At 60.6% G+C, this 115,343-nt stretch carries 99 protein-coding genes, 4 pseudogenes and 1 riboswitch (2 of these 104 running past the window's edge); of the genes and pseudogenes, 58 read left to right on the forward strand and 45 right to left on the reverse strand.

The features are described from left to right. The 3 genes and pseudogenes from QQ992_RS28105 to QQ992_RS12810 form a co-directional block, all read left to right on the forward strand. Window positions 1-398 (forward strand): annotated as a pseudogene (locus QQ992_RS28105) (HAMP domain-containing protein); its annotated part reaches 574 nt to the left of the window's first position; the annotation flags it as partial. Between the two features lie 141 nt (window positions 399-539). Beyond that, complete coding sequence (locus QQ992_RS28110) at window positions 540-1,304, forward strand: methyl-accepting chemotaxis protein (RefSeq protein WP_433963118.1); 765 nt, start codon at window positions 540-542, stop codon at window positions 1,302-1,304. A gap of 437 nt (window positions 1,305-1,741) precedes the next feature. Beyond that, window positions 1,742-1,942 (forward strand): GIY-YIG nuclease family protein, encoded by a 201-nt coding sequence (locus QQ992_RS12810; RefSeq protein ID WP_286113702.1) that lies wholly within the window; start codon window positions 1,742-1,744, stop codon window positions 1,940-1,942. On the opposite strand, the gene QQ992_RS12815 is transcribed toward QQ992_RS12810, so the two are convergent. Next, window positions 1,911-2,786, reverse strand: a complete 876-nt coding sequence (locus QQ992_RS12815) for a LysR family transcriptional regulator (protein ID WP_286113703.1) — start codon at window positions 2,784-2,786, stop codon at window positions 1,911-1,913. The genes QQ992_RS12810 and QQ992_RS12815 overlap by 32 nt on opposite strands. Before the next feature lie 171 nt (window positions 2,787-2,957). Between QQ992_RS12815 and QQ992_RS12820 the strand changes: the two genes are divergently transcribed. From QQ992_RS12820 to QQ992_RS12870, 11 genes are all read left to right on the forward strand, one after another. Further along, window positions 2,958-5,387 (forward strand): GcvT family protein, encoded by a 2,430-nt coding sequence (locus tag QQ992_RS12820; RefSeq protein WP_286113705.1) that lies wholly within the window; start codon window positions 2,958-2,960, stop codon window positions 5,385-5,387. Window positions 5,388-5,419: 32 nt separating this feature from the next. Further along, the gene (gene folD, locus QQ992_RS12825; protein WP_286113706.1) at window positions 5,420-6,334 is read left to right on the forward strand and encodes a bifunctional methylenetetrahydrofolate dehydrogenase/methenyltetrahydrofolate cyclohydrolase FolD; all 915 of its coding nucleotides are present in this window, start codon (window positions 5,420-5,422) and stop codon (window positions 6,332-6,334) included. A 587-nt stretch (window positions 6,335-6,921) separates the two neighbouring features. Next, on the forward strand, window positions 6,922-7,671 hold the full coding sequence (locus QQ992_RS12830; RefSeq protein ID WP_286113707.1) for an electron transfer flavoprotein subunit beta/FixA family protein: 750 nt from the start codon (window positions 6,922-6,924) through the stop codon (window positions 7,669-7,671). After that, complete coding sequence (locus QQ992_RS12835) at window positions 7,671-8,609, forward strand: electron transfer flavoprotein subunit alpha/FixB family protein (protein WP_286113708.1); 939 nt, start codon at window positions 7,671-7,673, stop codon at window positions 8,607-8,609. The genes QQ992_RS12830 and QQ992_RS12835 overlap by 1 nt, the downstream gene beginning before the upstream one ends. 17 nt (window positions 8,610-8,626) lie before the next feature. After that, a complete protein-coding gene (gene purU / locus QQ992_RS12840; RefSeq protein ID WP_286113709.1) occupies window positions 8,627-9,478 on the forward strand; it encodes a formyltetrahydrofolate deformylase in 852 nt (283 codons plus the stop codon). Between the two features lie 47 nt (window positions 9,479-9,525). Further along, on the forward strand, window positions 9,526-11,973 hold the full coding sequence (locus tag QQ992_RS12845; RefSeq protein ID WP_286113710.1) for a GcvT family protein: 2,448 nt from the start codon (window positions 9,526-9,528) through the stop codon (window positions 11,971-11,973). 117 nt (window positions 11,974-12,090) lie between these two features. After that, entirely contained in the window at window positions 12,091-13,092 is a 1,002-nt protein-coding gene (locus QQ992_RS12850) for an ABC transporter substrate-binding protein (RefSeq protein WP_286113711.1), read from the forward strand. A gap of 156 nt (window positions 13,093-13,248) precedes the next feature. After that, the gene (locus QQ992_RS12855) at window positions 13,249-14,331 is read left to right on the forward strand and encodes an ABC transporter ATP-binding protein (RefSeq protein ID WP_286113712.1); all 1,083 of its coding nucleotides are present in this window, start codon (window positions 13,249-13,251) and stop codon (window positions 14,329-14,331) included. A 30-nt stretch (window positions 14,332-14,361) separates the two neighbouring features. After that, window positions 14,362-15,636, forward strand: coding sequence for an ABC transporter permease (locus QQ992_RS12860; protein WP_286113714.1), 1,275 nt, complete (start codon window positions 14,362-14,364; stop codon window positions 15,634-15,636). Between the two features lie 6 nt (window positions 15,637-15,642). Continuing rightward, window positions 15,643-16,491 carry an ABC transporter permease gene (locus QQ992_RS12865; RefSeq protein ID WP_286113715.1) on the forward strand — a complete coding sequence of 283 codons (849 nt, stop codon included), beginning with the start codon at window positions 15,643-15,645 and terminating at the stop codon, window positions 16,489-16,491. Window positions 16,492-16,536: 45 nt separating this feature from the next. Continuing rightward, on the forward strand, window positions 16,537-17,592 hold the full coding sequence (locus QQ992_RS12870; RefSeq protein ID WP_286113716.1) for an ABC transporter substrate-binding protein: 1,056 nt from the start codon (window positions 16,537-16,539) through the stop codon (window positions 17,590-17,592). 139 nt (window positions 17,593-17,731) lie between these two features. Here QQ992_RS12870 and QQ992_RS12875 read toward each other — a convergent pair whose 3' ends face one another. Beyond that, entirely contained in the window at window positions 17,732-18,481 is a 750-nt protein-coding gene (locus tag QQ992_RS12875; RefSeq protein ID WP_286113717.1) for a FadR/GntR family transcriptional regulator, read from the reverse strand. A 301-nt stretch (window positions 18,482-18,782) separates the two neighbouring features. Between QQ992_RS12875 and QQ992_RS12880 the strand changes: the two genes are divergently transcribed. From QQ992_RS12880 to QQ992_RS12895, 4 genes are all read left to right on the forward strand, one after another. Further along, window positions 18,783-20,870, forward strand: a complete 2,088-nt coding sequence (locus tag QQ992_RS12880) for a hydantoinase/oxoprolinase family protein (protein WP_286113718.1) — start codon at window positions 18,783-18,785, stop codon at window positions 20,868-20,870. Window positions 20,871-20,882: 12 nt separating this feature from the next. Continuing rightward, window positions 20,883-22,520, forward strand: a complete 1,638-nt coding sequence (locus tag QQ992_RS12885; RefSeq protein ID WP_286113719.1) for a hydantoinase B/oxoprolinase family protein — start codon at window positions 20,883-20,885, stop codon at window positions 22,518-22,520. 53 nt (window positions 22,521-22,573) lie between these two features. Further along, the gene (locus tag QQ992_RS12890; protein ID WP_286113720.1) at window positions 22,574-23,776 is read left to right on the forward strand and encodes a pyridoxal phosphate-dependent aminotransferase; all 1,203 of its coding nucleotides are present in this window, start codon (window positions 22,574-22,576) and stop codon (window positions 23,774-23,776) included. Window positions 23,777-23,932: 156 nt separating this feature from the next. Further along, on the forward strand, window positions 23,933-24,742 hold the full coding sequence (locus tag QQ992_RS12895; protein WP_286113722.1) for an NAD-dependent epimerase/dehydratase family protein: 810 nt from the start codon (window positions 23,933-23,935) through the stop codon (window positions 24,740-24,742). Window positions 24,743-24,936: 194 nt separating this feature from the next. On the opposite strand, the gene QQ992_RS12900 is transcribed toward QQ992_RS12895, so the two are convergent. After that, the gene (locus tag QQ992_RS12900) at window positions 24,937-25,287 is read right to left on the reverse strand and encodes a RidA family protein (RefSeq protein ID WP_286113724.1); all 351 of its coding nucleotides are present in this window, start codon (window positions 25,285-25,287) and stop codon (window positions 24,937-24,939) included. A gap of 432 nt (window positions 25,288-25,719) precedes the next feature. On the opposite strand from QQ992_RS12900, the gene QQ992_RS12905 reads away from it, so the two are divergent. From QQ992_RS12905 to QQ992_RS12930, 6 genes are all read left to right on the forward strand, one after another. After that, window positions 25,720-27,123: an MFS transporter gene (locus QQ992_RS12905; protein ID WP_286113725.1), complete on the forward strand. Its 1,404-nt coding sequence runs from the start codon at window positions 25,720-25,722 to the stop codon at window positions 27,121-27,123. Between the two features lie 779 nt (window positions 27,124-27,902). After that, window positions 27,903-29,963 carry a TonB-dependent receptor gene (locus QQ992_RS12910; RefSeq protein ID WP_286113726.1) on the forward strand — a complete coding sequence of 687 codons (2,061 nt, stop codon included), beginning with the start codon at window positions 27,903-27,905 and terminating at the stop codon, window positions 29,961-29,963. 255 nt (window positions 29,964-30,218) lie between these two features. Next, window positions 30,219-31,613, forward strand: coding sequence for an amino acid permease (locus QQ992_RS12915; RefSeq protein WP_286113728.1), 1,395 nt, complete (start codon window positions 30,219-30,221; stop codon window positions 31,611-31,613). A gap of 76 nt (window positions 31,614-31,689) precedes the next feature. Beyond that, complete coding sequence (locus tag QQ992_RS12920; protein WP_286113730.1) at window positions 31,690-33,054, forward strand: NAD(P)/FAD-dependent oxidoreductase; 1,365 nt, start codon at window positions 31,690-31,692, stop codon at window positions 33,052-33,054. A gap of 15 nt (window positions 33,055-33,069) precedes the next feature. Continuing rightward, the gene (locus QQ992_RS12925) at window positions 33,070-33,420 is read left to right on the forward strand and encodes a cupin domain-containing protein (protein WP_286113732.1); all 351 of its coding nucleotides are present in this window, start codon (window positions 33,070-33,072) and stop codon (window positions 33,418-33,420) included. Between the two features lie 63 nt (window positions 33,421-33,483). Further along, entirely contained in the window at window positions 33,484-34,995 is a 1,512-nt protein-coding gene (locus tag QQ992_RS12930) for a CoA-acylating methylmalonate-semialdehyde dehydrogenase (protein WP_286113734.1), read from the forward strand. Window positions 34,996-35,058: 63 nt separating this feature from the next. Here the strand turns inward: QQ992_RS12930 and QQ992_RS12935 are convergent, their stop codons facing one another. Beyond that, window positions 35,059-36,498, reverse strand: coding sequence for a PucR family transcriptional regulator (locus QQ992_RS12935; protein WP_286113735.1), 1,440 nt, complete (start codon window positions 36,496-36,498; stop codon window positions 35,059-35,061). Window positions 36,499-36,847: 349 nt separating this feature from the next. Here QQ992_RS12935 and rfaD point away from each other — a divergent pair, with 349 nt between their 5' ends. Further along, window positions 36,848-37,879 carry an ADP-glyceromanno-heptose 6-epimerase gene (gene rfaD, locus QQ992_RS12940; protein WP_286113737.1) on the forward strand — a complete coding sequence of 344 codons (1,032 nt, stop codon included), beginning with the start codon at window positions 36,848-36,850 and terminating at the stop codon, window positions 37,877-37,879. 136 nt (window positions 37,880-38,015) lie between these two features. Here rfaD and paaX read toward each other — a convergent pair whose 3' ends face one another. Then, a complete protein-coding gene (paaX, locus tag QQ992_RS12945; RefSeq protein ID WP_286113738.1) occupies window positions 38,016-38,939 on the reverse strand; it encodes a phenylacetic acid degradation operon negative regulatory protein PaaX in 924 nt (307 codons plus the stop codon). A 77-nt stretch (window positions 38,940-39,016) separates the two neighbouring features. Continuing rightward, on the reverse strand, window positions 39,017-39,616 hold the full coding sequence (gene paaY, locus QQ992_RS12950) for a phenylacetic acid degradation protein PaaY (protein ID WP_286113740.1): 600 nt from the start codon (window positions 39,614-39,616) through the stop codon (window positions 39,017-39,019). A gap of 349 nt (window positions 39,617-39,965) precedes the next feature. On the opposite strand from paaY, the gene paaF reads away from it, so the two are divergent. The 15 genes and pseudogenes from paaF (at window position 39,966) to paaZ (ending at window position 55,401) form a co-directional block, all read left to right on the forward strand. After that, window positions 39,966-40,739 (forward strand): 2,3-dehydroadipyl-CoA hydratase PaaF, encoded by a 774-nt coding sequence (gene paaF, locus QQ992_RS12955; RefSeq protein ID WP_286113742.1) that lies wholly within the window; start codon window positions 39,966-39,968, stop codon window positions 40,737-40,739. 34 nt (window positions 40,740-40,773) lie between these two features. After that, entirely contained in the window at window positions 40,774-41,565 is a 792-nt protein-coding gene (paaG, locus tag QQ992_RS12960; protein WP_286113744.1) for a 2-(1,2-epoxy-1,2-dihydrophenyl)acetyl-CoA isomerase PaaG, read from the forward strand. Between the two features lie 2 nt (window positions 41,566-41,567). Next, window positions 41,568-43,085 carry a 3-hydroxyacyl-CoA dehydrogenase PaaH gene (paaH, locus tag QQ992_RS12965; RefSeq protein ID WP_286113745.1) on the forward strand — a complete coding sequence of 506 codons (1,518 nt, stop codon included), beginning with the start codon at window positions 41,568-41,570 and terminating at the stop codon, window positions 43,083-43,085. After that, entirely contained in the window at window positions 43,078-43,518 is a 441-nt protein-coding gene (gene paaI, locus QQ992_RS12970; protein ID WP_286113746.1) for a hydroxyphenylacetyl-CoA thioesterase PaaI, read from the forward strand. Before paaH ends, paaI begins: the two co-directional genes overlap by 8 nt. After that, a complete protein-coding gene (pcaF, locus tag QQ992_RS12975; protein ID WP_286113747.1) occupies window positions 43,511-44,731 on the forward strand; it encodes a 3-oxoadipyl-CoA thiolase in 1,221 nt (406 codons plus the stop codon). Before paaI ends, pcaF begins: the two co-directional genes overlap by 8 nt. Window positions 44,732-44,852: 121 nt before the next feature. Next, window positions 44,853-46,172, forward strand: coding sequence for a phenylacetate--CoA ligase PaaK (gene paaK / locus QQ992_RS12980; protein WP_119369986.1), 1,320 nt, complete (start codon window positions 44,853-44,855; stop codon window positions 46,170-46,172). A 214-nt stretch (window positions 46,173-46,386) separates the two neighbouring features. Then, window positions 46,387-47,376, forward strand: a complete 990-nt coding sequence (gene paaA / locus QQ992_RS12985; protein ID WP_025754119.1) for a 1,2-phenylacetyl-CoA epoxidase subunit PaaA — start codon at window positions 46,387-46,389, stop codon at window positions 47,374-47,376. Between the two features lie 25 nt (window positions 47,377-47,401). Then, the gene (gene paaB, locus QQ992_RS12990; RefSeq protein ID WP_004374528.1) at window positions 47,402-47,683 is read left to right on the forward strand and encodes a 1,2-phenylacetyl-CoA epoxidase subunit PaaB; all 282 of its coding nucleotides are present in this window, start codon (window positions 47,402-47,404) and stop codon (window positions 47,681-47,683) included. 8 nt (window positions 47,684-47,691) lie between these two features. Next, a complete protein-coding gene (gene paaC / locus QQ992_RS12995) occupies window positions 47,692-48,450 on the forward strand; it encodes a 1,2-phenylacetyl-CoA epoxidase subunit PaaC (protein WP_286113749.1) in 759 nt (252 codons plus the stop codon). Continuing rightward, window positions 48,437-48,970 (forward strand): 1,2-phenylacetyl-CoA epoxidase subunit PaaD, encoded by a 534-nt coding sequence (gene paaD / locus QQ992_RS13000; protein WP_016715219.1) that lies wholly within the window; start codon window positions 48,437-48,439, stop codon window positions 48,968-48,970. The genes paaC and paaD overlap by 14 nt, the downstream gene beginning before the upstream one ends. A 15-nt stretch (window positions 48,971-48,985) precedes the next feature. Beyond that, window positions 48,986-50,062 carry a 1,2-phenylacetyl-CoA epoxidase subunit PaaE gene (gene paaE, locus QQ992_RS13005; RefSeq protein ID WP_286113750.1) on the forward strand — a complete coding sequence of 359 codons (1,077 nt, stop codon included), beginning with the start codon at window positions 48,986-48,988 and terminating at the stop codon, window positions 50,060-50,062. A 107-nt stretch (window positions 50,063-50,169) separates the two neighbouring features. Next, window positions 50,170-50,478, forward strand: a complete 309-nt coding sequence (locus tag QQ992_RS13010) for a DUF485 domain-containing protein (protein ID WP_119369989.1) — start codon at window positions 50,170-50,172, stop codon at window positions 50,476-50,478. Beyond that, window positions 50,469-52,037: pseudogene (locus tag QQ992_RS13015) on the forward strand (cation acetate symporter); the annotation flags it as partial. The gene QQ992_RS13010 and the pseudogene QQ992_RS13015, both read left to right, overlap by 10 nt. Window positions 52,038-52,076: 39 nt before the next feature. Then, window positions 52,077-53,309, forward strand: coding sequence for an OprD family porin (locus QQ992_RS13020; RefSeq protein ID WP_110741038.1), 1,233 nt, complete (start codon window positions 52,077-52,079; stop codon window positions 53,307-53,309). A 37-nt stretch (window positions 53,310-53,346) separates the two neighbouring features. Next, window positions 53,347-55,401 carry a phenylacetic acid degradation bifunctional protein PaaZ gene (paaZ, locus tag QQ992_RS13025; RefSeq protein WP_286113753.1) on the forward strand — a complete coding sequence of 685 codons (2,055 nt, stop codon included), beginning with the start codon at window positions 53,347-53,349 and terminating at the stop codon, window positions 55,399-55,401. Between the two features lie 66 nt (window positions 55,402-55,467). Here paaZ and QQ992_RS13030 read toward each other — a convergent pair whose 3' ends face one another. From QQ992_RS13030 to QQ992_RS13040, 3 genes are all read right to left on the reverse strand, one after another. Further along, entirely contained in the window at window positions 55,468-55,737 is a 270-nt protein-coding gene (locus QQ992_RS13030; protein ID WP_105948210.1) for a DUF6555 family protein, read from the reverse strand. 114 nt (window positions 55,738-55,851) lie between these two features. After that, window positions 55,852-56,061: a con-10 family general stress protein gene (locus QQ992_RS13035; RefSeq protein WP_105948167.1), complete on the reverse strand. Its 210-nt coding sequence runs from the start codon at window positions 56,059-56,061 to the stop codon at window positions 55,852-55,854. 171 nt (window positions 56,062-56,232) lie between these two features. Beyond that, on the reverse strand, window positions 56,233-56,784 hold the full coding sequence (locus QQ992_RS13040; protein ID WP_286113756.1) for an ATP-dependent Clp protease proteolytic subunit: 552 nt from the start codon (window positions 56,782-56,784) through the stop codon (window positions 56,233-56,235). A 169-nt stretch (window positions 56,785-56,953) separates the two neighbouring features. Between QQ992_RS13040 and QQ992_RS13045 the strand changes: the two genes are divergently transcribed. From QQ992_RS13045 to QQ992_RS13055, 3 genes are read left to right on the forward strand one after another with little or no spacing between them, the layout of a single operon-like run. Continuing rightward, on the forward strand, window positions 56,954-57,739 hold the full coding sequence (locus QQ992_RS13045) for an endonuclease/exonuclease/phosphatase family protein (protein WP_286113757.1): 786 nt from the start codon (window positions 56,954-56,956) through the stop codon (window positions 57,737-57,739). Further along, window positions 57,736-58,938, forward strand: coding sequence for a cardiolipin synthase ClsB (gene clsB / locus QQ992_RS13050; protein ID WP_286113759.1), 1,203 nt, complete (start codon window positions 57,736-57,738; stop codon window positions 58,936-58,938). The genes QQ992_RS13045 and clsB overlap by 4 nt, the downstream gene beginning before the upstream one ends. After that, window positions 58,938-59,891: a lysylphosphatidylglycerol synthase domain-containing protein gene (locus QQ992_RS13055; RefSeq protein ID WP_286113761.1), complete on the forward strand. Its 954-nt coding sequence runs from the start codon at window positions 58,938-58,940 to the stop codon at window positions 59,889-59,891. Before clsB ends, QQ992_RS13055 begins: the two co-directional genes overlap by 1 nt. Window positions 59,892-59,909: 18 nt before the next feature. On the opposite strand, the gene QQ992_RS13060 is transcribed toward QQ992_RS13055, so the two are convergent. The 5 genes and pseudogenes from QQ992_RS13060 to QQ992_RS13080 form a co-directional block, all read right to left on the reverse strand. Continuing rightward, window positions 59,910-60,497 (reverse strand): 5'-methylthioadenosine/S-adenosylhomocysteine nucleosidase family protein, encoded by a 588-nt coding sequence (locus QQ992_RS13060; RefSeq protein ID WP_286113762.1) that lies wholly within the window; start codon window positions 60,495-60,497, stop codon window positions 59,910-59,912. A 117-nt stretch (window positions 60,498-60,614) separates the two neighbouring features. Beyond that, window positions 60,615-60,740 (reverse strand): annotated as a pseudogene (locus QQ992_RS13065) (con-10 family general stress protein); the annotation flags it as partial. A 204-nt stretch (window positions 60,741-60,944) separates the two neighbouring features. Then, window positions 60,945-62,228: an NTP/NDP exchange transporter gene (locus QQ992_RS13070; protein WP_286113934.1), complete on the reverse strand. Its 1,284-nt coding sequence runs from the start codon at window positions 62,226-62,228 to the stop codon at window positions 60,945-60,947. Window positions 62,229-62,232: 4 nt separating this feature from the next. After that, window positions 62,233-63,141 (reverse strand): aldo/keto reductase, encoded by a 909-nt coding sequence (locus tag QQ992_RS13075; protein WP_286113764.1) that lies wholly within the window; start codon window positions 63,139-63,141, stop codon window positions 62,233-62,235. 88 nt (window positions 63,142-63,229) lie between these two features. After that, window positions 63,230-64,093 carry a Dyp-type peroxidase gene (locus tag QQ992_RS13080; protein WP_119369999.1) on the reverse strand — a complete coding sequence of 288 codons (864 nt, stop codon included), beginning with the start codon at window positions 64,091-64,093 and terminating at the stop codon, window positions 63,230-63,232. Window positions 64,094-64,277: 184 nt separating this feature from the next. Between QQ992_RS13080 and QQ992_RS13085 the strand changes: the two genes are divergently transcribed. After that, a complete protein-coding gene (locus QQ992_RS13085; protein ID WP_286113765.1) occupies window positions 64,278-65,171 on the forward strand; it encodes a bile acid:sodium symporter family protein in 894 nt (297 codons plus the stop codon). A gap of 15 nt (window positions 65,172-65,186) precedes the next feature. Here QQ992_RS13085 and QQ992_RS13090 read toward each other — a convergent pair whose 3' ends face one another. After that, window positions 65,187-65,654, reverse strand: coding sequence for a sterol desaturase family protein (locus QQ992_RS13090; RefSeq protein ID WP_119370000.1), 468 nt, complete (start codon window positions 65,652-65,654; stop codon window positions 65,187-65,189). Window positions 65,655-66,051: 397 nt separating this feature from the next. On the opposite strand from QQ992_RS13090, the gene QQ992_RS13095 reads away from it, so the two are divergent. Both QQ992_RS13095 and QQ992_RS13100 read left to right on the forward strand, forming a co-directional pair. Further along, window positions 66,052-66,768, forward strand: a complete 717-nt coding sequence (locus QQ992_RS13095; RefSeq protein ID WP_286113766.1) for an MgtC/SapB family protein — start codon at window positions 66,052-66,054, stop codon at window positions 66,766-66,768. 14 nt (window positions 66,769-66,782) lie between these two features. Further along, complete coding sequence (locus QQ992_RS13100; RefSeq protein ID WP_286113767.1) at window positions 66,783-67,292, forward strand: GNAT family N-acetyltransferase; 510 nt, start codon at window positions 66,783-66,785, stop codon at window positions 67,290-67,292. Between the two features lie 7 nt (window positions 67,293-67,299). On the opposite strand, the gene QQ992_RS13105 is transcribed toward QQ992_RS13100, so the two are convergent. The 4 genes from QQ992_RS13105 to QQ992_RS13120 form a co-directional block, all read right to left on the reverse strand. Beyond that, window positions 67,300-68,286, reverse strand: coding sequence for a DNA-binding protein (locus QQ992_RS13105; protein ID WP_286113768.1), 987 nt, complete (start codon window positions 68,284-68,286; stop codon window positions 67,300-67,302). A gap of 242 nt (window positions 68,287-68,528) precedes the next feature. After that, on the reverse strand, window positions 68,529-69,770 hold the full coding sequence (gene codA / locus QQ992_RS13110) for a cytosine deaminase (protein ID WP_286113769.1): 1,242 nt from the start codon (window positions 69,768-69,770) through the stop codon (window positions 68,529-68,531). Window positions 69,771-69,858: 88 nt separating this feature from the next. Beyond that, window positions 69,859-70,521: a thiaminase II gene (tenA, locus tag QQ992_RS13115; RefSeq protein ID WP_286113770.1), complete on the reverse strand. Its 663-nt coding sequence runs from the start codon at window positions 70,519-70,521 to the stop codon at window positions 69,859-69,861. Next, window positions 70,518-71,165 carry a TenA family protein gene (locus QQ992_RS13120; protein ID WP_110741025.1) on the reverse strand — a complete coding sequence of 216 codons (648 nt, stop codon included), beginning with the start codon at window positions 71,163-71,165 and terminating at the stop codon, window positions 70,518-70,520. The genes tenA and QQ992_RS13120 overlap by 4 nt, the downstream gene beginning before the upstream one ends. Before the next feature lie 78 nt (window positions 71,166-71,243). Beyond that, a riboswitch (TPP riboswitch) is annotated at window positions 71,244-71,358 on the reverse strand. A gap of 250 nt (window positions 71,359-71,608) precedes the next feature. Between QQ992_RS13120 and QQ992_RS13125 the strand changes: the two genes are divergently transcribed. The 4 genes and pseudogenes from QQ992_RS13125 to QQ992_RS13140 all read left to right on the forward strand — a co-directional run bounded on the left by QQ992_RS13125 (window position 71,609) and on the right by QQ992_RS13140 (window position 78,820). After that, the gene (locus QQ992_RS13125; RefSeq protein ID WP_286113772.1) at window positions 71,609-75,004 is read left to right on the forward strand and encodes an Ig-like domain-containing protein; all 3,396 of its coding nucleotides are present in this window, start codon (window positions 71,609-71,611) and stop codon (window positions 75,002-75,004) included. Window positions 75,005-75,058: 54 nt separating this feature from the next. Further along, complete coding sequence (locus QQ992_RS13130; protein WP_286113773.1) at window positions 75,059-76,042, forward strand: SCO family protein; 984 nt, start codon at window positions 75,059-75,061, stop codon at window positions 76,040-76,042. A 222-nt stretch (window positions 76,043-76,264) separates the two neighbouring features. After that, window positions 76,265-77,812 (forward strand): annotated as a pseudogene (locus QQ992_RS13135) (putative bifunctional diguanylate cyclase/phosphodiesterase); the annotation flags it as partial. A gap of 9 nt (window positions 77,813-77,821) precedes the next feature. After that, window positions 77,822-78,820 (forward strand): site-specific integrase, encoded by a 999-nt coding sequence (locus tag QQ992_RS13140; protein WP_105948147.1) that lies wholly within the window; start codon window positions 77,822-77,824, stop codon window positions 78,818-78,820. Here the strand turns inward: QQ992_RS13140 and QQ992_RS13145 are convergent. Further along, complete coding sequence (locus QQ992_RS13145; RefSeq protein WP_286113774.1) at window positions 78,810-79,796, reverse strand: SMP-30/gluconolactonase/LRE family protein; 987 nt, start codon at window positions 79,794-79,796, stop codon at window positions 78,810-78,812. The two genes, QQ992_RS13140 and QQ992_RS13145, sit on opposite strands and share 11 nt — an antisense overlap. Before the next feature lie 127 nt (window positions 79,797-79,923). On the opposite strand from QQ992_RS13145, the gene QQ992_RS13150 reads away from it, so the two are divergent. Continuing rightward, window positions 79,924-80,829: a LysR substrate-binding domain-containing protein gene (locus QQ992_RS13150; protein WP_119370011.1), complete on the forward strand. Its 906-nt coding sequence runs from the start codon at window positions 79,924-79,926 to the stop codon at window positions 80,827-80,829. Here QQ992_RS13150 and QQ992_RS13155 read toward each other — a convergent pair whose 3' ends face one another. Next, window positions 80,830-81,969 (reverse strand): glycerate kinase, encoded by a 1,140-nt coding sequence (locus QQ992_RS13155; protein WP_286113776.1) that lies wholly within the window; start codon window positions 81,967-81,969, stop codon window positions 80,830-80,832. It abuts the gene before it with no gap. Between the two features lie 128 nt (window positions 81,970-82,097). After that, window positions 82,098-83,195 carry a sugar diacid recognition domain-containing protein gene (locus QQ992_RS13160; RefSeq protein WP_105948144.1) on the reverse strand — a complete coding sequence of 366 codons (1,098 nt, stop codon included), beginning with the start codon at window positions 83,193-83,195 and terminating at the stop codon, window positions 82,098-82,100. 163 nt (window positions 83,196-83,358) lie between these two features. Here QQ992_RS13160 and QQ992_RS13165 point away from each other — a divergent pair, with 163 nt between their 5' ends. After that, a complete protein-coding gene (locus tag QQ992_RS13165) occupies window positions 83,359-84,687 on the forward strand; it encodes an MFS transporter (protein WP_286113777.1) in 1,329 nt (442 codons plus the stop codon). Between the two features lie 82 nt (window positions 84,688-84,769). Here the strand turns inward: QQ992_RS13165 and QQ992_RS13170 are convergent, their stop codons facing one another. Beyond that, window positions 84,770-85,723, reverse strand: a complete 954-nt coding sequence (locus tag QQ992_RS13170) for an IS110 family RNA-guided transposase (protein ID WP_119372048.1) — start codon at window positions 85,721-85,723, stop codon at window positions 84,770-84,772. A gap of 334 nt (window positions 85,724-86,057) precedes the next feature. Here QQ992_RS13170 and QQ992_RS13175 point away from each other — a divergent pair, with 334 nt between their 5' ends. The 3 genes from QQ992_RS13175 to QQ992_RS13185 all read left to right on the forward strand — a co-directional run bounded on the left by QQ992_RS13175 (window position 86,058) and on the right by QQ992_RS13185 (window position 89,853). Continuing rightward, window positions 86,058-87,578, forward strand: a complete 1,521-nt coding sequence (locus QQ992_RS13175; protein WP_286113779.1) for an FAD-dependent oxidoreductase — start codon at window positions 86,058-86,060, stop codon at window positions 87,576-87,578. A gap of 71 nt (window positions 87,579-87,649) precedes the next feature. After that, on the forward strand, window positions 87,650-88,660 hold the full coding sequence (locus tag QQ992_RS13180; RefSeq protein ID WP_286113781.1) for an aldo/keto reductase: 1,011 nt from the start codon (window positions 87,650-87,652) through the stop codon (window positions 88,658-88,660). A gap of 95 nt (window positions 88,661-88,755) precedes the next feature. Next, window positions 88,756-89,853 carry an alkene reductase gene (locus QQ992_RS13185; RefSeq protein ID WP_286113783.1) on the forward strand — a complete coding sequence of 366 codons (1,098 nt, stop codon included), beginning with the start codon at window positions 88,756-88,758 and terminating at the stop codon, window positions 89,851-89,853. Window positions 89,854-89,940: 87 nt separating this feature from the next. Here QQ992_RS13185 and QQ992_RS13190 read toward each other — a convergent pair whose 3' ends face one another. The 16 genes from QQ992_RS13190 to QQ992_RS13265 form a co-directional block, all read right to left on the reverse strand. Further along, complete coding sequence (locus tag QQ992_RS13190) at window positions 89,941-90,921, reverse strand: LLM class flavin-dependent oxidoreductase (protein WP_286113785.1); 981 nt, start codon at window positions 90,919-90,921, stop codon at window positions 89,941-89,943. A gap of 100 nt (window positions 90,922-91,021) precedes the next feature. Continuing rightward, complete coding sequence (locus QQ992_RS13195; protein WP_286113786.1) at window positions 91,022-91,933, reverse strand: LysR family transcriptional regulator; 912 nt, start codon at window positions 91,931-91,933, stop codon at window positions 91,022-91,024. A gap of 71 nt (window positions 91,934-92,004) precedes the next feature. Beyond that, window positions 92,005-93,075, reverse strand: coding sequence for a metal-dependent hydrolase (locus QQ992_RS13200; protein WP_286113788.1), 1,071 nt, complete (start codon window positions 93,073-93,075; stop codon window positions 92,005-92,007). A 74-nt stretch (window positions 93,076-93,149) separates the two neighbouring features. Continuing rightward, window positions 93,150-94,400 (reverse strand): OprD family porin, encoded by a 1,251-nt coding sequence (locus QQ992_RS13205; protein WP_119370020.1) that lies wholly within the window; start codon window positions 94,398-94,400, stop codon window positions 93,150-93,152. A 54-nt stretch (window positions 94,401-94,454) separates the two neighbouring features. Continuing rightward, window positions 94,455-95,654 carry a benzoate/H(+) symporter BenE family transporter gene (locus QQ992_RS13210; RefSeq protein WP_286113789.1) on the reverse strand — a complete coding sequence of 400 codons (1,200 nt, stop codon included), beginning with the start codon at window positions 95,652-95,654 and terminating at the stop codon, window positions 94,455-94,457. Between the two features lie 54 nt (window positions 95,655-95,708). Next, complete coding sequence (locus tag QQ992_RS13215; protein ID WP_019096255.1) at window positions 95,709-97,037, reverse strand: MFS transporter; 1,329 nt, start codon at window positions 97,035-97,037, stop codon at window positions 95,709-95,711. A 57-nt stretch (window positions 97,038-97,094) separates the two neighbouring features. Continuing rightward, window positions 97,095-97,856 carry a 1,6-dihydroxycyclohexa-2,4-diene-1-carboxylate dehydrogenase gene (locus QQ992_RS13220; protein ID WP_019096256.1) on the reverse strand — a complete coding sequence of 254 codons (762 nt, stop codon included), beginning with the start codon at window positions 97,854-97,856 and terminating at the stop codon, window positions 97,095-97,097. Window positions 97,857-98,001: 145 nt separating this feature from the next. Next, window positions 98,002-99,012: a benzoate 1,2-dioxygenase electron transfer component BenC gene (gene benC, locus QQ992_RS13225; protein WP_286113793.1), complete on the reverse strand. Its 1,011-nt coding sequence runs from the start codon at window positions 99,010-99,012 to the stop codon at window positions 98,002-98,004. Between the two features lie 72 nt (window positions 99,013-99,084). Further along, window positions 99,085-99,570, reverse strand: a complete 486-nt coding sequence (gene benB, locus QQ992_RS13230; protein ID WP_004374327.1) for a benzoate 1,2-dioxygenase small subunit — start codon at window positions 99,568-99,570, stop codon at window positions 99,085-99,087. Next, window positions 99,567-100,925 carry a benzoate 1,2-dioxygenase large subunit gene (gene benA, locus QQ992_RS13235; RefSeq protein ID WP_016715262.1) on the reverse strand — a complete coding sequence of 453 codons (1,359 nt, stop codon included), beginning with the start codon at window positions 100,923-100,925 and terminating at the stop codon, window positions 99,567-99,569. Before benA ends, benB begins: the two co-directional genes overlap by 4 nt. A gap of 83 nt (window positions 100,926-101,008) precedes the next feature. Next, window positions 101,009-101,737 (reverse strand): RHS repeat-associated core domain-containing protein, encoded by a 729-nt coding sequence (locus tag QQ992_RS28115; RefSeq protein WP_433963111.1) that lies wholly within the window; start codon window positions 101,735-101,737, stop codon window positions 101,009-101,011. A 94-nt stretch (window positions 101,738-101,831) separates the two neighbouring features. Next, window positions 101,832-102,788 carry a benABC operon transcriptional activator BenR gene (benR, locus tag QQ992_RS13245; protein ID WP_119370027.1) on the reverse strand — a complete coding sequence of 319 codons (957 nt, stop codon included), beginning with the start codon at window positions 102,786-102,788 and terminating at the stop codon, window positions 101,832-101,834. 224 nt (window positions 102,789-103,012) lie between these two features. Beyond that, the gene (locus QQ992_RS13250) at window positions 103,013-104,068 is read right to left on the reverse strand and encodes a GlxA family transcriptional regulator (RefSeq protein ID WP_286113795.1); all 1,056 of its coding nucleotides are present in this window, start codon (window positions 104,066-104,068) and stop codon (window positions 103,013-103,015) included. 115 nt (window positions 104,069-104,183) lie between these two features. Then, entirely contained in the window at window positions 104,184-105,212 is a 1,029-nt protein-coding gene (gene proX, locus QQ992_RS13255; protein WP_286113796.1) for a glycine betaine/L-proline ABC transporter substrate-binding protein ProX, read from the reverse strand. A 70-nt stretch (window positions 105,213-105,282) separates the two neighbouring features. Beyond that, window positions 105,283-106,236, reverse strand: coding sequence for a glycine betaine/L-proline ABC transporter permease ProW (gene proW / locus QQ992_RS13260; RefSeq protein ID WP_105948126.1), 954 nt, complete (start codon window positions 106,234-106,236; stop codon window positions 105,283-105,285). A 43-nt stretch (window positions 106,237-106,279) separates the two neighbouring features. Further along, the gene (locus tag QQ992_RS13265) at window positions 106,280-107,440 is read right to left on the reverse strand and encodes a quaternary amine ABC transporter ATP-binding protein (protein WP_286113797.1); all 1,161 of its coding nucleotides are present in this window, start codon (window positions 107,438-107,440) and stop codon (window positions 106,280-106,282) included. 361 nt (window positions 107,441-107,801) lie between these two features. On the opposite strand from QQ992_RS13265, the gene QQ992_RS13270 reads away from it, so the two are divergent. Next, window positions 107,802-108,782, forward strand: a complete 981-nt coding sequence (locus tag QQ992_RS13270; RefSeq protein ID WP_198752227.1) for a LysR family transcriptional regulator — start codon at window positions 107,802-107,804, stop codon at window positions 108,780-108,782. Window positions 108,783-108,805: 23 nt separating this feature from the next. Here the strand turns inward: QQ992_RS13270 and QQ992_RS13275 are convergent, their stop codons facing one another. Beyond that, window positions 108,806-109,537: a hypothetical protein gene (locus tag QQ992_RS13275; protein ID WP_286113799.1), complete on the reverse strand. Its 732-nt coding sequence runs from the start codon at window positions 109,535-109,537 to the stop codon at window positions 108,806-108,808. A gap of 102 nt (window positions 109,538-109,639) precedes the next feature. Then, on the reverse strand, window positions 109,640-110,431 hold the full coding sequence (gene hisN / locus QQ992_RS13280; protein ID WP_286113800.1) for a histidinol-phosphatase: 792 nt from the start codon (window positions 110,429-110,431) through the stop codon (window positions 109,640-109,642). Between the two features lie 141 nt (window positions 110,432-110,572). Between hisN and QQ992_RS13285 the strand changes: the two genes are divergently transcribed. Then, window positions 110,573-111,463, forward strand: a complete 891-nt coding sequence (locus tag QQ992_RS13285) for a universal stress protein (RefSeq protein WP_286113801.1) — start codon at window positions 110,573-110,575, stop codon at window positions 111,461-111,463. Between the two features lie 185 nt (window positions 111,464-111,648). Here the strand turns inward: QQ992_RS13285 and QQ992_RS13290 are convergent, their stop codons facing one another. The 4 genes from QQ992_RS13290 to ptrR all read right to left on the reverse strand — a co-directional run bounded on the left by QQ992_RS13290 (window position 111,649) and on the right by ptrR (window position 114,612). After that, window positions 111,649-112,170 (reverse strand): acyloxyacyl hydrolase, encoded by a 522-nt coding sequence (locus QQ992_RS13290; protein WP_286113803.1) that lies wholly within the window; start codon window positions 112,168-112,170, stop codon window positions 111,649-111,651. Between the two features lie 195 nt (window positions 112,171-112,365). Beyond that, window positions 112,366-113,112, reverse strand: a complete 747-nt coding sequence (locus QQ992_RS13295) for a phytanoyl-CoA dioxygenase family protein (protein WP_286113805.1) — start codon at window positions 113,110-113,112, stop codon at window positions 112,366-112,368. Between the two features lie 53 nt (window positions 113,113-113,165). Beyond that, window positions 113,166-113,609: a hypothetical protein gene (locus QQ992_RS13300; RefSeq protein ID WP_105948120.1), complete on the reverse strand. Its 444-nt coding sequence runs from the start codon at window positions 113,607-113,609 to the stop codon at window positions 113,166-113,168. Between the two features lie 133 nt (window positions 113,610-113,742). Continuing rightward, window positions 113,743-114,612 carry a putrescine utilization regulator PtrR gene (ptrR, locus tag QQ992_RS13305; protein ID WP_060499365.1) on the reverse strand — a complete coding sequence of 290 codons (870 nt, stop codon included), beginning with the start codon at window positions 114,610-114,612 and terminating at the stop codon, window positions 113,743-113,745. Window positions 114,613-114,718: 106 nt separating this feature from the next. On the opposite strand from ptrR, the gene QQ992_RS13310 reads away from it, so the two are divergent. Continuing rightward, a protein-coding gene (locus tag QQ992_RS13310; protein WP_286113808.1) for an aldehyde dehydrogenase family protein crosses the window boundary here: on the forward strand, window positions 114,719-115,343 show its start. It continues 761 nt past the right edge of the window; only the first 625 of its 1,386 coding nucleotides appear in the window; it begins with the start codon at window positions 114,719-114,721; the stop codon falls past the right edge of the window.

A 115,343-nucleotide genomic window follows, 5' to 3' on the forward strand; every position in this document is an offset into this window, starting at 1 on the left:
TGGTTAATGATCAAGGCAAGATCCTGGTGCACCCAGACAACACCCTGGTGATGAAATCGCTATCAGACCTGTTTCCACTAAACACTCCGCGTCTAAGTAAAGACTTGAGTGAAGTGCAGCTCAATGGTCAGACTCGACTGATGAACTTCACTCCAGTTAAAGGCCTGCCTTCAGCAAACTGGTATATCGCTCTCTCTGTCGACAAGGGAAAAGCCTATTCGATGCTAAGCAAATTCCGAACTTCAGCGGTGATTGCGGCGGTGATTGCCGTGGTGATCATCATCGCCTTGCTTGGCCTGCTGATCCGTACTCTGCTACAACCGCTGCGTGCGATGACTCGCGCCATGGAGGACATCGCCGAAGGTGAAGGTGACCTGACAAAACGCCTGACTATTCACAGTCAGGACGAGTTCGGCATACTAGGTAGTGCCTTCAACCGTTTTGTTGAGCGTATCCACACCTCGATCGGCGAGGTTTCGTCGGCCACCGAGCAGGTAACTGAAGTTGCTCAGCGGGTATTGAGCGCTTCGAATTCCTCTATGGCCAACTCCGATGAGCAGTCTAATCGTACCAATAGCGTCGCTGCGGCGATCAATCAGCTTGGCGCCGCGGCTCAAGAGATCGCGCACAACGCTGCTCAGGCTTCTCAGCAAGCAAGTACCGCACGACACTTGGCGGAAGATGGGCAGCAAGTAGTAGGCCGTTGCATTGCCGCTATGAACCGCTTGTCGAACTTAATTTGCTCCTCCAGCCTGCATATCGAAACACTCAATAGCAAGACGGTAAATATTGGTCAGATCCTTGAAGTGATCACCAGTATCTCACAGCAGACTAATTTGCTCGCACTCAACGCAGCAATCGAAGCAGCGCGTGCCGGTGAAGCCGGTCGTGGATTCGCTGTGGTTGCCGATGAAGTGCGCAACCTCGCACACCGCACTCAAGCGTCTGCCCAACAGGTGCAGAATATGATTGAGGAGTTGCAAGTCGGTGCCCGCGAGTCGGTCGATACCATGGGGCAGAGCCAACGTCACAGCCAGGAAAGCGTTCAAATTGCTAATCATGCGGGCGAACGCCTGGGTAGCGTGACCCTCCGAATCAGTGAGATCGATGGCATGAACCAATCGGTTGCAACTGCCACTGAGGAGCAGACCGCTGTGGTCGAATCGATCAACATGGATATCAATGAGATTAATATGCTCAACCGTGAAGGGGGCGAAAACCTGCAAGCGACGCTGCGCGCTTGCTCTGAGCTTGAGCAGCAGGCCAGTCGTTTGAAGCGTCTGGTTGATAGCTTTCGTATTTGATCTCACTCGGGCGGTTGCTCCCGAAGCTGTTCGCATATATGTGATAAGGAAACAAGCCAACTTCTAGTCGCGCAGATGCTTGTCGGGCCTAAGGCACCCGAGTAGTCCACCGCTATGAGAGCTCCTGCTTGGCCAGCCGGACGCTCTCAAAGGCAAAAGAAAGCAGCAGAAGCTCGAGCAGGAAATTCGCGCGGCCCGGGAGAAGATCGTCAAGGAACGAAGCACTTCGCCACCGCAATGCGTGACCTTCAGGCTCGACTTGAGAGCGCGCAGTCTGAAGAGGAGCGTTCAGCGCTGACGGAGAAGTTGGCTGAGGTTGAGGCAGGTCGTGCTTAGCTGGAGGACGAAGAAAAGCTCATTGATTACCGTGAGCCGAATGTATAGCCGGGTACGTGTATGTCATCTCTAACCTGGGGGTATTCGGGGAAGGGATTTACATGATAGGCAGGACTCGCCGCCTTGAGCCTATGGATCGTGTAGATGAGCTTGGCGACGAGTCGGTACCGTTCTGGCTCGATGTGCATGCGATGGTTTTCTCGTTCAACGCTCCTGCATTGGAAGCGAAGCTCCACGAGCATTTCACAGTTGGACGGATCAACAAGGGCATCACCGGAGTTCACTGGATAGCCAGTCGGTAAAAGCTCGGGCTGCGCTTGAAAGCGGTCGATCTTGGTGCTTTATCAAGTAAAAGGTTGCCTGGGAGGGGATCGTCTGCTCTAAGGGGCACAACAAAAACTCTCTTAAGCGTGATCCTTGAAGCAACTCCTCGTTCAGCAAGCAAATGCCAGCGTTCTCAACCGCCATACTTGCAGCAATGGCGTAGCTATCGACACTGAATCGCTGCAAATGCTCTGGCTCGCCTTGGGGATAGCGATCGAGCCAATCGTTCCAGCCATTGGGCGTCCCCAGGACATCAATCAATGGGAGGCTTAGCACGCCACCCGCATCACGCAAACGATTTGACATGGATGAGGAACAATAGGGGCGTAACTCTTGAGAAATGAGTTGGGTCGACTCCATCCCGGCCCAATTGCCTGCGCCGTAGCGGATTTCAATTTCGCCACCGCCTGGCGGTGCATCAGCCTCCCAGTTCACCCCATACATGCGGATAGAGACTTGTGGGTAAAGGGATGCAAATCGCTCCATGCGAGGTGCCAGCCATAACTGTGCGAAGGAGTTGTTTACGCTGAGCTCAAGCACCCCTTGGGCAACTGAGCTGAAAATGCTGCTCATGCCTTGCTCCATGTGCTTCAGGCCTTCCTGCACCACACCGAGGTACGCACGCCCCGCGACTGTCAACTGAATCGACCGCGTCTGCCTCTGGAACAGAGTCTTACCAAGTTTGTGTTCCAGCAATTTGATCTGCTGGCTCACCGCCGATTGGCTCATGTTCAGCTCGATCGCAGCCTGAGAGAAGCTCAGGTGCCTGCCGACGACTTCGAAGGTGCGCAACCAATTGAGTTGCAGATTCGCAAAGGCCATGGATCACGCATAAGTTGTTCTTATTGAATTGCCGCTTTTACATCGTTTGTGCGCGGTATTCAAGCTTATTAGCATTCATCTCCAGCAGCCAGCAGGAAGGGGCCAAGCCTGGAGAAATTGCAGCTGCCGTGAGTCTTTTGGGCAGGATTAGCTCAGCACAGGGGATAGACCATGAAGTCGGAAACCAAAGTACTCGTCATCGGTGGTGGGATCACGGGGGTCAGCACGCTGTATCACCTGGCCAAGGCTGGCTGGACAGACGTGATGCTGGTCGAGAAGCTGGAGCTCACCTCGGGTTCGACTTGGCATGCGGCAGGTAATCTGCCTTCGTTCAGCACCAGCCTGAACATCATGAAGCTTCAAAAGCACAGTATTGAACTCTATCAGCAGTTGGCGGAGCAAACCGGTGAGTCCGTGGGGCACCATCAGACGGGCTCGGTTCGTCTGGCGCACACCCAGGAACGCCTGGATGAGTTCAAGCGTGTCGCTGGCCTGGCGAAAATCGCCGGTATGGTGGGTGTTGAAGTCGTAGATAACGCCAGGCTGCGTGAACTTCATCCCTATCTGGATACCTCTGGCCTGTTGGGCGGCTTGTGGGACCCTTATGACGGGCACATCGACCCCACCAGCGTCACCAATGCCATGGCGAAGCTGGCGCGGGGATACGGGGCCACTATCGTTCGCTACAACCCGGTCACCGCCATCCAACAGTTGCCTGATGCCCGCTGGCAAGTCACCACAGAGCAAGGTGTGATCACCGCCGACATCATCGTCAACGCAGCGGGCTTCCGAGCCAACGAAGTGGCGGCGATGATCGGCCACCAGTTCCCGATGTGCTCCCTGGAGCACCAATATCTGGTGACTGATGCCATACCTGAACTGGAAAAGCGCCCAGGCCTGCTACCGCTGCTTCGGGATCCGGATATCTCCTACTACCTGCGTCAGGAAGGCAAAGGGCTGATCCTCGGGCCCTACGAGCGAAGTCCGGTTGCCTGGGCGGTCGATGGCGTGCCGGCACAGTTCGGCCAGGAGCTGTTGCAACCGGAGCTTGGCCGGTTGGAGGACATCATTGGTGAGGCCATCGAACAGATAGGGCTGATCGGGCAGGGCGGTATCAAGACAGTCGTGAATGGGCCGATTGTCTATACCCCGGATGGCTTGCCGCTCTTGGGACCGGTACACGGCTATGACAACTACTTTGCCTGTGCAGGCTTCAGCTTTGGCATCACCCAGGGCGGAGGGGCGGGTCGCTACCTTGCCCAATGGATCATGCACGGGCATCCCGAAGTCGACCTATGGGAGTTGGACTCCAGGCGTTTCGGTAGCTACGCCAATCTCTCGTACACCGTGAGCAAAGCGCTTGAGGTGTATGCCAATGAGTACCAGCTGGGCCAGCCGAACGAATATGCGATGCGCCCGGCGTGCCGGGAGCAGAAAACCAGTCCGGTATACGCGTTGCTCAAAGTGAAGGGGGCTGTTCATGGCGCCTTTTACGGTTGGGAGCGACCCAGTTGGTTTGCCTTGGATGGAAAGCCTACTCAGGAAACACATAGCTTCAGCCGAGGTAATTGGGATGCCGCGGTGCGTGCCGAATGTGAGGCAGTCGCGCAGCGCGCCGGTGTGCTGGATCTGACACCGTTCACCAAATTCGAAATCTCAGGTGAAGGTGCCAGGGCATATCTTGACCGCATCAGCCCGAATCGACTCCCGGCCAAGCCAGGCGATGTCGCGCTTGCGCATGTGTTGACCGACGAGGGCAGTGTTGCTTGGGAGTTCTCGGTCACGCTGCTGCAAGACGGCCGCTTCTACCTGATGTGCCCAGCCGCAGCGGAACTACTGATTGATGACTGGCTGCGCGTCCGCGCTAAAGGGCGTAAAGATGTCCAACTTCGTAATGTCACCCGCGAGATGGGCGCGTTGATCCTGGCCGGACCACGATCTCGTGAGGTCCTTGCGCAACTGACAGATACCGATCTGAGCAACGAAGCGTTTCCGTGGTTTACCGGACAGGAAATCGAGGTCAGCGGTGTGCCGGTGCGCGCGTTACGCATGAACTTTGTCGGCGAATTGGGCTGGGAACTGCATCACCCGATAGATCGGCAGATCGAGCTGTACCTGGCACTGATGGAGGCTGGCAAGTCAGTGGGTATAGCTGACTTCGGCATGCGCGCGATGGACTCGATGCGGCTGGAAAAGGGCTACCAGATCTGGGGCCGGGAGTTGACCACTGAATACAGCGCGCTGGCTTCGGGGATGGCGTATTTCATCAAGACCGAAAAAGGCGACTTCGAGGGGCACGCCGCGGTACTTGCTGAGAAGGGCGCTCCGAGCAGCCATCGACTGGTGCTCATGGAAGTTGAGGCGGGGCGTGCAGATGCATTGGGCAGTGAACCGATTTTCCAAGGCGACGAAATGGTGGGGCTGACTACGTCGGGTGCCTACGGCTACCGCGTGGAAAAAAGCCTGGCGCTTGGCTTTATCAGGCGTGACCTGGCTGGCCCAGGAACACAGCTCAGCATCGAAATACTCGGTGAACGTTGCCCGGCTACTGTAACCCGCAGCTGTGTCTATGACTCCACGGGTGCTCGCTTGAAGCACTGATTCAACCCTATACATGAGGAGGAAACTGGACGATGACCGCAATTGAGGACGCCGTGCCGTCGGCCGCTACCGGTGCAGCGCTGATTGATGGCAAAGCCTTCGCCGAGGCACTACGTGGGCAAGTGGCTCAGGGCGCTGAGCAATTCGCCCGGTCGACCGGGCAGCCGCCCGGCCTGGCAGTAGTGCTGGTAGGTGATGATCCTGCCAGCCAAGTGTATGTGCGCACCAAGATGAAGACGGCGGCAGATACCGGCATTCGTTCGTTCCCACACCTCTGGCCGGGTTCGACGAGCCAGTCGGCTTTGCTCGAGCTGATTCGCCAGCTTAATGAAGATCCACAGGTGCACGGCATCTTGGTTCAATTGCCATTGCCTGCGCATTTGGACGAAGCGCAGGTCATAGCCGCGATCAGTCCCGCCAAGGATGTAGATGGCTTTCACCCGATCAATGTCGGACGTTTGAGCCAGGGTACCGCCACACTCATACCTTGTACGCCTCTGGGTTGTTTGTTGTTACTCAAAGATCGCTTAGGCGATCTGAGTGGTCTGAAAGCAGTGGTCGTCGGACGCTCGAACATTGTCGGCAAACCGATGGCCAACCTGCTGCTCCAGGCCAACTGTACGGTGACCATCCTGCATTCACGCTCCCGCAACCTGGAAGACGAGTGTCGACAAGCTGACATTCTGGTCCTGGCAGTCGGTGCTCCGCGCAAATTCGGCGCGGGTTATATCAAGCCGGGAGCCACTGTGATCGACGTCGGGATCAACCGGATAGTCAGTGAGGATGGCAAATCCCGGTTGGTGGGGGACGCTGATACGGACGCAGTAAGTGCGATCGCCGGTGCCGTCACGCCTGTCCCAGGAGGTGTTGGACCAATGACAGTGGCTTGCCTGCTGAAGAATACCCTCACTGCTGCGTCTGCTGCTGAAGGTCTTGCCTTCGACTAAGACCCACAGCTCTGCGTTTTTTCCTTAACAGCCGTTGCGCCTGTGTCGCACCGGCTGTCTTTTTGAGGAGCGGAGGGAACGCTATAGCCAACGTATTAGTAGGGCTTATTAATGATCGTGTTTTTCATCATTTGTCAGGTGTAAGCAAAGTTCCTACGATCAAGCCATCAACTGAGCGCAACAACAAAAACAAGCTCTCGGAGGTCGCTCGTGGCATCTACTTTGTTGGCCCCACGTGTAATACACGTTGATCGGAATGGCGCTCTTCAAGCGTCGTCTGGTAGCGCGACTCCAACCCAGCTCTTTCAACTGCTTCGTCTTCGCGAGATGTGTTCGCGGAACACGCTTAGCGGTCATTCCTCTGCCCAAGGGCTCTCAAAGGCCCGCAATCAAGACATGTTTTTGGTCGCGCTTCGACGCCTGTTCGGCCGTTACCGAATCAGCACGCGTTCGTGGCATCGCCGAAAGTGTGTGTTGCGCGGGCTCTAGCGATCACCCCGAAAGATCCAAAGGGTCACCAGTAACTACAGCGTTTAAATCCTGGCTGTTACAAGGCAGCCGTCCCGTTTGCATGCGTGGAGGTGGAGATGAAGGTTTTAGTGGCGGTCAAGCGAGTGGTCGATGCCAACGTCAAGGTGCGCGTCAAAACCGATGGTTCTGGCGTGGAATTGAGCAATCTGAAAATGGCGATCAACCCGTTCTGCGAGATCGCAGTGGAAGCTGCTGTACAGACGAAAGAAGCTGGCCACGCCAGCGAAGTAGTAGCCGTATCCGTAGGTAGTGATGCCTGCCAGGAACAGCTGAGAACGGCGCTGGCCATGGGGGCCGATCGGGCAGTCCTGGTTCAGGCACCGGATGGTCTGGAGCCGCTGGCCGTTGCCAAGGCCTTGAAGGCCATTGCGCGCCAAGAAGGCGCAGACCTGGTGGTGCTCGGCAAACAGTCCATCGATGGCGACAACAACCAGACTGGCCAAATGCTCGCGGCCCTGCTGGGGAGTGCCCAAGGTACCTTCGCGTCGAAGCTGGAGTTTGCCGGGGAGGGTGTGAAGGTCACTCGTGAAGTGGATGGTGGCCTGGAAACCTTGCACCTCACACTGCCCGCAGTCATCACCGCCGACCTGCGCCTCAACGAGCCCAGGTATGCCTCGCTGCCAAACATCATGAAAGCCAAGAAAAAACCTCTCGACCTGGTGGCCATCGACACGCTGGGCGTGGATGTATCGCCGCGTCTGAAGGTATTGAAGGTCACCGCCCCGGCAGAGCGCGATGCAGGTAAGCGCGTCGGGTCTGTGAGTGAACTGGTGCAGATGCTTAAAACCGAAGCGGGGGTGATCTGATGGCCGTATTGATTGTTGCCGAACATGACAACGCCAGCCTGAAGCCGGCAACACTTTCTACCCTGAATGCTGCGTTGCAGCTTGGCCTGCCGATCGAGGTGCTGGTTGCCGGTCACGCTTGTGGCGCGGTCGCTGAGCAAGCGAAACAATTGGATGGCGTCACGAAAGTACTGAATGCCGATACTCCGGCTTATGCGGCGCAACTGGTGGAAAACGTTGCTGCGCTGGTAGTTGACCTGGTGCAGGCGAAGCAGTACAGCCATGTACTGGCATCGGCCAGCGCGGCGGGGAAGAACCTCTTGCCCCGAGTTGCCGCCTTGCTGGACGTTGCGCAGATCTCCGACGTGGTGGAGGTGGTTTCGCCCGACACATTCGTTCGACCCATCTATGCCGGCAATGCTTTGGTGACCGTGCAAAGCCAGGACTCGGTGAAGGTGGTAAGCGTGCGCAGCAGCGCCTTCGCAATTGCAACTGCAAACGGAGGCAGCGCAACCTTGGAATCGATCAGCAATGCGACTGATCTAGGTCTGTCGCGCTTCGTCAACGCCGAGCTGCGTAGTACTGAAGGCGTCGATCTCAGCACTGCCAAAATCGTCATTTCTGGCGGTCGTGGCATGGGCAATGGTGCGAACTTCCAACTACTCGACAAGGTGGCCGACAAGCTCGGTGCTGCTGTCGGCGCCTCAAGGGCGGCGGTGGATGCCGGCTTCGTCTCGAACGATATGCAGGTGGGGCAGACCGGCAAGATCGTCGCGCCAGAACTGTACATCGCAGTCGGCATCTCCGGTGCCATTCAGCACCTGGCCGGCATGAAAGACTCGAAGATCATCGTCGCCATCAACCAGGACGAAGAAGCCCCGATTTTCCGTGTGGCCGACTATGGCCTCGTTGCCGACCTGTTCGAAGCGATGCCGGCGCTTGAAGCCGAGCTGTCCTGATTGCCGGAGCACTTATCTTGAAACGTACTTTTTGCCTCGCTTTCGATTGCCCGGACAAAGTCGGGATTGTCACCCGGGTTTCCGGAGCCTTTAGTACCCACGGCGGCTGGATCGAGGAGGCCTCCCATCATTCGGACGAAGAAAGCCAGCGCTTCTTCAGCCGCATTGTAGTGCGCGCCGACTCGCTGCCGTTCGACTATGACGTACTGCAACGCAAGCTAACGCCTTTGGCCGAAGAGCTGCAAATGAACTGGCGGCTGGTAGATAGCCAGCATAAAAAGCGCGTCGTACTCATGTGCAGCAAGGGCTCGCACTGCATGACCGACCTGCTGGACCGCTGGAAGAGCGGTGACATCAGCTGTGACATCGCCTGCGTAATCTCCAATCATGAAGACCTGCGCGGACTGGTGGAGTGGTATGGCATACCTTTCCATGTGGTGCACATCGACAAGGACGACAAAGCCAAAGGCTTCGCCCAGACCGAAGCGTTGATCGATGAGTACCGCGCCGATTGCATCGTGCTTGCCCGCTACATGCAGATCCTGCCGCAAAACCTGTGCGAGAAGTACCGGCACAAGGTGATCAACATCCATCACAGTTTCCTGCCGTCGTTCATTGGCGCCAAACCTTATCACCAGGCCTCGCGCCGTGGCGTGAAGCTGATCGGCGCCACTTGCCACTACGTCACTGAAGACCTCGACGAAGGCCCGATCATCGACCAGGACGTGGTGCGCGTCAGCCACCAACAGAACGTCGATGACCTGGTACGCCTGGGCAAGGACGTGGAGAAGACCGTGCTTGCCCGCGGCCTGCGCAATCACCTGGAAGACCGTGTGCTGGTCTACGGCAACAAGACTGTCGTCTTTTAAACCCGCGAGTCACGGCGGGCGTGCCCGCCGCATTTTGGAGCTGGATCATGAGCAATTCCGTACCGGGCTCAGCCCGTGTAGTGATCGTGGGCGGTGGCGTCATCGGCTGCAGCGTCGCCTATCACCTGACCAAGCTGGGCATCAAGGATGTCGTCCTGCTGGAGCGCAAGACGCTGACCTGTGGCACCACCTGGCACGCGGCAGGCCTGGTGCCGACGCTGCGCGCCACCTACAACATGAGCATGCTGGCCAAGTACAGCGCCGGCCTGTACGAATCGCTGGAAGCCGAAACGGGGCAGGCGACGGGCTTCTTGCGTAACGGCTCGCTGAGCATTGCGACCCATGCCGAGCGCTTCACCGAACTCAAGCGCGGCGCTTCGATGGCGAAGCTCTGCGGTTTCCCCTGCGAAGTGGTCAACCCCGAGCAAGCACTGGAGCTGTGGCCGCTACTGAACATCGACGATGTGGTCGGTGGTGTGTACTTGCCGCTGGACGGCATCGTCAATCCGGTGGATGTCACCCAGGCATTGGCCAAGGGCGCACGCATGGGCGGCGCGAAGATCATCGAAAACACTCGCGTGCTGGACATCAAGATCAAGGATGGCAAGGCCGCTGGGGTGGTCACCGAGTCCGGCGACATCGATGCCGAGTTCGTCGTCAACTGCGCGGGCATGTGGGCGCGTAACTTCGGCAAGAAGGCTGGCGTAAACGTACCGCTGCATGCCGCCGAGCACTATTACGTGGTGACCGAGCCCATGCCCGAGCTCACCCGCGTGCTGCCTACGCTGCGCGATCTCGATCACTGCAACTACTTCAAGACCGACGCCGGTAAGCTGCTGATCGGCACCTTTGAGCCGAATGCCAAGCCCTGGGGCCACGAAGGGATTCCAGACAGTTTCAGCTTCGATGAACTGCCGCCGGACATGGAGCACCTGGAGCCCTACCTCGAGCACGCCATTCGCCGGGTGCCGGCCCTGGAGCGCACCGGGTTGCAGGTATTCTTCAATGGCCCCGAGAGCTTCACCCCGGATGACCGCTACCACCTGGGCGAAGCCCCGGAGCTGCGTAACTATTTTGTCGCTGCCGGGTTCAACTCGGTGGGTATTCAATCGGCGGGGGGCGCCGGCAAGGTACTGGCCGAGTGGATCGTCAAAGGCCATGCGCCGATGGACCTGTGGGACGTGGATATCCGTCGCAACATGCCATTCCAGGGTAACTCCAAGTACCTGTACGACCGCACTACAGAAGGCCTTGGTCTGCTCTATGCAATGCACTGGCCGTTCCGCCAGTTCGAGACCGCGCGCAATGTGCGCAAGAGCATCCTGCATGATCGCCTGGTGAAGGCCAACGCCTGCTATGGCGAGGTGTCTGGCTGGGAACGCGCCAACTTCTTCGCTCCGCAAGGGCAGAAGCCCGAGTACCAATACAGCTGGGGTAAACAGAACTGGTTCGCCTGGTCAGCAGCCGAACACAAGGCGGTACGTGAAAACGTAGGGCTGTTCGATCAAAGCTCGTTCGCCAAGATCATGGTGCAGGGCCGCGATGCCATGGCGGTGCTGAACCGTATCTGTAGCAACAACATCGACGTCGCACCTGGCCGTATTGTCTATACCCAATGGCTGAACGAGCGTGGCGGCATCGAAGCAGATCTCACCGTGACGCGGCTGGCTGACGATGCGTTCCTGGTAGTCACCGGCCCGACCACGCAGACCCGCGACCTGAACTGGCTGCGCCGTAACACCCCTACGGATGCTGCGGTGGTGATTACCGACGTGACCTCGTCCATGGCCGTGATCAGCGTCATGGGACCGCGGTCGCGGGAGCTGTTGCAGACGCTCACTGCAGACGACCTGTCCAACGAGGCTTTCCCGTTCGCGACCTCACGTGAGATCGAACTTGGTTACGCCATGGTTCGCGCTTCTCGGATTACTTATGTGGGAGAACTGGGCTGGGAGTTGTACATCCCGACCGAGTTCGCCCCCGATGTATTCGACCGCATCGTCGAGGCCGGCAAGCCTTTCGATCTCAAGCTTTGCGGCTACCACGCGCTGAACTCGCTGCGTATCGAGAAGGGCTACCGCCACTTCGGCCACGACGTGATGGAAGAGGACACGCCCCTGGAAGCCGGTCTGGCGTTCGCCTCGGACTTCAACAAATCCGGCGGCTTCATCGGTAAAGAAGCGTTGCAGGAGCAGAAGAGCAGGGGTGTGACCCGGCGCATGGTGCTGTTCCGTTTCCTCGACCCCGAGGGCACCAGCTACCACGAGGAGCCGATCTACCGAAATGGCCAGATCGTCGGGCGCACCACCTCAGGCATGTATGGTCACCACATCGGCGGCAACGTGGCGATGGGGTATGTGCGCAACGACGCCGGCATCTCGCCGGAGTGGATCAAGGAAGGTGAGTACGAGATCGAAGTCGCCTGCAAGCGCTACAAGGTCGAGGCAAGCCTGCGTGCGTTCTACGACCCGGATATGCAACGCATCAAGTGCTGAAGCGCCATCCGCTGGTTCCATCACAGGTACTGGCGGGTTTCTCAGTCGCGGTAGAGAGGGTCGAACATGAACAACGCTGTTTTGCCACTCGTAATTGCTCTGTTTTCGACACCGGTCATGGCCAACAGTCTGACCGTGGTTTCTTATGGTGGGAGTCTGGCGGCTGCGCAAATCGAGGCTGCTCATAAGCCCTATAGCCAGGCTACTGGTACTCGCATCATTTCAGAGGACTATTCTGGCGGGATCGCCCAGATCAAGACTCAGGTCGATAGCCAGAAGGTCACCTGGGATGTGGTCGATGCAGAACTGCCCAATGTCCAGCGGGCTTGCAATGCCGGTTTGTTGGAACGCCTGAACCCTGCCGACCTGGCACCCGCTCCAGATGGCACCCCGGCGGCTAAGGACTTCATCCCCGGTGCACTCAGTGAATGCGGGGTGGCCAACTACGTCTGGTCCACGGTAGTGGCCTTCAACAGCAAAGCCTATTCAGGCGAGCAGCCACAGACATTGAACGATCTCTTCGACGTGCAACGCTTTCCCGGCAAGCGTGCCCTGCGCAAGGCCCCTCAGGTCAACCTCGAGTGGGCATTGATGGCGGATGGTGTACCACGTGACCAGGTGTATTCGGTGTTGGAAACCGAGGAAGGGGTAGAGCGGGCATTTGCCAAGCTCGACGCCATCAAGAAAGACATCGTCTGGTGGGAGGCCGGGGCCCAGCCGCCGCAGTTGCTGGCCGACGGCCAGGTGACCATGGCCTCAGCCTACAACGGCCGCATTGCCGTTGCACAACAGAAGGAAAAACAACCGTTCAAGATCATCTGGGATGGCCAGGTATACGACATGGATGCCTGGGTTCTGCCCAAAGGCAATCCGCGTAAAGAACAGGCCATGGCGTTTCTCAAGTTCGCTACGCAAAGCGCCGTGCTGGCCGACCAGAGTAACTACATCGCCTATGGACCGACTCGGCTTTCCGCGCAGGCGCTGGTCGACCCAAGGGTTAAAGCTGACCTGCCCACCAGCCCGGAAAACTTCGCGACAGCACTGCAACTGGATTCGGCTTGGTGGAGCGATCACGCCGATGACCTGAACGAGCGATTCAACGCGTGGCTAGCCCGCTAGCGGGCAGTGGCGAGCGCCGGAGGCGTAGTTGGCGACCTCGACGTGAATGGGGCATGGAGCCGACCAGAACAATAAAAACCAGCGGTGCCAGCCAGCAGCTGGCCAACCGATCTTCTTTGCCTGCACCCACTCAACCCGAACAAGAAAGGGGTAACCATGCAAACAGAAGCGTTTGTCAGTTTTCGCAATGTCCAAAAGAGCTACGACGGCGAGCACCTCGTAGTAAAGAACTTCAACCTGGAAATTCAGCACGGCGAATTCGTCACGATGCTCGGCCCGTCCGGCTCAGGCAAGACCACCTGCCTGATGATGCTGGCGGGTTTCGAGACCGTGACCCACGGTGAAATCTGCATCGACCGCAAGCCGGTCAATGACATCGCGCCGCAGAAGCGCGGCATCGGTATGGTGTTTCAGAACTATGCCTTGTTCCCGCACATGACCATCGAGGAAAACCTCGCGTTTCCGCTCAAGGTGCGCAATCTCTCGCGTACGGAAATCCAGGAACGGGTCCGCAAGGCCTTGGACATGGTTGCACTGGGTAAGCTCGGCAGCCGCATGCCGGCGCAGCTATCGGGTGGCCAGAAACAACGCGTCGCCCTGGCGCGGGCTCTGATCTTTGAGCCGCGCCTGGTGTTGATGGACGAGCCGCTCGGTGCCTTGGATAAGCAACTGCGCGAACAGATGCAGTACGAGATCAAGCGGCTCTCCAAGCAACTGGGCATCACGGTGGTCTACGTCACGCATGATCAGAGCGAGGCGCTGACCATGTCCGACCGCATTGCGGTGTTCAACGATGGGGTCGTGCAGCAGCTAGCCAACCCGGCTGATCTCTACGAAAAACCAGAAACCGCCTTTGTCGCGAGCTTCATCGGGGAGAACAACCGCTTGCGTGGGGAGGTGGTTGAGCGCGACGGCCGCTTCTGCCGGGTTCGGGTCGGCGAACACACCCTGAAAGCGCTCTCGGTCAATGTGCCGGCCAGCGGCGAGAAGACCACGCTCTCGATTCGGCCTGAGCGCGTGGCTATAGACCCCGCACCAGGCCTGTACGAGAACCGGTTGCCGGCCTGTATTCAGGAAATCATCTACCACGGTGATCACCTGCGTGCTCGGTTGCGCCTGGCCGGGCATGACGAATTCATCGTCAAGCTCGCCAATGCTGCCGGTCACGTACGCCCACAACCGGGTACCTGCATTGATGTTGGCTGGTCGGCCGAAGATTGCCGGGCGCTTGACGCCTGACGTCGTCCTACCAGAGATCCGGAGCTTGTCATGAATGTCCTACCTTCTGTGAACACGCCGTACGAAAGTGCAGGGGACGCCGCACAAGCGGGCAGCCTCAAGGCGCGCCTGGCCCGCGCGGAACGCATCAACAAAACGCGCTCGCTGCTGCTGGTGCTGCCGCTGCTGGCATTTATCGCTGTGTTTTTCCTGCTGCCGATCGGCGACATGCTTGTACGAAGCGTGCAAAACGCCACGCTTTCGCAGTCAATGCCGGAAACGTCGCGCGCCCTGTCTGCGTGGAACGGCGACGCTTTACCGGATGAGCAGGCCTACACCGCTCTCGGATCGGAGCTGTTGGCACTGCAACAGTCCCGTGAGTTGGAGCGGGCTTCTTCGGACCTGAACCGGGTCAAGAGTGGCATGAAGAGCCTGTTGGCGCGGACCGCACGGGAACTGGCCAAGGCACCTCAGCCCGTTACTGGCTATCGCGACCTGATGATCAAGGCGGACAAACGCTGGGCTGAGTCAGGAACCTGGAACCAGCTCAAGGTATTGGCACCGGCCTATTCGGGGGTGCACTACATGGCGGCCCTCGATTTGCAATACGACGACCAGGGTAACGTGGCCCGCCAACCCGAGAGCCGGCGCATCTACGTGGATGTGTTGCTCAAAACCTTGGGCGTAGCCTTGGGTATCACACTGGCGTGCATCGTACTGGGCTACCCGTTGGCCTACATGCTGGCTACCTTGCCGCCAAAACTTAGCAACGTGCTGATGATTCTGGTGCTGCTGCCGTTCTGGACTTCATTGCTGGTTCGCACCAGCGCCTGGATAGTGATCCTGCAATCCAATGGTGTGCTCAACAGTGCTTTGTTGAACCTTGGCGTCATCTCGCAGCCCCTGGACCTGATCTACAACATGTTCGGCACGGTCACGGCAATGACCCACATCTTGCTGCCGTTCATGGTGCTGCCGATGTACAGCGTGATGCGCAGTATCGACAACACCTACATTCGCGCCGCGCACTCCATGGGCGCAAGTTCGCTGCGAACCTTCCTGCAAGTGTATTTTCCACTTTCGCTTCCCGGGCTAAGCGCTGGCGGCATCCTGGTGTTCATCCTGGCCATTGGCTACTACATCACGCCTGCGCTGGTGGGCGGCCGTACCGGCCAGATGATCAGCAACTTCATCGCCTACCACATGCAGTCCTCTCTCAATTGGGGACTTGCGGCCGCCATCGGCAGCATCCTGCTGCTGATCGTCCTGTTCCTCTACTGGCTGTACGACCGCATCGTCGGCATCAGCAACATGAAACTGGGGTGATCGATCATGAGCCTTCCAAGCTATACCGGCCCGGTCGGGCGCGTGTGGTTCTACAGCGTCCGCGGTTTTGCCCTGTTGGTGCTGCTGTTTCTGGTACTGCCGATCATCGTGATCACGCCGCTGTCGTTCAACGTGGAACCGTACTTCAGCTTCACCAGCGGCATGCTGCATCTGGACCCTGAGGCTTTCTCGCTGCGCTGGTACCGTGAGTTGTTGGAGGATCCTTTGTGGATCCTGTCGTTCAAGAACAGCTTGCTGATCGCCACATGCGCGACGGTTATCGCCACGGCGCTGGGGACGGTCGCGGCACTTGGGCTCAGTCGCTCGAACCTGCCGTTCAAACGGCTGCTGATGGGAACATTGATCTCGCCGATGATCGTGCCGGTGATCATCTCGTCGGCGGGCATGTACTTCTTCTACAGCACGCTCGGCATCGCTCAGAGTCACCTCGGCATCATCCTGGCCCATGCGGTATTGGGCACGCCGTTTGTGATCATCACCGTCACGGCCACGCTGGTGGGCTACGACCACTCGCTGACCCGGGCAGCGGCCAGCCTGGGCGCATCGTCGACCTACACCTTCTTTCGGGTGACGTTTCCGATCATTCGTCCGGGCATCATCTCTGGCGCGTTGTTCGCGCTGGTGACGTCGTTCGACGAAGCAGTGGTCGTGCTGTTCCTGGGAGGTGTGGAGCAGCGCACGATCCCACGCCAGATGTGGTCGGGCATGCGTGAGCAGATCAGTCCGACCATTCTCGCTGCTGCCACCTTGTTGATCCTGGGCTCTGTCTTGTTGCTCGTCGCCATCGAATTCCTGCGCAGGCGGTCACTGCGCATGCGCGGGATTCGTGAGTAACCGGTTTTTCTGCCAATAACCTTCAACACAAAAAGGTAAGACCGTATGAAAAGCATTCTCTTCGTAGTTTCGGCGCTGGCGTCCTGCATCGCGATGGCTAATGACAGCCTCACGGTGGTGTCCTATGGCGGCAGCTTGGCCACGGCGCAGATCGAGGCTGTACACAAGCCCTTCGCCAAAGAGTCGGGGATCAAGGTGATCTCGGAGGACTACTCCGGTGGCATTGCACAGGTGAAAGCCCAAGTGGACACCAACAAAATTACCTGGGATGTGGTCGACATGGAGTTGCCCAATGCCGTGAGGGCGTGCAATGCAGGGCTGCTTGAGCGTATAGACCCCGACAAGGACCTGGCGCCAGGTTCCAATGGCAAACCCGCCAGCCAGGATTTTCTGCCCGGCGCGCTTTCTGACTGCGCTGTAGCCAGCATCGTCTGGACCACAGCCGTCGCCTTCAATACTCAGGCATTCAAGGGCGAACAGCCGGCTACCCTGAAGGACTTCTTCGACACCAAGACGTTCCCGGGTAAGCGCTCGCTGCGCAAGGCGCCCCAAGTCAACCTGGAATGGGCTTTGCTGGCAGACGGAGTGCCGCGCGATGAAGTTTATGCAACTCTGGAAACCGAAGAAGGGCTGGAGCGAGCCTTTGCCAAGCTAGACACCATCAAGAGCCAGGTTATCTGGTGGGAGGCGGGCGCACAGCCGCCCCAATTGCTTGCAGACGGGCAGGTGGTCATGGCCTCAGCCTACAACGGCCGAATCTACGATGCGCAGGTGAAAGAGAAGCAGCCGTTCAAGATCATTTGGGATGGCCAGATGTACGACATGGATGTGTGGACGATTCCGAAAGGTTCTCCGAAGAAGCAGGAAGCCCTCAAGTACCTTCGCTTCGCGACCCAGAGCTCGGTCCTTGCTGACCAGAGCAAGTACATTGCCTATGGCCCGACCCGAGAGTCTTCCCAGCCGTTGGTTGCTGCAGATGTGAAACCGCATTTGCCTACGACGCCGGAGAACTTCGCCACGGCACTGCAAGTGGACTCCACCTGGTGGGCCGATCATGCGGATGAGTTGAACGAGCGTTTCAATGCATGGCTTGCGAAGTAACGTGATAAGGCGCTCTGCTTATCTTTAGCTGAAGTGTGAACATAGCGCCGAGGGCGGCTTGGCGAGGGTTTCCCTCGCCATTTTTACGAAAGGGTACGCCGCCTTTCGCGCCGTCAAAACACGCCTAATCTTCTGACAGTCAGGTATGACGGTTTTCTGTTTCCTGCGTCTGCGTTGCTTGTGAAATGTCAGCAAGATTACGGTAGCGGCTATGACCGCGCTGTAAATGTGCACGCATGGCGTCCTGAGCCCTCACAGGGTCTTGTGCGCTAATAGCCTCGCACACCGCGCGATGCTCGCGGACAGTTTGCTGAAGGTAATCCGGTGTAACAAGGACGGGATCAGAGGCCTTGGTGAAAGCGGGGCGAGGTGTGACGCGGGCAGCCACGAGGTCGAAAAATTCCACAAACGCAGCGTTGTTGGTGGCTTCTGCAATGGCACGGTGAAACTTTGCATCGCACTCGTCGAGTGCATCCTCGTTACTGATAGCTGCCTCCAGTTGATTGGCAGCGTCCCAAATAAGCGATTCCTGAGCCCATGAGCGCCTGCTGGCTGCCAGGCCTGCTGCGTGCACTTCGAAAGCCATTCGCAGCTCCAGCAGATCCATGAAAGAAGCCTTGATCATGGAAATCGGGCTAAGTACAGCGTCGGTCAGGCTAGTGGGGGGAGGTGTTTGTTCCTGTTTTCGGATAAACACCCCAACGCCATGGCGAGACTCGAGCACGCCGTCAGAACTCAACGAAATCACAGCCTCACGAATGACCGTCCGGCTGACGCCCAAATCAGCCGCCAGCTGGTTCAGTGTCGGGAGTTTGTCGCCGGGCTGAAGGCTATCCTGATCGATTTTGCTCTTGATGTGCTCAATCGTCCGCCCCACTAAAGTATTCAATTCACACCTAATTCGTTGGTTCTCGATGACAGCAAGGGATTGTAGTGTCCTTACCTACCTTCCTTCAAGGTAACACCACACCTGTGCTGGTGCTACGACCTCCGACCTATCCCCGATCACCCTCATTCCTGCACATGAGTGCGAGACCTGCAAGGCTGAACGCAAGGGTGCGAGATATGATCACGTCACCGAGTGTTGACTTGAGATAATATTTCTGGGATAACACTTCCCAAGCGATTAATCCAAGAAATCCCGGCCTTTGGGTTCAGGGTGTAAAAAAGACGGTCGTTGGGAGCATGTGATGACTAAAGATGGCAAACCTGTCAGGGTTGGTGTGGACATTGGTGGTACGTTCACCGATGTGGCGATGGAAGTGGGCGAGATCCTGCATTCCACCAAGGTGCTTACGGATTACGCGTTCCCAGAGGCGGCGATCGTCAAGGGGATTCGAGAGGTGACGGCTAGCGCCGGTATCTCGTTGGGTGACATCGATACGGTCATCCATGGCACTACTTTGGCGACCAACGCATTGATTGAGCGCCGTGGAGCGCGTACAGCGCTGATCACCACCCAGGGTTTTCGTGACGTCATCGAGATGCGCACCGAGAGCCGCTTCGAGCAGTACGACCTCAATATCACGCTGCCTGCCCCGTTAGTGGCACGTAATGAGCGTTTCGTGGTTAACGAGCGTATCGCTGCAGATGGCAGTGTGCTGCAGCCGCTGGACATGAAAGAGGTCGACCAGCTGTGTGATCGCATCATCAGTGCAGGCTATGAAAGCGTCGCGATCGGTTTCATCCATTCCTATGTAAACGCAACCCATGAGCGCCAGGTGCGGGACCGCCTGTTGGCCAAGAAGCCGGAATTGAGTGTGTCGATCTCGGCTGAAGTGTCTCCTCAGATGCGCGAATTCCAACGTTTCAACACTGTGTGCGCTAACGCCTTCGTCAAGCCGCTGATTGCGTCGTATCTCAATCGACTGATCGGTCGCCTTGAAGTTGAAGGGCTGCGTTGCCCCGTATTCATGATTCACTCTGGGGGCGGGATCATCAGTGTAGATACCGCGATTCAGTTCCCGGTGCGGTTGCTTGAGTCTGGCCCGGCTGGCGGGGCAATCTTCGCTGCCCACGTGGCGACGCGCTACGGCATTGACCAAGTATTGTCTTATGACATGGGCGGTACCACTGCCAAGATTTGCCTGATCGAAGGTCAAGTACCGAAAACCTCGAAATCCTTCGAAGTGGCGCGTACCTATCGCTTCAAAAAAGGCAGCGGTATGCCAATTTCGATTCCTGTGATCGAAATGGTTGAGATCGGCGCCGGTGGCGGATCAATTGCCAGTGTAGATGCTATGCGTCAGATCCGGGTGGGCCCGCACAGTGCAGGTTCCGAGCCTGGCCCTGCTTGCTATGGGCGCGGTGGCGCCAACCCGACCGTGACGGACGCTGACTTGCTGCTGGGGCGTCTGGACCCTGATGAGTTCGCCGGTGGTTCCATCAAGTTGTCTACTGATGCCTCGGATAGCGCGATGACGATCGACGTGGCTCGGCCCCTGGGGATCGACAGCAGCACGGCGGCCTTTGGCATCAGCGAAATGGTTGATGAGAACATGAGCAACGCCGCTCGAATGCATGCCGTGGAAAACGGCAAGGAGCTGGGCGAGTTCACTATGATCGCTTTCGGTGGTGCAGCGCCGCTACACGCGGCCCGACTGTGCGAGAAATTAAGCATTGATGAGCTGATCATCCCTCCGGGGGCGGGGGTCGGGTCTGCGATCGGTTTCCTCCGTGCTCCGTTCGGCTTTGAAAGCATTCGTAGTGGTAACACGCGTTTCAGTAGCTTCGATTCCAAAGCATTGAATGCAACGATTGACGAGTTGGTCAGCGAAGCGACTTCCTTCGTTTATTCGGGTGCGCCTGATGCCCAGCCTGATCTGGAGTGTACCGCTTTCATGCGTTACGTCGGCCAGGGCTGGGAAGTACCTGTGACCGTTGCTGTGCGCCAGTACGACGACGCGGACGGTGCGCTGCTCAAGAGTGCTTTTGACGAGGCTTACGAGCGTTTCTTTGGTCGTGTAATTGACGGCCTGGATGTTGAAATTGTCAGTTGGTCGTTGCGCGCATCTTCGCGTGTGGCCCCGCCGACTGCCGTTGCTGTAACTGGCAAGGCGCGTGCTGCCAAGGTGAGTGGCGAGCGGCGAATGTTCGACTCGCAGCAGGGGCTGTTCCAGCAAGCGGCCATTGTTGCGCGTCAGGACATGCAGCCGGGTGATTGGGTAGCCGGCCCGGCTGTAATTACCGAACGTGAAACCTCGACCATTATCACTGCAAGCCGTGAAGTCATCATGCAGGCCGATGGCTGCCTGCTGCTTCGCGTCAAGCAAGCGTGACGGAGTACTGACATGAGCAGCCTCAAACTTTCCGATGTGCACCTGCAAATCATGTGGAACCGCTTGATTTCGGTCGTTGAAGAACAGGCGTTGACCCTGATTCGGACCGCTTTCAGTACCAGTGTTCGTGAGTCGGGTGATCTGTCTGCCGGCGTTTTCAACCGTGCAGGTGAAATGATCGCCCAGGCAGTTACTGGCACGCCAGGCCATGTAAACGCCATGGCGGAAGCAGTTGGTCACTTCATTCGTGATATTGGCGTCGAGCAGATCTATGAAGGTGATGTCTACATTACCAACGACCCGTGGAAAGGCACGGGGCACTTGCATGATTTTACGGTGGTATCGCCAAGCTTCCGTAGCGGCGAACTCATTGGCTACTTGGCCTGCACTGCCCACGTGGTCGATGTGGGGGGGCGTGGCTTTGGTCCCGATGCCAACGAGCTGTACGAAGAGGGTATCTTCATTCCCATCATGAAGTTTGCCGAACGCGGCAAGGTCAACCGCGACTTGATCAATATCGTCCGCAACAACGTGCGTGAAAACGATCAGGTAGTGGGCGATCTTTATTCGCTTGCAGCCTGTAACGAGATCGGCCATCGACGCCTGATGGAGATGATGGATGAGTTCCAGCTCATGGATCTTGAGGGGTTGGCCGAGTTCATCTTCACGCGTAGCTACGATGCTACCATCGAGTGCCTCAAGCAGCTTCCACAGGGTAAGTTCGACAACCTGATGCGGGTGGATGGTTACGACTCGCCCATCGATATCGCGGTCAGCCTTGAGACTCGCGGTGATCACATCATCGCTGACTTTACCGGCACCTCCGGGCCTAGCCCAAAAGGCATCAACTGTCCTTTGATTTATTCGGCGGCCTACGCGTGCTACGCAATCAAGTGTGCGATTGCGCCGGAGATTCCTAACAACTTCGCGTCGCTCAAACCGTTCAAAATCGTTGCACCAACCGACTGCATTCTCAACGCTCAGCGCCCGGCGCCGGTGTCGGTGCGGCACGTGCTGGGTCACCTGGTCCCCGATGCTGTGCTGGGGGCCATTCATAAAATGCTGCCAGGGGTGGTGCCGGCTGAAGGCGCTGGTGCCCTGTGGAACTTGCACATTAGTGCACGCCCGCTGCAAGGCAGGGCTGCGCCGGCCGACGGTGGTCAACGTGCCGAGGTGCTGCTGTTCAACAGCGGCGGCATGGGGGCTCGCCCGCAATTGGATGGGCCGAGTGCCACGGCGTTCCCAAGTGGTGTGCAGTCCATGTCGATCGAAGCAACCGAGCATGTCGGGCCGGTGATTTTCTGGCGTAAAGAGCTGCGCAACGGGTCTGGTGGGGCTGGGCAGTATCGAGGCGGTTTGGGCCAGGTCGTGGAGATTTCACCCAAAGCAGGCCACGAGCTTTATTTCAACGCCATGTTCGATCGTGTGAAGAATGCGCCGCGGGGGCGTGAAGGCGGAGAAGACGGTGCGCCAGGCAAAGTTCACCTTGATGACGGCACGTTGCTGGCCGCCAAAGGTCGTCAGCATGTACCGGCGGGGCGCCGGCTTATCCTCGAGTTGCCTGGCGGCGGCGGTTATGGCCCAGCCTCTGCACGAGACCCCGAACTGGCCAAAATGGACCTTGAGTACGACTACCTGACCCCTAACTGATTGGCATATGCGGCCCCCGGTGTTGATGGGGGCTGTACAAGGGAGTTTGTGCAATGAAGTTTGAGAATCGTCGCTCTGCCGGTATCAAGGCTTCACCGAGCATGGCTATTGCAATGGCTGCAAAAGCGCTCCGTGCGCAAGGCCGTGACATCATTGATTTATCGTTGGGGGAGCCGGACTTCGAGCCGCCCGCCAACGTTAGTGAAGCGGCCAGCTCTGCCGTTCGATCGGGTTGCATCCGTTATGGTTTAGCCGCTGGGTCCGAATCCTTGCGCCGAGCGATCGCCGCCAAATTCAGGCGTGACAATGGCTTGGAATATGGGTTGGACGAAATAACCGTCGCCAACGGTGCCAAGCAGATCTTGTTCGATGTGTTCATGGCAACCTTGGAGCCGGGGGATGAAGTGATCATTCCTACGCCTTGCTGGGTCTCGTATGGAGATATCGTCACGCTGCATGGCGGGGTGCCGGTATATGTTCCTTGCGCTCAAGAGGATGGCTTCAAGCTCTCAGATGAGGCCTTGCGGGCCGCGATGACGCCGCGTACTCGTTGGCTGATGCTGAATTCGCCGTCCAATCCGACGGGTGCAATCCATTCGCGTCAGGACTATCAGGCGTTAGAGCAGGTGCTCCTTGAGTACCCAGAGGTTCTGGTACTGTCGGATGAAATCTACGAGCACATTCTGCTAGGTAATGAGCGTTTCATTTCGTTCGCGTCCGCATGCCCTGCATTGCGTGAGCGGACGTTATTGGTCAATGGTGTGTCCAAGGCCTACGCCATGACCGGTTGGCGAGTTGGATACGCAGCTGGTCCCAAAGCGCTGATCGCTGCAATCAACAAAATGCAGTCACAAAGCGTGACGTCAGTGTGTGGAGTAGCTCAAGCCGCTGCGGTGGCTGCACTGGAGGGCGATCAAGAGTTTGTCACCAGCAGTGCGGCTACCTTCGCTCGCAGGGCGAAGATCATCAGCGATGGACTCGCGGGCATCGAAGAATTGAGTTACGTGCCGCCGGCCGGCGCATTTTACGCCTTCATCGGTGTCGAGCGGTTGCTAGGGCGCGCCGCGCCTGGCGGTGCGGTTCTTAATTCCGACAGCGACCTGGCTAACTACTTGCTTGAAGCGTTCGGCTTGTCCAGCGTTCCAGGCCAGGCATTCAATGCTCCGGGTTTCATTCGGCTTTCCATTGCGGCTTCAGATGCGGATTTGGCTCAGGCCTGCGTGCGCTTGATCAAGATGGTGAAGTCGCTCTCTTGAGCTACTAGGTATAGCGCGGTTGTTTCCTGCGAAGGCACAACAATGCGGATGGCGCGCACAGGCAGGTGCGTGACCCTTTGCAGCGTTCTATCTAGTGCACTTGGCAGCTCCCTGTGAGCTGCCTTTTTTTAGTGTCAGAACTACATGGAGCAGCGTATGACGATTCACTTCAATCGAATTTTGCTGACGGGCGCGGCGGGCGGGCTCGGGACGCAGCTCAGGCCGTTCTTGCGCGAACGGTGTAATGCATTGCGCATCACTGATCGAGAGCCGATCATGGATCCTGTTGGCAATGAAGAGTCGGTCACGCTCGACCTGGCCGACTTCGAGAGTGTGTTGCAGGCAGTGGAGAATGTGGATGCAATCGTGCACTTGGGCGGGGTGTCACGTGAGTCCACGTTCGAAAACATCATGAGCGCCAACATCCAAGGTATGTACAACGTTTACGAGGCCGCTCGGCGTCTCAAGGTCAAGCGAATAATCTGGGGCAGCTCTGTGCATGCTGTGGGTTACCACAAGCGAACAGATGTTCTGCAAACAGATTGTGTGGTACGCCCGGACAGTCTATACGGCGTTTCCAAAGTTTTTGGCGAGGGTTTAGCTCAGTACTACTTCGACAAATTCGGCCTTGAGAGTGTGTCCATTCGCATTGGTTCCAGTTTCCCCAAGCCAGTCGACTGGCGAATGCTCTCTACATGGCTCAGCTATGCCGACCTTAAGCATTTGATCGAGCGCTGTTTGCTGGTTCCGAAAGTCGACCACACCATTATCTTTGGTTGCTCCAGGAATGATCAGAGTTTCTGGGACAATGGCAAAGCAGCTTATCTTGGTTATCGACCGCAAGATAATGCAGAGTCGTTCAGGCCAACGTTGGAAGTTACTGTACCGAAGCCGGCACACGACGATACAGCGATTTCGTATCAGGGAGGCAGTTTTGTCGTTGCAGGTCACTTCGAGGATAAGTGAGGGGCGCCGTGAGCGTTTTGGCTCTTGGGTTGATGGCTTGCTGTGTGCGGGTACCTGATTCTGGAAATGATCTTGCGCTGAAGCCTGTTAGAGCCTCGTTGATGCTTAGTGATACTATCACTGGGTGGATTCTGCTGCGGTCTGCGCACTTAAAAGCAGAAAGGCACCGCATTGTACCTTTCTGCTGCAACAGATCAGTCCGTGGCTGCCGTTATGATGATCTCTACCAGCATGCCCGGTTGCGTCATTCGTGCTTGCCCGGTTGAACGAGCAGGTGCGTGTGCTTTCGATAGCCAGCTATCCCATACCTCGTTTACCTCGTCGAAATGGCGTAAGTCGTCCAGCCACAGGATAGCGCTGAGAATCTTGGTTTTATCACTGCCTACCTGCGCCAAAAGTTTTTCAATTTTATCAATGATTTCAATAGTTTGAGTCTTCGCTGAACCACCTGGAGTACCGACTTGGCCGGTGAGGTAGGCCACACCGTTGTGCTTTACGGCGTGATGGATGCGGGTGTCGAATTCTATACGCTCAATCTTGCTCATGTGATCGTTCCTGGCGTGAATTTTGCCTTGAGGTGTGATGTCAATTTCCTTGCCTCCATTGAGAGCATATCAATTCGGATAGAGGTTTGTAACTGATATTACCACCGTATTGACATCCCCCTGACATACACGTCTACTAGCAGTGCGACCTGAAGAAAATCAGCCCACCACTACCCACGCCAAGATGGGAGGCACGCAATGAGTAAGCCGGCGCATTTACCTTTCGCAAGTCATCGTGTGTCACCGTGGTGTGGGCGTCACTCCTCACGGTTTGATCATTGGCAGTGAGCGCTTGGCTCGAAGTGAGTCGGTGTTTCGGATTGTCGGTAATGCACTATTTTGGAGCATCTTTGCGACGGAATGTTTTGTAACCAAACGGATCTCGCTTGAAGTCGAGAGATCATCAGCATAATTCAATAATAAAGTGATGCTATGAATCTAAATGAACCCATTAGTACCTCGCGTGTGGGGCAAGCGGTAGGCAATTATCGCTGGACCATTTGCGCAATGCTGTTCTTCGCGACCACAGTGAACTACCTGGATCGACAGGTGCTTAGCTTGTTGGCACCAGAGCTTTCAACCGAGTTTGGGTGGAGCAATAGCGACTATGCTAATATTGCATCCGTTTTCCAATTTGTTTACGCAATATCCATGCTGTTTGCAGGGCGCTTCGTAGACCGAATTGGTACTAAAAAAGCTTACTTGATTGCGATCGCTGTATGGTCTATAGGTGCAGTCATGCATGCATTTGCAGTGCCTCTGGGGACTGGAGTTGCAGCGATATCCGCCGCGCTTGGCCTGGCAGTCATTCCCGTCTCGATCGCTGGCTTCATGCTGTCGCGTGCTGTATTGGCTGTCGGTGAGGCGGGAAACTACCCGGCAGCTATCAAGGCAACCGCTGAGTACTTCCCCAAGAAAGAGCGTTCCTTAGCTACGGGTATTTTCAACTCTGGCGCGAATGTGGGGGCAATTCTGGCGCCTATCAGCGTGCCAATCATTGCTGCGATTTGGGGCTGGGAGTGGGCATTCATACTGATCGGCTTGCTGGGCTTCGTCTGGATGGGGTTCTGGGTAGTGCTGTACAAGAAGCCCGATGAGCAGGAACGGCTTTCGGCATCAGAATTGGCCTACATTCGAGCGGATGACAAGATTGTGAGTGGCGCAGAGCTCAGTCAAAGTCAAACCGTCAGCAAGGTGTCGTGGTCCAGGCTGCTCACTTATCGCCAAACCTGGGCATTTGCGTTTGGGAAGTTCATGACCGACGGCGTGTGGTGGTTCTTTCTATTTTGGCTGCCCACTTATTTGGCTGCGCAATATGGTATGCGGGGGCAAGACATCGTACTGCCGTTGGCCGTGCTGTATAGCTTGACCATGATTGGCAGTATCGGTGGTGGTTGGTTCCCCAGCTATTTCATGGCCCGTGGAGATGCTCCATACGACGGTCGTATGAAAGCGATGCTCATAATTTCCTTCATTCCGCTGGTCGTCTTACTGGCACAGCCGTTCGGGTACTTGAGTTTCTGGGTGCCGGTATTGCTTATAGGCATCGGTGCTTCTGCTCACCAAGCATGGTCATGCAATATTTTTACGACGGTGTCCGACATGTTTCCGCAAAAGGCGGTGGCATCGGTAGTAGGCATTGGTGGTCTTGCGGGTGGTCTCGGTGGTGTCGTCATGACCAAGGCTGGGGGATGGGTGTTTGACTTCTACAAAAGCGTTGGCGATATCCATACGGGTTACATGATAATGTTCGCAATTTGTGCGTCGGCTTATCTAGTTGCTTGGGCTGTCATGAAGGCTCTCGTGCCCAAGCATGAAGACATTAAAGATATTTAAGTCTTAACGATTTCGAGTTTTAAGACAGGGTGCGTGATGCGTTGGTGCCCAAGGCTATCATTTTGAGCTGCCAGGTAAACTTATCAAGCAAGAGCTGTCTCCACACTCATTGTTGATGTGAGAGGTGTGACGACTTGTCGTGCGCGTAAACGACAGCGCTTCACGTTTGATCACGCCTTTGACGTGAGGGTGAGGCGAGTCTGCATTGTGTGTTCTTCCTTGCCAATCGCACGGCTAATCGGATGACGGTGTTCATACGCGATGGTGTGGACCTGGTTTTCCGCACGGCGGCTGAATCATGGAGAGTTCCACTGGTTCAGCCGCCATAGCTGCGAGCTTGAACTCGGCAGCGAGCAACGCCAGGTGTTATCGCTGGGCCTGCGGTCGCAGCGAGTCGGCGAAGGCGACCATCAATATGTTGTAAAGGTTGGCCACTTTACCGGCCTTCTTCTCGTCCCGTTTCTACTAAGCACGCACTGCCTCCGCCGCCGCGCTATTGGCCATACCGTATCGGTAGCGTTCAGCTCTGGTACTAGCCGCACACTGCAGTTCTGCATGAGAGTGAGAGGGTTGGAAGCCTCCAGCGGGCGACACTGTTTTTCGATATTGTTATGGTATAACATTGTTTTTGGGCGTACTCATCTGACTGTTCACTTGCCAACGGGCAGTGGCATCGACATAAAACAGCTATCCCCCCCCTCCAGAAGGCCCACGCAGGTATGCGATTACTCTCGACCTGGTATTTCGTCTAGAGAGGGGCCGCGATCATAAGGAAAATCATGAAAAACGAACTGGCTCCGCTTGCCTTGTTGGCAGCACTTGGCACAGGGGAAGCCTTGGCGGCGACTCCAGGAGAATCGGCCATCACTATTGGCGAGATTCATGTCGATGGTGGTTCAGGCTCTAGCCAGTCTTTCCAGGCAGGAAGCAGTGTCCTTTCCTCGGTGGATATTCTCGGTGCCGATAAGATTGAAGACAAAGCCGTCATGAACAGTTGGGAGCTCCTGGGTCAGATGCCGGGGATCCAAATGACAGAAACGCGGATGGGGGGGGAGTCTGGGAAGGTAAGCTTTCGGGCTTTCAACGGAGAGGGGTACATCAACGGTATCAAGACATTGATCGACGGGGTGCCCAGCAACGTCAACAGTGGTAATCAACGTTTCATTGATATGGTCTTTCCACTCGATATCGACTACATCGAGGTGGTTAGGGGGACTAACGACCCTAGATATGGCCTTCATAATATTGCGGGAAATATCAACATGGTTACCCGACAGGGGGGAAACTACGTCGATAGTCGCCTGACCTACGGAAGCTTCAACACGCGCGAGCTCCAGTTGGCGGTGGGGCGTGAGTCAGGCAATTTTGCGCAGAACTACTTCCTGGCGAAACAGACCTCCGATGGCTATCGAGACCATGACTCGTCCGACAAGTACTCCCTGAGCGGTAAGTGGTTTTTCACAGACGATGAAGCACTGGTGAAATTGGGCCTAGTGGCTCGTCTTTACCATCATGAGGCTGACGAGGCTGGCTTCATGACTCAGGCGGAGCTAGATGCTGGCCGTAGAGACTCTGACCCGCGCAACGCCAATGACGGTGATGATCGCGACATGAAGCAGTTGGCTATACATTTCGATTGGAAAATGCGGGAAGATCTGAGTCTCAGTAACAAGCTTTACTACAACAGCTACGTGGATGACAGAAAGGTGACGTTCAGCAGCAACCCTCTGGGCGACGCACCACGTCAGCGTCGGCAGTGGGATGAACAGCAGACCGGGGTGCTCAGCAATCTCACCTGGAACGTATTTGATGGGCTGACACTGGACGGAGGCGTCAACTTCGAACACCAGGATAACGAGTACCGTCGCTATCGCTTCAACTACAGTGTTCCCACCGATTTCGGCGTTCCTGCTGCCCGGGTACAGAATGATGATTCTTACACCTTGGACAACCTGGGAGCGTACGTGCAAGCGGTGATCGAACCGACAGACTCCTTGAAGATCATACCGGCTATGCGGGTCGATCGGTTCTACGGCGAGACCCACATGCTGGGGGGGGTAGATGCGGATCTACAGGATTATGGCTGGATTCAGCAGCCCAAACTGAGTGTGATTTATAGTCTGACATCTGAGCTGAGTATTTATGCGAACTGGGGCCGCACCTTCCAGATCTTGACCGGCTCGACGGCTCCTGCTTACGTGACAGCAGGACAAAAAAGCTTTGATCCGTCGATCAACACGGGAAAGGAGGTCGGGATCAAGTTTAGTCCGATGATGGGCACAGATGCGCGCATCGCCGTGTGGCAACAGGATGCAACGGACGAGGTTGCCAATATGCCGAGCACGGGCACTACGGTAGGTTTGGGCGAGACTCGTCGACGAGGTATCGACCTGCAGTTCAACTCGAGCATTACTGAAAAGTTGAATGTCTGGGGATCCCATTCCATCCAGGAAGCGAAGGTGGTGAGTGCATATACCGCTGGTGGCCAGTCTCTGGCTGGAAAGGAAGTCTTTTCGACACCGCGTTACATGACCAATCTTGGGGCAGACTATCAGCTGAACTACCACTGGCGGTTTGGCCTGCAAGCCAGAGCCCAAGGGGATTACTATATCGACTCGCTGAATGAGCAGGGGAAGTACGGAGGGTATGCGGTGGTTGACGCAAGTGTACGCTATACCCACTCCGAGACGGCGAGCATCGACCTCCAGGTCAAGAATCTGACTGATCGGGAGTACGAGTACGTGTGGTTCGACAATTTCTTCTGGAATGGGGACGATCAACCCATGTTCTCTCCTGCGCCTGGTCGTACCGCATTCGTTTCTTTGAATCTGAAAATGTAATCCTTTTGAAAGGGCTAAACTGACGCGCTGATTCAACGCTAGCAGCCGGGCCAAGTCTCGGCTGACTACTCGAACAGCGATTCAACAATGCCTCTAGTTCATAGCAGCACTGAGGTCCCTCTAAATCGGTTAATTTTTAATCATACATTTGTACAATCGAGGGTGGGTCAGCCTGAAAATTTAACAATTTCCAGTGCCGCAAAGGCGCTTTAGTCTCCTGTTCAAGCGTTGAAAAATAATAACAGGAGACACCCAATGCCCATTCAGTCAGAGCATGATCCGCGCCTTAAGCGATCATTGAAAACCCGACACATCAGCATGCTTGCCCTGGGCGGGGTAATCGGTGCCGGCCTGTTCGTGGGCTCCAGTGCCGTCATCGCCTCAACCGGTCCGGGTGCGTTCCTCACCTATGCTATCACCGGCATCATCGTCGCCCTGGTGATGCGTATGCTCGGGGAGATGGCAGCAGCACATCCCACGAAAGGTTCTTTTGTTGATTACGCCCGAATGGCGTTTGGCCGGCCGGCGGGGTACATGACCGGTTGGCTGTACTGGTATTTCTGGGTCATTGTCGTCGGCTTTGAAGCCGTGGTTGGCGGCCAGATCATTAATGGCTGGTTCCCGGATATTCCGGTCTGGGTCATTGCGCTGGGGCTCATGATCAGCATGACCCTGCTGAACATGATGTCGGTGCACTCCTTTGGCGAGGCCGAATACTGGTTCGCCGGGGTTAAAGTGGCCGCTATTGTCGTATTCCTGCTCGTGGCGGGCGCATATGTGTTCCATCTGTGGCCGAATTCGACTGCCACGTTTGACAACCTGACACAGCACGGCGGCTTCTTGCCCCACGGCGTTGGTGCACTGTTCACGGGCGTCGTCGTGGTGATCTTCTCGATGACAGGTGTCGAGGTCGCGACACTCGCCGCGGCAGAATCGGAAGACCCTACTCGCAACATCCGCAAAGCAGTGAACACCGTCATGTTGCGCATCCTGGTGTTCTTTGTACTGGCCACTTTCTTCATCGTTGTCGCTCAACCATGGACCAGCCTGACCCCAGGCAAATCGCCGTTCGTGACCACACTGGAGCACATTGGCATTCCCGGCGCTGGCGAGCTGCTCACTGCGGTAATTCTGGTTGCTGTGCTGTCGGTGCTCAACGCCGGCCTTTATACCTCTTCGCGCTTGCTGTTCGTCCTGGCCTCCAATGACGAGGCACCTCGCTGGATTGCTGGCGTGAGCAAAAAAGGTGTGCCGGTTCGTGGCGTGCTTGCCTCCACCTTGGTGGGCTACGGCTGCGTGGTCATTGCCGCGCTATGGCCGGATACGGTGTTCCAGTTCTTGATCAATTCCTCGGGCACGGTGTTCTTGTTTGTCTACCTGATGATCTGCCTGTCGCAGCTCAAGCTGCGCCGCAAATGGGTAGAAGAGGGCAGCCTGAAGTTCGCTATGTGGGCTCACCCATGGCTGCCGCTGCTGGTCACCGCCTCGATCATCGCCGTTCTGGTCAGCATGGCATTCGACCCCTCCATGCAAATAAGCCTCTTGCAGTGCGTGATAGCCATTATCGCCATTGCGGCTTCGTACCTGGCACTGAGCCTCTCTCGTAAGCGTCAACGAGCCGCCAAAGGCCAGCCTGTCACCGCTGCTTAGTCAACAACGCCGTATCAGTACAACCCGAACCCCGGGCCCTCAATGGGAAGCCAACAGCATGTCAGCGAAATACGAATTGTCCCAGTTGCCCAACAAACCGCTGTGGTTCGCGCCAAGCCCGCTGCGTGAGCGGCTGGATGGCGCGGTCCAAGCCGATGTCGTCATCGTCGGAGCCGGTTACACAGGGCTGTGGACGGCCTACTACCTGCTCAAGAGTGATCCTTCTCTGCGCGTCGTTCTGCTGGAGAAAAACGAAGTCGGTTTTGGTGCCTCCGGGCGCAATGGTGGTTGGGCATCGGCGATTTTCCCGATCTCGTTGCACCGCGTAGAGCAGCTGTATTCGCACAATGCGGCTCTGCATCTGCAGGCTGCAATGAACGAAACAGTCGATGAGATTGGCCGAGTACTGGCTCTGGAAGGCGTAGACGCTGACTATGCCAAGCAAGGGTTCTTGTCGCTGGCGCGCAGCAAACCACAGATGGAGCGGGCGAGGGCAGCGGTGGAGTCTTCGGCACGCTTTGGTCTCCCCGATCAGTGGCGCGTGCTTGAGGCTGCTGAAGCCCAATCGCGCATGGGTGCTCAGGGAACGTTGGGTGGTCTATATACCGAGCACTGCGCGCTGATCCACCCTGGCAAGCTGGTCCGTGGTTTGGCGAAGCTGGTAGAAGGCCTGGGTGCAAAAATTTATGAGCAGTCGGCAGTCACTCAGATGGCGCCGGGGGTGGTGCACACCGATCATGGATCGGTGCGTGCCGAAATGACTGTGCGCGCCACCGAGGCATTCACTTCCCAACAGCCCGGTCACTCGCGATTTGTCATTCCGTTGTACTCATTGGTCCTGGCGACCGAGCCACTGCCAAGTGATTTGCTGGCCAAGCTCAAACTCGATCATCGCATGGCCTTCAACGACATGCGGCACCTGCGCGTTTACGGTCAGGTGACGGCGGAAGGTCGGTTGGTTTTTGGTGGTCGTGGGGCACCCTATAACTGGGGCTCGCGCATGTCTGCCGAGGACGATTTGGTGGACAACATTCACGGCAAGATCTACGACACCCTGCTCGAGTTCTTCCCGGCGCTGCGAGATGCGCGCATCACTCACCGTTGGGGTGGCGCGCTAGGCGTCTCGCGCGACTGGTGCCCGACTGTGAGCATCGATCGGAACAAACGCATGGCCTGGGCGGGTAACTATGTCGGTGACGGCGTAGCCACCAGCAACCTGGCCGGGCGTCTGCTGCGCAACTTTATTTTGGCGCGCGACGAGGACATCAACACGTTGCCTCTGGTCAATCACCGCTCGCCATCCTGGGAGCGCGAACCCTTGCGTTGGTTCGGTATCAACAGCGGCCTCGCAGCGGCCTCGCTGAGCGACATCGAAGAACGCATCACCCACAAACCTTCGCGCACCGCGATGCTGCTGGAAAAGCTCACCGGCGCCCATTGATAAGGAGAAAACACTATGCCTTCGTTCACCATCATCAAGCACGCCGACATCAAGGCCTTGCCACTCAACCCGGCCGGCCAGCGTGCAGGGGCTGACAAGGGCGATCCACAGATCGCCATCCAGACGCTTGCTCCGGAAGCAGTCGGAAATCTCGGTGTGTGGGAGTGCCAGCCCGGTGGCTGGCCAGTAATCGAGCGTCCTGACACCGAGTTCACCTACATCATTTCCGGCAAAGCCCTGCTCACCGACAGCAGCACTGACGAAGTCGTAGAAGTGAACGGCGGCGACCTGATCATCCTGCCGCCAGGGTGGACCGGCCGCTGGGATGTGCTCGAGACCGTACGCAAGGTCTACGCCATTTACTGAAACTTGAGTACGGCGAGCAAAAAATGCACGCCACCGTAGTTACCCTTTGATGTGAGAAAGACAATGACCCAAACCATCATGAACTGGATCTGCGGCGCTCAAGCCGAGGCCACCAGCGGCCAGCAACTGCCGGTCTACAACCCGGCCACCGGCGTGGTCACAGGTCACGTGCAACTGTCGGCGCAGAAAGACGTGGATGCTGCCGTGGCATCGGCCAAGGCTGCCTTCCCGGCCTGGAGCAATCTGTCGCCGCTGCGCCGCTCGCGGGTACTGAACAAGTTCCTGGCGCTGCTGAATGAGCACAAAGACGACCTGGCGCGCATGATCACCGCTGAACACGGCAAGGTCTTCACCGACGCCCAGGGCGAAGTGATGCGTGGCATCGAGATCGTCGAATTCGCCTGCGGCGCACCGCAGTTGCTGAAAACCGATTTCACCGATCAAGTCAGCACCAACATCGACAACTGGACCCTGCGCCAGCCGCTGGGCGTGGTCACTGGTATCACCCCGTTCAACTTCCCGGTGATGGTGCCGATGTGGATGTTCCCGGTCGCCCTGGCCACCGGCAATACCTTCGTGCTCAAACCAAGCCCGCTGGACCCGAGCCCGAGCCTGTTCATCGCCGAGCTGCTCAAGCAAGCCGGCCTGCCTGATGGCGTGTTCAATGTGGTGCAGGGCGACAAGGACGCAGTCAACGCCTTGATCGAGCACCCGGATGTACAGGCTGTTTCGTTCGTGGGCTCGACCCCGATCGCCAACCACATCTATGAAACCGGCGCCCGCCATGGCAAGCGCGTCCAGGCACTGGGCGGCGCGAAAAACCATCTGGTAGTGATGCCCGATGCCGATATCGACCAGGTGGTCGATGCCTTGATCGGTGCAGCGTACGGTTCGGCCGGTGAGCGTTGTATGGCCATCAGCGTGGCGGTGTTTGTCGGTGACGATACCGCTGAAAAAGTCATGCCCAAGCTGATCGAGCGCACCCGCGAGCTCAAAGTGCTCAACGGTACCAACCTCGAAGCCGAAATGGGCCCGATCGTTACCCGTGCTGCGCTGGACCGCATCACCGGTTACATCGAGCAAGGTGTAAAAGAGGGCGCGACCATGCTGGTCGATGGTCGTGGCTTCAATGGTCAGACCGCAGGCGAAGGCTGTGGCGATGGTTTCTGGCTGGGCGGCACGCTGTTCGACAACGTCACTCCAGACATGCGCATCTACAAGGAAGAGATTTTCGGCCCGGTGCTGGCGTGCATGCGCGTGAAAGACTTCGCCGAAGCGGTCGACCTGATCAACGCCCACGAGTTCGGCAACGGCGTGAGCTTGTATACCCGCGACGGCCACATCGCCCGCGAGTTCGGCCGCCGTATTCAGGTGGGCATGGTCGGTATCAACGTACCGATTCCGGTGCCGATGGCCTGGCATGGCTTTGGCGGCTGGAAGAAGAGCCTGTTCGGCGACATGCATGCTTATGGCGAGGAGGGGGTGCGCTTCTACACCAAGCAGAAGAGCATCATGCAGCGCTGGCCGCAAGCCATCGCCAAAGGCGCAGAGTTCGCGATGCCGACCAGCCATTAAGGCTATCGGTTAGCTGACGGAAGACCCCGCCCACGCAGCGGGGTCTTTTACATTGCGCCGATTTTAATCGATCAGCTTTGTGTTCTTGCCCGCCTGAATGGCAATCCAGAAACGTGCGATACCACTGGTAGTGGTTGGCTTCAGCCCTGTGAGTTGTTCAACCAGCTTCAAACGATAGACAAGCGTTTGGCGGTGAATATCAAGGTCGAAGGCGGTTGCTTTCCAATTACCGTCGTTCTGCAGGAAGGTGATCAGAGTGGTCAATAGCGCTGCACCTTGAGTACGATCGTGTTCAATCAACGGTCCCAGATAGCGGCCTACCAGCGCCCGTGCTTCAGGCATCGACTTGGGAGCCATGATCAACCCGGTTTCTGCCTCGCCATAGGCCAGGATTTCTTTGTCTATTTCCTGGGCTTGGGTAAGGGCGAGCCGGGATTGCCGGAAACTTTCCTTAAGGCCCGTTGCTGCTGAGATTGGCCCGCTAACGCCGATCACAGTGCCGGCACCAAGGTTGGTGCGCAATGCCTCAAATATTGATGGCTGATTGCGACTTAGCGCCATCAACAGTCCGCTTTCGACAAACAGCAACGGCGTTAGCGCGTGCAGGGAAGGGCAGTGATGAATATCTTCGATTGACCATGGGCCGGCTGGCCCTGGCAGTACCGCCAGACTTACCAGTGTGCCTGTGAGCCCATGACGCTCCAGCGTTGGCAACGCTAAAGTAAACTCGGTTGTACTGTCGAGCAGGCTGCGGAGCAGCGATGCACCTTCTTCACGTTGTAGGTCGCGCTGGATCATCAGTCGCTCCAGTTCGACACCCAGCAAACCGGCCAATGACCTGACCAGAATGGAGTCATCGGGCGAACGCCTGGCGCTGCTCGAGATAATGAGATTGGCGCGGGCTCGACCGCCGATCGGTATGCGTTCGATGTGATCGACATCTTCTGGGGATATGGCTTGGGCTTCGACAATCTTCAGCCCACTGACGGCGTCTTCGATTGTCAGGCTCATACCCAAAGCATTGGCGAGAATCGATAGCCTGCCAGCCATTTCTGGCTGCTTGCGCAGTGCTTCTGCGTAAGTCTGAAACAGCCGTTCGCTGGCGTTAAACCGCTCCCTCTGTGCCTGCAGCACGCTTTCAATAACCTGGTGCGAAAGCTTGACGAACTCCAGTTGGAAGCTCGCGCGCAGCACCGGAAAATGCAGCCTGTCGGCAGCGTCTAGCAGTGCTTGTGTCAAGTCTGGGGCATCTTGCCTGGGCGCGATAACCAATGCGCCAGGGTTGCTTTGTACCAGTTGCTCCAGCCATTCGACCTGCGCCTGCGAAGTCTGGGGCAGGCCCACGCCGGTAGTCATCACCAGGTCACCCGGTGACACCCAGCGCCAAGGGTCGGGTAGGTCAACCGTATGCGCCCAAGTGATGGTCCGCCCAATGCCTGCCATGCCAGCGGCAACCTGCAGTTTCAGTGGATCAATAGCAATTAGATTTTGCACCGTCAGCATAGAAGCTCTCGTGTCACGAGGATAGAACAACGCAATCTGCACAGACAGGTGAGCGTTTACCGCAGTGTGCGATAGGGAGGCGGGAGAGTAAATCCAATAGTCAATGCCTTTATTAGGTGGCGGTCACAATGAGAACATCACACAGGCGGAGACGACGAGCTATATATAATTTAACATAATATGCATTATGGGGTAACTGAATATTTCACGCGGCACCGTGGATTGCCAGATGTTAAGCCAGCGCAAGCATCGGGTTTATCCCTGCCGGTAAATTCGTTGACCCAGATTAAGGTTGGGTACCGTTGCCTTGATTAAAATCCGGACTACGCACCCTTACGGGGAATCTGGCATGACGATCATCGTAACCGGCGCTGCTGGCTTCATCGGCAGCAACCTCGTTCAGGCACTTAACCGACGTAACGAAACGGAGATTATCGCCGTCGACGACCTGACCGATGGCGACAAATTCCGCAACCTGGCCGACAGTGAAATCGCTGATTACCTGGACAAGGACGATTTTCTCGATCGTTTTGCTCGGGGCCAGTTTGGTAAGGTTCGCGCCGTGCTGCACCAAGGCGCGTGTTCAAGCACAGTCGAAGCCGATGGTCGTTTCATGATGGACAACAACTACCGGTACAGCCACGAATTGCTTGTATCTGCGCAGCGCCAGCAAACGCCGTTCTTGTATGCGTCATCGGCAGCTGTGTACGGTGCAGGACGAGATTTTCGCGAACAGCGCGAATGCGAGCGACCGCTGAACGTTTATGGCTATTCCAAATTCCTGTTCGATCAACAGGTGCGCCGACAGTTGACTGCAGCACGCAGCCAGATCGTTGGTTTGCGTTATTTCAACGTGTACGGCCCCCAAGAACAGCATAAAGGCGCCATGGCGTCAGTGGCCCTGCACTGCTTCAACCAGTACCAGGCCCTAGGAAAAGTGACGCTGTTTGGCCGTTATGGTGATTATCCCAGCGGTGGTCACCTGCGTGATTTCGTCTCTGTAGATGATGTGGTCAAGGTCAACATGTTCTTCCTTGATCACCCGCAATCAAGCGGCATTTTCAATGTAGGCAGCGGTCGCGCCCAGCCTTTCAATGACGTTGCGTTGGCTGTAATCAATCGGCTACGTGAGCAACAAGACCAACCCCCGTTGTCACTTGAGACGGCCTTGCTCGAAGGTGTACTGGAGTACTGCGAGTTTCCGGATCATTTGCGTGGCAAATACCAGTGTTTTACCTGTGCCGACCTCGAGCGCTTACGCGCTGCCGGGTACAAGGCACAAACGTTGACAGTCCAGCAAGGCGTGGCCCGCTACTGCGACTGGTTGTTGGGTGTCCAGAGCCCGCCGCCTGCTCCATTCAAGCAAGCGGCGGAAGCTTAGTATTGCTAGATAGTTAGAATGATTGGCTATTTCTTCTAACATATAGGTGGGAATTAGCAGGTACTGACCGTTAACTACACTAAATAGTCATTTAGCGTAGTTATATAAAAGGGCAGATAAATCCCACTCTTTGCCCTTACGCCAATCCACCAAAACGCTTGTAAAAGCTTTCGTTAACATCCGGCAATGGACCGTCTGCCGTCTCCAGTGCTGCATTCAGCCATTCCTCCGCCTTGGCAAACACCAACCGATAGAGGTTACGGCACAGCTGTCGTGCGGCCCTTCCCTCCCAGTCCCCTGGCAGTAACTCCTCTGGCAGTTGCGGGTCGCGCAACAGCAAGCGGCGGTACTCGTGAATCAGCAGCGTGCGTGCCAGAAAGCAATCTTGCGCATCGAGCACCGCCTGCTCTTTCAACCCCTGCCACAGCGGCCTGAACAGCTGGATGAATTCGCTGTACTGCTGCCCCAGCTCGTCGATGCGCCAGCTCTCCCGCACCTGGGCGCGCATGGCTTTTGACGCGAGTACTTCCTGTGTATGGGTTTCAAAGACGATGCTGTCGTCGCTGGCCTCAAGTTCACGCAACGTGGCAGCCAGGTCGGCACGGTCTGCCCGTGGGCAACCCAACAGGTTCGGCGCCATTACGCCAAACCCCTGCCACTCCAGTTCTTCACGCAAGGCCTTGCGTTTGCCTGCCTCCACTTGCGACAGCAGCACCAGTGTCCACGCCCCGTCCCAAGCGGGTTGGCTTGGGCTGTAGACGCGTTTGAAGGCTTTCTCGAAGCGCCTGCGCCCCGTGCCCGTCAGGCTGTAGTAACTGCGCCGGCCAACCTTTTCAGCCGTGAGCCAGCCTTCTTTGGTCAGGCGAAAGATCGATGTGCGAATCAGCCGTTCATTGATGCCAATTGGCTCCAGCAGGTTGATCAGGCTACCTAGCCAAACGGTACCGCCGTGGGGCTCGATGGCATCGCCGTACAAGGTGATGATCAGGGAGCTGGCGCGGATCGGCGTCTGCTCCTGGAAGCGAGTGATCAAGGTGTTCAGTGGGGCAAGATTGCTCATGGGCGAACTGTGCGCGGATAAAGCACCGACTATACCTGTGCGGCGGGCCGCCTGGCCATTGCGTGACGCAACCAGGCTCATGCCGTCGCCTGGCCTTTGGGCCTGATACCTGTGTCTTCCATACGCAGCCGCCCTGCTTCAACCTCGGCCAGTGGCGGGCATTCGACCATGGTGTTCATGCAGCGCTGCGCCAGTTGCTGGTATTGCGCAGTGCCGCGCTGCTTCCAGGCCAGCTCCTGCTCGCTCAGGCGCCGTTTCATCTGGGCTGGCGAGCCCATTACAAGGCTTTGAGCTTCGCACTCGAAGCCGGCTTTGACGAAGCTGGTAGCCGCTACGATGCAGCGTGGTGCGATATGTGCACCATCCATCACCACCGCATTCATCCCGATCAAGGCGTCCTCGCCCACTCGGCACCCGTGCAACACGGCGCCATGTCCGATATGCCCGTTGCGTTCTACCACGGTATCGCCGCCCGGAAAGCCATGCATTACGCAGGTGTCCTGCAGGTTGGCACCCTCCTCCAGCACGATACGGCCGAAATCACCCCGTAGCGATGCCAATGGGCCTATGTAGCAACCAGGACCGACGATGACATCGCCGATCAGCACTGCACTGGGGTGTACGTAGGCTGATGGATGCACCACGGGCGTCAGGCCGTCCAGTCGATAGCAAGGCATGGCAAAATTCCTGAAATGATTTGAAATTCTGTTAGAGCTTGTATCACAAGCAGCTTGGTCGTCAATCGTGTATCGCTTCTCTGATGGGTGGCAAATCGGGAAAACCCTGGGGGATAACGATGAATAATAGCTAGATGAAACGTTTTACCGGAAGGTTATCGATGCCCGTTTTTGAGCTTTAGAAACGAATAAAGAGATACATAAAAGTATTTTTATCGTTGCATATCGGTATCGCATAATGCATATACTGGCTGCACCTGGTCGTGATCCAGCATCACGCCTTGCAAAAAACAATTCCAAGAAATGCCGGCGCCACGATGTGCCGTGCGTGTAGCCAGAGGAACCCGACATGCCGCGATATCTCGATGTGCAGGCGCCCGAACTTGGCGTTCAGCTCATCACCTTGCAACGGCCTGAGGCCCTGAATGCCTTGTGCACCGAGCTACTGGCAGAGCTGGCTGAGGCCTTGCAGCTTGCCGAGGGCGACGAGCAGATACGCGCTGTAGTGATTACCGGCAGCCCCAAGGCATTTGCCGCAGGTGCCGACATCCGTGAGATGGCCGAGCGCGACCTGGTCGGCATTCTCAACGACCCTCGTGTGGCCCATTGGCAAACGATCGCTGCATTCGCCAAGCCGCTGATTGCCGCCGTGAACGGCTACGCACTGGGTGGCGGTTGCGAGCTGGTGATGTGTGCCGACATCGTCATTGCCGGTACCGACGCCCGTTTCGGTCAGCCGGAAATCAACCTCGGCATCATCCCCGGCGCCGGTGGCACCCAGCGCCTGTTGCGCGCTGTCGGCAAACCGTTGGCCATGCAGATGGTGTTGACAGGTGAAGCGATCACCGCCCGCCACGCCCTGCAGGCCGGCCTGGTCAGCGAAACCACTCAACCCGAACTCACCGTGGAACGCGCCCTGCAGGTTGCCCGCAGCATTGCCGCCAAGGCGCCCCTGGCTGTGCGCCTGGGCAAGGAGGCGTTACTGAAAGCCGGCGACACCGACCTGGCCAGCGGCCTGCGTTTCGAACGGCATGCCTTCACCCTGCTTGCCGGTACCGCCGACCGCGATGAAGGCATCCGGGCATTCCAGGAAAAGCGCCAGGCCCGCTTCCAGGGCCGCTGACCATTTTTCCCTCGACTGACGGAGCGAGTCTGTCATGACTTTCCAGCACATCCTGTTTTCCATCGAGGACGGCGTCGCCCTCCTCTCGCTTAACCGCCCCGAACAACTGAACAGCTTCAACACCGCCATGCACCTGGAAGTGCGCGAGGCACTCAAGCAAGTACGCCAGAGCAGTGATGCGCGAGTACTGCTGCTGACAGGTGAAGGCCGTGGCTTCTGCGCCGGCCAGGACCTGTCCGACCGCAACGTTGCCCCAGGTGCCGAAATGCCAGACCTGGGTCAATCCATCGACAAGTTTTACAACCCGCTGGTGCGCACATTGCGCGACCTGCCGCTGCCGGTGATCTGTGCGGTCAACGGCGTGGCCGCTGGCGCCGGTGCCAACATACCGCTGGCCTGCGACCTGGTACTGGCTGCCCGCTCTGCAAGCTTCATTCAGGCGTTCTGCAAGATCGGCCTGGTGCCAGACTCTGGTGGTACCTGGCTGCTGCCACGCCTGGTCGGCATGGCACGGGCCAAGGCCCTGGCCATGCTGGGCGAGCGCCTTGGCGCCGAGCAGGCCCAGCAGTGGGGGCTGATCCATCGTGTAGTGGACGATGCCGCATTGCGTGACGAGGCCCTCACCCTCGCCCGCCAGCTTGCCACCCAGCCCACTTACGGTCTGGCCCTGATCAAGCGCGGCCTCAATGCCAGCTTCGACAATGGCTTCGATGAGCAGCTGGAGCTGGAGCGTGATCTGCAGCGCCTGGCCGGGCGCAGCGAAGACTACCGCGAAGGTGTAAGCGCCTTCATGAACAAGCGCACGCCAGATTTCAAGGGGTGCTGAACATGAGCGCACTCGCAAGCGATGTGCTGGTGGCGGTGATCGGTGCGGGTGCCATGGGGGCCGGCATCGCCCAGGTCGCGGCCCAGGCCGGTCACCCGGTGAAACTGTACGACAACCGCCCAGGGGCTGCTGCCCAGGCTGTGGCCGGTATTGATCGGCAGCTCACCCGGCTGGTGGAAAAAGGCAAGTTGCAGGCAGCCGAACACGAAATGATCCGCCTGCGGCTATGCCCGGTCGACACCCTTGAAGCATTGGTTGATGCCGGCTTGGTGATCGAAGCCATCGTCGAGAACCTGCAGGTCAAGCAGACGCTATTGCGTCAGCTCGAAGCCCTGTGCGCCGAGGATTGCATACTCGCCAGCAACACCTCGTCGTTGTCCATCACCAGCCTGGCCGCCGGCCTTGCACGCCCGCAACAGGTAGTTGGCATGCACTTCTTCAACCCGGCGCCGCTGATGGCGTTAGTCGAAGTGGTGTCGGGCCTGGCAACCGAACCGGCAGTGGCCTCTTGCATCTACGATACCGCCCAAGCCTGGGGTAAACAGCCAGTGCACACGCGTTCGACGCCGGGCTTTATCGTCAACCGTGTGGCGCGGCCTTTCTATGCCGAAAGCCTGCGCCTGTTGCAGGAAGGTGCAGCTGACTGCGCCAGCCTCGATGCACTGTTACGCGATGCGGGTGGTTTCCGCATGGGGGCGTTCGAACTCACCGACCTGATCGGGCACGACGTCAACTACGCCGTCACCTGCTCGGTGTTCGAAGCGTTCTATGGAGATTTCCGCTTCCAGCCTTCGCTGGTGCAAAAAGAGCTGGTGGATGCCGGACGCCTTGGTCGCAAGACTGGCCAAGGCTTTTATAGCTATGCCGAAGGCGCCGAACGGCCAGCACCTGCTGAACTGTGCAGCCTCACCAGCGCCGAAGCCTGCGTCATCGAGGGGCACTTGGGTGTCATGCAGCCACTGGTAGAGCGCCTGAGCCTCAACGGCGTTGCCGTCACCCGGCGTGCAGGTAGCGGTGTGATCCTGGTCGGCGATGCCACCCTGGCACTGTCCGATGGCCGCCTCGCCAGCCAGCGCGCCCGTGAAGATGGCCTGCGCAACCTGGTACTGCTCGACCTCGCACTGGACTACAGCACTGCCACGCGAATAGCCATCAGCTGGTCGGCGGACATCACCGAAAGCGCACGCGACCAAGCCGTGGCCCTGCTGCAGCGCGCCGGGCTCAAGGTCACGGCGGTCGCCGACCTGCCTGGCCTGGTGGTGCTGCGCACCGTGGCAATGCTTGCAAACGAAGCCGCCGATGCCGTGCTGCAAGGTGTCGGCAGCGCCGCCGACATCGACCTGGCCATGCGCGCCGGCGTCAATTACCCCTGCGGTCCGCTGGCTTGGGCCGGAAATATAGGTATTGCCCACACCCTGCGCGTGCTCGACAACCTGCAGCGCAGCTACGGCGAGAGCCGTTACCGCCCTTCCCTGTTGTTACGCCGCTGCGAAGCCAAAGGAGGCACCCTGCATGACTGAAGTGGAACTGGCACACGCCTGTGCCGACGCCATGTACGCCCGCGACCAAGCCACCCAGAGCCTGGGCATCACCCTGCTGGATGCCGGCCCAGGCCGCGCCAGCCTGCGCATGCCGGTACGTGCCGACATGATCCAGGGCCATGGCACCTGCCATGGCGGCTTCCTCTTCGCGCTGGCCGACTCGGCATTTGCCTTCGCCTGTAACAGCTACGATGAGGCCACCGTGGCGCTGGGCTGCAGCATCGACTACCTGGCCCCGGCGTTGCGCGACGACGTGCTCACCGCCCACGCCAGCGAGGTCAGCCGCAAGGGCCGCACCGGCCTGTACGACGTGCGCATCGATAACCAGCGCGGTGAGCTGGTGGCGATGTTCCATGGCAAATCCTACAAAGTGCGCGGCACCGTGCTGGCGCAGGAGACGCAAGATGAATGAACACACTCTGCCCGATGCCTTGATCATCGATGCCGTGCGCACCCCTATTGGCCGCTACGCCGGCGCCTTGAGCGGCGTGCGGGCCGATGACCTCGCCGCAATCCCGCTAAAGGCTTTGATTCAGCGCCACCCCGAACTGGACTGGAAAGCGGTCGACGACGTTATCCTCGGCTGTGCCAACCAGGCCGGTGAGGACAATCGCAATGTGGCGCATATGGCCAGCCTGCTGGCCGGGCTGCCGATCGAGGTGCCGGGCACTACCATCAATCGCCTCTGCGGTTCTGGCCTGGATGCCATCGGCAACGCTGCCCGCGCCCTGCGTTGCGGTGAAGCCGGGCTGATGCTTGCCGGGGGTGTGGAGTCGATGTCGCGTGCGCCGTTCGTGATGGGCAAATCGGAGCAGGCGTTTGGCCGCGCGGCGGAGCTGTACGACACCACCATCGGCTGGCGTTTCGTTAACCCGCTGATGAAGGCCAGCTACGGCACCGACTCGATGCCGGAAACCGCCGAAAATGTCGCCGAGCAGTTTGGCATTTCCCGTACCGATCAAGACGCTTTCGCCCTGCGCAGCCAGCACAAGGCCGCTGCAGCCCAGGCTCGTGGCCGTCTGGCGCAGGAAATCGTGCCGGTCGAAATCCCGCAGCGCAAAGGCCCGCCCAAAGTGATCGAGCACGACGAGCACCCTCGTGGCGATACCACGCTCGAGCAACTGGCCCGGCTCGGGACGCCTTTCCGTGAAGGTGGCAGCGTAACCGCGGGCAACGCCTCCGGGGTCAATGACGGCGCCTGCGCCCTGCTGCTGGCCAGTAGCGCGGCTGCCCGCCAACACGGCCTCAAGGCGCGCGGCCGTATCGTCGGCATGGCCGTGGCCGGGGTCGAGCCCCGGCTGATGGGCATCGGCCCGGTACCGGCAACCCGCAAGGTGCTGGAATTGACGGGGTTGTCGCTGGCCGACCTCGACGTCATCGAGCTAAACGAGGCCTTTGCGGCCCAAGGCCTGGCGGTGTTGCGCGAACTGGGCCTGGCCGATGACGACCCGAGGGTAAACCGCAACGGCGGTGCCATTGCCCTGGGTCACCCACTGGGCATGAGCGGTGCACGCCTGGTAACCACTGCCTTGCATGAGCTGGAAGAAACCGCCGGCCGCTACGCCCTGTGCACCATGTGCATCGGCGTTGGCCAGGGCATTGCGATGGTCATCGAGCGCCTCTGAGCGGATCAGACCATCTGCCTGTTACCCAACCGAACGCAGCCGTATATGCTGCGCTCATGACACTCACCGCGCGGCCTGCAACCGGTGCCGCGCGGCGTACAAGAACAATTCGAGTGAAGCCATGAACATGTACCATGATGCCGATCGTGCCCTGCTGGACCCGATGGAAACCGCCAGTGTCGACGCCCTGCGCCAGCACCAGCTGGAGCGGCTGCGCTGGAGCCTGAAGCACGCCTACGACAATGTGCCGCTGTACCGCAAGCGCTTTGCCGAGTGCGGCGCCCACCCCGACGACCTCAAAAGCCTTGAAGACCTGGCGAAGTTCCCCTTCACCGGCAAGAACGACCTGCGTGACAACTACCCCTACGGGATGTTCGCCGTGCCTCAGGAAGAGGTGGTGCGCCTGCACGCCTCAAGCGGCACTACAGGCAAGCCGACGGTGGTTGGCTATACGCAGAATGACATCGACACCTGGGCCAATGTCGTCGCCCGCTCGATCCGCGCGGCCGGAGGGCGTAAAGGTGACAAGGTGCACGTTTCCTACGGCTATGGGCTTTTCACGGGCGGCCTTGGCGCGCATTACGGCGCCGAGCGACTCGGCTGCACGGTAATCCCGATGTCTGGCGGCCAGACCGAGAAGCAGGTGCAGCTGATTCGCGACTTCCAGCCTGACATCATCATGGTCACCCCGTCCTACATGCTCAACCTGGCTGACGAGATCGAGCGCCAGGGCATCGACCCGCACGACCTCAAGCTGCGGCTGGGCATTTTCGGCGCTGAACCCTGGACCGACGAGCTGCGCCGCTCGATCGAAGGGCGACTGGGCATCAATGCCCTCGACATCTATGGCCTGTCGGAAATCATGGGCCCTGGGGTCGCAATGGAGTGCATCGAAACCAAGGACGGCCCGACCATCTGGGAGGACCACTTCTACCCCGAGATCATCGACCCGGTCACCGGCGCAGTGCTGCCAGACGGCCAGCTCGGCGAGCTGGTGTTCACCTCGCTGAGCAAAGAGGCGTTGCCGATGGTGCGCTACCGCACCCGCGACCTCACCCGCCTGCTGCCAGGCACCGCTCGCCCTATGCGACGGATCGGCAAGATTACCGGTCGCAGCGACGACATGCTGATCATTCGCGGGGTCAACGTGTTCCCGACCCAAATCGAGGAGCAGGTACTTAAAATAAAACAACTCTCAGAGCTTTATGAGATTCACCTGTATCGCAATGGTAACCTGGACAGTGTCGAGGTGCACGTGGAGTTGCGCGGGGAGTGCCAGCACCTTGATGAAGGTCAGCGCAAGCAGGTGGTCGGTGAGCTGAGCAAGCAGATCAAGACCTACATTGGCATCAGCACCCAGGTGCACCTGCAGCCTTGCGGCACGCTCAAGCGCTCCGAAGGCAAGGCCTGCCACGTGTTTGATAAACGGTTGGCCAGCTGATTCATTCGGCTGCCTTTTCGGCCCCGGCTCAGTCCGGGGCTTTTTTTTGCGTGTTGCACGCCCTGACAGGGGCTGCGCGATCCTTCGGGGGCGGTTTTGCCCGCGAAGAGGCCTGAAAGCGATACACAAATCTTATTTGATACACACAAAACAGTTTGACGTTATGTTTTGTATCACTTACAAATGACTCATGCCTTAGCAGGAGTCGCAGCACATGTACGCACAGCTAGTGGAAACCGGAGTCAAGCGCGTCAAGTCGCTGGAAGAGATGTCGCCCGAAGAGCGCAACTTCCAGGAAAAGATCGACGCTGAAATCAAGATCGAAGCCAAGAACTGGATGCCCGAGGCCTACCGCCAGACCTTGATCCGGCAGATCTCCCAGCACGCCCATTCGGAAATCGTCGGCATGCTGCCCGAAGGCAACTGGGTCACCCGCGCCCCCAGCCTCAAGCGCAAACTGCAACTGATGGCCAAGATCCAGGACGAAGCCGGCCACGGCCTCTACCTGTACAGCGCCATGGAAACCCTGGGCGCCGATCGCGATGAAGAAATCGCCAAGCTGCACAGCGGCAAGGCCAAGTATTCGAGCATCTTCAACTACCCCACGCTCAGCTGGGCCGACATGGGTGCCGTGGGCTGGCTGGTGGATGGCGCCGCCATCGTCAATCAGGTGGTCTTGCAGCGCACCTCCTACGGCCCCTACTCCCGCGCGATGATCCGTATCTGCAAGGAAGAAAGCTTCCACCAGCGCCAGGGCTACGAAATCCTCCTGACCATGATGCGCCATGGTACCCAGGCCCAGCGCGACATGGTGCAGGACGCCATCAACCGCCTGTGGTGGCCCTCGCTGATGATGTTCGGCCCAAGCGACGAACATTCACCCAACAGCGCCCAGTCCATGGCCTGGAAGATCAAGCGCCAGACCAACGATGAGCTGCGCCAGCGCTTCATCGACCAGACCGTGCCGCAGCTCGAACTGCTCGGCTGCACTGCCCCCGACCCTGAGCTGAAGTGGAACGCCGAACGCGGTCACTACGACTTTGGCGAAATCCAGTGGGACGAGTTCTACGAAGTGATCAAGGGCAATGGCCCGTGCAACCAGGAACGTGTCGCCACCCGGCGCAAGGCCATCGAGGACGGTGCCTGGGTACGCGAGGCCGCAGTGGCCTACGCGCGCAAGCAACAGAACAAGAACGCCGCCTGAGCGGCGATTGATGCGGAGATCGAAAATGTCTGTCTGGACCCTCTACGAAGTGTTCGTGCGCAGCAAGCACGGCCTTAACCACAAGCACGTTGGCAGCGTCCACGCCGCCGATGCCGCCATGGCCATCGAGAACGCCCGCGAGCTGTACACCCGCCGCAGCGAAGGCGTCAGCCTGTGGGTGGTGCCCTCGGCGCTGATCACCGCGTCGTCCCCCGACGAGAAAGACCCGCTGTTCGCCCCTTCGGACGACAAGGTCTACCGCCATGCCAGCTTCTACGAACTGCCCGACGAAGTCGGACACATGTGAGGTTGGCCATGCACAACGAAGCCCTTATCCCCTACCTGCTGCTGCTTGGCGACAGTGCCTTGGTACAAGGCCAGCGCCTTTGCGAATGGTGTGGCCACGCCCCGGCTATCGAAGAAGAACTGGCCCTGATGAACGTCGGCCTCGACCTGGTCGGCCAGGCGCGCAATTGGCTGGAGTACGCCGCCGAGCTGCTGGCTGACGGCCGCGACGCCGATGCCCTGGCCTTTCGCCGTGACGAGCGAGCCTACCGCAACCTGCTGCTGGTCGAGCAACCTAACGGCGACTACGCCGTGACCATGACCAAGCAGTTCCTCTACGACGCCTGGCACTTCGCCCTGCTGCAGGGGTTGGCTGGCTCCAGCGATGAACGTATCGCCGGTATCGCCGCCAAGGCCTTGAAGGAAGTCACCTACCACCTGCGCCGCTCCAGTGAGTGGGTACAGCGCTTGGGTGGCGGCACGCCAGAGAGCCGCCAGCGCATGCTTGCCGCCATTACGGCACTGTGGCGTTTCACGGTCGAGCTGACGGCTGGCAGCGACAATGAAGTGCAGCTGGCCAAAGCGGGTATCGCTGCCGACCCCGGTGCCGTGGGTGCTGCCTGGCTCAAGCAGGTGAGCGAAACCTTCGCCTCGGTCGAACTGCCGCTGCCAAAGGCTGCCAGCCACTTCTACCTGGACGGTCGCAAAGGCTTGCACACCGAGCACCTGGGCCTGCTGCTGGCCGAAATGCAATTCCTGCCAAGGGCCTACCCCGATGCAACCTGGTGAGCTGATTGCCGGCGACCGGGGTGCGCGGGCGCTGCAAGGTGACGACCTCGCCCGGGCATGGGCGGTGCTTGGCCAGGTCATGGACCCGGAAGTGCCCGTGGTCAGCGTGGTCGACCTGGGGATCGTTCGCGACCTCGACTGGCGCGCCGGCCACCTTCACCTGGTGGTTACCCCGACCTACTCCGGTTGCCCGGCCACTGAGGTGATCGAAGGTGATATCCGCCAGGCGCTGGAACAGGCCGGTTTCGCCGCGCCAGACCTTGAGCGTCGGCTGACCCCGGCATGGAGCACTGACTGGATCAGCGAACTGGGCCGCGAGCGCCTGCGGGCTTACGGCATCGCGCCCCCCCAAGGCAGCGCCAGCAAGCGCAGCCTGCTCGGCGAAGTGCCCCAGGTGTGCTGCCCGCAGTGCGGCAGTGCCCATACCGAATTGCTCAGCCAGTTCGGCTCCACTGCGTGCAAGGCGTTGTACCGCTGCCGCGAGTGCCTGGAGCCGTTCGACTATTTCAAATGCATTTGAGCCGTGGAGAACGCCATGAGCCAGTTTCACAGCCTGACCATCAAGCAAGTGCGCAACGAGACCCGTGACGCGGTGTCGATTGCCTTCGACGTGCCCGAGCACCTGCAAGCACAGTTTCGTTTCACCCAGGGCCAGTACCTGGTCATGCGTACCCAGCTGGACAACGAAGAGGTTCGCCGCTCCTACTCCATCTGCAGCGCCGTCCAGGACGGTGAGCTGCGCGTGGCCGTAAAGCGCATGCCGGGCGGGCGTTTCTCGGCGTTTGCCAATGATGTGCTCAAAGCCGGCCAGCAACTGGACGTGATGCCGCCATCGGGCAGCTTCTTCGTACCGCTGGACCCTGCCCGCCAGGGTAATTACCTGGGCGTGGCCGCCGGCAGCGGCATAACCCCGATTCTGTCGATCATTGGCACCACCCTGGACCGTGAGCCGCACAGCCGCTTCACCTTGCTGTACGGCAACCGCTCCAGCTCTGGCGCGTTGTTCCGCGACAAGCTCGAAGACCTGAAAAACCGGTATCTCGACCGCCTGAACCTGATTTTCGTATTCAGCCGCGAGCAGCAGGATGTCGACTTGTACAACGGTCGCATCGACGCTGACAAGTGCGGCCAGCTGTTCTCGCGCTGGCTGGACGTTCCAGGCCTGGACGCGGCCTTCATCTGCGGCCCCCAGGCGATGACCGAGACCGTGCGCGACAGCTTGCAGGCCAACGGCCTGGGCAAGGAGCGCATCCATTTCGAGCTGTTCGCCGCTGCCGGTAACGAAGCACGACGTGAAGCCCGCGAAGCGGCGCGCCAGGTGGACGCAGCGCTCAGCCACATCACCGTGATCAGTGACGGACGCGCGCTCACCTTCGACTTGCCACGCAACACCCAGAACGTGCTGGACGCCGGCAATGCCATCGGCGCCGAGCTGCCCTACTCCTGCAAGGCCGGCGTGTGCTCTACCTGCAAGTGCCGGGTGATCGAAGGCGAAGTGGAAATGGACAGCAACCACGCACTGGAAGACTACGAAGTGGCGGCCGGGTATGTGCTGTCGTGCCAGACCTACCCGGTGAGCGACAAAGTGGTCCTCGATTTCGACCAGCTTTGAGACCGAGTCGCCTGCTTCGCGGGCAAGCCCGCGAAGAGGCCATCAGCGACACCGCAACACCCGCGTGACCTCAACAAAACAATTACAACACCCAGAGATCGCAACCCATGACACCCGAACGCATAGAAAGCATCGCCAACCACCCCGACTTCCAGCACCTGGTACGGCGCAAGCGCCGCCTCAACGGCAGCCTGACCCTGGCCATGCTGGTGATCTACTACGGCTTCGTCCTGCTGGTGGCGTTTTCGCCCAGCACCCTCGGCCAGTCCCTCAGCGGCGGCGTGACCACCGTGGGCATGCTGGTGGGTGTGCTGATGGTGCTGCTGTCCTTCGCCCTGACCGGCATCTACGTGCACCGCGCCAACAACGTGCTCGACCCGCTCAACGACAAGGTCAAGCAGGAGTACGCACAATGAACTGGACTGCCATCTCGATGTTCATGGTGTTCGTCTGCTTCACCCTGCTGGTCACTCGCTGGGCGGCCCTGCGCACCCGTTCGGCCAGCGACTTCTATACCGCCGGCGGGGGGCTGACCGGCATGCAGAACGGCTTGGCCATCGCCGGCGACATGATCAGTGCCGCTTCCTTCCTGGGCATCTCGGCCATGATGTTCATGAACGGCTACGACGGCCTGCTGTATGCCCTTGGCGTGCTGGCCGGCTGGCCGATCATCCTGTTCCTGATCGCCGAGCGCCTGCGCAACCTGGGCAAGTACACGTTCGCCGACGTGGTCAGCTACCGCCTGGCACAAACGCCGGTGCGCCTCACATCGGCGTTCGGCACCTTGGTCGTCGCATTGATGTATCTGGTCGCGCAGATGGTCGGCGCCGGCAAGCTGATCGAGCTGCTGTTCGGCATCAGCTACCTGTACGCGGTCATGCTGGTCGGCGTGTTGATGGTGGCCTACGTCACCTTCGGCGGTATGCTCGCCACCACCTGGGTGCAGATCATCAAGGCCGTCATGCTGCTGTCGGGCACCAGCTTCATGGCCTTCATGGTGCTCAGGCATTTTGGCTTCAGCACCGAAGCCATGTTCGCCAGCGCCGTGGCCGTGCATGCCAAGGGGCAGGCGATCATGGCCCCGGGTGGCTTGCTGTCCAACCCGATTGATGCCATTTCCCTTGGCCTGGGCATGATGTTCGGCACCGCTGGCCTGCCGCATATCCTGATGCGCTTCTTCACCGTCAGCGACGCCAAGGAAGCACGCAAGAGTGTGTTCTATGCCACCGGCTTCATCGGCTACTTCTACCTGCTGCTGATCGTCATTGGCTTTGGCGCCATCGTCATGGTCGGCACCGAGCCGTCCTACCGCGATGCCACCGGTGCCATCATCGGCGGCGGCAACATGGTCGCCGTGCACCTGGCTCAGGCCGTGGGCGGCAACCTGTTCCTTGGTTTCATCTCTGCCGTGGCCTTCGCCACCATCCTGGCCGTGGTCGCCGGCCTGGCGCTGTCTGGCGCATCGGCTGTGTCCCACGATCTGTACGCCTGCGTGTTCCGTCAAGGCAAGGCCACCGAGCAGGAAGAAATGCGTGTGTCGCGTATCGCCACCCTGCTGATCGGCCTGCTGGCGGTGATCCTCGGCCTGCTGTTCGAGTCGCAGAACATCGCCTTCCTCTCCGGCCTGGTACTGGCAGTGGCTGCCTCGGTCAATTTCCCGGTGCTGCTGCTCTCGATGTTCTGGAAGGGGCTGACCACCCGTGGCGCGGTGTGCGGCAGCATGGCTGGACTGGTTTCGGCCGTGCTGCTGGTGGTGCTTGGCCCGGCGGTGTGGGTCAACGTGCTGCACAACGAAAAAGCATTGTTCCCTTATAGCAACCCGGCGTTGTTCTCCATGAGCCTGGCGTTCCTCAGTGCCTGGGTGTTCTCGGTCACCGACAGCTCTGAGCGTGCCACTGAAGAGCGCGGCCGCTACCTGGCCCAGTTCATCCGCTCCATGACCGGTATCGGCGCCGCCGGCGCCAGCAAGCACTGACTTCAAGGACGAACAACCATGTCGGGTAAAACAACAACAATGAACCGCACGCACTTCATGTCAGCTGCCTGGCTGGCCACCCTCGCATTGCCATTGCCGGCGATGGCAGACTTTATCAGCGACAGCCACGCACGGCTGGAGCTGCGTAACCACTACATCAACCGCGACTTCCGCCAAAGCAATGCCCCGCAGGCCAAGGCCGAGGAATGGGGCCAGGGCTTTACCGCGAAGCTGGAGTCGGGCTTCACCGAAGGCCCGGTCGGTTTTGGTGTTGATGCCATGGGCCAGCTGGGTATCAAGCTCGACTCCAGTCGCGACCGCCGCAACACCGGTCTGCTGCCCTTTGGCCCGAACAGCCATGAACCGGTCGATGACTACAGCGAACTGGGCCTGACCGGCAAGGTGCGCGTGTCCAAGAGCACACTGCGCCTGGGCACGCTGCAACCCATCTTGCCGGTGGTGGTCTACAACGACACCCGCCTGTTGGCGTCGACCTTCCAGGGTGGCCTGTTGACCAGCCAGGACCTTGATGGCCTCACCTTCAACGCCGGCCGCCTGACCAAGGCCAACCTGCGCGATTCCTCGGGCCGCGACGACATTGGCTACGGCGCTGCTACCAGTGACCACCTGGACTTCGGCGGTGGCAGCTATGCCATCACCCCGCAAACCAGCGTCAGCTACTACTACGCCAAACTCGAAGACATCTACCGCCAGCAGTTCGTGGGCCTGATCGATACCCGCCCATTGAGCGAAGGTGTAAGCCTGCGCAGCGACCTGCGCTACTTCGACAGCCGCAACGACGGCGCCGAGCGTGCCGGCAACATCGACAACCGCAACTTCAACGCCATGTTCACCCTCGGCGTGCGGGCGCACAAGTTCACCGCCACCTGGCAGCAGATGTCCGGCGACAGCGCGTTCCCGTTCGTCAACGGCGGCGACCCGTTCACGGTCAACCTGGTCACCTACAACACCTTCACCCGTGCCGGGCTGGACTCATGGCAAGTGCGCTATGACTACGATTTTGTGGCGATGGGCATCCCTGGCCTGAGTTTCATGACCCGCTACACCGACGGCCGCCACGCCGAAACCGCCACCGTCAGCAATGGCCGCGAGCGCGAACGCGACACCGACATCACCTACGTCATCCAGAGCGGCCCGTTCAAAGACGTGAGCCTGCGCTGGCGCAATGTCACTTTCCGTTCCGGCAATGGCCTGACCAATGCCGTGGACGAAAACCGTCTGATCATCGGCTACACCCTGGCGCTGTGGTAACAGCGCGCCCCTACATTTGAACAGCATGGAGAACAGCATGTCTGCCGCCCCTACCCTGCAAAGCTTCATTGCCGGCCGTTGGCTGGGCCAGCATGGCGCTCAGGCCCTGCGCAGTGCCCTCGACGGTCACGTGCTGGCCTACAGCCATGAAGAACGTCCGGACTTCGCCGAAGCCGTGGACTACGCCCGTGCCCGGGGCCTTGCCTCGCTGATGGCCATGGATTTCCAGCAGCGCGCCCAACGCCTCAAAGCGTTGGCCCTGTACCTGGCTGAACGCAAGGAACAGCTCTACGCCCTTTCGCACCACAGCGGCGCTACCCGTGCCGACAGCTGGATCGACATCGAGGGCGGTAACGCCACGTTGTTCTCGTACGCGGGTATTGGCAGCCGTGAGTTGCCGTCGGGCAACCTGGTGCACGAAGGCCCTGCCATTGCGCTGGGCAAACAAGGCCATTTCGCCGGCAGCCACATCCTGGTGCCGCGTGCAGGCGTTGCGGTGCACATCAACGCATTCAACTTCCCCATCTGGGGCATGCTGGAAAAATTCGCGCCGACCTTCCTGGCCGGCATGCCTTGTATCGTCAAGCCTGCGACCTCCACCAGCTACCTGACCGAAGCTGTCGTACGCCTGATGAACGCCTCCGGCCTGCTGCCGGAAGGTAGCCTGCAACTGGTGATCGGCAGCACGGGCGACTTGCTCGACCGCCTGCAAGGTCAGGATGTAGTGACTTTCACCGGCTCTGCCGATACCGCTGCCAAATTGCGCGTCACGCCGAACCTGATACGTAATTCGGTACCGTTCACCGCAGAGGCGGACTCGCTGAACTGTGCCATCCTCGGGCCGGACGTAAACCCGGACAGCGAAGAGTTCGATCTGTATATCAAGGAGGTGGTGCGTGAAATGACCACCAAGGCCGGGCAGAAATGCACGGCCATCCGCCGGGCCATTGTGCCGGCCAGGCACATCGATGCCGTTGCCACACGCTTGCGCGAGCGCCTGAGCAAAGTCGTGGTTGGCGACCCCTCGCTGGAAGGCGTGCGCATGGGTGCCCTGGCCTCCCACGACCAGCAGCACGACGTGGCCGAGCGGGTACGCAGCCTGCTGCAAAGTTGTGACCAGCTGTTCGGCGCCAGCGATGGTTTTGCTCCGCGCGGCGAAGGTGTCGCTGAGGGCGCGTTCTTCGCCCCGACCCTGCTGCAATCCCGCGATCCGCATGCCGAAGGCGGCGCTCACGATATCGAGGCGTTCGGGCCGGTCAGCACCCTTATGGCCTATGACGACTTGGACGAAGCCCTGGCCCTGGCCGCACGGGGTAAAGGCAGCCTGGTGGCGACCCTGGTCACTGCCGACCGCAGCGTGGCCGCCAAGGCCATTCCGGTGGCGGCAGCCTGGCACGGCCGCCTGCTGGTGCTCGACAGTGAAGCTGCCAAGGAGTCCACCGGCCACGGCTCGCCACTGCCACAGCTCAAGCATGGCGGCCCGGGTCGTGCGGGTGGCGGTGAAGAGCTGGGCGGCCTGCGTGCGGTCAAGCACTACTTGCAGCGCGCCGCTGTGCAGGGCTCACCGAGCATGCTCACAGCGGTGACTGGCGAGTATGTGCGCGGCGCTGAAGTGATCGAGACTGAAGTGCACCCGTTCCGCCGCTACTTCGAGCAACTTCGTATCGGCGAGTCACTGCTTACCCATCGTCGCACCGTGACAGAAGCCGACCTGGTCAACTTTGGCTGCCTGTCGGGCGACCATTTCTACATGCACTTCGACGAGATCGCGGCCAAGGAGTCGCAGTTCGGCAAGCGCATTGCCCATGGCTATTTCGTGCTGTCGGCGGCAGCCGGCCTGTTCGTGTCGCCAGGTGCCGGGCCGGTGTTGGCCAACTATGGCCTGGATACCCTGCGCTTCATCAACCCGGTGGGCATCGGCGACACCATCCAGGCGCGTTTGACCTGCAAGCGCAAAATCGACCAAGGCAAGACCAGCCCGTTGGGCCAGCCGCAGGGTGTGGTGGCGTGGGACGTGGAAGTCACTAACCAGCTGGGTGAGCTGGTGGCCAGTTATGACATCCTGACCCTGGTGCTGAAGCAGCCGGAATGATGGCTTGACCTCGCCGGCCGCTTCACGGGTTCAACCACGAAGTGGCCGGCAGCTTCAGGTGTGGCATCAACGCATTGCCGCCGGATCCCCCACCGACTGGTTCGGCTTGCTCCCCGAAATTCGCCAGGTCACTGCGGTAATCCCGTAGCGCTCGGCCATGGGCCGGCTGATTTTCCGGATTTTTTCGCGCCCGAACTTGGGAATGATGCCGATGCCCGCATCGCAACTTGCCCAATGCCAGGCCTCGGCATTGTCCAACCGCTCCAGACGGATGATGAAACTGCGCGGCTGGCCATGCAGTTGGTAATCGATGATGTACAGTTGTGGGCTAGGCATCGCAGGGGCCTCCTCTTCTCCATGGATGACAACCTGATTGATTCGGGCATGGCCAGATAATTCAAAATTTTGTCGAACAATTGCAGCCTGCAACCCGACACCCGGCCCGCTCAATCACTGGCTGCGGCCGCCCCCGTGACTGTTCTGTCCACCTTTGCGGCCCGCTTCCGACGCCCGTTGGCGATCATTGGCAAAATTGCCCCCAGAAGCCTGGCCCCCCTTCTGCCCGGCGCGGGAAGCACGCTCCCGGTCATTGGCGAAATTACCTGGATTGGTTTCTTTGCTGCCACCACGCTGGCGGGTTTGCGCTTGGTCCTGTGCCATGTCGTTTCTCCTTGCGAGGGATTGGCGAGTTGCATGGGTACGCGCCATGCCTTAGTTACGAGGCGCTGAACACGGGCTCTGCTCAATGTTTTTGTCAGCGACTGACCAGCGGCACGAAATACACGGAGCCAAGAAGTTTGCGTGGCGTACATGCCTTGGAGAATTGGCTTGTCAGGCATGCACACTCCACTGAACCGCATCCCGCTCGATCGGCATTTCATCAATGGCATGGATCATCCCGTTTTCCAGCGCTTCCCGTGGCTCCAGTATTCGCGGGTTCGCCATCAGATACCGTGGCACATCCAGCACTTCGGCCGCCCCCGCAGTCCGCTCGGCAACGATCTGCGCATACAGCTGCAAATCATAATCCAGGCTCATTGCATACTCGGCCATCCGCGAGTGGTCCACCGCTCCATGCAAGGTCCAATGAAACGGATGGAACAGAAACTTGCTGAAACTGCAGGCCGTGCGCCGCTCACCAGCCAGGAACAGGATGTTGCCCATCGACTCCACCGTGCCCAGGTTGTGCGTATGCACCTCCACCGGCAGCGCCCGCAGGAAGTTGTACAGGGTAAACCCGTAGCTGCACTCGCCCCCCATGGTGGCGATGTTCAACTGCAGCACTTCGGCACCCTGTTGCAATGCCCGCGAACAGGTATTGATGAGGTTGCCACAGGTTGACGAGTTGATCGGCCCGGTGAAATGAATGATGTGTCGTGCCATGTTTGCCTCCAGGGTAGGCAGGTCATTCCTTGGTCTGGCGGGTATGCGGTGGAAACGCAAGCCGCCGCAAAGTTCAACCCGACATCAACGTTTCCGTTGGTCATGCATGCTGAACCCCAAGTGATCTGCACCGGTCGCACGTTCAAAGCAACCGAATGGAGGGGGCCTTGTGAACAAGACCCTGCCCGCCCCAAACCGCATCATCGACAAGGTCACCGCGGTACGCCGGCTCAATGTGCTGACGCTGAACGTGCACAAGGGTTTCACCTTTTTCAATCGGCGCTTCATCTTGCCGGAGCTGCGCGAAGCCGTGCGCGCCACCGGCGCCGACCTGGTGTTTTTGCAGGAAGTGCACGGTAGCCATGAACGACATGCCCTGCGCCACCCTGCCTGGCCAGAAGCGCCCCAGTACGAGTTTCTCGCCGACAGCATGTGGCCGCAGTTCGCCTATGGCCGCAATGCCGTGTACCCCCATGGCGATCACGGCAATGCGTTGCTGTCGAAGTTCCCCATCCGTAGCTACAACAACCTGGACGTTTCGGTGCAAGGCAACGAGCAGCGCGGGCTGCTTCATTGTCAGTTGGAGGTGCCGGGCCACGAACAGATGCATGCCATATGCGTACACCTGGGCTTGCGTGAGGCCCACCGGCAAAGCCAGGTAAAGCTGCTGCTGGACCTGCTGATCAGCTTGCCGCCAAAGGCGCCCGTCATCGTTGCCGGCGACTTCAACGACTGGCGGCTGAAGGCCGACGCCGTACTGTGCGAGCACTTGATAGAAGCGTTCGGCGAGCATTTTGGCTCCCCGGCGCGCAGCTTTCCTGCGCGCCTGCCGCTGTTGCGGCTGGACCGCATCTACTTGCGCAATGCAATGCCGGGCAATGCCCAAGTGCTGTCGAACTACCCGTGGTCGCATCTGTCCGACCATGCCCCATTGGCGGCGGAGGTCAACCTGTGAACCGACCTTGGGTAGACGGCAACAACGTGCAGTTGCTGATCAATGGCGAACAGTATTACCCCCGTGTGTTCAAGGCGATGGCCCAGGCGCGCGAAGAAATACTGCTTGAGACCTTCATCATCTTTGACGACAAGGTCGGCCAGCAACTGCAACAGGTATTGATCGGAGCCGCCCGGCGCGGAGTGCGTGTGGAGGTGGTGGTGGATGGCTACGGCACTGCCGATCTGCCAACGGCTTTCATATCCGCCATGACCGATGCGGGGGTCAGTTTCCATGCATTCGACCCGCAGCCGCGCCTGGTAGGTCTGCGAACCAACCTGTTTCGGCGCCTGCACCGCAAGATCGTGGTCATTGACGGAGCGCGCGCCTTCATCGGCGGCATCAACTACAGCGCAGACCACCTGGGTGACTTTGGCGCCATGGCCAAGCAGGACTATGCCGTGGAGGTGACCGGCCCGGTGGTGGCGCAGGTGCACGCGGCCAGCAAACGCCTGATGTCGACGGTGTTGCAGCCGCCCAGTGCGGTCCGGCCCGTTACCGAGCCCGCCGGGGCCAGCAGCGCCGTGCTGGTGGAACGCGACAACGGGCTGCGCAGTACCGATATAGAAAACCATTACCTGGAGGCATTTCGTGGTGCCAGGCAGCGCATCGTGGTCGCCAACGCTTACTTTTTCCCGGGCTACCGGCTGATGCGTGAGCTGCGCAATGCGGCCCGACGTGGCGTGGATGTGCGGCTGATCCTGCAGGGCCAGCCTGACATGCGCTGGGTCCGGGCACTCTCGCGGCTGTTGTACAACTACCTGCTACGCGACGGCGTGGCCATTCACGAATATTGCCAGCGTCCTTTGCATGGCAAGGTGGCGCTGGTGGATGACGAGTGGGCCACCGTTGGCTCCAGCAACCTCGATCCTTTGAGCCTGTCGTTCAACCTGGAAGCCAACCTGTTCATCCGGGACCGCGCGTTCAACCAGCAACTCAACCGGCATCTGCAGGCGTTGGCCTGCGACCAGTGCAAGCCGGTCACGCTGGAACGCATGATTCGCGGTTACTGGTGGCGGGCCCCGCTGATCTTCGTGTGTTTTCACGTGATTCGGCATTTCCCGCGCATTGCCGGCTGGTTCCCGGCACACCGCCAGCGTTTGCGCTCGGTACAGCCGGAAGTCGAGGCCCAGCCGGACCTGCACGAGGGCAATACCTGATGCCGCGCACAAACTGGCAAACCCGGGGCAAACGCGTGTTGACGATGGCGTTCCTGATTCTGGTACCCGTGCTGCTTTACCTGCTGGCACGCAACCTGGACTGGAACGAAGTGCGCCAATCGTTGCTGGCGTACAAACCCGGCACCTTGGTCATCGGCTTTGCAGTTGCGCTGTGTAGCTACCTGACATTCGCCAGTTACGACCTGCTGGCACGGGCCTACACTGGTCATCATTTGCCGGTTCGGCAAGTGCTGCCAATCGCTTTCGTGTGCTATGCATTCAACCTCAATTTCACGACCTGGGTGGGCGGTGTTGCCCTGCGTTACCGGCTTTACAGCCGCCTGGGGCTGGACACGCCCACCATCACGCGCATTCTCACCCTGGGCCTGCTGACCAACTGGATGGGCTACATGTTGCTGGCCGGCACGGTGTTCGCCCTGGGCCTGGTCGAGCTACCCAACAATTGGGCGGTGGGTGCCACCGGCCTGCGCCTGATCGGTGTGCTGTTACTCGGTATTGCCGTGAGCTACCTGCTGGCCTGCGGTTTTGCCAAAAAGCGCACGTGGCGCTGGCGCAACCACGAAGTGACTTTACCTTCACTGCGCCTGGCGCTGTGCCAAGTGGTACTGGGTGCCAGCAACTGGGCGCTGATGGCGTTACTGATCTTCTGGTTGCTGCCGGGGGAAGCGTTCTACCCGTCGATACTGGGCATTCTGCTGATCAGTTGCGTGGCAGGTGTGGTCGCACATATCCCGGCCGGGCTGGGGGTGCTGGAGGCGGTTTTCCTGACCCTGCTGCACGGGCAAATGGCCCAAGGCACGCTGGTCGCTGCCCTGCTCGGCTATCGCACGTTGTACTACCTGTTACCGCTGCTGCTGGCCGTGATTACCTACCTCATCCTGGAACAGCGCGCCAAGGCCATGCGCCAGCGTGACAAGCCCGCCCAGACCTGACAAGGGCCGTTGACCGGATCACCCCTGGCTGAACAGCACCCGCTTGAACGCCTCGGCCGCCAGATGCACCTGCACTGCCCAGTCATCTGCGGCTTCACTGCCGGCATCGTCGGAAATGTACTTCAGGCATACAAACGGAATGCTTTCGCCGCGTGCGATCAATGCCAGCACATAGGCTTCCATGTCGACCACGTCATAAGGCGCATCGCCATGGTTGGTCTCGAAGCTGTCGCCGCTACCACAGGTTTCCAGTGCCAGGCCCGGGATTGCGGTGCCGTGCTCCAGAACCACCGGGATGTCCGACAGCGGTGTTTCATAACGGGCAAAGCCCAGTGGGGTCACGTCCATGTCGCGTTGCACGAAGCGGTTACAGCACACCACCTCGCCCTTGCCATGGCGCTGACTGCCCGCCGAGCCCAGGTTCACGATCAGCTTTGGACGGTGCGCCGCAATGGCTTTGGTCAGGGCGATGGCAGCATTCACTTTGCCAATACCGGTGAATACGGTGCGCACCTCGGTGAATACATCGCCAGCCTCGGCCTCGAGGGCGAAGACGAATAGCGTGTCATCCAGCGAAATGTCAGGGAATTGCTTGATCAGCATCATGGAGCAGATGATTCCGGGTGGCTGCAAGGGGCGCCGCCATTGTCGGCCAACCTTGGCTAATTGCAAACCCCCGGATCATTGCAGTGCCAGGTCGCCCCGGCACTGCGCTTAGGTCACTTACGAGCGGCCGCCCTTGCGGCCCGACTCGCGATCGTGGGGCATGTTGCTGCCCGAAGACTGGCCGCCCTTGCGCCCGGCTTCGGAGGCCTTTTCTCGGTCATTGGCGAAGTTGCCCGGGTTCTTGCTACCACCCTGGCTGCCTTGTTGATTGCCGGTACGGCTGTTTTCTTTGTTGGCCATGGTCTTGAAACCTCGTATGACTTGGGTGTGCACGGCACGTTGCCGTACACAGGTTGTGAGTACGGCCTCCTCGGGGGATTCGGTTTATCGCAAAGGGTTCGGACCGGTGGCGTTAAATAAGCGACAACGCCATATTTGGGGCGCCTGTCAGTCGTGCGGCGGGCTATCCAGGCGAGCTTGTCGGCGGCCAAGCCAGCCACCGGTCACTGCCCAGCCCAAGGCAATCAATGCGCCGATGAGCATCGCCAGTTGCGGGTGCTCGCCCATCACGTCCAGTGCCCGCTTGACCCAACCGCTCAAGGCATCGCCACCCCGGTAGACCACCGTGTCGATGAAGTTCTTGGCCTTGTACTTGTCCTCGGCCGGCAGCACCGTGAACAGCATTTCCCGCCCAGGCCGCACCAGTGCGTATTCGCCCGCTCGGCGCACCACCATGACCACCACGAACACGGCGAACACCGGGGCCAGCGCCAGCCACACAAAGCCCACCGCCATCACCAGCGGCACCGCTACCAGCAACACCCCCACGCCCAACCGACGCGCCAGGCGGCCCGTGAGGAATACCTGGGTAAGGATGGCCAATGCCTGCACAATGGTGTCGATCAGGCCGAACACCTGGGTTTGCCGGGTGCGATCGGCAAAGGTTTCGCTGACGATACGTGCCTGCTCGAAATACAAGAAGGTGCTGACGCTGGCCAGCAATACGACGAACAGCGCGATCCCCAGCAGATACGGCGAGCACAGTACGGCGGTGGCACCGGCAAACGGGTTGCCGCCCAAAGGTCGCGATCCCGAGCGTTGGGGGTGTTCCGGCAGAGGTTGGCGTGCTCGCCAGCGTTGCAGGAACAAGGCCGCGCCACTGCTGCCCAGCAACAAAACCGCCGCCAGCACCAGCAGCCCGGCATGGCCCAGCGGCGCCACCAGCAAGGTGCCTAGCAGGGGGCCACTCAGCCCGCCCAGGCTAGCCCCGGCTGCCAACAGGCCGAACAAACGCTTGCCTTGCGCGGTGGAAAACAGATCAGCAAGCACGCTCCAGGCCAGGGAGATGGTCAGCAGGTTGAATACCGACAGCCAGATGTAGAAGGCCCGGGCCGCCCACAAGTCGTCAGGGGCAATTGCGAACAGGACGGCGAACAGCAGCAGGTTGCTGGCAAAGAAGCCATAGGTCCACGGCAGGATGAGCCTGCGCTGCACCCTGGACGCCAGCCAGCCGAACAGCGGCAGGCACGCCAGGGTGGCAATGAAGGTGCCGGTGAACAGCCATTGCAGGTTGTCCACCCCACCGGCAATACCCATGGTTTCGCGCACCGGGCGCAGCATGAAGTAACCGGTGAACAGCAAATAGAACAGCAGCAAGCCGGCGATGACCGCCGGCCCCTCGCCGGGCTTGATGTTCAGCCCTTGATCGAGCCGCCGCCGCCACGCTTCCATCGTGTCAGGCAAACTGCTTGATCAGCGCCTGTTGCTGCGCCTGACTAAGCAGGGGTTCATGCCCTGCTTTCAGCTGGTCGAGCTGGCGTTCGGGCCGGCCGGTGGCAGGGATGACCGTGGTCACCGCCGGATGGCTGATGGCAAACTTCAGAAACAGCTGCGCCCAGCTGCCGATGCCTGCTTCTGCGGCCCAGCCGGGCAACGCCTGGTCCTTGACCCGGGCAAACAGGCGGCCATCGTCGAAAGCGCGGTTGATCAGCACCGCAACACCTTTGTCCTGGCAAAGCGGCAGTAGTTCGCGGGCGGCGTCGGGGGCGTTGACCGAGTAGTTGATCTGGATGAAGTCCAGCGGCTCGCTGCGCACGATGCGGGCGACTTCGTCCTGGCCACTGTTCAGGTAATGGGTGATGCCGACGTAACGGGTCTTGCCCTGCTGCTTCAGCTCACGGGCATAGGGCAGCTGGGTCTGCCAATCACGCAGATTGTGTATTTGCAGCAAGTCGACTTTGTCGGTACGCAGGCTCTTCAGGCTGCCGGCCCACTGTGCTTCGGCCTCGGCCCGGCTGTTGGCAGCGATCTTGGTGGCTATGAAGCACTGCCGGTGCCAGTCACCCTCCTCGAGCAACTGGCCGAGTATGCTGTCGGCGCCACCATAATTGGGCGACGTATCGATCACCCGGCCACCGCCTTCAAAAAAGGCCTTGAGCACGATTTTGAGCTGCGCGTACTGAGCCGAGCCTGCGTCCACTTCGAAACTGCCCGAGGTACCGGCACCGATCACCGGCAACGCTTCACCGGTGGACGGCACTTTACGGGTCAGCAGGCCGGCCGGGCTGGCGGCATGCAGCCAAGGGGCCGCCGCCAGCAAGCTCAAGGCGGCACTGGCGCGTAGGACATCACGACGTGCGTACATGGAGAGCTCCCGTCATGAATCGGAAACTTTCAAGGCTAGTCGCTCTGCTCCGCGCCAGCGGGTGTTTCTGTATCTGGATGTTTAGTGATCAGGCCTGCAGCAGCTGGCTCAGGTCGACACCCGCGTCGCCCATCGGCGGGCACCAGTAATAGCCACCGGTCAGTGGCCGGCTGAAGCGGTACAGGCCGTCGATGATGCCGTCCTCCAGGCCGCTCATGCGCCGCAGTTGCACCTCGAATGCATCGAAGCTGTGACCCAGGGCGACAAAGGCCAGGCCGGCACCGCGCTGGTCGGCCCAGGCGACCGAGCGACGCACCATGAACGCCTCGGGCTCGAAGCTTTCCTGGGCGGTGCGCTTGACGTGTGCGGACTCGGGCGCGTCGTCGAGCTCTTCGTTGTCGCTCAGGCGACGGCCGATAATGTTGTCCTGGTCGGCCTGGGGCAACGACTTGAAGTATTCCAGGTCGTGCTTCCACAGCTGGAACGCGGCAAAGCTGGAACCATCGCTGGCAATGGCCGCTTGCACCGCATCTTCATCCACCGGGTTTTCGGTGCCGTCTTCGTAGCCTGTCAGGTCATGGCCGCCACGGTGCAGGAAGCCATCAACGCTGTCCGCCAGGCGCAGGGCCGGTGCCAGTGCCTGCTCCAGGGCGTGGGCACGCAGTAGCAGGTCGCCGCGCTCGTTCCCGCGCAACCACAGCCACAGGGCGTGCTGAGTGCTCGGGTTTTCAACGGCGGCATCCAGCAGCGGGAAGGCGCGCAGGCCGGGCACTTCGCGGCCCAGGGCCTTGGCCAGCGGGGCGCCGACACCCAGCAGCAGCTGTTCGCCATCGACCTGCGGCAGCAAGGCATCGAGCGCAGCTGGCAACGCCTCGGGCGACTGCAGGGTGAAGAACAGGTGACGGGCGTGGGCCGGCACAGGGTTGGCAAGCAGACCTTGCTGGAACGGCATGACAGGCTAATCCTTGGTAAAAACAGGAATGCTACTGCGCCTGCAGGCCTACTGCAACGCGGCATGCAGCCTGGCCAGCCGCTGCGCTTGGTAACAAATGGTTACCAATAGCTGGCCCTTTGCAATTAGCTATCAATCCGCGCCTGCCTACACTCCTCGAGATCCTTCGCCCGAGAGACCGCCCATGACAGCCTCGCCCTTGCTCACCGCCGTTCTGCCGCTAGCCTTGGGCATCATCATGCTCGGCCTTGGGTTGTCGTTGACCCTGGCGGACTTCGCTCGCGTTGTGAAATACCCCAAACCGGTGATGGTGGGCCTGGCCTGCCAGATCCTGCTGCTGCCGCTGGTGTGCTTCCTGATCGCCAACGGTTTTGGCCTGGAGTCGGCCCTTGCGGTAGGGCTGATGCTGTTGGCAGCCTCGCCAGGCGGCACCACGGCCAACCTGTTCAGCCACCTGGCCCATGGCGATGTGGCGCTGAACATCACCCTCACGGCGGTCAATTCGCTGATCGCAATCCTGACCATGCCATTGCTCGTGAACCTGTCGTTGAGCTGGTTCATGGCTTCGGATCAAGCCATTCCGCTGCAGTTTGCCAAAGTGATGCAGGTGTTTGCCATTGTGCTGCTGCCGGTGGCACTGGGCATGCTGATTCGCCATTTCGCCCCGGTTTTCGCCGCGCGCATGGAGAAACCGATGAAGCTGGTGGCCGCGCTGTTCCTCGCCTTCACCATCGTCCTGGCCCTGGCCAAGGACTGGCAGACCGTGGTCGAGTATGCGCCGGTGGTGGGCCTGGCGGCGCTGCTTTTCAACCTGTTGAGCCTGGCAGTGGGTTACTGGGTGCCGCGCCTGCTGAGTATTCCCAAGCGCCAGGCAATTGCCATTGGCATGGAAATCGGCATCCATAACGGGACCTTGGCCATTGCCTTGGCGCTGAGCCCTTCGCTGCTGAACAACGCGACCATGGCGGTACCGGCGGCGCTGTATAGCCTGATCATGTTCTTTACGGCAGCGGGGTTTGGCTGGTGGGTGAGCCGTGGGCATGTGGCGGCTCAACCTGAAGGCGAAGCGGTGAATTGAAGCCCGTTCAGGTTGTTACTGCTGGCTGCGCTTGCTGCGCAGCTGCTGCTTCAACACCTTCAATGGGGGCGCATAGAAGAAGCCGAACGAGACACTTCCCGTGCGCCCCTTCACCGCATGGTGCAACCGATGCGCCCGGTGCAAGCGTTTGAGGTAGCGGTTGACCGGCCGAGGCTGGCGCGGCCAGTGCCGGTGAAAAAAACCGTCATGCGCCACCACGTACAGCACCCCGTACCCTGCTACCCCTCCGCCCACCCACTGCAATGGCGCATAACCGCTTTTGCCCAGCGCGACCAGCGCCGTGGCGATCAGGCCCAGGGCCACGAGGTACAGGTCATTGGTTTCGAGCATGCCCAGCTGAGGCTCATGGTGAGAACGGTGCAGCCACCAGCCCCAGCCATGCATGATGTACTTGTGAGCCAGCGTGCCAACGCCCTCCATGGCCACCAGGGTGCCGAACAGTACGGCGAGATTGAACAGCATGGAACGGTCCGGGTGATGGCAAAGAGAGGCGCAAGGTTAACGGCTGACCAGGTTTTTTTCCATGCGGGCGTGACCGGCTGCAGGCCATTCAAGGATGAAGCCATTGTCATGTTCTCGCCCTTGACCTGCTCTGTCCCGGGGCGTATGGTCCGCGACGCAATTTTGCCTTCCTCAACAGGAGACCTGCCTTGGACAGTAGCCCCAGTCGCTTGCGACAGGCCCGCGTGGCGCACTAGCCCGGCAGTGTCCTGCACTGTCTGGCCGCCCTGGCAAGACGGTGGTTTCCTGTAACCCCCGCTTTTCCTCCCTTCCTCGTGGTCCTGCGCATTGTTCTGGTTTTTCAACCGCGCCAACTGATGGCGTTCATGCGGGCGTATGCCTGCGGAAGAGGTTTGCTATGGATTGGAAAGTATTTCTGCTGCGCGTCAGCATTGCCTTGCTGTTGGGTGCGTTGATCGGTGCCGAACGGCAATTGCGCCAACGCCTGACCGGGCTGCGCACCAATGCGCTGGTCAGCACCGGTGCCTGCCTGTTCGTGCTGATGACCCAGGCGGTGCCAGGCATGGCACCTGCCGATGCGTCGCGCGTCGCTGCTTATGTGGTATCGGGTATCGGCTTTCTCGGGGGTGGTGTGATCATGCGTGACGGCTTCAACGTACGAGGCCTGAACACTGCGGCCACCTTGTGGTGCACGGCGGCAGTGGGTGTGCTGTGCAGCCTTGGGCTGCTGTTGGAGGCAGCATTGGGTAGCCTGGTGGTGCTATGCGCCAATATCCTGCTGCGTGACATCGCCCAGCGGCTGGACCGTCAGGACGTGGTGCCGGCCAGCGAGGTGGAGCAGCACTTCGAAGTGCGAATCGTCTGCCGCGCCGAGGACGAAATCCAGGTGCGCAGCCTGATGCTGCATAGCCTGGGCGATCCGCAACTGCGGCTGCAGTCACTGCAAAGCCAGGACCTGGACAACCCAGCGCGCCTGGAAGTGCGCGCCGAGCTGTTGGGCACCGCGCAGGCACCCGCGCAACTGGAGCGGCTGGTCAGCCGGGTGAGCCTGGAGAAAGGTGTAAGCTCGGTGCGCTGGCAATTACAGCCGCAGGTACTGGCGGCGGATTACTGAAACAGGAGTGATTCATGCGTATCCGCCCTACCCTCGAGCGCGATATTCAACACCTGCCGGACGTAGAGCGTTCGGCGGCCCAGGCGTTTGCCGGCTGGCCGACGCTGGCCTGGCTGGCGCAAGGTGATGTGATGGATTGCGTTGCGCACAGGGCCTTCGTCGACGCGGGCGGTAGCTGGGTGGCCGAGGACGATAACGGGTGCCTTGCCGGTTTTGCTTGTGCCCGCCGTGAAGGGCAGGCTCTGCACCTTTATGAAATATCGGTGCGCCAGGAGGTTCAAGGGCAAGGCGTGGGGCGGCGTTTGCTGCAGCAAGTGGCTGATGCCGCGCGTGACGCGGGCCTGCGGGAGCTAACGTTGACCACCTTTGCCAAGGTGCCCTGGAATGCGCCCTTCTATGCACGGTTCGGGTTCGAGGTGCTCGATGAGCGGCTGCTGAGCCCGCGGCTGCGGGAAATCCTGGCCAATGAACGTGCACACGGCCTCACTGAGCGTTGTGCAATGCGCCGTTATGTCGGTCGTTGACTGCCCGTCACTCTGCATGTGCAGGCAGCTGTGCCCTGCATTGCGCCAACGCCGCATCACGTTCTTTTAGCTGCTCTTCATACCGCAGCAACTGCCGCGCCTGTTCCGCGCACACGTCGCGCCTGGCCTCCAGGTTCTGCGCTTGCACATCCAGCTGCCGGCGCATTTCTTCGCTGGCGCCTTGTGCCTGGGCCAGGATCGTCCGCAAGCCTTGGATCTGCGCATCGCGTTGCTCCAGCAACTCGTCCTGCGCCCGGCACTCGCTGGCGGCCTGGCGGTGCTCACCCAGCAAACGCTCATTATCGCGGTGCAAGCGGGTCAGTTCGTCCTGCTTGACGATCATGCCCTGCTGCAGTTGGCGTACTTCCACCTGCATCTGCTGCAGTTGTGCTTCATGACGGCGCTGTTCCTGCTCGCGCTGTTCACGGCTGGCATTGCGGTAATGCTCCAGGGCGTCGCGGGCATGGCGGTGTTTGTCCTCCAGCGACTTCACCTGTTCGTCCTTGTCGGCAAGGCGCACCTGCAATTCACCCAGTGACTGGTTGAGGCTGGCGCTACGCAGCTGTTCGGCTTGCAGCGTGCTTTGTGTGGTCAAGCGCTTTTCCGTTTCGTCAGCCAAAGCCGCTGCATCGATCTGATGTTGCTGATGCGCTGCCGCCAGGGCCTGACGGACGATTTCCAGCTGAGCCTCAAGCTGCTCTCGCTGTTGGGTGAAGGTGCTTTCGGCCTGTTCGATCTTCAGGTCGGCCTCATCTTGTAGCTGAGTGGCCAATTGCCCGACCAGGCGGCTTAGCACATCGCTCAGCGCCGCGCCCCCTTCCGAGGCCACGGGTTGCTGGCCGTTCAATTCCTTCAGGTAGCGGTGAATCGTGGTTTTCGAGCCGGTATTGCCCAGCTCGATACGTATGGCATCGATGCTGGGGTTCTCGCCACGGGCAATCAATGCCTGACGTGCCTGCTGAACCACCACCTTGTTGATACCGCCCCGGGCCATGCGTGCTCCTACGATTTTGTACTGTGTTATGTAACATGTAATTACGTACTGATTATGGCGATAACAACGCTCACCTGCAAACGTTTCCTAAGGAAGAATAATCACGGCTTATCGCATGTGATCGACAAAAATCCGCTCGAAGCGTGCGTTTAGCCGTACGGCAAACAGCAAAACGCCCCGCCCGGCTCAAGGCCGGCGGGGCGTTACGGGCTTCAAAGTGGCGGGTGTAAGTGGCGGGTGTATCAGTGCATGCGCTCAACCTGCGCGGGCGTGCGACGCATCAACACCTTGCCGTTTCGCACCGACACCAGCGCGTGCCCCTGGCTACGCACCATCTCGTAATCGTCTGGTGCCGACAGCAGCAACAGGTTGGCCGGCCGCCCCACCTCGATACCGTAGCGCTCCCCCAGGTTCAGGGTGCGGGCGCTGTTATCGGTGATCAGGTCCAGGCAGCGCTGCAGGTCTTCGTAGCCGAGCATGTGGCAGATGTGCAGCCCGGCTTCGAGAATGCGCAGGATGTTGCCATTACCCAGCGGGTACCAAGGGTCGACGATGGAGTCCTGGCCAAAGCACACGTTCATGCCGGCGCGGTCGATCTCGGCCACGCGGGTGACGCCGCGGCGTTTCGGGTAGTTGTCGAAGCGCCCTTGCAGGTGAATGCTCTCGGTCGGGCACGACACGAAGTTGATGCCCGACAGTTTCAGCAGGCGGAACAGCTTGTAGCAGTAGGCATTGTCATACGAACCCATGGCTACCGTATGGCTGGCGGTTACCCGGGCGCCCATACCGCGCACCCTGGCTTCTTCGGCCAGCACTTCAAGGAAGCGCGATTGCGGGTCGTCGGTCTCGTCGCAGTGCACGTCTACCAGGCAGCCGGTACGTTCGGCCAGGTCCATCAGGAACTTCACCGACGACACGCCCTGGTCGCGGGTGTTCTCGAAATGCGGAATGCCGCCCACCACATCGGCACCGATGGCCACGGCTTCGGTCATCAGCGCCCGCCCATTGGCATACGACTCGATACCCTCCTGAGGGAAGGCGACGATCTGCAAGTCGATCAGCTCGCGCACGTCGTCACGCACCTCGACCATGGCCTTGAGCGCGGTAAGGTTCGGGTCGGTGACATCGACATGGGTCCGTACATGCTGGATACCGTGGTCCACCAGCATGCCGATGGTTTTTTTTGCGCGGACCTTGATGTCGTCGTGGGTGGTGATTTCCTTACGCTCGGCCCAGCGCTCGATGCCTTCGAACAACGTGCCGCTCATGTTCCACTTCGGCTCGCCAGCGGTCAGGGTGGCATCCAGATGAATGTGCGGTTCCACAAAGGGTGCCACCACCAGGTTTTGCCCGGCATCAAGGTCATCGGTAGCAACGGGTGCCACTACCTCGGCCTGGGGCACGATGGTGGCAATGCGCTCGCCGCTCAGTTCGATGCGGTACAAACCGGGCTTGCCGCGCAAGCGTGCATTGATAATGTTCATGCTGTTACTCCTTGGGCTCGCTTATCGCCGCTACCTGCATAGTGGTCGAGCCCAAGGGTATCCGCCAGTGCCTGGCGCAGGTATCGATTTACTGGCTGTCCAGCCCCATCTGCCAGAAATCAGCCTCCAGGCTGGACGCCTGCCCGAAAATCCCCACCAGGTCTGCGAAGCGCTGTTCGGTCATGCTCCGCGCTGCCAGTTCATCCAGGTGCTTGCGCGCCGCCGCCGCCACCCCTTGGTAGCCCTCGCCGGCGTACTCGCCAATCCACTCGCGGTACGGGTGGTTGCTCAAGTCGCCAATCCGCTCGGCCAGGGTACGGCCGATCTCGGCATAGCCGATCACGCACGGTGCCAGCGCCACATGCAGCTCCAGCAGGTCGCCGGCGGCGCCACAGTCCAGCACGTAGCGGGTATAGGCCACGGTAGCCTGGTGCTCTGGCGCCGCCTCGATATCGGCCTGGGTCAGCCCCCAGCGCGCGCACAGACGCAGATGCAGTTCGGTTTCATCCAGAATCGCTGCCAGCCCGGCCTGCGCGGCGCGTATGTCCGCCGGGCGGCGGCTTTTATAGGCGGCCAACGCCCAGGCACGGGCGAACTGGATAAGGAACAGGTAATCCTGCACCAGGTAAGTCCGGAACGCGTCCTCACTCAACGTGCCCTCGCCCATCTGCCGCACAAAGTCATGGTCGACGTAGCTGTTCCACTGTTGGGTCGCGGCAGCCTTGAGGCGCTCGAAGATATCCATGCTCACTTGCCCTCCGGGTAGACGGCATCGAAGAAGGCCAGCTCCAGCTCGACGGTGCGTTGGTAGAAATCACTGGCCAGTGCGGCTTCCTGCGGGCCGACGCGGTCCAGCTCGGCTTGCAGGAAGGCAACGAAGGCCTGGAAGTCCGGGTTGTCGTGAAGGGTGATCCACTCGGCATGAACGAAGTTGTCCGGCATCGGTTTCGGCGCCTTCAGTGCCCAGTCCAGGTACAGGCCTTCGGCAACGTTGAGCACCGCCAGCGCCGCCGCATAGGAGCGGGTGGCTGCCGCTTCGCGCATGATCGCCTTGAAACCTGCGGTTGGCGCAGTGTCGGCCGGTTCAGTGCGCTGCGCCGGGCTTACATCCAGGGCCTCGAAAGCGCGCAGGAAGTAGGTGTTCTCGTCACTGGAGATCATCCCGGCGAAACGGCCGAAGCGCAGGCGAGCCTCGAACGTGTCAGCGGTAGCGATGGCCGCGCCCAGCAAGGTCAGGAAGCTGTCGAGGAAACGGTGGTCCTGCACCAAGTAGTCGACCATGATCGGGGCCGGCAGGCTGCCGTCGCACAATTGGGTCACGAAACGGTGGCCAACGGCCGCCGACCAGGTCGGCTCGCTTTGGCGGCGCAGGGACTGGCTGAAACGTTCGGTCATGTTGCTGTCCTTGACGGGGGTGACAGCGAGACCTTGGCGGTGAGCATGGACGGGCCTCGCAGTGAGACCGGCAAAAAGGCAGGTTACGAATCCCATCCCTTCGCCGGCATGATCCGGATCAGGTTCGAAGGGTCACCGCGCTGCAACGTTCAGCGGTTTCTCAGCCCGTTGCCGGGCTCCCCTTGGTGGCGTTCAGGTATACCCCAGGGCGCGGGTGCTGTCACTACCCACTGCACCCAATGTGTGGGTAATGGGGGCCCGCTACTGGGGGAACATCCCCATTTTTGACGCCCCGTTATTTAGCGCACATCAGGTACTACAAGGAATTGTTTAACAAAGCATTACTGAATTTTCAGTTGGCACAGCGGTTGCTCAAGGCCATATACCGGGCAAAACGCCATTGAAGGCAGTACGCCATACAGCCGCGAGCGAGGCATAAGGCAATGAAAACACCTGCCGTGATCCACCCTGCTAGGCATGCATTCCAGCTGTCCACCGTCACCGCGCTGATGCTCAGCCTCGGGCTGATCACGGTTACAGCGGCCCCCCTCGACGATAACAGCCCGCCGCCGCCAACCGACCCTTCCGCCTACACCGACCAGCCGGCCGACCCGACCCCGGCCCTGCTAAACCTGGAGACCCTGCCAGAAGCCAACCGGGGCTCGCTGGAGCTGACCAATGGTGTGTATGGCGACCGCAACACGGTGCGCACCGACAACGTGCTACCGCCAGCCCTGCAAACCTCGGACAGGTACCCCACCAACGGCAAACCCAGCCCGTTGTTCGGTGCGCAGCCGTTTACCCAGCAATTGCTGCTGTTCGAAGAATTCGGCACAGAAAAACTCGACCCCACCCTGCCGCCGCCCAGCCTGACCTTCCCGGTCCCCACCTTGGGCGCTGCACCCGCGCAGGACCCTAACGTAGTGGCGCGCAGTGGTCCCAGTGGCACTGCCCTGGAGGCCTTCCTCAAGCAGCCGGGCCTGTACCCGTTCCCGACCCAGTTTTCCAATGTGCTGGACCGCAACCCGTGGAAGGCGCAGATCGAAATGTTCCTCAACCGCCAGCCCGTTGGCTCCCCAGCCGAAGGCCGTCCACCAGGAAAAGGCTGGTCACACCAGCGCTGGAACGAGTTTTACCCGCAGACTGCGTTCAAGACCGCGCAAGCCGGTGCGCGCATCAACCAGGGCCTGCGCGACCGCAAGCAACTGCACAACTATGCGGTCGGTGAATTTGCCCCGGGCGGGCTGTACTACCAGACCTCCGACATCCCGACCACGCTGGGCACCACCAAGGGCATCGACACCCGCTTCCACCCGAACATGCCGCTGCAGAACCACAAGTCGCTGTGGACGTTCGATGGCACCTTCCCGGTCAAGTTGCTGATGGTGCGCTATGGCCAGCCAGTGCTGATGCGTCATTACAACGCCCTGCCGATCGACCCTTCGGCCAACGGCGGTTTTGGCTTGCACACCATCTCGACCCACGAGCACAACGGCCACTCCCCGGCCGAAAGCGACGGCTTTGCCAACGCCTACTTCTTCCCTGGCCAGTACTATGACTACCGTTGGCCGGTGCAGCTGGCCGGCTACGACACCATCAACACCCGTGCACAAGACCCGCGTGCCGCGTTCCCTTGCTCACCGGGTGAAACCCTGTTCGTCAATGACGGCTCGCCAGGGCTGAAAACCTGCCAGAACGGCAGCATCAAGATTCGCGGCGACTGGCGCGAAACCATGAGCACCCACTGGTTCCACGACCACATGATGGATTTCACGGCGCAGAACGTCTACAAGGGCAACGCCGTGATGATGAACTACTACAGCGCCCTGGACCGCGGCAACGAGGCCCTGCAGGATGGCGTGAACCTGCGCTTCCCCAGCGGTTCGGGCATGCCTTGGGGCAACCGCGACTACGACGTCAACCTGGTGATGGCCGACAAGGCGTGGGATGCCAACGGCCAACTGTGGTTCAACCCGTTCAACACCGATGGCTTCCTTGGCGACCAGATGCTGGTCAACTGGCAGTACCAGCCCAAGCTCAAGGTGCGCGCGCGCAGTTACCGCTTCCGTCTGCTCAATGGCTCGGTATCCCGCTACTTCAAGTTCGCAGTCGTGCGTGAAATTGCCGGCACCACCGGCGAATTCAAGGGGCCGGCCGGTTCCAACGTGTCGTATGCGCGGGTGCCGTTCCACATGATCGCCAACGACGGCAACATCATGGAGCATGCCGTGCCATTCGACGGCACCATGGACCTCAACGGTGACGGCAACCTGCAGGACAACAACGGTATCCTGCCGTTGCAAGGTATCGCCGAGCGCTACGACATCATCATCAACTTCGCCAAGAACGGCATCAAGGTGGGCGACAAGCTGTACTTCGTCAACATTGAGGAACACCGCACCGGCAAGGGCCCGGAAGGTGCCATTTCGCTGGCCGACGTGCTGTCGGAGAAATACAAGGCCGTCATCAAGCAGACCAGCAAAGGCCCGCAGTGGGATAACGGCGACCCGCTGGTCGGCAAGTTCCTGCAGTTGATCGTGCAGCCCTACAGCGGCCAGGACGTGAGCATGGACCCGGTTGCCTACGAACCGGCCAAACCAGGCAAGGCCGCAGGCCTGAAGATGCTGCCGCTGCCCATTGACCGCAACTCGGCCGCCGACCAGGCCAGGATCAAGGATGCCCGCCACCGCGAGTTCATCTTTGGTCGCTCCGACGGCACCGACACCACCCCCTGGACCATCAAGACCGATGGCGGCTTCGGCTACAGCATGGACCCACGGCGCATCAGTGCTGCGCCACAACTGGCCCAACAGTCCACCGATGGCGGCTTCAGCGGCGACGGCACCCTGGAAGTGTGGAAGATCGTCAACGGCGGCAATGGCTGGAGCCATCCGGTGCATGTGCACTTCGAGGAAGGTGTGATTCTTAGCCGCGACGGCAAGGCGCCGCCAGAATGGGAGAAATGGGCACGCAAGGACGTGTACCGCATCGGGCCGGATGCCGATTCGTCGGAAGAAGTGGAAATGGCTATTCGCTTCCGCGAGTTCGCCGGTACCTACATGGAGCACTGCCACAACACCCAGCATGAAGACTCTTCGATGCTGTTGCGCTGGGACATTGAACACCCAGGGCAGTTCCAGGTGATGCCGACCCCACTGCCAGGTTGGGATGGCGTGCAATACATGGCGTCGGTGGGCCTGCCGACCTTCCGCACCAAAGGCAAGGACGACAACGATGATGCTGCCAACAAGCCACCGGTCGCGGCCAACGACAGTGCGGCAACCACTGCGGGCAAACCGATCACCCTGAACGTGCTGGCCAACGACACCGACCCGGAAGGTAACCTGCCATTGACTGTCGTCGGCCTCAGCCAGCCAGACTCCGGCCAGGGTAGCGTCAGCACCAATGGCACCACGGTGACCTACACCCCGCCGGCCACGGTCGCCACGCCGTTCACCGCCAGCTTCAACTACACGGCGCGGGATGCCAAAGGGGCCGAGTCGGTGAACCCGGCCACGGTCAGCATCGCGGTCAGCCCGGCGGCAGCGGTCGACCAGATCCAGGTCACCAGTGCCACGGTGCAGGTGCGCAGCGGCAACCGTTTCACCTGGGATGTGCAAGGGACTACCACAGTGGCCACGGGCAACAGCATCAGCGTGACTGCGGCGACCACTGGTGGCCCGGTAAGCCTGGGTAACGCCACGCTGACCGTCACGACCACCGGCGCGCGCTGGCGAGTGTCGGTCACCACCACCGGCTTCGGCCCGGCCACACCGGCGACGGTTACCGTGAAGTCGGCGCTGGGGCAGACCGTGACGGCGCCTGTCAAGTATCAGTGAGTGCAAGGCAGGGGCCGCCATGCGGCCCCACTGCCAACCGATGAGGACCGCATCATGTCCGGCTCATGGCGTTTCCTGCTGGTGCTCGCGCTGTTCGCCGCCAGCGTCCCGTTCTGGCCGTTGCAGCCGCAACAACCGGTGGCCAAAGAAGCTGAAAGCCCTTGGGGTGCCGACTATTTCCCCAACATCCCCCTGCTCACCCAGGACGGCGAGCAAGTGCATTTCTTCGACGACCTGATCAAAGACAAGGTTGTCGCCATCAACTTCATCTTCACCGGCTGTTCCGATTCCTGCCCGGTAGAGACCGCACGCCTGCGCCAGGTGCAGAAGATACTTGGCGACCGGGTCGGCAAGGACATTTTCCTGTACTCCATCAGCATCGACCCTTACAACGACACGCCCGCCACCCTCAAACGTTACGCTGAAAAGTTCGGTATCGGCCCCGGCTGGACGCTGCTCACCGGTGAACCTGACGACATCGAACGGTTGCGCCGTAGCCTGGGGCTGTGGATTGACGGCCTGGAAAACGGCCGTTCCAAGGACCACAACCTGAGCCTGATCATCGGCAACCAGGCCACCGGCCGCTGGATGAAGGCTTCACCCTTCGAAAGCCCGTACATCCTCGCCGATCGCCTGGGCAACAGCCTGCACAACTGGAAGCAGGCCAGCGCCATGAACAATGACTACGCCCAAGCCCCGGAAGTACGCCCGCCAAGCAGTGGCGAGCAGATCTTCCGCACCCGTTGCTCATCCTGCCACACGCTGGGTAATACCGAGCCGGGGCAACCCGGTATAGGCCCCGACCTGCTAGGTGTGACCCGCCAGCGTGATGCCAACTGGCTGACCCGCTGGTTGAAAGAGCCCGACCGCATGCTGGCAGAGAAAGACCCCCTGGCCATGCTGCTGTACGAGCAATACAACCGCCTGGCCATGCCCAACATGCGCCTGGGGGATGCCGAAGTCAGCGCCTTGATGAGCTACATCGAAGAGGAAACCGCACGCCTGCAGGCGCCCTTGGCGGATACGGGAAACCCTTAAAGGCAATTAGCTATCGGTCATCAGCCTGTCATCTTATTGTCGTATTTTTCGAGCATCACCCAGGGTCGGGAACTATCAGCAGTGATTCGCCGTTCGCTTTCATCCACCAGCCTTCTGCGGCTGCTGATCCTGATGCTGTGTGCAGCCACCCTGGCTTTTCTTTGGGGGCTGCACGTCCCCTCCGTAACCGCTGCCCACCTGGCGTGCGGATCTGGCCAGTCTGCACCCTTGGCATTGCCCTGGTCCCGGCAGTTCTGGCTGAACCTGAGCATGACCCTGCTGATCCTCGGCAGTTTGCTGTGCACCTTGCGCCTGCTGCGCAAGCACCAGGAGGCCTTCAATGCACTGGAGCAGGCCCAACAGGTCAACCAGCAACTGATCGGGCGCCTTGAGGACGAACACCGGCGCAGCAGCCACGCCGCCGCCACCGACCACCTCAGCGGCTTGCACAACCGCCGCCAGTTCGTCGAGGTGGCTGGCCAGGCGCTTACCCGGCAACGGGGCAAGCGCCGGCTGATGGCGATCCTGTTCATCGACATGGACCGTTTCAAGTCGATCAACGACTCGCTCGGGCACAAGATTGGCGACCTGCTGCTGCAGGCTGTGGCCGGGCGCATCCAGCGCCTTCTGGAGCCCGGTGACGAAGCCTCGCGCTTTGGCGGCGACGAATTCGTGGTGCTGTTAGCAGGCGAGCGCAGCGAGGAGCAGATCAACGCCTGGGTTCGCGAACTGGTCCAGCGGTTGTCGGCCACCTATGCCCTGGATGGCCAGGAGGTCAACACCAGCCCCAGCGTGGGCGTAAGCATCTGCCCCCGCGATGGCCAGGACATCGACAGCCTGATCCGCAGTGCCGACGCTGCGATGTATTCGGCCAAACAGGCCGGGCGCGCGCAATATCGCTTCTTCGACCCCTCGCTGAACCTGGCCGACATTCAGGCCTTCACCCTCGAACAGGCGTTCGGCAGTGCCTTGGCCGAGCGCCAGTTCGTGCTGCACTACCAGCCACAGATTCGCCTCGACACCCAGCAAGTGCTGGGCTACGAAGCGCTGGTGCGCTGGGATCACCCCGAATTCGGCCTGCTGTACCCGGACCGCTTCATCGACCTGGCCGAACGCAGTGGTTTCATTGTCGAGCTGGGTTGGGAGGTGTTGCGCCTGGCCTGCGAGGCATTATCGGGGTGGGACGCCCAAGGCCGAGAGACGCGGCTGGCCGTCAATGTCTCCGCCCTGCAACTGCGCCAGGACGACTTCGCTACGCGGTTGCTGAACGAACTGCAACAGTATGCAATTGCGCCGCAGCGGCTGGAGCTGGAAATCACCGAAACCACCATCCTCGACCCGGAAAGTACCGCTGTGGCGCACCTGCACACCCTGCGCAGCGCGGGCCTGGGCATCAGCCTGGACGATTTCGGCCGCGGCTACGCCGGCTTCGCCCACCTGCATTCGCTGCCGCTAAGCAAGCTGAAAATCGACCGCTCGCTGATCGCCCCCTTGTCCAACAGCCATGACGACAGCCCGATCGTGTCCTCCACCATCATCCTGGCCAAACGCCTGGGCCTGGAAGTGGTGGCCGAAGGTGTGGAAACCCGTGAGCAGGTGGTGTGCCTGAAACTGGCGGGTTGCGATATTGCCCAGGGCTATCACTTCAGCCGGCCGCTGTCGCCGGCGCAGTTGCTCGACTACCCGCACTTCAACGGCATCGAGGCCTCGCACGATACCATGGGGCTGGTGCCGGCCCTGCAGGATGGCGTTGCCCCGACGCCGCATTAGGTGCTTGTCATGGGATTTCGGTTTATCGTGTGCCCATCACCCACCGACAGCCGCACCATGACCGATATCGAGCGCTACCTTCGCGCCGCCACCCGTGACAACACCCGGCGCAGCTACCAGGCCGCCATCGAGCACTTCGAAAGCCACTGGGGCGGCTTTCTCCCGGCCACCGCCGAGAGCATCGCCCGCTACCTGGTCGAACATGCCGAACACCACGCCGTCAGTACCCTGCGCCAGCGGCTGGCCGCGCTCAGTCAATGGCACGTCGCACAAGGTTTCCCCGACCCGACCAAGGCACCGCTGGTACGCCAGGTTCTACGTGGCATCCGCACCCTGCACCCGACGCCGCCCAGGCAGGCCGCCCCGCTGTTGCTGCAACACCTGCAAACCGCCGTGGCGTGTTTTGAAGAGGAGGCTCGTCAGGCCCGCGAACACCACGACCTGGCCGCCCTGCGCCGGGCACGCCGCGACACTGCGTTGCTGTTGCTGGGCTTCTGGCGAGGTTTTCGCGGTGATGAACTGGCACGCTTGCGCATCGAACATATCCAGGCCGAAGCCGGTGTCGGCATCACGCTGTTCCTGCCGCGCAGCAAGGGTGACCGCGAAGCCTTGGGCGTGCAGCACCGCACCCCGGCCCTCAAGGCCCTGTGCCCGGTAACGGCCTACCTGCAATGGCTGGAAGTTGCCGGCATTGCCCACGGGCCGGTGTTTCGCAAGCTTGACCGCTGGGGCAACCTCGGTGAAAGCGCGCTCAACAGCAACAGCCTGGTCGGCCTGTTGCGGCGCATGCTGGAGCGTGCCGGGGTACCGGCGGCGCTGTATACCGGCCACTCGCTACGGCGTGGCTTCGCCACCTGGGCCACCGCCAATGGTTGGGAGCTGAAATCACTGATGAGCTACGTGGGCTGGAAAGACGCCAAGTCGGCGCTGCGCTACATCGACTCGGCGCAGCGTTTTGGCGAACTGGCCGTGTTGCCGGCCAGCCAGGCCCAAGCGCTTATTCCTTGAAGCTGTGCCGGGCGACACCGCCAATTGCCGGGTGAATGGCATACAGGTCGCCAGCATCCGGGTAATGGAGCAGGTCTTCAGGGCTCATGTCGAAACGCGCGGTGCTGATGAACAAGGTATTCATGCCGGGCCCGCCAAAGCAGCAGCTGGTGGGGCACGGCACCGGCATCAGTACCTGATCGGTCAGGTGGCCGTGGCGGTCGTAGCGCAGCAGGCAGCTGCCATGGTACTGGCACACCCACAGCCCGCCTTCGCGGTCCAGCGCCAGGCCATCTGGCCGCCCCAGTTCGGCAGGGGTTTCGGCAAACAGCGTAACAGCGCCCAGCCGGCCCTCCATGAGGTACTCGGCACGGTAGATGGCGCGCGCCGCCGAATCGACGAAGTACACCGTCTGGCCGTCTTGCGACCAGGCAACCCCGGTGGGCAAGGCCATGTCATCGTGGATGACCTCGTCGCTCAACTGCCCGTCAAAACGGAACAGCGCCCCGGTATTGCCGCTAAGGGCATCGTCCATCAACCCGGTAACGAAGCGCCCTTGCGGGTCACAGGCGCCGTCGTTGAAGCGGTAGGTGGAGCGCGGATGGACCGATGCCGAATGCTGGCATACCTTGCGCGCCGGCACATCGAAGATGGCCACGCTGGCATCTTCGGTGAAAATCAGGTTGCCCCGGTCGGTCAGCGCAAGGGCGCCAATGCGCGCGGCTGACGCGTAAAGGTTCTCGACGTCGCCGTCTGGCCTCAGGCAGTTGATGCGCCCGCCAGAAATATCGATGAAGTACAACGCGCCGTTACGCTCATCCCAGACCAGGCTTTCGCCCAGGTCGGCGCGGGTATTGGCGACCTTGACTGGCACGCAGCTGCATTCCTTGATGCGGGGCCATCGTTCGGCCTGCCCCTTGCCATAGGCCAAGCCCAGGCCCTGTGCGGCATCGGTGACGGCCGCAACTTCGTTGTGGAAAGGCTCTGTAACGGGCATTTCTGGCTACCTTCGATTCTCCTTTTTACGATAACAACAAAAAAATCAATGACTTAATATTAAAAGCATGCAACTTTGATATCTCATGGATATCACCACCGAGTCGCCGCGCTTAAGGAATGCTTGATTGATCGAAACACGCTTGCTCAGGCAGTTCATCGCCGTGGCCGAAGAGCTTCACTTTCACAAGGCTGCCGAGCGCCTGCACATGGCGCAGCCGCCGCTGAGCCAGGCGATCAGCCGCCTGGAAGAAAAGCTCGGTTTCAGCTTGTTCTTGCGCAATACGCGCGGGGTGCGTCTGACCCCGGCTGGCACAGCCTTTCGCGATACGGCTTACCGCGTGCTGGCCGAGCTGGAACAGGGTATCGAGTACGCCCGTAATGTCTCTGCGGGTGTCAGCGGGAAACTGACCATCACGGCCATTTCCATCGCCTACTACGACTCGCTGCTCAACAGCTTGCGGCGCTATCGCGAGACTTACCCGAACGTGCAACTGACCCTGCGCGAGATGCCATCGGCGACGCAGGCCAAGGCGCTGCTGGCCGGCGAGGCGGATATCGGCTTCATGCGCAGGTTACCGCTGCCGGTGGGTACGCTGGAGTCACGGCTGCTGCTTGACGAGCAGATTGTCATGGCGCTGCCCGCCGGCCACGTGAAAGCGCAGCAAGGCGACGTCGACCTGCGCGAGTTTGCCAATGAGGATTTTGTGTTTACCCCGCAAGCGTTGGGCGGCGGCTACCATGCCCAGCTGGTTGCCCTGTGCGAGTCGGCCGGCTTCTACCCTCGGGTGGTGCAGGAGGCCGCACAGATTCATACCCTGCTGGGGCTGGTCGCCTGTGGTTTCGGTGTAGCCCTGGTGCCGGCCTCATTCGCCCGATCGACCCCGCGCGAGCGCGTACAGTTCTGTGCGATCCGCCCGATAGACGAGCAATCCCCTCCAGGCATCGGCCTGTACATGAAATGGAACGCCCAGAATGCCTCGCCTGCGCTGGCCAACTTCATCGCCCTGTTCGAAGACGCAAAAACGCTCTGATCAGGCGCGCGCTGCGCAGCGCCATAGCCGGCCCACGTCACAAGCCCGGGCCTGCAGCAGTTCTGCCGCGTTGGCACACGCTTGCTCAAGGCTCATCGGCCCGCTGGCCAGCGCAAAAGCAGCATCGACCCCATGGGCATACAACTGCTGGTAGCCCTCACCCAGTGTCCCGGCCAGCACCACCACCGGCACACCGTGGCGCTTGGCGACCCGGGCAACCCCCATCGGCGTCTTGCCGCGCAGTGTCTGGGCATCGAAACGTCCCTCACCCGTCACCACCAGGTCCGCGCCCTGCACCAAGGCGTCAAGCCCGGCCAGTTCGGCCACCACCTCTACCCCCGGGCGGAACTGTGCCCCCATGAACGCACGGGCGGCGAAGCCCATACCACCGGCAGCACCGCACCCAGGGTAGTCGCGCACATCGTCGCCCAGCAGCTGTGCACAGTGGTCGGCAAAATGCCCCAGCGCCTGGTCCAACGCCTGCACCTGCTGCGGGTTAGCGCCCTTCTGCGGGCCGAAAATCGCCGATGCGCCGTTGGCGCCGCACAGCGGGTTGTCGACGTCCGCCGCGACTTCGAATTGCACCTCGGCCAGGCGCGGGTCAAGGTGACTGGCGTCGATCCGCGCCAGCTTCGCCAGTGCCAGGCCGCCCTCTTCCAGCGCTTGCCCGTCGGCATCCAGCAGGCGCAGGCCCAGCGCGCGCAGCATGCCACTGCCTGCATCGTTGGTGGCGCTGCCACCGATGGCCAGCACCACCCGCTGTGCGCCGGCGGCCAAGGCGGCGGCAATCAGCTCGCCGGTGCCCCAGGTGCTGCTGCGGCACGCATCACGCTGGTCGGTTGGCACCAGCTGCAAGCCACTGGCCTGGGCCATTTCGATGATGGCCGTGCGGCTTTGTGGCAGCCACCCCCAACCGGCTTCGACGCTGTGCCCCAATGGCCCACGCACCGCTTGGCGGCGCAGTTCGCCGTGGCTGGCGGCCAGGATCGCCTCCATGGTGCCCTCGCCGCCATCGGCCATTGGGCACTCGACCAAGGCGGCGTCCGGCCACGCCTGGCTCAGGCCAGCAGCGATGGCGCGGGCGACACCGGCAGCATCGAGGCTGTCCTTGAACGAGTCGGGGGCAATGACGATCTTCATGGGGATTCTCCTGTCCTGATGAGCGGCATGCTGACAGGTGCCCGCCAGGCTGGCCTCGGTCAAATGCACAAAACGCCGGGCAGGTTGTTTGGGCAGATGCCTTCGTGGCGCCGCCTACAGGCGCCGCGTCAATCAGCAGGCAACAGCTGCAACCCCAGGTACAAGCTAAGCATCCCCTCCATGCGCAGCGGGTCGACCTCCCCCAGTTCGGCAATCCGTTCCAGGCGATAGCGCAGGCTGTTGCGGTGGATGCCCAAGGCATCGGCACAGGCCTGGCTCTGGCCGTCATGGGCACACCACGCGCGCAGGGTGGTGAGCAACTGCCCACTGTTGTCCTTGGCGCGAATGCGCTGCAACGGTTCCAGCAGTTCATCCAGCGCGTCATCGTTGCGATGCCGCCACAGCAGTGCCGGTAGCCGGTAGCGATGCAGGCTGAGCAAGCGCTCGCCGGGGAGTACCTCGCGCCCATAGGCCAGCAAGTCGCGCACCCGGCGATAACCTCGGCGCAGTTGCTCCAGGCTCTGCGCGGTACTGCCCAAGGCCAGGCGCTCCACGCCCCAGCCATGGCGTTGCAGGCGCTCGAGCAGGCGCGGTTCATCCAGCGTCACACCTGCGGGCCGACACCACAGCAACGACTGCCGCGCCGGGCTGACACACCAGCTGTCCGGGTAGCGGCTCAGCAACCACGCGGCAAGCGCCTCGGCGGGTGGCCCCGAGGCCAACTCGAACAGGCAAGGCACCCGTGGCAACTGCGGCTTCAGGCCCAGTTGCCGGGCTTCGTCGAGCAAGCGTGGCGAGTCGCCGCTGCCGCCTAGCAACAGCGCCAGCAGGTCATCACACCGCTGCCGCCGCCATTGCTGGTCGGCTTGCAAATGGCGCTGGGCCAGCAGCATCTCGGCGGTCATGCGTACCAGCTCGCCATAGGTGCGCACCTGTTGTGGGTCACCCGTCAGGCCCAGTACGCCCATCAGCCGGCCATCGAGCATCAGCGGCAGGTTCACCCCGGGCTGCACGCCCTTCAGGCATTTGGCCGCATCAGTATCCAGCTCGACGATCCGGCCATTGGCCAGGACCAGTTGCGCGCCTTCATGGCGGGTGTTGATACGCTCCGGTTCACCGCTGCCCAGGATCAACCCCTGGCTGTCCATGACATTGACGTTGCATGGCAGAATGGCCATCGCCCGGTCAACGATATCCTGTGCCAGGTCATGGTCGAGTTCGAACATTGCGAGGTCCTTTAGGTGTCGGGCTTTTGGGCTCGGGCACAGCAGCCTGGGCCGGGCGCTGTGCAAAAGCACAAAGACAGGCTGGCCGCAGTCCCCGAGACTCGTCAGGGCGAGCGCCGGCACAGGCGACGCGGCGACAACCATAACAACAGAGAACCCGATCATGGCACACAGCCCCGCCCCTGACCAAGGCACGGACACCACACGCAACGCGCTGTACCGGCGCATCACCCTGCGGCTGATTCCGTTCATTTTCATCTGCTACCTGTTCAACTACCTGGACCGCGTCAACGTCGGCTTTGCCAAGCTGCAGATGCTCGACGCCCTGAAGTTCAGCGAAACGGTGTACGGCCTCGGCGCCGGCATCTTCTTCATCGGTTACGTACTGTGCGGTTTACCCAGCAACCTGGCGCTCAACCGGTTTGGCCCTCGGCGCTGGATTGCACTGATGATGATCGCCTGGGGCAGCCTCTCCACCTGCCTGCTGTTCGTCACCACCCCCGCCGAGTTCTACACCTTGCGCCTGCTCACCGGCGCCGCCGAAGCCGGCTTCTTCCCGGGTGTGGTGCTGTACCTCTCGCGCTGGTTCCCGGCGGCCCGTCGCGGGCGCATCATGGCCCTGTTCATGTCGGCGATCCCGGTGTCGGGCTTGCTCGGTGGGCCGTTCTCCGGCTGGATCCTGCAGCACTTCGCCGCTGGCCAACACGGCTTGGCCGGCTGGCAGTGGATGTTCCTGATCCAGGGCCTGCCGACCGTTGCCCTGGGCATACTGGCGGTGTTTTTGCTCAGTGACGGCTACCAGAAAGCGCCTTGGCTGAGTACGGCGGAACGCCAGCTGATTGCAACCGACCTGGAAGCCGATGCTGCCGGCAAACCGAACACTACCGGCGACAGCGTACTGGCCGTTTTGACCAACCCGCTGATCTGGACCTTCGGTTTCGTCTACTTCTGCATCCAGAGCGGTGTGTACGCGATCAACTTCTGGCTGCCATCGATCATCAAGAACATGGGCTTCGACAACCCGCTGCTGATCGGCTGGCTCAGCGCCATTCCGTACCTGCTGGCGGGTGTGTTCATGATCCTCTGCGGGCGCTCGGCCGACCTGCGCAACGAGCGCCGCTGGCACCTTGTAGTGCCGATGCTGATGGGTGCTATCGGCCTGCTGATTGCGGTGAACTTCGCGGGTAACCCGACCATTGCCATTCTTGGCCTGTCGATTGCCACCATGGGCGCGCTCACCGGCCTGCCGATGTTCTGGCCAATGCCCACCGCGCTGCTCAGTGCCGGTGCCGCTGTGGCAGGTTTGGCCATCATCAACTCGGTGGGCCAGATGGCGGGGTTCCTCAGCCCGTACCTGGTGGGGTTCATCAAGGACCAGACCGGTTCAACCGATGCCGCACTGTATTCGCTGGCGGCGCTGATCGTGCTGGGTAGCCTGGTGGCCTTGCGGGTTACCCGGGCTGGTGCGCTGAGTACTGCAAGCGCCAGTTGAACCCATTCGCGGGCTCGCCCGCTCCCGCAGGACCGCCACAGTGTTCGAGCTCGTGGTGATCCTGTGGGAGATTCTATGGTTTTCAGCAAGCTGTTTTGGCTCCTTTGGTGATGTATTCGTCCTGATTTTTCATCAGGGCGAATGCCACCCGTGCGAGCTTCCTGGCGAGGATTACCAATGCTTGGGTCGTTGCCTTTCCATTGTTCCGATGCCGCTCATAGTCCCCTTTCCAAACGGGTGACTTGCTGGCGGCCATCGCTGCGTTATGCAACAAACGACGGATTTCTGAGCAACCGCGCTTAGTGAGGCGACGTTGCCCACTTTTCTGCCCAGAGTCACTGACTCGTAGATCCATTCCCAAGAATGCGATGTACGCGTCACTGCTCTTGAACTCACCCCTCATAAAAGCCATTACCAGCGCTGTGGCGGTTAGAAAACCAATACCCTCTACTGCCTGGCAGCGAGCGACTTGCTCGTGCAATCCAGCTTCTCGCAGCACTTCCTTAATCTTCTTTTGGATCAACAGCTCCAGCCGATCTATCGATTTCACGAAGGTACTGAACGCAGCCTTCAAGAGGCCTTCATTAGCCCAGCTCTGAGTCATTGCAGTGCGAGCACTTACCAAGGCTGCTCTGCGACGAAGCAGGCTCTGAAGCTTGCCGTAGACAGCGGGAGGCGGGCTCCAGGGACGAAGATCCTCCCCTTCGTTTCTCAGAAATCGGGACAGCAACCGAGCATCGGAAGGGTCGGTTTTAACCCGTCCTCCAACACTTTTCCGGTAGTTACTCAGTTGGAAACCATCGATGACATAAACCTCGAAACCCAAGCTATGGGCCAGCTCAACCAAGTCCAGGTGATAAACATTGGTCGCCTCAACCGCGATAGCGGTGTTCAGCGGTTGCTGCTTCAACCATTTTTTGATTTCGGGTTTGGAATTTTTCAGTCTGACGATCTCATCACGGTCATCGTGATGGATAACCAGCTCAGCTTTTGCGACATCCGCACCCACAATCAGCTTGCCTACCTGCATTGCCATGGGCGACTCCTCACGCTATGGTTTTTCGGCTTGAAGGGGTTTCACCAAGAGGCGCTGGCTTGCTTCTATCGTCGCTTGTAAACGATGCATTCTTTATCGGCGCTTTGGTGGAAGGGGTGGGGCGATGTCTCCCACGGTCTGTACTGATGCGAGCAGTCAGAATCGGGCATTTAGTCCCACCACCCCTTCAAGTCTAACCATACAAGCGGGCAAGCCCGCGAAGAGGCCAGCCCAGGCCACGCACAATCCACACCCTTCACCGATCGTCAGCTCAACGCATCCCCTCCCCACCTCAGGCGTCAAATGGTTCCAAAGGCCCCTTTGGAGAAGCCCCATGACCCAGCACGCCGTGGCCCGCCTGAGCCAGCTCGACGAACACCGCCCTCTGCGTGTTCAGGCCGGTAGCGAAGAACTTGTCCTCATCCGCCAGGGCGACCAGGTTCGTGCCTACCAAGGCAACTGCCCCCACGAAGGTGCGCCACTCGATGAAGGCGTGGTTTGCAGCGGCTTGCTGGTCTGCCCTTGGCACAAAGCCGCCTTCGCCGTTGACGATGGCGTGGTCTGCGAGCCCCCTGCGCTGGCCGACCTGCGTCGCTACAAAACCTGGGTCAAGGGCGATGAAGTCTGGGTCGATGACCAGCCCCTGCCAGCCATCGAGCCGCCACGGCACAGCGATGCCCGCTGCTTTGTCGTGATTGGTGCAGGCGCAGCCGGCAGCGCTGCTGTCGCCACGTTGCTGGCCCACGGTTTCGCCGGCCGGCTGGTGTGGGTCGATCAGGAACGCCAGCCCGCCTACGACCGCACGGCCCTGAGCAAATTCGTGATTGCCGGGCAGATGCCGCCCGATGAAGTCCCCGCCCTGCTTGATGCCGACGCCTTGCGCAAAGGCCAGTTGGAGCGCAAGCACGGCAAGGTGCGCACACTCAACAGCCAGAAACGCCAGCTTACGCTCGCCGACGGCCAACAGATCGATTACGACGCCTGCCTGCTGGCCACTGGCGGGAAAGCACTGCGCCCGGACATCCCCGGCGCCGACCTGCCCGGGGTGTTCACCCTGCGCTCACGGGAGGATGCCGCCCAGTTGCTCGATGCAGCCGAACCCGGCCAACCGGTGGTAATCGTCGGTGACGGTTTCATCGGCCTCGAAGCCGCCTCGGCATTGCGCAAGTACGGCCTACAGGTGCACGTGGTCACCCGCCACGAAGCCCCCCTGGCCCGGCAGCTGGGTGAACGCATCGGCCGCAGCATCCGTGAGCTGCATGAGCGCAAGGGTGTCACCTTCCATGGCCCTACTGAAGTTGAGCGCATCGAGGGCCAGGACAAAGTCGAAGCCGTGCAACTGGCCAACGGAGAACGGCTTCAAACACCCTTGGTGCTGCTCGGTACGGGGGTAAAACCGGCCACTGCCTTCCTCCAAGGCGTGCCGCTGACCGAGGACAAGTCTGTGAGGGTCGACGCAGAAATGCGCGCTGCCGATGGCCTGTGGGCGGCGGGAGATATCGCCACCTTCCCGCTCACCGGTCGACCTGTGCGCATCGAACACTGGCGCCTGGCCCAGCAACACGGGGTAATTGCTGCAGCCAACATGCTTGGCGAGCAGCGCCGCTATGCCGATGTGCCGTTCTTCTGGACTTACCAGCACGGCCGCACTTATGAAGTGCTTGGCCACGCCCGGGACTGGAACCGGATCGAGTTCGTCGGTGAGCCGGAAAAAGGCGATTTCATTGCGCTGCAGTGTGTGGATGAACGGGTTGAGGCTGTGGTCGCCAAGGGGTATTCCGATGCCATGGCAACGCTGTCGCAACGCATGAAACGCCCGTTGAGCCTGCAAGAGGCTTTGGCGCTAATTGGCTGAGGTCTGCCTTTCAATGCGCCCCGGTTGTGTGTAAAACAGCTGGATCAGCCGACTGAAAAGGACCCAAGCGCATGATCTACCGCCCCCTCGGCCACAGTGGCCTGCAGGTTTCCGCCCTTACCCTGGGCAGCATGATGTTCGGCGAGCAGACCAGTACCGAGGACGCCCTGCGCATCATCGACAAGGCCTGGGACCAAGGCATCAATTTCATCGACACTGCCGACGTGTACAACGCCGGGCGCTCGGAAGAAATCGTCGGTGAAGCGGTGGCACGCCATCGCCAGGACTGGATCGTCGCCAGCAAGGTCGGCTTCGGCCCGGCCGATGGCCTGCCCAACCGCAGCGGGCTGTCGCGCAAACACATCTTCAATGCCCTGGAGGCCACCCTCACCCGCATGGGCATGGACTATCTGGACATCTACTACCTGCACCGCGAAGACCACAAGGTGCCGCTGGAAGAGACCGTACAGGCCATCGGCGACCTGCTGCGCCAGGGCAAGATCCGTTACTGGGGCGTGTCCAACTTCCGTGGCTGGCGCATTGCCGAGGTCTGCCACATTGCCGAGCGCCTGGGGGTGCCCAAGCCGGTGGTGAGCCAGCCGCTGTACAACATCGTCAACCGTCAGGCCGAGCCGGAGCAGCTTACCGCTGCGGCTGCACACGGGCTTGGCGTGGTGCCGTTCAGCCCGTTGGCCCGTGGCGTACTCAGTGGCAAGTATGCGCCAGGTGCGGTGCCGGATGCCGGCAGCCGCGCAGGGCGCCAGGACAAGCGCATCATGGAAGTGGAGTGGCGCCAGGAGTCGCTGGCTATCGCCCGGCAGATCCAGGCTTACGTTGAGGCCAAGGGCGTGGGAATGGTTGAGTTCGCCATTGCCTGGGTGCTGAATAACCAGCGGGTGAGCTCGGCGATTGTCGGGCCGCGTACCGAAGAGCAGTGGGACACCTATGGCGGTGCATTGGCGGTGAAGATCACGGCGGAAGATGAGGCGTTCATCGACTCGCTGGTGACGCCGGGGCATGCATCCACGCCAGGGTTCAATGATGTGGCGCATTACGTGAGCGGGCGCTTGGCGCGCAGCTGACGCATTGGGGAGCCCTGCGCCGGGCTCCCGGTCCCCCCTTTCCCCAATCACCCCGGTATCGTGCGCACCATTGGTTTTCCACCTCTGGAGCTGCAATGAAACTCTTGCAACCGCTGCAAATCGGCCCCCTCACCCTGCCCAACCGTGTCTTCATGGCGCCCCTCACCCGCCTGCGCAGCCTGGAGCCGGGCGATGTACCCACCACGCTGATGGGCGAGTACTACCGCCAGCGCGCCAGTGCGGGCCTGATCATCACTGAGGCCACGCAGATCTCCTTCCAGGCCAAGGGCTATTCCGGATCGCCCGGCATTCATAGCGCTGAACAGATCGCTGCCTGGAAGCACATCAACGAAGGCATTCATGCCGATGGCGGCCACAGCGCCGTGCAGGTCTGGCACACCGGGCGGGTGTCACACACGTCTCTGCAACCTGGCGGCGAAGCGCCAGTGGCCCCTTCGGCACTGCCGGCAGGTGCGCGCACTACCCTGCGTGACGAGCAAGGCGACCTGATACGCGTGGAAACCTCCGCGCCGCGGGCGCTCAGCGAAGCGGAAATTGCCGGCATCGTCGCCGACTTCGGCCAGGCCGCGATCAACGCCCGTGAAGCCGGGTTCGACTTCATCGAGCTGCATGCGGCCCACGGTTACCTGCTGCACCAGTTCCTTACCCCGAGTGCCAACCAGCGCGAAGACCGTTACGGCGGCAGCGTCGAAAACCGCGCACGTATTGTGCTGGAGGCGGTGGACGCGGCCGTTGCCAACTGGAGCGCCGAGCGCGTCGGCATCCGCGTGTTCCCGTTGGGTGGTTTCAATGGCGTGGACAATGGCGAAGACCAGGAAGCCGCCGGCCTGTATCTGATCCGCGAGCTGGCCAAGCGCAACCTCGCCTACCTGCACCTCTCCGAGCCTGACTGGGCCGGTGGCAAGCCGTTGCGTGACGAATTCCGCCAGGCAATCCGCGCGGCGTACCCGGGCGTAATCATCGCAGCCGGGGCTTATACCGCCGAGAAAGGCGAGGACCTGATCGGGCGTGGCCTGATCGATGCCGTGGCGTTCGGGCGCAGTTACATCGCCAACCCGGACCTGGTCGAGCGGCTGCGGCTGCAGGCGCCGTTGAACGAGCACCGGGCGCAGCTCGACTATGCCAATGGGCCTGAAGGGTATACGGATTATCCGTTCCTGAAGCAGGCATGATGCAGAAACGGGAGCCCATAGGGGCTCCCGTTTTTTGTTGCCAATGCCGGCCTCTTCTCGGGCAAGCCCGCGAAGCGGCCGGTAGCTTTAACCGAGTTCTGCCAGCGCCTGCGCCGCATAGGCATGCGACCGCTGCCGCGCCAGCGGGTCATGGATGCGGCAATCGATCATCAACTCATTCGCACCGGTCTGCTCGATCAGCGAGCGCAGCCCTTCCCTCACTCGCTCAGGCCCACCGGCCACGGTGCAGGCCATCACCTGCTCCAGCACTGCGCGCTCATGCTCAGGCAGGTGTTGCACATAACCCTCCTGCGGCTTGGGCAACAAACCAAAGCGCCCGACGTGCAGGTCCAGCATCCACTTGCGATGGGAGCTGGCCAGGTAATCTGCCTCGGCATCACTGGCGGCGGCGAACAGGTTCATGCCCACCATCACATAAGGCTTGGCCAACTGCGCCGAGGGCTGGAAGTTGGCCCGGTAATGGGCAATCGCCTGCAGCAGGTAACGCGGCGCAAAGTGCGAAGCGAAGGCGTACGGCAGGCCCAGCTTCGCCGCCAGGTCGGCTCCGAACAGGCTCGAGCCAAGGATCCACACCGGCACATCGTGGCTGCCTGGCACGCCACGCACCCGGCGCTTGCCGTTGTCGGCCAAGTAGTCACGCAGTTCGGCGATGTCCTGGCTGAAGTCACGTTCTGGCGCGGCCCCGCGCAAGGCACGTACGGTCGGCCCGGAAGTGCCTGGTGCACGGCCCAGGCCCAGGTCGATACGGCCCGGGTGCAAGGTATCGAGGGTGCCGAACTGCTCGGCTATCACCAACGGCGCATGGTTGGGCAGCATGATGCCACCCGCGCCTACACGGATGTGCCGGGTGGCGTTGGCGATTTCGTTGATCACCAGCGAAGTGGCTGCCGAGCCGATGCCTGGCATGTCATGGTGTTCGGCAATCCAGTAGCGGCTGTAGTGCTGTTGCTCGACATGCCGCGCCAGCTGGCGGGACTCTTCGATCGCGTCGGCGAAGGTCTTGCCTTCGCCGATCATGACCAGATCCAGTACGGACAGTGCAGTCATGGGGTCTCCAGGGGGATTATCAGTGGCTGCCAGTTTCCCTGCTGCGCCGCCAGCGATAAACCCAGGTTCAGGCCCGGTATAGGGGCCTGGCATTCCCCAATCAGTACTCCCAAGGCACGCCTGGTTCCCAGCTAGCCACCAACAAATCGATAAAGCCGCGTACGCGCGGAGACAAATGGCGTTTGCTTGGGTAGACGATGCGGATCGGGTCTGCCGGTGGGCGGTAGGCTTGCAGCACTTCCACCAAGGTGCCGGCGCGCAGGTCGTCACCGGTGATGTAGGTGGGCAGGTGAATCAGCCCGAAACCCGCCCGGGCGCCGTCCAGCATGGCTTCGGAGCTGTCTATGTTGAGCCGCCCGGGGTCTTCGCACAGGTGCAGCCCCGCTTCGGTGTGAAAACGCCAGGGCATGGCCTTCTCGCCCGCGAGGAAGGCGATCTTGTCGTGGCCGTAGAGGTCGCCGGGCACTTGCGGTACGCCACGCTTTTCAAGGTAGGCAGGCGAGGCACAGGTCACGAACTGCTGCCAGGCCACTGTGCGGGTCAGCAGCTGTGAGTCTTCCTTGGGGGCACCGATGCGTACGGCAACGTCTATGCCCTCCTCGACCAGGTCAACGAAGCGGTCGGTGAAGCGAATGTCTGCACGCAGTTCGGGCCATTGCTTGAGGTATCGGTCGAGGATTGGCAATACATGGCGTTGGCCGAGTGACAGCGGCGCGGTCATTCGCAGGGTGCCCGTGGGCTTGCCCCGGCGCTGGGCCATGGTGCTTTCCACCTCGTCCAGGTCATCCAGAATCTGCCGCCAGCGTTCGAACGCCACCAGGCCTTCGTCGGTCAGGCTCAGCTTGCGCGTGGTGCGATTGAGCAGGCGCACCGCCATGCGTGCCTCCAGGCGAGCGATGCTTTTGCCGACCGCCGACCGGGTCAGGCCAAGGCTGGCAGCGGCAGCGGTGAAACTGCCAGCCTTGGCGGCACTGACGAAGGCGGCAATGTCGCCGAAGCGGTTGGGTTCCATGAGCGGGTTCCTGGAGTCATCGAACCGGCATAAATGGGGCCGAAGCCAGCTAATGCAAGGCCACAGGCTGGCTAGGGCGTGTTCGGGGCTGGCCTCATGTACGCGTCAGTCCAGGTGGCCAACGGCAGTGGTGGCTGCTGGTCGACAATACGCCGCCAGATCAGACGCAGGTCATTACCGTTGAACATCGAGCCAGGCCCGCTGCCTTGCCACCGCGAAGGCACATCGGCAACCCAGTGCCCCTGGCGGTCACGGTGGGCCATGTTGAAACGGAAGGTGTAGTTGCCAGGGATGCCCATGCGCAAGTCGGTCACCACCAGCGCGTCGCCCACCTGGTCGTAGCGCAGCCAGTCATCGGTAAACCAGCGCAAACGCTGGTGCAGAGGGCTTCCTGCCAATGCTTTCGCCAGCTGCAAATTACGTGGCAAACGCTGCATCTCAGGCGCTTGGCGGTCGAACCCGCTGCTGATGCCCTCGTAGTAATCACCCTCCGGGGTCTTGGCCAGTACTCGCCAGACCAGACTGTTGAAAGCGATCGGCACGGCGCGCACTTCACTGGCGGCAATGCCTTGCTGATCCAGCGCCGCCTGGAAGCGCTGCTCAGCCGCCATACGCCCGGCAAGGCCGAAACCCAGGTAAGCGGTACTGAACACCAGCGCCAACGTCAGCAGACGTGTCGCCTTTGCGGTCACCCCCTTGAGGATGGCGTAGAGAACCGCCGCCAGCAGCGGCAAGGTGTAGACCGGGTCGATGATGAACACCGCCGCCCAGCTTTGCGGCGTGGCTTGCAGTGGCCAGAACAACTGCGTGCCATAAACCGTGAAGGCATCCAGCAACGGGTGGGTGACGAGTACCAGCCAGAATGCGAGGAACAGCCTGGGCAAGGTGTAACCCTTGCCAGGCCAGCATTTGTTGACCAGCCAGGCCAGCAGCAAGGCCAGCCCGGTAAGCACGAACAGCGAGTGGGAGAACCCGCGGTGGTAGGTCATCTGCGACACAGGGTCGGCGTAGCGGATGATCACGTCCAGGTCAGGCAGCGTGCCCAGCGCAGCGCCATACAGCAAAGCGCGTCGGCCCTGGATGCGGCCAAGCACGGTGCCCTGCAGGGCCGCGCCGAGTACGGCTTGGGTGATGGAGTCCAAGGGTCGCGCTCCTGAAAGGGACATTTGCGCAAGCTACCTTCATACGACCACGGTGCGCAATTCCCTTGGCAGGCTCAGAACAGCTGCCAGGTGTACACCAACGTCAGGCGATTCTCGTCGATGTCACTGCGGTAATTGGAGCGCGCCATGGCGTTCCTCACCCGAATCCCCAGCCCCTTCAGCACGCCGCTCTGCACCGCATAGCCAATGTCCAGGTCACGTTCGCGATCCCGCCCTTCGTAACCTAGCCCGGTATCGACATTGTTACCGGTTATGTAGCGCACGGTCGCTGTCAGCCCAGGTACGCCCATGGCGGCGAAGTTGTAGTCGTAGCGCACCTGGTACGAGCGCTCATCGGTGTAGGCAAACTCATACGTCGGCACCTCGTTACCCAACGGTGAAATGTTGGCGAATACCCGAGGGAACGGGCTATCGCCATAGATGCCCTGGTAGCCGGCATGGAAGCTGTGCCCGCCGTGCCGGGCGGTGAACATCGAGAAGAACGCCTGGTTGTCGATATTGCCCAGCAGCGCATCGCCATCTTCACGCGCGGTGAAATAGCCCAGGTTTGCGCTAAGCACCCAGTCCCCCACTGGCTTGCTGTGCTTCAGGCCGACAAAGCCTTGTTCATAGATGTCTTCCAACTGCCCGTACCACAGGCTGACGCTGCTCTGGTTGGCGTTGAACGCATAGTCGCCGCCCACGTAGTTGAAGGCATCGCTTTCGGCCTGGCGCATCGGCACATGGCCGAGCATGGCGTTCATCTTGCCGTCGCCGCCTTCGTTACGCAGGTGGGTGCTTTTCAGGTGGCCGGCCTGCAAGGTCAGCCCGTCGATTTCCGACGAACTCAAACTGGCGCCCTGGTAAGTCGGTGGCAGCAGGCGGATATCACTGAACGTCAGTACCGGCAGGTTGGGCTGCAGCTCACCGACGCGCAGTTCGGTTTTCGACAGGCGGGCCTTGAAGGTGGGCGCCAGGCGGCTGTACTCGTCGGCGGCACGGCCATCGCCATGCACCGGCAGCAGGCCGGTATTGGCCCGGTCGGGGCTGCTGTCGAGCTTGATGCCCAGCAGGCCCAGCGCGTCCACGCCAAAACCGACGGTACCCGGGGTGTAGCCCGACTTGAAGTCGAGGATGAAGCCCTGGGCCCACTCCTCGGCCTTGGACTGCTTGTTGGCCCCGACGATGTCAGAGAAATCGCGGCTGAAATAGTAGTTGCGGGCACTCAGGGTGGCCTTCGAGTCCTCGAAGAAGCCGCCTTCGGCAGCCAGCAGCGGTTGGCTGAGCAAAGTCAGGCCCAGGGCGACACAAGGGGTGTGATTCATTCCGAAGCTCTCTTGATCTTGTTGTTATGGGTAAAGCGTTGGGAACACGGCAGTTCATGGGGTACGGCGCAGCACCTCCCTGGCACGTGGCCGATGCAACCTGAGCAGCGCGTGGGCCAGCAGGCCGAACAGCAGCCCCCAGAACGCCGCTGACAGCCCCAGGAACGCCACCCCCGAAGCGGTGACCAGGAAGGTGAACAGCCCGGCGTCGCGCTCGGCTGGCTCTGCCAGGCTGCGGGCCAGGGCCTCGCTGATGGCGCCATACAGGGCCAAGCCGGCCAGGGCAGCGATCAGCGCAGCAGGAAACGCGGCGAACAGCGACATCAACGTGGCGCCGGCAATGCCCAGCAGCAGGTACAGCGCACTGCCAGCCACCGCCGCCACATAGCGCCGCCGCGGGTTTTCATGGGCTTCATGGCCGGTGCACAGGCTGGCGGTAACCGCCGCCAGGTTCAGCCCGTGGCAGCCGAACGGCGCCAGCAGCGCTCCAGCCAGCGCACTGGCGCTGATCAACGAGCTGGCGGGTGTGGCGTAGCCGGCGTTGCGCAGTACCGCCATGCCTGGCATGAACTGCCCGGTCAGCGCCACCAGCACCATTGGCAAGGCCAGGCTGAATACCGCCGAAAGGCTGAACTGCGGCGTGACCCACTGTGGCGAAGCCAGTTCCAGCACCAGCGCCTCACTGCGAAACGCGCCGCTGGCAACGGTCACCAGGGTGCCCACACACAGCACCGCCGCCACCGCATAGCGTGGCTGTAGCCGACGCATCAGCACGTAGGTAACGAACATCGCCAGCACCAGCAGCGGCTGCACTGGCAGGGCGCGGAACACTTCGATGCCGAAGCTGAACAGGATGCCGGCCTGCATGCCGGCAGCGATGGACCCCGGCAGGCGCGCGATAATGCGGTCGAAGGCCCCGCTGATGCCGATCATCAGCAGAATCAGATTGGCCACCAGGTAAGCCCCCACGGCCTGCTCCAGGCCGAGTTGCGGCAAGGCGGTGACCAGCAGCGCGGAACCTGGAATCGACCAGGCGATCACCACAGGTACCCGGTAGCGCAGGCTGAGCAGCGCACCGAGCACGGCACTGCCCATGGACACGGCCCAGACCCAGGATGACAACTGTTGGTGGGACAGGCCGGCGGCTTCGGCGCCGTGGAAGATGATCACCAACGGGCCTGCGTAGGAGATCATCGTGGCGATGCAGCCGGCGACGATGGCGGACAGCGAGCTGTCCTTGATCAGGGTTTTCATGGCACCTCTGGCAGGGCATTGGCCGGGCGCGGTGCCCGGCGCTTGTTCTTCGGGTTACGCCTGCGCCGCAAGGGCCTGAGCCTGCCGACGGCCACTGGCCAGGTGCACAGCCATGGCCAGCGCAGCGATTGCGCCAGGGATGGCGAACGCGATGAAGTTGAGTTGCAGCGGCAGGTTGATGCCCATCAGTGCGCCGCCCAGCAGCGGACCGACGATGGCGCCGTTACGACCAATGCCCGAGGCCCAGCCCAGGCCAGTGGAGCGCACCGACAGCCCATACATTTGCGCAGCACCGGCATACAGCAGAATCTGCGTGCCGATGGTGGTGGCGCCAGCAATGAAGATCAGCAGGTAAAGCACCGGCATCGGGCTGTTCACCCCCAGCAGGCTGATCGACAGCGCAGCGGCAATGAAGAACGCCACCTTCACCTTGACCAGGTTGTAGCGGTCGCCCAGCCAGCCGCCCAGAATTGCCCCGGCCATGCCGCCAAAGTTCAGCGCCAGCAGGAACGACAGGCTCGAACCCAGGCTGTAGCCCGCGTTGGCCATCAGTTTCGGCAGCCAGGAACTGAGTGCATAGACCATCAGCAGGCAGCAGAAGAACGCCAGCCACAACGCCAGTGTGCGTATGGCCAGACCATTGCGGAACAGCTCCAGCACCGATGCCCCGCTGCCTTTGCGGTCAGCGGCCTGCAGCACGTCATCCGCCTGTACATCGCATTCCGGGTCCAGCCGCTTCAACAGTTTGCGAGCTTCTTCGGTGCGGCCCTGGCGCACCAGGAAGCCGATCGACTCAGGCAGGTAGTAGAGGATCACCGGCAACAGCAGCAGTGGCACGGCCGCGGCGAAGAACATCGACTCCCAACCAAAGCGCGGCAGCATGAAGATGCCCACACCTGCCGACAGCATGCCGCCCAGCGAATAGCCGCTGAACATGATTGCCACCAGCGTGCTGCGCAAGCGCTTGGGCGCATATTCGTTCATCAGTGCCACAGCGTTGGGCATCAGGCCGCCACAGCCCAGGCCGGCGATGAAACGGTAGATGCCGAACTCGCTCGGGCTGCTGGCAAAGCCATTGAGAATGGTTGCCCCCGAGAACAAGGCGAAACAGATGGCAATGCCCTTCTTGCGCCCGATACGGTCGGCCAGGCTGCCGAATGCCAAGGCGCCGAACATCATGCCGAACAGCGCGTAGCTGCCCAGCGCACCGGCCTGCAACGGGGTAAGCCCCCACTCTTTCATGATGACCGGCAGTACCACGCCGTAGATGAACAGGTCATAGCCGTCAAAGATCAGCAGCAGGCCGCACCAGGCCATGACCATCCAGTGGAACGGGGTAAAGCGTGCGTTATCGATGATCGGGTGTACGTCAAGGGTTCGCATGGCATCTGTCGCTCTTGTTTTTGTTGTGAGTGAAAGCTGTTGCCTGGAAGTTGCTGCTCAGCCGAGGTCGCCGCCCCCTACCGGCAAGGTCACGCCTGTGATGTACGAGGCTTCGTCGGACGCAAGAAACAGAATCGCGCCCACTTGCTCGTCGATGCTGCCGTAGCGGTGCATCAGGCTGCTGTCGAGGGTCTGGTCGACGATCTGCTGGTACCAGTGTTTTTCCTGTTCGCTTTGCTCGGCGCTGTTGCGTGGCACGCGCCGGGGTGGCGCTTCGGTGCCGCCGGGTGCGGTGGCGTTGACACGGATGCCACGGCCAGCGGTTTCAAAGGCCAGGCACGCGGTGAGCGCGTTGACGCCGCCCTTGGCCGCACCATAAGGCACGCGGTTGACGCCACGGGTGGCGATGGACGAGACGTTGACGATGGCGCCGCTACCGCGTTCGAGCATGTAGGGCAGCGCGGCATGGCAGCACCACAGGGTGGGGAACAGCGAGCGGCGCACCTCGGCCTCGATCTGCTCCACCTCGTAGTGTTCGAAAGGCTTGGCCCAGATGGTGCCGCCGACGTTGTTGACCAGGATGTCGAGGCGGCCGAAGGTTTCCACCGCGCTGGCCATTACCCGGGCGCAGTCGGCGTGTTGTTCGAGGTCGGCAGTGAGGGTGAGCATGCCCTCGCCGGCCAACTCGTGGACCAGTTCGGAACGGTCTACCGCCACCACTTGCGCGCCTTCGGCCTTCAGCCGCCAGCACACGCCACGGCCGATGCCTTGAGCGGCACCGGTGACCAGGGCAACTTTGCCTTGGAATCTGTTGTTCATACGCAAATCTCCGCCTTCCCGCAGTCCCTGTGGGAGCGGGTTTACCCGCGAATGCGTCCGACAAGGCACAGCCGTTGTATCTGCCGGCCTCTTCGCGGGTGAACCCGCTCCCCCAGGGGGCGGTGTTTTGTTTGGGATGAAGGAATCAGGCCGCCGCCGCGAACTTCTCGTAGTAGAAGTTGGCCGGGGTAATGCCCTGTTCGCGCACGTACTGGCTCACCGCCTCGACCATCGGTGGCGGCCCGCACAGGTACAGGTCCACATCGCCATCGTTCAGGTGGCGCGGCTCGATGTGCTGGGTAACATAGCCCTTCTGCGGGTACTGGCTGTCCGGGTTGGCTACGCAAGCGCTGAAGGTGAAGTTGGGGATACGCGCTGCAAAGTCTTGCAGCCGATCCAGCTCGACCAGGTCGAAGTCATTGGTCACGCCATAGATCAGATGCAACGGGTGTTCACTGCCCTGCTCGGCGATCTTTTCCAGCATCGCGGTGAACGGGGCCAGGCCAGTGCCGCCAGCCAGCAACAACAGCGGGCGCTGGATTGGTCGCAGGTAGAAGCTGCCCAACGGCCCCGCCAAGCTCATGCTGTCGCCGGCCTTGGCCAGGTTGGTGAGGAAGCTGCTCATCAGGCCGCCCGGGACGTTGCGGATCAGGAAGCTGACTTCGCCGTCCTTCTGCAACGAACTGAACGAATAGGCACGGCTCTGCTCGCTGCCCGGCACCTTGAGGTTGACGTACTGCCCCGGCAGGAAGGCCAGGCGGCTCAGGGCCTCGCCCTTGATCGACAGGGCTATGGTGCTGGCCGACAGCTGGCGTACATCGCTGATGGCCGCCTCGAAGCTGGCCTGTTCGGTCTTGCACAGCTGCGACGAAGCCGGAATGCGGATGACGCAGTCGCTTTCGGCGCGCATCTGGCAGGTCAGCACGAAGCCTTCGGCAATTTCGTCTTCGTTGAGGGCGTCTTCGATGAAGTTGTCGCCCAGGTCGTAGCGGCCGGATTCGGCCTTGCATTTGCAGGTGCCGCAGGCGCCATCGCGGCAGTCCAGCGGGATGTTGATGCCTTGGCGGTAGGCAGCGTCGGCCACGGTTTCATGGCCGGTGGCTTCAATGAAACGGGTAACCCCGTCTTCGAAATTCAGTGCGATCTGGTAGCTCATGTTGCACCTCGCGGGCGAGCCGGCCCACGGCGCGTCGCAGGACGCACCGGGCAATGCTCGCAAAACCCTGTATCAGATGTGGTAGATGTCGATGACCTGGCGCACGTAGTCGTTCTTCAGCACCACCTTCTTGGCCTTGATCAGCGGCTGCTCGCCGCGCAGGTCGAGGGTGTAGAAGCTGGTGCCGAAGTAACTGTCGGTGGTCTTGTAGCGGAAGCTCAGGGTGTGCCAATTGAAACGCACCTGGCAGCTGCCCTCGCCTTGCTCGACGATCTCGATGTTGCTGATGTTGTGCGAGGTGCGGGTGTCCGGCACGGTCGCACTGGAGCGCTCGGTCTTGATACGGAACACGCGGTCTTCCAGGCCGCCACGGTTGCCGTACCAGATCAGCGAGATTTCGCTTTGTGGGTCTTCGGTGAGGGTGTCGTCATCGTCCCAGCTTGGCATCCAGAAGCTGGCATCGCTGGCGTACAGTTCCAGCCACTGGTCCCACTGGGCGTCGTCCAGGTAGCGCGCTTCGCGGTAGAGGAAGTCGCGCACGGTTTCATACAGGCTCATTGCACGGCCTCCACAGGGATCAGCTGCTGTTCGTCCTTCAGGGCCTGGATCATGGTGTCCTGCCAGTATTTGTGCTGCAGCACGAACAGGCCTTCGTCCTCGGTGCGCACGCCAGACAGCAGCGGATGGAGCTCGATCTCTTTAGCTGCCTCATCGGCGCCTTCGACCCAGTGCTTCGCGCCACGGGACATGTCGTTCCAGCCAGTGCCGCCGCCGTAGCCGGTCTGGCAGGAGCGGAACTCTTCCAGGTCGTCCGGGGTGGCCATGCCGCTGACGTTGAAGAAGTCTTCGTACTGGCGAATGCGCTTGGCGCGAGCATCGGCGCTCTCGCCTTTGGGCGCGATGCAGTAGATGGTGATTTCGGTCTTGTTCACCGAAATCGGCCGCGCAACGCGGATCTGCGAGCTGAACTGGTCCATCAGGTACACGTTCGGGTACAGGCACAGGTTGCGCGAGTTCTCGATCATCCAGTCGGCACGGGCCTGGCCGAAGTCGGCAGCCAGCTGGTCACGGCGCTCGTAGGCCGGGCGGTCTTCCGGGTTGGCCCAGCGGGTCCACAACAGCAGGTGGCCATGGTCGAAGGAATAGAAGCCCCCGCCCTGCTTGGCCCAGGAACCGGCGCTCATGGTCTTGATCTCATCACCGGCTTCACGCTGCTTGCGCTGGTTCTGGGTAGCGGCGTAGTTCCAGTGCACGGAGCTGACGTGGTAGCCATCGGCGCCGTTTTCGGCGGTGAGCTTCCAGTTGCCTTCGTAGATGTACGAGCTGGCACCGCGCAGCACTTCCAGGCCTTCTGGCGACTGGTCGACGATCATGTCGATGATCTTGGCCGACTCACCCAGGTGCTCGACCAGCGGTTTTACATCGGCATTCAGGCTGCCGAACAGGAAGCCACGGTACGACTCAAAACGGGCGACCTTGGTCAGGTCGTGGGAGCCGTCGCAGTTGAAGCTGTCGGGGTAGCCGGCGTTGCTCGGGTCTTTTACCTTCAGCAGCTTGCCGCTGTTGTTGAACGTCCAGCCGTGGAACGGGCAGGTATAGCTGGAGCGGTTGCCGCGCTTGTGCCGGCACAACATGGCGCCGCGGTGGCTGCAGGCATTGAGGAAGGCATTGAGCTCACCGTCCTTGTTGCGCGCGATGAAAATCGGCTGGCGCCCCATGGTAAGGGTGAGGAAGTCATTCTTTTCGGGGATCTGGCTTTCGTGCGCCAGGTAGATCCAGTTGCCCTCGAAGATGTGTTTCATCTCCAGGTCGAACAGGCGTGGGTCGGTGAACATCTCGCGCTTGCAGCGGTAGATGCCCTTTTCACGGTCGTCCTCGAGCATGGCATTGAGGTAGTCGAATCCCAGGGACATGGCCAGGGTCTCCATTGTTATTGTTTAGACCTGGTCAGATTAGGGAGACGACTGGCGGGGGACTATCCGGATTGTGCAGAGCGCTATCCGGTTTTTCCGGGGTCTCGCACTTTGGGAACCTGTCGCTTGGGGTCATGGAGCCAGCTTTGTACCCGTGGGATATCTTCAGCAGCTTTCATTTTTCTATCGAGCTCTTCAAGCATATTAAATGCTTCAATCCTCTGGGCCTGTTCCGATTCAAGCCATCTGCGCTCAAAACTCTTGGTAGCGGGCGTTGATGTAATCCTCTCCCAGGCTTTCCCGATACGATCTGACAACGTCACGGCGCTCCCTTCCACCAGCAACTTTTGACTAGGCGACCATACAGCCGCATTCATGATTGGTTCTATATGGCTCCCATAACCACGACCCAGCGCATCAACCGCGTCTACAACACGCTGGCTTACAACACGGGGGGCAAACTTGCCTCTGTTGAAATCTGGATTGACGCTATACCCGCCTTTGGTGCTTCCCACCTTAAGCCGGATGCTTGGGAGTTTTACTTTTGAAACAATTTCATGTCCGCTGGGGTCAGTATTGTTAACGGGATCACCACCACAATAGGCATAACAATTTAATCCCCCAGCACCCATCGGGCTCAAACTGTCAGGGCTGTGGAATCTCATCAAAACGGTATTGAACGCACGGTATCCGTTCCCCAGCAGGTAGTGCCCTGTGGCGGATTCTTTTCTCTGGCCGTTGAAGCGCAGCATTGATGCATATTGATAACATCCATCATGCCCATAGATGGTGTACTGCAATGGAGTCGACATGATTGCCACCTTGTACCCAAGATAAAGCTAAGGGTGGCTTACGCATGTAATGCAAACAACTGGCAGAAATATCAGGTACCCAAGCCGGCGGGCATCATCCCCGCCGCTTGAACGTCTGCGAAGGCAGCTCACCAAACTGCTGCCGATACACCTCGGAGAACCGGCCCAAATGCAGAAAGCCGTAATCCAGAGCAAGCTCTGTCACGCTGCGCACACCACAAGTGGGGTCATTCAGGCACGCATGCACCCGTTCCAGCTTGCGCTGGCGCACGTAATGCTTGGGTGTGGTGCCCAGATGCTGATCGAACAGCGCATACAGCGAACGCAAACTCATACAGGCCTGTTCTGCCAGCACCTCAGCCGGCAGCTCCAGCTTCAGGTTGCGCTCGATGTAATCAAGAATGCGCTCAAGGCCGGCTTGTGGTGCGCTTAGGCTTTCACGACGAATATTGGTACTCATCAGGGTCAACAGCTTGCTGGCGACAATCTGGCTGTAGTGCCCCTGCACGCGCGGCAGCGAATCACTCACTTCCGCCTCGTGGCAAACCATGGCAAGCAGGTTGACGAACCCGTCCAGTTCATCGAGCCGGTAATGGTTGCGCAGGAACCGCACACCGCCTTCTGGCCGGTGCCAGCGCTGTTCGTCGCAGATCGAATCCAGTAGCCGGGTGGGCACCTTGAGGATGAACTTCTCGCAGTCTTCCGAATAGGTCAGGTCAACCGGGTCATCCGGGTTGATCAGCAGCAACTCGCCCGGCACGAGGTGCTGCTCGCGCTTGTGCCCGCGCCACAGGCAGTTGCCGTTAAGCAGCACCTGCAGGTGATAGATGGTTTCCAGTGCCGGCGAGGTAACGCGCACGCTGCCGCCATAGCTGATGCGGCACAGGTCGAGTTCGGCGAACTTGCGGTGGCTGAGGCTGGCCTGGGGGTGGGTGGTGCGCGACAGACCGATGCAATGCTGGCCTACATGCTGGTTCACATAATCGGACACAGCATAGGGGTCGGCGTGATGAAACACGCTACTGCGCTCGCTCAGCAGGCGGCTCTCCATAGGCAAGGCACTCGGTATCGTTATTGTTCTGGTCGCCGCTTCCTACAGCCTTGTGGGCTGTGGTTGCGGTCGTCACGGTCATTCTATCGGGCCGGTTGTGGGGTGATGAGGGCAGGTGACAACCGGCGGATAGGCACACTACAACAAAAAGGCGGGGGTTGGGCAATGCGGCTTTGGCAATGGATGGGCGGATAGCGGACAGTGAGGGTAATAAATATGTTCGGTTATCGAACAGTAATTTCCTGCCGACCTGCCCACCCCTGGCTCCGTGCCCGGTATTGGCGCGGGGCGATGGCAAACAGCTCACGAAAGCGCCGATAAAAATGCGGGAAGCTGACAAACCCGCTGGCCACCGCCACCTCGGTCAACGACTTGCTGGTGTGCTGCAGCAACTGCCGCGCATGGGTCAATCGCAGCTCCAGATAATACCGTGGCGGCGTGGCCTGTACATGGCGGCGGAACAACCGTTCGAGGTGCCGCCGCGACAACCCGGCATGCTCGGCAATCTCGTCGATGCCAATCGGGTCTTCGATGTTGGCGTGCATCAGCTCCAATGCCAAGCGCACCCCTTTGGGCAGGCTGGGGTCGATTTCCGGCGCGCTGGCCGGGGCGTCACTCATTACCCGTGAACGGTCACAGGCCAGCATCTGCTCGACCGCCCGGCGCAGCGGCGCGCCACCGCAGTGTTCGAGCAGCGCCAGCATCATGTCCAGCGCACTGCTGGCCCCGGCACAGCTCATGCGGCGACGGTCCAGCACGTGGGACTGACGGCTGATACGTACTTTGGGGAACAGTTCGTTCATCATCGCCCGGCCATCGGGGTGAAAGGCGCAGTCGTGGTCGTTGAGCAAACCGGCTTCTGCCAGGAAGTAAGCGCCGTTCCACAACCCGCCCAGCTGGCAACCGTGCTGGTCGGCCTGGCGTAGCTTGGCGCGCAGCAGCGGCGCGGTTTCCAGCCGTACGCGAAAGCCACCACACACCAGCAGGCAGTCCAGGCCTTGTACCTCCAGGTCAGCCAGCTGAGTATTGACCGGCAGGGCGATACCCAGGTCACTCATCACCTGGGCGCCCTCGCCCACCACCTGGAACTGGAACAGTGGCGTGGCGCTCATCAGGTTGGCGGTGACCAGGCTGTCCATGGCGGCGGTGAACGCCATCATGGAGAAGTGCTCGCGCAGCACGAAGGCCACGCGCTGGCACGGCATTGATAGCGAGGTGCGCAAGGCAGGGTCCAGGTGGGCCAGGTTGGTGTTCTTGAGGATGCTTTCGAAGTGGCTCATGGCTTTAACTCAACTGCGGGAACTGTGTTGGCCCCATCGCGGGCAAGCCCGCTCCTACAGGGATCGTGTGTAGGAGCGGGCTTGCCCGCGATGAGGTAAACACCGATAAAACAGGTTATTTGCTGGCCTGGGCCGCCGCGTCACGCGAAGCCTGCAGCCACTGGTCAAACTGCTGACGGTGGGCGGCAACCCATTCCTTGGCATGGCGGGTGATGTCGGCAGGCTTCTTTTCGCCCTGCTGCATCTTCAGGTTCTGGTTGCTCTCGTCGTCCGTGCTGATCTGCACCAGCGACAGGAACTTCAGCGCTGCCGGGTTCTTTTCGGCAAAGTCCTTGTTCAGCACGGCCACCACCTTGTCGATGGCAAAGCCGAGGTTTTTGCCGTGGTACATCGTGTCGACATCATTCTTGCCATCCGGCAGGTCGGTCTTCGGTACTTCCAGCCAGACCACGTCCTTGCCCTCGACCAGCACGCTGGCGATCCACTGTGGCACCCAGGTGAAGTAGAAGATCGGCTTGCCTTCCTTGTAACGGGTGATGGTGTCGGCCATCAGCGCGAAGTACGAGCCCTGGTTGACGGTGATGCTCTTGTCCAGGTCGTAGGCTTTCATGTGGTGGGCAATCACCAGCTCGCAACCCCACCCCGGGTTGCAACCGGTCATGTCGGCCTTGCCGTCACCGTCGGTGTCGAACAGCTTGGCGATCTCTGGCTTTTTAAGGTCGGTGATGTACTTGATGTTGTACTGGTCGGCGGTTTTCTTGTCGATCAGGTAGCCTTGGGCCACGCCCGGCAGAATGTCGCCGGTCTTGACCATCACGTCGTCACCACCGGCCTGCTGGTAAAACTGGTTGTGCAGTTTGTCCCACAGGTGCACGGTGAAATCGGCATCGCCGTTGGCGAGCGCCACCATCATCACGCCGTATTCGGTCTCCTTCGGCTCCTGAACCTTGTAGCCCAGCTCGCGCAGGCCTTCCATGGCCACTTCGCCACGGAAGCGCTCTTCAGCGATGGAGGGGAAGATGGGCGTTACTTTCACGCCATCACCCGGCTTTTCCGCCGAGGCGTGGGCGCCCAGCGCTGCGGCGACCAGGGTCAACGCCGTGGCGCATTTGAGGATGCTGCGGGAGAATTTGGATTCGTACATCGTCGCTTACCTTCTTCTGATTTTTATCTTCAAGTGCGGCAGATCGAACGTCTCAAAAGTCTTGCTGTGCTCAGGCGGTCTTGCGCCGCCCTTGCGGTTGCCCAGCGCCACACAGGCGCATCACCACGCCTACGGGGCCTGTGTGGTACCAGCGCAAGCTTGGGTCGGCGCTGGTGCGGGCGCCCATGGCCTGGGTCAGGCGGTCGAGGAAAATCGCCAGCAGTACCAGGCCCACGCCGCCGACCGTGGCCAGGCCCATGTCCAGCCGGCCGATGCCGCGCAGTACCATCTGGCCCAGGCCGCCGACCGAAATCATCGAGGCGATCACCACCATCGACAGCGACAGCATCAGGGTCTGGTTGAGGCCGGCCATGATGGTCGAGGTGGCCAGCGGCAGCTGCACGCGGGTCAGCATCTGCCGTGGGGTGCAGCCAAAGGCGCGGGCGGCCTCGATCTTGTCTTCCGGCACCTGGCGGATACCCAGGTTGGTCAGGCGCACCAGTGGTGGCAAGGCGAACACGATGGTCACCAGCACCCCTGGCACGTTGCCGATGCCGAACAGCATCACCACCGGCACCAGGTAAACGAAGGCCGGCAGGGTCTGCATGGCATCGAGCAGCGGGCGGATGACCCGCTCCATGCGGTCACTGCGGGCACACAGGATGCCCAGCGGGATGCCGATGAGCGCGCAGAAGAACACCGAGGTCAGGACCAACGCCAGGGTGGTCATCGATTCGGCCCACACACCGATCAGGCCCAATAAGGTCAGGGTGACGAAACACAGCAAGGCCATGCGCTTGCCCGCCAACTGCCAACCCAGCAACGACGAGAGGATGATGCCAATGGTGGGCGGGATGCTCTGCAGGGTGAACTCGATGCCATTGAGCACCTGGTCGATGGGCCAGCGAATGGCGCGGAACACCTCGCGGAAGTTGTGCACCAGGAAGTTCAGGGTAGCGGTGACCCAGTCACCCAAAGGGATGGTGGCCGCCTGGAACGGGTCGAGAAGGCTGAATTCGGACATGAGGGCTTACCTCTTTTAGTAAACGCTGCGGGCGCTTCTTGTTTTAGTGGCGGCTCAGAGTCTGCAGCAGCTCGTTCTTCGACAGCGTGCCCTTGAAGGCACCTTGGCGGTCGAGCACCGGGACCGGGTACGGCAGGTCGGCTGCAATACCCAGCACCTCGTGCAGCGGCGTGTCGGTGTACACCGGGCACTGCTCGTGCAGGCTGTAGCGGTCACTGGCGGATGCGCCGTTGGCGTCGGTGTCGACCACGCCCAGCAACTGCCCGCGGTCATCGACCAGGTAGCCGAACGGCACGCCGGCCTGGAAGCTCGGGGCCTTGCCGTTGACCTTGCACACCACGGCAGGGTCGAACCTGGCTACATCGCCGGCCTTGAGCACCCTTGAGCTGTCGAAGCTTTTGAAGAAGGTGCGCACGTAATCGTTGGCTGGCTGGTTGATCAGCTCTTGCGGGGTGCCGATCTGCACCACCCGGCCGCCTTCCATGATCGCGATGCGATGGCCAATCCGGATGGCTTCTTCGATGTCGTGGGAAATGAAAATGATGGTGCGCTGCTGCTCGGCCTGCAGGCGAATCAGCTCGCCTTGCATTTCGCTGCGGATCAGCGGGTCGAGGGCAGAAAACGCCTCGTCCATCAGCAAGATTGCCGGGTCGTTGGCCAGTGCCCGGGCCAACCCCACGCGCTGCTGCATGCCGCCAGACAACTGGTGTGGGTAGCTGTGCTCATGGCCGGCCAGCCCAACCTGGCTCAAGGCTTCACGGGCGCGGCTGTGGCGCTCGGCTTCCGCCACACCGGCGATTTCCAGGCCGAACGCGGTGTTTTCCAGCACGCTCATGTGCGGCATCAGCGCAAAGGACTGGAACACCATGCCCATTTCCTTGCGGCGCACGTCCAGCAGGGCTTTGTCGGAGAGCCCGGTGATTTCCTTGCCGTTGAGGTGAATGCTGCCGGAGGTCGGCTCGATCAGGCGGTTGAACAGCCGCACCATGGTCGATTTGCCCGAACCGGAAAGGCCCATGATGACGAAGATCTCGCCACGCTTGACGGAAAAGCTTGCATCGAACACGCCGACGACGTGGCCGGTCTTGCTGAAGATTTCGTTCTTGTCGGCGCCCTTGCGGAGCATCTCCATGGCCATGTCCGGGTTGGGACCGAACACCTTGAAGATATTGTTTACCGAAAGAATCTCATCGGCATGGCTCATACGACCCTCTTTATTATGCTTATTAACCAATCTTTCAACATCGCACTTTCAATAAGGCGGGTAGAGATCAGTGCGAGTACGCTTGGCAGTCCGTTCAAGTTCGAACGTGAGTCAAAACCGGCACGCAGAATGTCCTGCTTCAAAAAGTTATTCGACATCGATGTCTCGAATGTCGCGCCGTGGGTTTAACGTTAGGCCCTGCGCCAGAGCGGGTCCAACGACATTTGTATGGCGCTAACCATTACCTGAAGTTATCAATCGGGCCCTGGGGCTGGCGCCAGAGCCTTGCGCATTTACCTGCGCGCCTTGAACAGGCTAGAGTGATCTACCTGGCTAAGACGAAGGACCTCGCCCCCACCCCATGGTCAGACACTCCGAACCCGATCAGACGCTGATCAAGATGCCCTCGCTGCGCGCGGTCAAAGTCTTCGTCGCCGCCGCCAAGTACCAGAACTTCACCCGCGCCGCCGAGGCGCTCTGCGTGACGCAGGCTGCGGTCAGCCGGCAGATTCGTGAGCTGGAAACCTACCTGGGGGCAGAGCTGTTCGCCCGCGTTGGCCGCGCGGTGGAGCTGACCGTGGCGGGCTCGATCTTCTTCGATGCGGTGCAGTTGTCGTTCGTCAATATCTCCCAGGCGGCCGAGCGCATCCGCAGCAACACCAACACCAAACACGTCGTCACCCTGTGCTGCTCGCCGGCGTTTGCCGCGCTGTGGCTGGGGCCGCGCATGCCAAAGTTTTTCGACGAAAACCCGGACATCGACATCAACCTGGTCACCACACAGAACTTCCTGTCGATGGAGCCTGGGGTGCGTCCGGACATCTACATCACCAAGATCGGCAAGGTGCAGGCAGGCTACAGCTCGCACCCGCTCAACCATGACGTGATCTACCCGGTGTGCACACCGCACTACCTGGCGCAGCACCCCGAAATACGCACCCTGCAAGGGCTGCGTGATGGCACCTTGCTGAACCTCAGCCCTTACGGCCGCTCGCAGGTCGCCGAGCATGTGGACTGGAACGTGTGGCTGGCCTTTCATGACATCGACCTGAAAAGCCGCGCCAACACCGCGCCGCACTTTTTCAATGCCAACGACTACAACCTGCTGGTGCAGTTGGCACTGGGTAGCCAAGGGGTGGCCTTGGGCTGGCATCACTTGATTGCACCGCTGGTGGTGCAAGGGCTACTGGTGCGGCCTGTGGAGCAAGAACTGGTGTTGAAAGATACCTTCCACTTCCTGGCGTTCAACGAAGACAAGGAACACGACTCCAGTTGCCGGCGGTTGCGGGACTGGTTGCTGGACGAGTTTCAGCCACTGCTGGAGTCGTTGCGTAATCAATGAACGCGTTGACGGTGTTGCCTTGGTCACTGCACGGGCAGGAAGTTCATCAGCAGCAGGCTTTGAGCGTAGTTCAAACCAATCCGCCGATAACGCTCATCCAGCAACTCCGCCAGCAGATCCAGCCGCGCAACGATTTTGCCAAACTCCACGGCAAAACTCAGGTTACTGCCCTCTTCCGAGATCTCGTTGGAGAACAGCAACAGCACCCCATTGGCGTCCTGCCGCTGGCTGAGCATCCAGGTAGCCTTTTCGATATTGCGCGCTGCGTTGTTGACGAACAGCGGGTCGATGGTATCGGTCATGTAGAACTCGGTACGCCCGCCATGCGCGGTAATCAGCATGCTGCCGATGGCGTAGATGAAGGCGCCTACCCTGTCGCCGCGAAACTCCGGGCTCAGGGCGTAGCTCAATGCCGCCAGGTCGCGGCGGTTGCCCAGTTGCGGCAATGGCTGGCGTTGCTCGATGGCCATGCGGATCTGCCGCTCGGCGGTGGCGGCGTCGATGTAGCCAGACATCTTCCACTGGTTGGGATTGCGCTGGTACAGCTTGTTCATCAGCAGGTAAAGGCTTTGCAGGTTGTCACGCATGGACAGCGTGGCCATGCGGTCGACGCTGGTCTGGAACAGCTCGCCGGGCTTGCCGTTGCCGAACTGATCGAGCATATCGCGGCCCTGCTCTTGAGTGCAGGCGCACAGGCATGTGAGGGCGCCTGCCAGCAGCAGGCGGGAGAAGAAACTTGGGTAGCTTGCAACCATCGGCACCGGGTCGATATTCGGCGGCTGCCTTGGGGGTCAAGGCAGCCTGGCCAAGCATAGAGCTCCGAAAACGGAAAAAGTGCAGTGGTTGGGGATTTTCAACTACATGGCGTGGCGCAACATCGCCACCACCTGCGCATGCAGTGCCGGGTCACCACATGCCACCACGCAACCACCATTCTGCGCCGAGCTGCCATCCCACGCAGTGATCACACCACCTGCCCCCTCGATGATCGGCATCAATGCTTGCACGTCATACGGCTGCAGGCTGGCCTCGACGATCACATCGACAAAGCCCGAAGCCAGCATGCAGTAGGCATAGCAATCACCGCCATAACGCATCAACCGCGCCTGGCCGGCAACGGCCTCGAACGCAGCCTTGCGCTCGGCGGTATCGAACATGTCGGGGGTGGTGCACATCAGTGTGGCCGAGGCCAGGTCGGCGCAGGCACGGGTTTGCAGCGGCGTGCCGCTGCGCCAGGCACCTTCAGGGGTGCCGACAAAGCGTTCGCCGGTGAATGGCTGGTTCATCACACCCACAACCGGCCGTTCGCCGTCATTCAGGGCGATCAACGTTCCCCACAACGGCAGGCCGGTGATGAAAGCACGGGTGCCATCAATCGGGTCGAGCACCCAAGTCAGCGGGCTGGTGCCGACGGCGACGCCCGCTTCTTCACCCAGAATACCGTGGTCGGGGTAGCGGGCCTGGATCAGCTCGCGCATGGCGTCTTCCGCCGCCTTGTCGGCCACGGTGACAGGGTCGTACAGGCGCCCGCCCTTGTCCTCGACAGCCAGGCTGGCACGGAAATAAGGCTTGATCGCCACAGCGGCGGCATCGGCCAACTGCTCGGCGAAGGTGCGGAATTCACCGATCTGTTCAGCACTCAGGGACATGGAACGGCCTCAGGACAATGATTAGGGGCAGCATCATACCCGACACAACGTGCATCGCCAGCCTGCTGCTCATGCTGCCTGAGGCGAACTAGACTGAACAAGACCAGATTACCGGGGGGCTGCCACACGTGGAGGTGTGAGATGAGCCAGTTCAAGCGTTTGTTCGTCATGCTCGGCCCGCAAATGCGCCATACACCCGCACTGCAACGCGCAGCGGCGCTGGCGGAATCCAGCGGTGCACTGCTGGATATCAACGTGTTCGTCGATGATGTCGACACCTTTGGCTTGATGAGCGATGGTCGCGAACGTGAGCGGCTGCTCAGCGACAACCGCCAGTGGCTGGCGGACGAGGCCGAACAGTTGGGCGATGCCGGCCTGGACGTATCCACCGAGCTGTTATTGACCCGCGACCCGCTGGGCAGTGTGCTGGAGCGGGTCGAGCGGCTGGGTTGCGACCTGCTGGTCAAGGACGTGCAGCACGAACCGATTCTCAAACGCCTGCTGGTCACGCCCCTGGACTGGCAACTGCTCAAGGACAGCCCGGTCGCCGTGCACCTGGTGAGCGACATTCGCCTACCCCTGCCCCGGCAGATTGCCGCAGCGGTGGACCTGAACAGCCACGGCGCAGGTGAGCACCTGGATGAACAGGTCATACAGACTGCCCATGCCTTGGCGCTGCAATGCAACGGCGAGCTCCACCTGCTGCATGTGTGCGATGCAGCCAAGACCCATATCGCCGATTTTGGAGCGGGTACGGTAACCATGCCTGGCTTCGACAGCAGCGTGCGTACCGCGCAGCGGGCAGCGTTCAACCGCCTGGGTGACCATCATCAGATTCCGCTGGAGCGCAGGCACTTCCTGGAAGGGGCAGCGATCAGGGCGATCGCCCAGTTTGTCGGCCACAGCCGGGCCGATGTGATTGTCATGGGCAGCCACCGGCATGACGCGATGCAGACGTTCCTGGGCGGGACCACGGCGCATGTGCTGGAGCATCCGCTGTGCAATGTGTTGGCGATCAAGGCGGCTCGCTGAGTTCTGGTATACCTGAACCGGCCCCTTCGCGGGTCCCCCACAGGGATATCACCGAGCCTGAGGGCCTTGAGCTGCCTGTGGGGGTGGGCCTACCCGCGAAAAATCCAACGCAACGTTCAGGCAGTGCAGGCTGGGGTTTCGTACACCTTCTGACGGTTGTGGGGCCGCTTAGCGGCCCCACACTGCTAGAAACCCTTGCTGTAGAACAGCGAGTACGACTCGATCCCGTCGTTAGGCTGCTTGATGCCCGCATTGGAATAATGCATCGCACGGATCCCCACCTTCTGCTCGCCCGGCAACTTCAAACCAAAGCCGATGCGGTCTTCGAAGTTGACCGAAGAACCCAGACGCTGATCGCCCACGTCGGTCTTGGAAAACGCCGCCAGGCCAATACCGGCCTCGATGTACGGCGTGTAGGTGAAACCGCTGAACTCATACGTGAACACCGGGCTGAACGACAGCGAATGTGCACCACTGGCCTCCCCGCCCTCCCAGTAGGTGTACGCGGCGTCCCAGTACCCGCTCAGATAACCGGTGCTGCTTTCCAGCCATTTCTTGTCCCAGTCGAACGACATGCCAATACGGTAGGTCATGTCACCTTGGCCTGTGGCGCCAACGGCACCGGACACCTGCGCGGCCTGGGCCAGGCTGGCCCCTGCAAAGGCCAGCACTGCGGCGGCCAGCGATGCTGCCAGACGGGTTTTCATCAACGACTCTCCTGATGGTCTACACGGCAAGCGGGGGCTTGAGCCCCTCGATCTTATGTAGTGCCCGGCGCTTCCAGGCCGGTCACACGAAGTAATAGTTTTTTGATTATTGTCCAGATAATCAGAAAGTTGAAAGTGAATTGCCACTATTGGCTAATTCGCTTCTTTAAGATGTGCCTTGCCGTGCGCAGGGCTTCAGTCGTATTCCGCCTCTTCGTGTTCGCCCAGCAGGCGCCGTTGCCGGGGTGTGGCTTGCTCCAGCACCAGCGGGTTGAAACGCCAGCTCAAGTATGGCGAGAACTTCTGCGCGACCATGCGCCGGCCGTAGTGCACTTGCAGCATGTCGCGCGCTCGGGCCTGGCTGCAGTTGGCCCCGCCGCTGTGCCACACGTCACTGCGAAACACCAGCGCATCGCCCGCCTTGCACAGCACCGGCAGGGCTTCGCAACCCTGCCAATGGTTCTCACCCGGCTGTGGAGGGCGCGCGGCGTGGTGGCTGCCAGGCACGATCCAGGTTGGCCCTAGGCTGTGATCAATCTCGCTGAGGTACAACTGTGCAGTCAGAATCTGCGCGGGTTGGGTGAAGTCACCACGCTCTCTGAGCCAGCCGGGCAACTGCATGGGCAAGTGGTCGAGGTGCAAAGGCATGCCCGGGTAACCCGGATGGCTGCGCCAGGCGGTTTGCCCGATGACATGGCAATCGGTACCCAACGCCGCTTCAGCCAGTGCGATGAGTGGTGGCAGATCGAGAAAAGGCAACCAAAACGGGCTGCGGTTGAAAACGCATTTGTAGTGTTCCAGCAGCCCTTGGTAATCCCAGTGGGTCGGCTGCAGGTCATCGATGGCGCAGCGTAACAGGGCGATACGCAGGGGTTCGAGCACATCCGGGATCAATACATAACCCCGCTCGTCCAACATCTCCAGTTGAAGGCTCAGGCTCATGTCGATGTGCTCCGACCCGGCAGGAGTACATGCGTACTCCTGCCCGTTATCCATTAACGCCAGTTAAGGCTCACCGTCGTAGGGGCCTTTCCGTTAACAGTCACCATTTGCTGCACCGTCTGCCCTTGAGCGTTACCGGTGACTTTGTATTTGCCAGGCGGCAACTGCACATACAGCAGCGGCCCGGCATCCATGACGCTGAGCACGGGCTGCCCCTGGGCGCTCTGGATATCGACGTTGGCACCGCTCTGGAACTTGCCTTCCGGCCCTGTAGAAAGTTCTACGTGCAAGTCGTAACCCGGGGTCTTGCGCAGGGCGTTGGCCTCATCCTGGCCGATGCCTCCCTGGAGAAAGCGCACGCCGTTCTGTTCCTGTGGTTGTAACTGAACGGCCTGCATATCGATGGGGGCATTGAGGTTGGCGGCGGCTGCCAAGGTCCATGGCATGGCCAAGGCGACCAGCAGTGCCGCACCGAGGGCATAGTGATGGTTACGCATGGTACGACCCTCCTTCAGAGGATGGCTTACCTAATATCTGATCCTTCAGGCGTACCGGTGTTCGTGCCGATGTGTGGTTACCGTCGTGATATTCGGCACTAACGCATGAAACGAACGTAAATTTATCTAAATATCAGGATGTTGTGCGCGCCTCTTCAAGAAGCTTCACAAACATGCTCAAGCTGCGCGATACCGTGCCCCGCCGCCACACCAGCCAGGTTTTCAGGTAGCGGAAATCTTCCGACATCGGCCACGCACTGACGGTGCTGCACCCGGGCATATTGTCGAGCATGCTGCGCGGCATCATGGCCAGGCCTGCGCCAGCGCTGACGCAGGCCAGCATGCCGTGGTAAGACTCCATCTCGTGGATCTTGCCCGGGACAGCCTGGTCCTGCACGAACCAGTTTTCAAAGTGATGGCGGTAGGAGCAGTTGGCGCGGAAGGCGTAGATGCTCTCCCCGTTCACGTCCTGTGCGCGGGTGACCGGGGCATGGTTGAGCGGCGCGATCACCATCATCTCTTCCTCGAACACGGGCATGCCCTCCAGTGTCGGGTGCAACACCGGGCCATCGACGAACGCCGCCACCAGGCGACCCGACAACACGCCTTCCAGCATCGTGCCCGAAGGGCCGGTAGACAGGTCCAGGTCGACCTTGGGATAGCGCTGGTTGTAGGCCGCCAGCAGCGCCGGGATGCGCACGGCCGCGGTGCTTTCCAGTGAGCCCAGGGCGAAGGTGCCCTGCGGGTCTTCACCGGCCACGGTCAACCGCGCCTCGTGAACCAGGTCGAGAATGCGCCGGGTGTATTCGAGAAAATTCCAACCGGCAGGCGACAGGCGCAGGCGGCTCTTTTCGCGAATGAACAGTTCAACGCCGAGGTCTTCCTCCAGTTGCTTGATGCGCGTGGTCAGGTTCGACGGCACCCGATGGATGTGCTGCGCGGCGGCACTGATGCTGCCCTGCTCTGCCACGGCCTTGAAGATCTCCAGTTGCACCAGGTCCACAGCCTTTCTCCAAACGTGAATGTTTCGCTCATTATTATTCAGTTTTCATTAAAGCCATAGCCCACTAGTCTGGCGTCACTGATTAACAACAACGAGAGTGTCCGCCATGAGCGCGATCAGCAGCCTGACCCACGCCATCTCCCTCGACCCGTACAGCGGTGAGCAGATCGGCGCCTACCCGTTCGACACCGACGCCGCACTGGAAGCGGCGCTGCAACGTGCCAAGGTTGGCTACCGCCAGTGGCGCCAAGTGTCGCTGGGTCAGCGCAGTGAGTACCTGCTCGCTCTGGCCAGCACCCTCGAAGCCAAGGCCGAAGCTTTCGCCCAGATGATCAGCCGCGAAATCGGCAAGCCAGTCGCCCAGGCCCGTGGCGAAGTCAGCAAGTGCGTTGGCCTGTGCCGTTGGTACGCCGAGCACGGCCCGGCCATGCTCGCGCCGGAGCCGACCCAGGTTGAAAAAGCCCGTATCGAATACCGTCCGCTTGGCCCGATCCTGGCCGTGATGCCTTGGAACTTCCCGGTCTGGCAGGTATTGCGCGGCGCCGTGCCGGCGATCCTGGCGGGTAACACGTATGTCCTCAAGCATGCGCCGAACGTGATGGGCAGCGCCTACCTGCTGGGCGAGCTGTTCAAGGATGCCGGGCTGCCAGAGGGCGTGTTCGAAGTGCTGAACGTGACCCCGGATGGCGTCACCCGCGCCATCAACGACACGCGCATTGCCGCCGTGACCC

Source organism: Pseudomonas kurunegalensis (assembly GCF_030291635.1).
Taxonomy (GTDB): domain Bacteria; phylum Pseudomonadota; class Gammaproteobacteria; order Pseudomonadales; family Pseudomonadaceae; genus Aquipseudomonas; species Aquipseudomonas monteilii.

Bases quoted from the DNA above. Each gene is read 5' to 3' on its own strand.
- QQ992_RS28110 (WP_433963118.1), top strand. From the start codon at position 540: ATGGCCAACTCCGATGAGCAGTCTAATCGTACCAATAGCGTCGCTGCG.
- QQ992_RS12810 (WP_286113702.1), top strand. From the start codon at position 1,742: ATGATAGGCAGGACTCGCCGCCTTGAGCCTATGGATCGTGTAGATGAG.
- QQ992_RS12815 (WP_286113703.1), bottom strand. From the start codon at position 2,786: ATGGCCTTTGCGAATCTGCAACTCAATTGGTTGCGCACCTTCGAAGTC.
- QQ992_RS12820 (WP_286113705.1), top strand. From the start codon at position 2,958: ATGAAGTCGGAAACCAAAGTACTCGTCATCGGTGGTGGGATCACGGGG.
- folD (WP_286113706.1), top strand. From the start codon at position 5,420: ATGACCGCAATTGAGGACGCCGTGCCGTCGGCCGCTACCGGTGCAGCG.
- QQ992_RS12830 (WP_286113707.1), top strand. From the start codon at position 6,922: ATGAAGGTTTTAGTGGCGGTCAAGCGAGTGGTCGATGCCAACGTCAAG.
- QQ992_RS12835 (WP_286113708.1), top strand. From the start codon at position 7,671: ATGGCCGTATTGATTGTTGCCGAACATGACAACGCCAGCCTGAAGCCG.
- QQ992_RS12845 (WP_286113710.1), top strand. From the start codon at position 9,526: ATGAGCAATTCCGTACCGGGCTCAGCCCGTGTAGTGATCGTGGGCGGT.
- QQ992_RS12850 (WP_286113711.1), top strand. From the start codon at position 12,091: ATGGCCAACAGTCTGACCGTGGTTTCTTATGGTGGGAGTCTGGCGGCT.
- QQ992_RS12855 (WP_286113712.1), top strand. From the start codon at position 13,249: ATGCAAACAGAAGCGTTTGTCAGTTTTCGCAATGTCCAAAAGAGCTAC.
- QQ992_RS12860 (WP_286113714.1), top strand. From the start codon at position 14,362: ATGAATGTCCTACCTTCTGTGAACACGCCGTACGAAAGTGCAGGGGAC.
- QQ992_RS12865 (WP_286113715.1), top strand. From the start codon at position 15,643: ATGAGCCTTCCAAGCTATACCGGCCCGGTCGGGCGCGTGTGGTTCTAC.
- QQ992_RS12870 (WP_286113716.1), top strand. From the start codon at position 16,537: ATGAAAAGCATTCTCTTCGTAGTTTCGGCGCTGGCGTCCTGCATCGCG.
- QQ992_RS12880 (WP_286113718.1), top strand. From the start codon at position 18,783: ATGACTAAAGATGGCAAACCTGTCAGGGTTGGTGTGGACATTGGTGGT.
- QQ992_RS12885 (WP_286113719.1), top strand. From the start codon at position 20,883: ATGAGCAGCCTCAAACTTTCCGATGTGCACCTGCAAATCATGTGGAAC.
- QQ992_RS12890 (WP_286113720.1), top strand. From the start codon at position 22,574: ATGAAGTTTGAGAATCGTCGCTCTGCCGGTATCAAGGCTTCACCGAGC.
- QQ992_RS12895 (WP_286113722.1), top strand. From the start codon at position 23,933: ATGACGATTCACTTCAATCGAATTTTGCTGACGGGCGCGGCGGGCGGG.
- QQ992_RS12900 (WP_286113724.1), bottom strand. From the start codon at position 25,287: ATGAGCAAGATTGAGCGTATAGAATTCGACACCCGCATCCATCACGCC.
- QQ992_RS12905 (WP_286113725.1), top strand. From the start codon at position 25,720: ATGAATCTAAATGAACCCATTAGTACCTCGCGTGTGGGGCAAGCGGTA.
- QQ992_RS12910 (WP_286113726.1), top strand. From the start codon at position 27,903: ATGAAAAACGAACTGGCTCCGCTTGCCTTGTTGGCAGCACTTGGCACA.
- QQ992_RS12915 (WP_286113728.1), top strand. From the start codon at position 30,219: ATGCCCATTCAGTCAGAGCATGATCCGCGCCTTAAGCGATCATTGAAA.
- QQ992_RS12925 (WP_286113732.1), top strand. From the start codon at position 33,070: ATGCCTTCGTTCACCATCATCAAGCACGCCGACATCAAGGCCTTGCCA.
- QQ992_RS12930 (WP_286113734.1), top strand. From the start codon at position 33,484: ATGACCCAAACCATCATGAACTGGATCTGCGGCGCTCAAGCCGAGGCC.
- QQ992_RS12935 (WP_286113735.1), bottom strand. From the start codon at position 36,498: ATGCTGACGGTGCAAAATCTAATTGCTATTGATCCACTGAAACTGCAG.
- rfaD (WP_286113737.1), top strand. From the start codon at position 36,848: ATGACGATCATCGTAACCGGCGCTGCTGGCTTCATCGGCAGCAACCTC.
- paaX (WP_286113738.1), bottom strand. From the start codon at position 38,939: ATGAGCAATCTTGCCCCACTGAACACCTTGATCACTCGCTTCCAGGAG.
- paaY (WP_286113740.1), bottom strand. From the start codon at position 39,616: ATGCCTTGCTATCGACTGGACGGCCTGACGCCCGTGGTGCATCCATCA.
- paaF (WP_286113742.1), top strand. From the start codon at position 39,966: ATGCCGCGATATCTCGATGTGCAGGCGCCCGAACTTGGCGTTCAGCTC.
- paaG (WP_286113744.1), top strand. From the start codon at position 40,774: ATGACTTTCCAGCACATCCTGTTTTCCATCGAGGACGGCGTCGCCCTC.
- paaH (WP_286113745.1), top strand. From the start codon at position 41,568: ATGAGCGCACTCGCAAGCGATGTGCTGGTGGCGGTGATCGGTGCGGGT.
- paaI (WP_286113746.1), top strand. From the start codon at position 43,078: ATGACTGAAGTGGAACTGGCACACGCCTGTGCCGACGCCATGTACGCC.
- pcaF (WP_286113747.1), top strand. From the start codon at position 43,511: ATGAATGAACACACTCTGCCCGATGCCTTGATCATCGATGCCGTGCGC.
- paaK (WP_119369986.1), top strand. From the start codon at position 44,853: ATGAACATGTACCATGATGCCGATCGTGCCCTGCTGGACCCGATGGAA.
- paaA (WP_025754119.1), top strand. From the start codon at position 46,387: ATGTACGCACAGCTAGTGGAAACCGGAGTCAAGCGCGTCAAGTCGCTG.
- paaB (WP_004374528.1), top strand. From the start codon at position 47,402: ATGTCTGTCTGGACCCTCTACGAAGTGTTCGTGCGCAGCAAGCACGGC.
- paaC (WP_286113749.1), top strand. From the start codon at position 47,692: ATGCACAACGAAGCCCTTATCCCCTACCTGCTGCTGCTTGGCGACAGT.
- paaD (WP_016715219.1), top strand. From the start codon at position 48,437: ATGCAACCTGGTGAGCTGATTGCCGGCGACCGGGGTGCGCGGGCGCTG.
- paaE (WP_286113750.1), top strand. From the start codon at position 48,986: ATGAGCCAGTTTCACAGCCTGACCATCAAGCAAGTGCGCAACGAGACC.
- QQ992_RS13010 (WP_119369989.1), top strand. From the start codon at position 50,170: ATGACACCCGAACGCATAGAAAGCATCGCCAACCACCCCGACTTCCAG.
- QQ992_RS13020 (WP_110741038.1), top strand. From the start codon at position 52,077: ATGAACCGCACGCACTTCATGTCAGCTGCCTGGCTGGCCACCCTCGCA.
- paaZ (WP_286113753.1), top strand. From the start codon at position 53,347: ATGTCTGCCGCCCCTACCCTGCAAAGCTTCATTGCCGGCCGTTGGCTG.
- QQ992_RS13030 (WP_105948210.1), bottom strand. From the start codon at position 55,737: ATGCCTAGCCCACAACTGTACATCATCGATTACCAACTGCATGGCCAG.
- QQ992_RS13035 (WP_105948167.1), bottom strand. From the start codon at position 56,061: ATGGCACAGGACCAAGCGCAAACCCGCCAGCGTGGTGGCAGCAAAGAA.
- QQ992_RS13040 (WP_286113756.1), bottom strand. From the start codon at position 56,784: ATGGCACGACACATCATTCATTTCACCGGGCCGATCAACTCGTCAACC.
- QQ992_RS13055 (WP_286113761.1), top strand. From the start codon at position 58,938: ATGCCGCGCACAAACTGGCAAACCCGGGGCAAACGCGTGTTGACGATG.
- QQ992_RS13060 (WP_286113762.1), bottom strand. From the start codon at position 60,497: ATGATGCTGATCAAGCAATTCCCTGACATTTCGCTGGATGACACGCTA.
- QQ992_RS13070 (WP_286113934.1), bottom strand. From the start codon at position 62,228: ATGGAAGCGTGGCGGCGGCGGCTCGATCAAGGGCTGAACATCAAGCCC.
- QQ992_RS13075 (WP_286113764.1), bottom strand. From the start codon at position 63,141: ATGTACGCACGTCGTGATGTCCTACGCGCCAGTGCCGCCTTGAGCTTG.
- QQ992_RS13080 (WP_119369999.1), bottom strand. From the start codon at position 64,093: ATGCCGTTCCAGCAAGGTCTGCTTGCCAACCCTGTGCCGGCCCACGCC.
- QQ992_RS13085 (WP_286113765.1), top strand. From the start codon at position 64,278: ATGACAGCCTCGCCCTTGCTCACCGCCGTTCTGCCGCTAGCCTTGGGC.
- QQ992_RS13090 (WP_119370000.1), bottom strand. From the start codon at position 65,654: ATGCTGTTCAATCTCGCCGTACTGTTCGGCACCCTGGTGGCCATGGAG.
- QQ992_RS13095 (WP_286113766.1), top strand. From the start codon at position 66,052: ATGGATTGGAAAGTATTTCTGCTGCGCGTCAGCATTGCCTTGCTGTTG.
- QQ992_RS13100 (WP_286113767.1), top strand. From the start codon at position 66,783: ATGCGTATCCGCCCTACCCTCGAGCGCGATATTCAACACCTGCCGGAC.
- QQ992_RS13105 (WP_286113768.1), bottom strand. From the start codon at position 68,286: ATGGCCCGGGGCGGTATCAACAAGGTGGTGGTTCAGCAGGCACGTCAG.
- codA (WP_286113769.1), bottom strand. From the start codon at position 69,770: ATGAACATTATCAATGCACGCTTGCGCGGCAAGCCCGGTTTGTACCGC.
- QQ992_RS13120 (WP_110741025.1), bottom strand. From the start codon at position 71,165: ATGACCGAACGTTTCAGCCAGTCCCTGCGCCGCCAAAGCGAGCCGACC.
- QQ992_RS13125 (WP_286113772.1), top strand. From the start codon at position 71,609: ATGAAAACACCTGCCGTGATCCACCCTGCTAGGCATGCATTCCAGCTG.
- QQ992_RS13130 (WP_286113773.1), top strand. From the start codon at position 75,059: ATGTCCGGCTCATGGCGTTTCCTGCTGGTGCTCGCGCTGTTCGCCGCC.
- QQ992_RS13140 (WP_105948147.1), top strand. From the start codon at position 77,822: ATGGGATTTCGGTTTATCGTGTGCCCATCACCCACCGACAGCCGCACC.
- QQ992_RS13145 (WP_286113774.1), bottom strand. From the start codon at position 79,796: ATGCCCGTTACAGAGCCTTTCCACAACGAAGTTGCGGCCGTCACCGAT.
- QQ992_RS13155 (WP_286113776.1), bottom strand. From the start codon at position 81,969: ATGAAGATCGTCATTGCCCCCGACTCGTTCAAGGACAGCCTCGATGCT.
- QQ992_RS13160 (WP_105948144.1), bottom strand. From the start codon at position 83,195: ATGTTCGAACTCGACCATGACCTGGCACAGGATATCGTTGACCGGGCG.
- QQ992_RS13165 (WP_286113777.1), top strand. From the start codon at position 83,359: ATGGCACACAGCCCCGCCCCTGACCAAGGCACGGACACCACACGCAAC.
- QQ992_RS13170 (WP_119372048.1), bottom strand. From the start codon at position 85,723: ATGGCAATGCAGGTAGGCAAGCTGATTGTGGGTGCGGATGTCGCAAAA.
- QQ992_RS13175 (WP_286113779.1), top strand. From the start codon at position 86,058: ATGACCCAGCACGCCGTGGCCCGCCTGAGCCAGCTCGACGAACACCGC.
- QQ992_RS13180 (WP_286113781.1), top strand. From the start codon at position 87,650: ATGATCTACCGCCCCCTCGGCCACAGTGGCCTGCAGGTTTCCGCCCTT.
- QQ992_RS13185 (WP_286113783.1), top strand. From the start codon at position 88,756: ATGAAACTCTTGCAACCGCTGCAAATCGGCCCCCTCACCCTGCCCAAC.
- QQ992_RS13190 (WP_286113785.1), bottom strand. From the start codon at position 90,921: ATGACTGCACTGTCCGTACTGGATCTGGTCATGATCGGCGAAGGCAAG.
- QQ992_RS13195 (WP_286113786.1), bottom strand. From the start codon at position 91,933: ATGGAACCCAACCGCTTCGGCGACATTGCCGCCTTCGTCAGTGCCGCC.
- QQ992_RS13205 (WP_119370020.1), bottom strand. From the start codon at position 94,400: ATGAATCACACCCCTTGTGTCGCCCTGGGCCTGACTTTGCTCAGCCAA.
- QQ992_RS13210 (WP_286113789.1), bottom strand. From the start codon at position 95,654: ATGAAAACCCTGATCAAGGACAGCTCGCTGTCCGCCATCGTCGCCGGC.
- QQ992_RS13215 (WP_019096255.1), bottom strand. From the start codon at position 97,037: ATGCGAACCCTTGACGTACACCCGATCATCGATAACGCACGCTTTACC.
- QQ992_RS13220 (WP_019096256.1), bottom strand. From the start codon at position 97,856: ATGAACAACAGATTCCAAGGCAAAGTTGCCCTGGTCACCGGTGCCGCT.
- benC (WP_286113793.1), bottom strand. From the start codon at position 99,012: ATGAGCTACCAGATCGCACTGAATTTCGAAGACGGGGTTACCCGTTTC.
- benB (WP_004374327.1), bottom strand. From the start codon at position 99,570: ATGAGCCTGTATGAAACCGTGCGCGACTTCCTCTACCGCGAAGCGCGC.
- benA (WP_016715262.1), bottom strand. From the start codon at position 100,925: ATGTCCCTGGGATTCGACTACCTCAATGCCATGCTCGAGGACGACCGT.
- QQ992_RS28115 (WP_433963111.1), bottom strand. From the start codon at position 101,737: ATGTCGACTCCATTGCAGTACACCATCTATGGGCATGATGGATGTTAT.
- benR (WP_119370027.1), bottom strand. From the start codon at position 102,788: ATGGAGAGCCGCCTGCTGAGCGAGCGCAGTAGCGTGTTTCATCACGCC.
- QQ992_RS13250 (WP_286113795.1), bottom strand. From the start codon at position 104,068: ATGAGCCACTTCGAAAGCATCCTCAAGAACACCAACCTGGCCCACCTG.
- proX (WP_286113796.1), bottom strand. From the start codon at position 105,212: ATGTACGAATCCAAATTCTCCCGCAGCATCCTCAAATGCGCCACGGCG.
- proW (WP_105948126.1), bottom strand. From the start codon at position 106,236: ATGTCCGAATTCAGCCTTCTCGACCCGTTCCAGGCGGCCACCATCCCT.
- QQ992_RS13265 (WP_286113797.1), bottom strand. From the start codon at position 107,440: ATGAGCCATGCCGATGAGATTCTTTCGGTAAACAATATCTTCAAGGTG.
- QQ992_RS13270 (WP_198752227.1), top strand. From the start codon at position 107,802: ATGGTCAGACACTCCGAACCCGATCAGACGCTGATCAAGATGCCCTCG.
- QQ992_RS13275 (WP_286113799.1), bottom strand. From the start codon at position 109,537: ATGGTTGCAAGCTACCCAAGTTTCTTCTCCCGCCTGCTGCTGGCAGGC.
- hisN (WP_286113800.1), bottom strand. From the start codon at position 110,431: ATGTCCCTGAGTGCTGAACAGATCGGTGAATTCCGCACCTTCGCCGAG.
- QQ992_RS13285 (WP_286113801.1), top strand. From the start codon at position 110,573: ATGAGCCAGTTCAAGCGTTTGTTCGTCATGCTCGGCCCGCAAATGCGC.
- QQ992_RS13290 (WP_286113803.1), bottom strand. From the start codon at position 112,170: ATGAAAACCCGTCTGGCAGCATCGCTGGCCGCCGCAGTGCTGGCCTTT.
- QQ992_RS13295 (WP_286113805.1), bottom strand. From the start codon at position 113,112: ATGAGCCTGAGCCTTCAACTGGAGATGTTGGACGAGCGGGGTTATGTA.
- QQ992_RS13300 (WP_105948120.1), bottom strand. From the start codon at position 113,609: ATGCGTAACCATCACTATGCCCTCGGTGCGGCACTGCTGGTCGCCTTG.